This window comes from Caulobacter sp. Root1455 (assembly GCF_001426905.1).
In the GTDB taxonomy this organism is placed as follows: domain Bacteria; phylum Pseudomonadota; class Alphaproteobacteria; order Caulobacterales; family Caulobacteraceae; genus Caulobacter.
Genome location: NZ_LMFQ01000024.1, coordinates 1 through 114,008, shown reverse-complemented (window position 1 = coordinate 114,008; position 114,008 = coordinate 1). Strand labels below are relative to the sequence as shown.

Here is a 114,008-nt window from a genome sequence, read left to right as displayed (position 1 = left end):
CGAGATGGAGCGACTGCGACGCCGATTCGTCGCCAGCGAGCGGCAGGCCGAAGAGCGGGCCGCGGCCGCGGGCCGGATCGCGCGCGAACTGAACCTGCTGATCCACGGGGCGGCCGAATACGCCATCTACATGCTGGACCCGCGGGGCCACGTGCTGATCTGGAACGCCGGGGCCGAGCGCCTCAAGGGCTGGAGCGAATCCGAAATCCTGGGCCAGCACACGGCCGTCTTCTATCCCGCGGACGCGCGAGCCGCCGGCAAGCCCGATGACGACCTGGAGCGGGCCCAGGCCCAGGGCAAGCTCGAGGAGGAGGATTGGCGCCTGCGCAAGGATGGTTCGGAGTTTCTGGCCCACGTCTCGATCACGCCGCTGTATGACGAGGCCGGCGCGCTTCAGGGCTTTGGCAAGGTGGTCCGCGACGTCACCGACCAGAGGGCCAGCGAACGGGCGTTGCGCGCCAGCACCAGCCACCTGGCGTCCATCCTGTCGACCGTGCCCGACGCCATGATCGTCATCGACGAGCGCGGAGCCATCCTCTCGTTCAGCGCCGCGGCGGAACGGCTGTTCGGCTACGCCGAAGCCGAGATCGTCGGCGCGAACGTCAGCCGGCTGATGCCCGAGCCGGACCAATCCCAACACGACGCCTATCTGCGGCGCTACCTGACCACCGGAGAGCGACGGATCATCGGCATCGGCCGCGTGGTCGTGGGACTCAGGCGCGACGGCACGACCTTCCCGATGGAGCTGTCGGTCGGCGAGGCGAAGGGGGAGGGGCACGGCGAGGGGCAGAGGGTGTTCACCGGCTTCATCCGCGACCTGACCGAGCGCCACCGCACCGAGACCCAGCTTGAAGAGCTGCAGTCGGAGCTGATCCACGTGGCGCGGGTCAGCGCCATGGGCACCATGGCCTCGACCCTGGCGCACGAGCTCAACCAGCCGATCACCGCGGTCGCCAACTATGTCGAGGCCGTTCGCGACCTGTTGGCCCAACCCTCGCCCGACGACCTGCCGATGATCCGCGAGGCGCTCGACGACGCGGCCGGCCAGGCCATGCGCGCGGGCCATATCGTGCGGCGCCTGCGCGACTTCGTCGCCCGCGGCGAGGTGGAAAAGACCGTCGAGGACTTACCCGCCCTGGTCGACGAGGCCGTCGCCCTGGGTCTGATGGGCGCGCGCGAGGACGGCGTGAAGGCCAGCTTCGACCTGGATCCGCACGCCCGCCTGGTGCTGGTCGACAAGGTCCAGATCCAGCAGGTGCTGATCAATCTGGCCCGCAACGCCGTGGAGGCGACGGTCGATTGCCCGCGGCGGCAGGTGGCGTTCCATAGCCGGGCCGAGCCGGGCGGCCTGATCCGGGTGACCGTGTCCGACAGCGGTACGGGGGTCTCGCCAAAGGTCGCCGAGCAGCTGTTCACCGCCTTCGTCACCACCAAGGCCGACGGCATGGGCCTGGGGCTGTCGATCTGCCGCACGATCGTCGAGGCCAACGGCGGGCGAATCTGGTTCGAACCGGGCCAGGACGGCGGTTCGCAATTTCATTTCACCCTGGTGCGCGCCGAACCGGAGGCGGTCGATGTCTGAAAAACGCGTTATCCATATCGTGGACGACGAGGAAGCCATCCGCCGCTCGGCCGGCTTCATGCTCAAGACGTCCGGCTTTACGGTCACCACCCACGTCTCGGGCGTGGCCTTCCTGCGCGAGGTTCGCCACCTGGACCCGGGTTGCGTGCTGATGGACGTCCGCATGCCGGAGATGGACGGCCTGGAAGTCCAGGCGGCCATGGTCGAACGCGGCGTGGCCATGCCGGTCGTCGTGCTGACCGGCCATGGCGACGTGACCTTGGCGGTGCGGGCGATGAAGGCCGGCGCCGTGGACTTCATCGAAAAGCCCTTCGAGAAGGCCGTCCTGCTCGCGGCCATCGAGGCGGCGTTCGAACGCCTGGACGACGCCGAGGGCCGCGCGGCTCGGGCGGCGGACGCGGCCGTGGCCGTGGCGGCCCTGACCGGCCGCGAGCAGGATGTGCTCAAGGGCCTGGCCCAGGGACTGCCAAACAAGACCATCGCCTACGACCTGGGCATCTCGCCCCGGACCGTCGAGGTTCATCGCGCCAACCTGATGAGCAAGCTGAAGGTGCGCAGTCTGTCCGAAGCCCTGCGGATCGCGTTTTCGGCGGGTCTGGCCGAAGGGCCGACCTAGGGAATTTACGTAGCGACGCCATTGCGGGTCCGATGTCATGGGAGAGGCTTGGCCGCCTTTCCCGAGCGATGGTCCCCCGTGCTGACATGATCTTGGCCGCATCTCCCGACACGCCCGCGCGTCCCCGCCTGCTCCTGGTGGAGGACGACCCCGGCGTGCGCCGCGCCCTGCAACTGCTGCTGCGGGGCCGAGGCTTCGACGTTCGCGCCTACGCCGTCGGCGCCGCCTTGATCGCCGATCTGCAGGCGCAGATGGACGCGGTCGCCCTGGTCGCCGATTTCAAGATGCCGCAGATCGACGGCGTGGCGCTGCTGACGGCGTTGCGCGCCGCCGGCTGGAACGGACCGGCCCTGTTGATCACCGGCTTCCCCAGCCGTGAGGTCGAGGCGCGCGCGCGGGCGGCGGGCTACGCCCTGGTGATCGAAAAGCCGCTGGTCGAGCAAACCCTGGGCGAGGCGGTGGAGCGCATGATCGCCGCCGCCGCGCGGACGCCGACTACGTATTAATCCCAACTGCGGCCGGCGGCGGGCGACGCTATCCCCGTCAGCAGGGCTGTCTACGGCCCGCTCGATCCCAAGTGCGCGTCGCCGCCGGCCTGCAGGGCCGGGCCGGCCCGCGGGTTCCGTTCCACGTGATCGGCTCAGTTCTGGAGGAATCGCCATGGGCAATGATCAAAACCCCGCCGACGACGCCCAGGCGTCCACCCGATCGGCCGACGCGCCGGCGTCGCCCAGGCGGCGCCGGCGCGGGCCCAGGATGGGTCGGCGCCTGCGGGGCCTGGCGCGGCGTTGGCTGTGGGCGATTCTGACGTTCCTGATGCTGGTGGTCGGCGGCGTCGCCGCCTGCCAGTCGCCGGGCTGGCTGGGGCCGTCTCATCATGAACCCAGCCTGGCCAAGCCGTTGACGGAGCCGAGCCGATGATCCGCGCGCGTCGTCGCCCCATCCTCGCGGGGGTCTTGGCGGCCGGCGGGCTGGCGTTCGCCGGGGCCTCCCTGGCCGCGACCTCGTCGCCGGACATGACCGGCGGGCGCGGCGTCGCGCAGCGCAATTGCGGCGGCTGCCACGCGGTGGCCGACGGCGCCAGTCGGCTGGCCGACGCGCCGCCGTTTCGCGATCTCTGGCGGCGCTATCCGAAGGGCCGTCTCGACCTCGTGCTGGAGGAAGGGATGCTGCGGCCGAGCCGCCCGCCCGAGGAAGGTTCGCCGCGATCGCACCCGCGCATGCCCATGGCCGACCTCGGCGATGACGAGGTCGCGGCGCTTCGCGCCTATCTGCTCAGCCTGGATCCGCGGCGCTGACCTGAAGGCGCGCGCGATCAGGAGGGCGGATTTGATCATGCTCAACGCCGATCCGCCCACGACGCGCAGGCTGGTTCGGGCGATCATGCCGTCCTCGGCCCAGGAGATCCCCATGAGCGCGATTCCCAGCCTCTCGACCGCGGCCGCGCCGCGATGACGCCCGCCCGGGCCCTGTTGATCGGCCTGGGCGCGGCCGCCCTGGCCGGCTGCGGCCTGTTGGCCCCGCCCGTCAAGGTCTCGCCCCTGGAACGGCTCGGGGAGGTCGGCCGGGGGCGGACGCTGGCCCAGGCCCGGTGCGCGGCTTGCCATGCGATCAGCGGAACAGGCCCGAGCCGCGACCCGCAGGCGCCGCCGTTCACCCAGGTGGCGCGCCGCTACGCGGACCAGAGGCTGGATTGGGAACTGGAAGCCATTTCCCAGGTCGGCCACTACGCCATGCCCGCCAAGGCTCTGAGCCCGTCCGAAATGCGCGACCTGGACGCCTATGTGCGCAGCCTGACGCCGCGCGGCGACGCAAGCCCCGCGGTTTGACGCCGATCAGCGCGTGGTCGTCGGATCGTGGGGGACGGCGGCCGCGGGATTCAGCCGCCATTCCTGGCTGACGGTGTAGAGGCGGCTGCGCGCCGACGTGTCGTGGTAGTCGATCACCGAAATGACGCGCGGCGTGGCGCGCAGCACGGCCACGTCGACACTGGCGGGGTGAGGCGTGAACGGCTCGGTCTTGGCGTGCATCTGGATGCGCCGATTCAGGGCCTCGATGTGTTTTCCGGCCGGGACCTCGTCCACGACGGCGGCCATCGACAGGCCGCGGGCCACGCCGTCGGCTTCTCCGCCGATGGCGATCGAGACGCGCGGGTCCCGCACGATATTGGCGAGCTTCTGACTGTCGCGAGCCACCAGGAAATACAGCGCCAGCCCGTCGGCCAGATAGTTGACGATGGTGACCTGCGGCCAGCCGTCCGCCCGAAGCGTGGCCAGACTCATCAGGTGGTGGTCGACCAGGATCGCCGCTATCCGCTCGGCGGGGTCCTGGTCGTGTCCCGGCGTGTCGGGGCTGGACATCGTTTCCTCCCTTGGATGAAACCGCTTCGAGGCTGCGCCTGCCCGTGGATTCCGCCTTGAGCGTCGTCAAATCGCGCGCCGTGACGCTCAAGGATTGTCTGACGTCCGAAGCAAGGCCTCCAGTTGAGCCAGGTCAAGTCCTTCTGTCGCGAACGCGGCAGACTGGGCGGTGGTTCGGAAGGGGCGCGGCATGAGCATTCTGCAATCGATTATTCACGGCCTGAACCTGACGGGCGTGGCCGTGCTGGCGGTCATGGCCACTCTGGCGGTGCTGCGGGCGATCTGCGGCGAGGGGCCGGCGATGCGATACATCCGACGGCGGCGATGATCCGCGCCAATCCCCGTCCCATTTCCGTCCGTCGCGGATACGCCGAGGGGCTGCGCTGGATCTTTCCGGTCTTGGCGCTGGCCGCGCCCGTGATGGGCGACGCGGCCGGCGGCTATCTGCTGGGATGCCTGGTGTTTGGCGCGGCCCTGGGGCTGTGGAGCGCTCATCGCACGCACGCGGTCTGGTCCGTCATCGCTTGGTGCGTGATCACGGGCGGATTCGGCGCCACGCTGATCCTGACCCGGGTTCCGGCCTTTCCCAGCCAGACGGCGCTGGCGCTCGTGGCGGCGAGCGGCCAAGGCCTCGCGCTCCTGGGCGTCGGCGCGCCGGCCACCATCGAGGGCTGGAAGGCGCGCGGCATGGTCCTCCTGTCCCTCGCCGGGCCCCTGGCTCTGGCGCTTTTGGCCTTGCACGGCGCGCCGGTCTGGGGCGCGTTCGCCGCGGCCCTGGCCGTCTGCCTCAATCTGTCGGCGCTTCCGCTGGCGCTCATGGCACGCCGCCGCGCCGCGCCGTGAAACGGGCTGGCGGTGTCCGATCCGACACCGGGGGCCTTCGACCGTCTGAAGGCGAGACGCCCGACCGAACTTGACCCAGGTCAACCCAAGTCGCCGCGAGAGGGCGTGTTCTGGGGCGTCACCCACCCCCAAACTCCAAGGCAGGACAATGTCAGCTCGCAAGATCAAGACGCTCGCCCGCGACGGCCGCGACGCTTTCGAAAACGTCACCGATCACTTCAAGATCATGGTCGACCACCTGGGCCAGGACGCCAGCGACGCGGTCTCGGTGAGCGCGGTGGCCCTGGGCCACGCGGCCATCGAACTGGTCGGTGACGTCCAGGCCAAGCTCGATCGTCTCGAGATGGCCGCGGAGCGACAAATCCGGCGCCATCCCGGCCAGGCGCTGGCCGGTTCCGCGGCCGGCGTGGCCCTGATCGCCGTCGCCGCCGGCCTCGTCACCTATGCCGTGACCCGGCGGCCTCGCGACGCCTAGCCAAGTCGCCTTGTGCAGTCTGGCGAGACGGAGGCGCAGGTGACCGAACGCACCCAGGGTCTGGACGAGGGCGAGGCGGCGCGTCGTCTCGCGCTGGTTGGTCCCAATCAGCTCGATCCGCCGCGTACGCGCTCGGTGGCGCAGATCGTGCTGGCGACGATCCGCGAGCCGATGTTTGGACTGCTGTTGGCCGCCTCGGCCCTCTATCTGGCGGTCGGCGATCTGGCCGAAGGCCTGCTGCTGACCCTGGCGGCGGTCGCCACCATCGTCCAGGTCGTGTTCCAGGAAGCGCGCAGCGAACGGGCGCTCAAGGCGCTGCGCGACTTGGCCGAGCCCATGGTGCGGCTGGTGCGGGACGGGGTCGAGCGGCTGGCGCCGTCGCGTTCGCTCGTTCCGGGCGACATCGTCCTGGTAGGCGAGGGGCAGCGCGTGCCCGCCGACGGCCAGTTGATCGACGGCGAACTGCTGACCATCGACGAAGCGGCCTTGACGGGCGAGTCGGTCCCGGTTCAGCGCGCGCCGGGATCGGCGGGCCTGTCCGACGCGATCTTCGGGGGCACGCTGATCGTCTCGGGCCAGGGGGTGGCCGAGGTGACCGCGACGGGACCGCGAACCGCCATCGGCAAGATCGGCGCGGCCCTGGCGACGCTGGCCCCCCCCGAGGACCCGCTCAAGAAAAGCATCGCGAGGCTCGTCGGGTGGCTCGGCCTGGCCGCCGGGCTGTTCTGCCTGCTGGTCGTCGTCACCTACGGGCTGATGCGGGGCGATTGGCTCGAGGCCGCCCTGGCGGGCATCACGGTCGCGATCGCGATGATCCCGGAAGAGTTTCCGATGGTGCTGTCGATCTTCCTGGCCCTGGGCGCATGGCGGCTTGGCCGCCACAACGTGCTGGTTCGCCACGGGGCGGTGATCCAGACCCTCGGCGGCGCCACCGTGCTGTGTGTCGACAAGACCGGGACCCTGACCGAAAACCGCATGACGGTCGCCAGGCTCTGGGCGGAGGGCGCGCAAGGCCCGCCCACGCCGCCGGACGCCTCCGATCCGCACCCGCTGCTGGCCACCGCGGCCCTGGCCAGCGCTCCGCGCCCGGTCGATCCGATGGACCGGGCGCTCATCGCCTTGGCCTGTCCGCCCGCCGACGCGCGCCTCGAACGGGTCTGGCCCTTGCGAACGGGACGCCTGGCCGTCGTTCAGGCCTGGCGCCGGGGCGATCAGAGTCTGCTGATGGCCGCAAAGGGGGCGCCGGAGGCGATCTTCGCCCTGTGCCGTCTCGCGCCCGGGGAGACGACGTCCATCCGCGCGGCGCTCGACGTCCTGGCGATCGATGGCCTGCGCGTGCTGGCCGTCGCCGAGGCGGTCGGGGAGGGCGCCGCGCCGGACGAGCCCGAGGTCGTCAGGTTCGTCTTCCGCGGCCTCGTCGGGTTCGCCGATCCGTTGCGCGCCGACGCGGCCGCCGCCGTGCGCGAGGCGCGGGCCGCCGGCGTCAAGGTGATGATGATCACCGGCGACTATCCGGCCACGGCCCTGAACATCGCGCGCCAGGCCGGCCTCGACGTGCGGGCGGGCGTTCTGACCGGGGATGACATCGCTCGGCTCGATCAGGCGGCGCTGCGCGCGCGCCTGGCGGACGTCTGCGTCTTCGCGCGCGTACGGCCCGAACAGAAGCTGGCGCTGGTGGAGGCCCTGAAGGCCAATGGCGAGATCGTCGCCATGACCGGCGACGGGGTCAACGACGCGCCGGCCTTGGAGGCGGCCCATATCGGCATCGCCATGGGGCGGCGCGGGACGGACGTGGCCCGCGAAGCCGCCGACCTCATCCTGCTGGACGACAGTCTGGCGTCGATCGTCGGCGGCGTGCGGCTGGGCCGACGGATCTACGACAATCTGCGGCGCGCCCTGACCTATGTCACCGCCATCCACGTGCCGATCGCCGGCCTGGCCCTGGCGCCGGTGCTGCTCGGCGCGCCGCCGATGCTGTTTCCAGTGCAGGTGGTGTTTCTCGAACTGATCATCGACCCGGTCTGCTCGCTGGTCTTCGAAGGCGAGCCCAGTGATCGCCAGAGCATGCGGCGGCCGCCGCGCTCGCCTCGGGCAAGCCTGTTCGGGCCGCGGCAGATCGCGCTCGGCGTCTTGCAGGGGCTGACCATTCTGGCCGCCGTGCTGGCGCTCTACCTCTGGGGCCTGACGTTCATGTCCGCCGCCCAGGCGCGGGCCGGAGCGTTCGTGGCGCTGGTGATCGGCAACCTGACCCTGGCCGTCACCGACGCCGCGGGGCGTGACGGACGCCTGCTGGATGCGCGGCGCTGGGTTTTCTGGACCATCGCGGGGACGGCGGGCGCCATCCTGCTGTTGGTGTTCTTGACGCCGGGTTTGGCGGCCCTGTTTCGCATGGCGAGGCCGCCGGCGGCGTTTGCGGCAATCTGCGTCGCCACGGGCATCTCGGCGGCCAGCTGGGCCTGGCTGTCGCGGAGGATGCGGCGGCCCGATCCACGGGAGTCCGCGCCCGGTGTCGGCGAGAGCGCTTGATCTCGCTCAAAGCGCGAAGCTAAGGCGCGCGCACCCTGACGTCGTGGAGAATCTAGCGAGAGCCGTGAGGCGCGCGGTTGACGACGCCCGTGACCGCCGAACTGAGGAGCCGCCGATGGACTGGCAAATCTTGGAAGCGTGGCTGAGCAGCGCGAACCTGTCTGTGATCGCGGCCTGCCTCTTCGCCGCGCTGTGCGCGGCGGCGGTCGCGGGGGCGATGCTTCATGACTACCGCCGTCGCAAGCGGGGCGCGGACGCGGACGCCGAGAGCGGGCAGGAGGGATACATCGTCTCGGCGGTGCTTGGGCTGCTGGCGCTTCTGTTGGGCTTTACGTTCTCCATGGCGGTGGATCGCTTCGACGCCAGGCGTTTCCTGGTGCTCGAGGAAGCCAACGCCATCGGCACCACCTACCTGCGCGCCCAGTTGCTGCCCGAGCCGCACCGGGCGCGCATCACGCATATTCTGGTTCAGTACACGGACAACCGTCTGGTGCTGGCCAAGGCGGCCTCCGGCAGTCCGGCTCAACAGGACTCCCTGCGGGTCAACGACGCGCTGATCACGGACCTCTGGGCGGCGACCAGCGCCGCCTTCGACAGCGTGAAGACCTTGGACTTCTCCAGCGTCTTCCTCAGCTCGGTCAACACCGTCATCGACCTCGACGCCTCGCGCAAGATGGCGCGCGTGACGCGCGTGCCGACCGAGGTGTTCGGTGTCCTGATCATATTCCTCGTGGCGACGGCCGCGGTGCTGGGCTACGTGCTGAGAGGCATGCAGAGCCGCCGCGAGGCCGGGCTGCTCCTGGCGCTCCTGACGCTCTCGCTCATCCTGATCATCGATATCAACCGTCCGTTGCTCGGCGGCGTTTCCGAGAGCCAGCGGCCCATGGAGGACCTCCGCGCGTCGCTCGCCGCGCGCCCGCCGGCGGTTTTCGACAAGTGGCGATCCCAGGACTCGCCCGGCGTCGGGCAGCGGTGAAGGGGTCAAGCCGCTGCTGGGTTGATCCTGCTCCGGCGTCGGTTTCAGGTCAGCCAGTATCGGCCGCCCCGCGCCGCGAAGCCGTCGCGGATCAAGCGCAGCAGGCCGGTCGCCAGTTTGGACAGCATGATCGCAACCCTCCCTGCGAAGACTTCACGCTGGGTGATGAACGGGGCGGAGGCAAACCTGGCCTTGGCGGGCGCGTGAGGGCGGGCGTGAACGGCGCGGGATGCGGCGCCTGAGGGCCGAGGGGCCTGCTTTTTTGGCAGATCGGCGTGGAGGCGAGCGCGCCAGCGGCCTGTCGGCGGTATTACGATTGCGACAACTCGTAATATGTCGAACGCTGCCTTCAGCGAATTTGGAGGGAGCCCGCTCATGACTGTCTTGTTCACCCGCAAGCGTTTCATCGCGGCCATGGCCGCGACTTGCCTGGCCCTGGCCTCGTGCGGACCCAAGCCCGCCGAGAAGACGGAAACCGCTCCGGCGGCGGCGCCCGCCAAGACCAGCTACAAGATCGGCTGGACGATCTATGCCGGGTGGATGCCCTGGGCCTACGCCCAGCAGTCCGGGATCGTGAAGAAGTGGGCCGACAAGTACGGCGTCGAGATCGAGCTGGTGCAGATCAACGACTATGTGGAGTCGCTGAACCAGTTTTCGGCCGGCAAGCTGGACGGCGTGACCGCCACCAACATGGACGCCCTGACCGTTCCGGCCGCCGCCGGAAAGGACACGACCGTCCTGATGATCGGCGACTATTCCAACGGCAATGACGGGGTGATCCTGAAGAACGGCGCGACCCTGGCCCAGATCAAGGATCGGCCGGTCAATCTGGTCGAGCTGTCGGTCTCGCACTACCTGCTGGCCCGCGCGCTCGAGACGGCCGGGCTGAAGATGGCCGACGTCAAGACGGTCAACACCTCCGACGCCGACATCGTCGCCGCCTACGGCGCCGCCGACACCAAGGCCCTGGTGACCTGGAACCCGCAGCTGTCGGAAGTGAAGAAGATGCCCGGCGCGACCGAGGTGTTCGACAGCTCCAAGATCCCCGGCGAGATCCTCGACGGCCTGATGGTCAGCACCGACGCGCTGAAGGCCAACCCCAATCTGGGCAAGGCCCTGACCGGAATCTGGTACGAGACCATGGCCCTGACCGTCGCCCAGACCCCGGAAGGCAAGGCGGCCCGCGAGGCGATGGCCAAGCTGTCGGGCTCGGACCTGGCCGGCTTCGAGAGCCAGCTGAAGACGACCTATCTCTACGCCGATCCCAAGGCCGCCCTGGCCGCGACGGTCAGCCCGGACCTGGTCACCGCCAACGACCGCGTCCGCAAGTTCAGCTTCAGCATGGGGCTGTTCGGCCAGGGCGCGAAGTCGGTGGACGACATCGGCATCAGCTTCCCCAATGGCAAGACGCTGGGCGATCCGGCCAATGTGAAGCTGCGCTTCGATCCGACCTATGTGCAGCAGGCGGTGGACGGCAAGCTGTAGAGCGTATCGACTTCCAAAAAGCCGTGCGTGGTCCTCGTCCTTCGACAAGCTCGGGATGAGGACCGTTTCCAAGGCCGCGGCAGTCGAAAACCTCATCCTGAGCTTGTCGAAGGACGAGGTTTTCGGCGGCCGGGGCAGGGCGGCTTCCTGATGGATATCAAAGGACCCAGACCCGCTTCATGCGCCGCTTGTTGAACGTCAGACCCCGAGGCGGCCTAAGCGTCCTGCTCGGCCTCGTGCCTCTGCTGGCGGTGGCGCTGGTCTATCTGATGGCGTCCCAGGCCCGCCACGCCGAGAACCCGCGCGACAAGCTGTTGCCGACCCCGACCGCCATGGTCGAGGCGGTGCAAATGATGGCCAGGGTCGATCCGCTGACCGGCGACGCGCCGCTGGTGGTCGACACCGTGGCCAGCCTCAGGCGGATCGGGACCGCTCTGGGGATCTCGACCGCGCTCGCCCTGGTGCTGGGCTTGAGCCTGGGCCTGCTGCCCCTGCTGAGGGCCAAGTTCGGGCCGCTGGTGGCGGCGATCGCCGTGGTGCCGCCGATCGCGATCCTGCCCATCCTGTTCATCGTCTTCGGCTTGGGCGAGACGGCCAAGATCGCCCTGATCGTCATCGGCATCACCCCGGTCATGGTCCGCGACCTGGCCGCCCAGGTCGGCGCCATTCCCGAGGAGCAACTGGTCAAGGCCCAGACCCTGGGCGCCAGCACCTGGCAGCTGGCCCTGCGCGTGGCGCTGCCCCAGGCCATGCCGCGGCTGATCGACAGCCTGCGCCTGTCGCTGTGTCCCGCCTGGGTCTATCTGATCTCGGCCGAGGCCATCGCCGCCGATGTCGGCCTGGGCTACCGGATCTTCCTGGTCCGCCGCTATCTGTCGATGGACATCATCCTGCCCTACGTCGTCTGGATCTCGATCCTGGCCGTGGCCATGGACGTGGCGCTGAAGCTGGTCAGCCGCCGCTTCTACCCCTGGGCCCATCCCGCGCGGGGGCGCTGAGATGGACCTGCTGACCTTCCGCAACGTCTGGGTCGAGTACGGCGACAAGGTCGTGCTCGAGAATGTCGATCTGTCGATCAAGCAGGGCAGCTTCGTCTCGATCGTCGGACCGTCCGGCGCGGGCAAGAGCACCTTCCTGCGCCTGGCCCTGGGTCAGGAGGCCCCGACCAAGGGCGCGATCGACCTGGACGGCCGCAAGCTGCGCGCCGAGCCGGGCCCCGACCGGGGCGTGGTGTTCCAGAAATATTCGGTGTTCCCGCACCTCAGCGCCCGCGACAACGTGGTGTTCGGCCTGGACTGCGCGGGTTCGATGTTCCGGGGACGGCTGTCGGGCGCCAGGCGTCGCGCGGCCCTGGAGCAGGCCGACGCCATGCTGGCCGCCGTCGGCCTGGGCGACAGCGGCGACGTCTATCCCGCCCAGCTGTCGGGCGGCATGCAGCAGCGCCTGGCCATCGCCCAGGCCCTGATCAAGAAGCCGCGCATCCTGCTCCTGGACGAGCCGTTCGGGGCCCTGGACCCCGGCGTGCGCCTCGACATGCACGAGCTGATCACCGGCCTTTGGCGCGAGCACGGCCTGACCATCATGATGGTCACCCACGACATCAAGGAGGCCTTCAAGCTGGGGACCCGCGTCCTGGCCTTCGACAAGCGCCGCCGCGACCCGCAGGCCCCGCACCGGTACGGCTCGACGGCGGTCTACGACTTTCCGCTGGACAAGCCGGGCGCGGTGGGACCCGAGGCGCTGGCGGGCCTGGGCGACTAGAGCGTGGCAGCCGAAAGTGGATGCCGGTTTCGGCGCACGCCACGCTCAAGATGTTTGAACGAGAGCATATCCCAGAGGGACAGGCTCTAGGCCACCTGCGCGCTGGCGGCGGCCATTTGGGCCTCGAACTCCGGGTTCGCCGGAAGCTTCAACAGCTCATGGGGTTCGTTGCGGTCGTTGGCCGTCTTCAGATAGCGGGCGCCCGTGCGGCTGGTCAGGGCCTCGACCTTCACCTCGACGCCGTCGCGCATCACGAAGAACCGCCGCTGGCCCGCGTCGGCCAGTTTGACCGCCTGCCTGATCGTCAGGGCCCAGGGCTCTGGCGAGGGGCCGCCGACATGGGTGATCCGCTCGTAGGTGGTGTGGCGTCCGTTCTGAGCGATCCAGGTGATTTCGGCGTGCTTGGTCATCGTGCTTCCGGGTCCGGGCAGGGCGCGCGACGAGACCCGGCCAGGCGATGGTCGCGTGGCCGGGGCGTCGAAACGATTGTCTGCTGGTGCAAGAGCGCTGACGTCAGCGCGTCAGCAATCATAGCAGTTTTCAGCGATTCCGGGGAAAAATGCTTGAAACGCGCGCCGCGGCCGCGCCGGCTAGCCCGCCAGCGACGCGATATAGGCCCGCCAGCCGCCCAGGGCGGTGATGTCCGTCGCCCCGTCCAGGGCGCGCGGTTCGGCCACGAAGCCCTTCACGGAGGTTCCGTCCTCCAGGGTCACCGTGCCGATGGCCAGCGGGGCGGGGACCTCGGCCGTGAAGCTGCCGAAGGCCTCGAAGTCCAGTTCGTAGACCTCCACCAGGATCGACGCGCCGCCCCCGTCTTCATTGGCGCCCACGTGGATCAGCGCCGGCTTGGGCGGCGTGGTCCGCGCCATCGCGTAGAGCTTGTAGGCGGGAGCGGTCCTGGTCGCCGAGACCAACCGCGCCTCGCGCGAGGTCAGCTGCCAGTGCAACGGCATCCCGGCCAGGTGGGCGCCGACCACGGCCAGCTTCACGCCGGGCTTGCGCGGCGTCAGGTCCAGCGGGGGCGTGTCGGCCATGGGGAAGGTCTCCAGATAGCGCTCGGCCAGGGCCAGCAGCGCGCGGTCGGCGAAGGCCGGTCCGATCAGGGTGACGCCGAAGCCGGTCCCGTTCTCACGGAAGCCGGCGGGGACGGCGAGGGCGCTCATGTCGAGCAGGTTCACGAAGTTGGTGTAGAGGCCGAGATTGGCGTTCAGCGCGATCGGTTCGGCCAGCACTTCCTTCAGGCGATAGATGGTCGGGGCCGTGGGCAGCAGCATCACGTCCACGTCGTCCCAGATCGCTTCGGCCGCGCGGCGATAGCGCTCCAGGGCGTAGAGGCCCTTGAAGGTCTCGACGCCGGTGACCACCACCCCGCCCTGGACGATGGCGCGCACGGTCGGGTGGATCGCGCCGGGACCGTCGCGCAGCAGATCTTCTACGGCGGCCGTGCGCTCGGCCACCCAGGGGCCGCTGTACAGCAGCTTGGCGCAGTCCAGCAGCGGGGCGATGTCGATCTCGACGGGCGTCCCGCCGGCGGCGGTCATGCGGTCGAGGGCGGCGGCGTAGAGGGCGGCCGATTGCTCGTCGCCCATGAACAGGCGCTGGTCTGGGCGCGGGACGCCGAAGCGGAAGGGGCCTTCCGGCGCGGCGGGCGGCGAGGATGGCGCGCGCCGCGAATAGTCGTCCTCGGGATCGAAGGCCGTCAGCACCTCGTCCACCAGCGCCGCCCCGGCCAGGTCGGCGGCGAACACGCTGATGCAGTCCAGCGAGCGGCAGGCCGGAACCAGGCCGCGCGTGCTCCAGCGGCCCTTGGACGGCTTGAGCCCGACCAGATGGTTGAACGCGGCCGGCACCCGGCCCGAGCCGGCGGTGTCGGTGCCCAGGGCGAACGCCACCAGTCCCGCCGCCACCGCCACGGCCGAGCCGGAGCTGGAGCCGCCGCTGACGTAGGCCTGATCGAACACGCACAGCGGCGCGCCGTAGGGGCTGCGAACCCCGACCAGGCCGGTGGCGAACTGGTCGAGATTGGTCTTGCCGATCAGCACCGCCCCGGCCGCGACCAGCCGCTCGACCACGGTCGCCGAGCGCTCGGGCGTGTAGGCGAAGGCCGGGCAGGCGGCGCTGGTGGGCCAGCCGGCGACGTCGATATTGTCCTTCACCGCGAACGGCACGCCGGCCAGGGGCAGGATCTCGCCGGCCGCGATCCTCGTGTCGACGGCGCGGGCCTGGGCGAGGACCGCCTCGGCGGGCAGGCGCAGGATCCAGGCCTGGGGCTGGATCTCGTCATAGGCGGCGACCGCGTCGAGCGCCGCCTGGGCGACCTCGACAGCGCCGGCGCCGCCGTTGACGGCGTCGGCGATGACGGTGACCGACAGGCGCCGGAAGCCGCTCATGCCGCCGCCTCCAGATCGGGCGCGATCGCCACGATCGGCGCGCCGGCGGCGATGGCCTGGGCCGGCTGGGCGTAGACGGCGGTCACCACGCCGGCCGTCGGGCTGTTGACGTCGCACTCGGCCTTCATGGCCTCGATCACGGCGATCACCGTCCCGGCCTCGACCCGTTGGCCGGGCTCGACCAGCACCTTCCAGACATTGCCGCCCAGCGGGGCCTCGACCAGGTCGCTGCCGTCGGGAACGGTGACGGCCGCCGCCTCGCCGCCGTCGTCGGCCACGCCGGACAGGGCCTCGACGCGCGCGAACTCGCCCTTGGCCTCCCATTCGGCGCGCTCGGCGTCGAAGGCGGCCTGGCGCGTGGCCTGGAAGGCCGCGATGCTGTCGGCGTTCTCGGCCAGCATCCGGCGATAGTCCGACAGGCGGAAGGTCTCTTCCTCGATGCGGATCTGGCGGCGGCCCAGCGGGAAGTCGCGCCGCCATTCGACCAGTTCCTCGGCGCTGACCGGGAAGAAGCGGATCTGGTCGAAGAACCGCAGCAGCCACGGCTTGCCGTCCACGAAGGCGTCGGTCTGGCGCCAGGTGTTCCAAACCTGGATGGTCCGCCCGAACAGCTGGTAACCACCGGGGCCCTCCATGCCGTAGATGCACATATAGGCCCCGCCGATGCCGACCACGTTGGGCGGGGTCCAGGTGCGGGCGGGATTGTACTTGGTGGTCACCAGACGGTGGCGCGGATCGACCGGGGTCGCGACCGGCGCCCCCAGATAGACGTCGCCCAGGCCCATCACCAGGTAGCGGGCGTCGAAGACGATCTTCTGAACATCATCAATGCTCGCCAAGCCGTTGACCCGGCGGATGAACTCGATGTTGTCCGGACACCACGGCGCGTCGTCGCGCACGGCCTGCATGTACTTGTCGATCGTTTGATAGATCGCGGGGTCTTTCCAGCTCAGCGGCAGGTGGACCACGCGCGACGGGATCTCGAAATCGTCGAGACCGCCCAGGCGTTCCTCGGCCGCCGTCAGGGCGGCCAGCAACTCGGCCTGGGTCAGGCGGCGGCTGTCATAGTGCACCTGCAGCGAACGGATGCCGGGCGTCAGGTCGATGACGCCGGGCAGGGCCAGGGCCCGCAGGTCCAGCAGCAGGGCGTGGATGCGCAGGCGGAGTTCGAGGTCGAGGACGATGGGGCCGTACTCGACGAGGAGGTGCTGGTCGCCTTGGCGGCGATAGGTGACGTGGGGGCGATGGCCCTGTTCGGGGAGTTCCTGAAGAACAGGTTCTCCCCCCTCCGTCGGCTTCGCCGACACCTCCCCCACGGGGGGAGGTTCGCGGAGCGTTTCGAGCAGGATTTCCTGCTCCGCCAACGCCTCCGCCGCCGCCGCGTCGTCCACCACGTCGAACCGCACCGTATCCCCCGGCGCCAGCTGCCCGGCCTTCCACAGGTCGGCCTGGACGATCACGAACGGACAGACGAAGCCGCCCAGCGACGGGCCGTCCGGACCCAGGATGATCGGCATGTCGCCGGTGAAGTCGACGGCCCCGATGGCGTAGGCGTTGTCGTGGATGTTGGACGGATGCAGCCCGGCCTCGCCCCCGTCGCGACGGGCCCACTCGGGCTTGGGGCCGACCAGGCGAACGCCGGTGCGGTTGGAGTTGTAGTGGACCTTCCAGTCCGTGCCGCCGATCATCGCCACGTCGGCCGGGGTGAAGAAGTCCGGCGCGCCGTGCGGGCCGGGCAGGACGCGGACGGTCCAGGTCTTGGTCGTGGCGGGGCGCAGGTCCCCGGCGAGCGGCGCGGCGGTCGTCGCGGGGGCGGCGTCCTTCAATCGCAGCACGTCGCCAGCGGTCAGATTGCGCCCGGCATGGCCGCCGAAGCCGCCTAGGGTGAAGGTCGAGCGGCTGCCCAGATAGACCGGCACGTCCAGCCCGCCCTGGAACAGCAGATAACCGCGCAGGCCCGCGCCGATCACGCGGCCGATCTTCAGGGTCTGGCCGGCGGCGACGGCGACCGGGGCGTAGGCCTCGACCGCCACCCCGTCGAGCTTGGCGTCGAACGCCGCGCCGGTCAGGCAGACCGCGGCGGAACGGTTGAACTTCAGGGTCGGACCCAGGGCGGTGATTTCCAGCCCCGCCGCGTCCTCGCCATTGCCCAGCAGGCGGTTGCCCAGCCGGAAGGCCAAGGCGTCCATCGGGCCGGACGGCGGCACGCCGACGTCCCAGTAGCCCTGGCGCCCGGGCCAGTCCTGGACGGTGGTGGCCGGACCGCCGCTGAGCACCTGGATGGTCTCGGGCGTCCAGGTCACGCCCTCCAGGGCGCGCGTCGAGACCTCGCCGCTGACGAAGGCCTCCGAGCGGACGACGGTGCGCAGCCAGTCCAGATTGGTCTCCAGCCCCGCCAGCCGGGTCTCGTCCAGGGCCGCCTGCAAGGCCGCCACGGCCGCCGGGCGATCGGCCGCCGTGACGATCAGCTTGGCCAGCAGCGGGTCGTAGAAGGCGCTGACCTCGGTCCCGTCCACCACCCAGCCGTCGGCGCGGACGCCTGGCGGAAACGAAACCTGGGTCAGAACGCCGGAGCTGGGGCGGTAGTCCTGGGCCGGGTCCTCGGCATAGAGCCGCGCCTGGATCGAGGCGCCCTTCGGCTCGGGCGGCGGAACGTCGAGGAAGGCGAAGTCGCCGGCCGCGCCGCGCACCATCCATTCGACCAGGTCGACGCCGGTCACCTGCTCGGTGACGCCGTGCTCGACCTGCAGCCGGGTGTTGACCTCCAGGAAGAAGAAGTCGTCGCGCTCGGCGTCGTAGAGGAACTCCACCGTGCCGGCCGAGCGGTAGTTGGCGGCGCTGGCCAGGCGGACGGCGGCGTCCAGCAGGGCCGCGCGGGTGGCGGCGGGCAGGCCGGGGGCGGGGGTCTCCTCGACGACCTTCTGGTTGCGCCGCTGCAGCGAGCAGTCGCGCTCGCCCAGGGCCACCACCTTGCCGGCCCCGTCGCCGAACACCTGGACCTCGACGTGGCGGGCCTTGCGGACATAGCGCTCGAGGAACACCCCGCCGTCGCTGAAATTGCCGGTGGCCAGGCGCCGCACCGCCGCGAAGGCCTCGCTGACCGCCTCGGCCGTCTCGCAGACCCGCATGCCGATGCCGCCGCCGCCGGCCGTGGCCTTCAGGATGACCGGGAAACCGATGCGTTCGGCCGCTTCCAGGGCCGCCGCCGGATCGATCAGCAGGTCGGTGCCCGGCGCCAGGGGCACGCCGTGGGCCTGGGCCAGGTCGCGGGCCGTGTGCTTGAGGCCGAAGGCGCGGATGTTGTCGGCGGTCGGACCGACGAAGGCGATCCCCGCCGCTTCACAAGATTCCGCGAAGTCCGCGTTTTCGCTGAGGAAACCGTATCCCGGATGAATGGCCTGGGCGCCCGTCGCCTTGGCCGCCGCCAGGATCAGGTCGGCGCGCAGATAGCTTTCCGCCGCCGGCGCCGGGCCGATCCGCACAGCCTCGTCGGCCAGGCTGACGTGCAGCGAGCCGGCGTCGGCGTCGCTGAACACCGCCACGGACTTCACGCCCATGGCCTTCAGGGTACGGATGATCCGGCAGGCGATGGCGCCGCGGTTGGCGATCAGGACCTTGTCGAAAGGAACCTTGTCGAGCATGGGCGCGGGCCTATTCCGAAACGATCATGCGCACAGGCGTCGGATTGAAGCCGTTGCAGGGGTTGTTGATCTGCGGGCAGTTGGAGACCACCACCACCACGTCCATCTCGGCCCGCAGGTCGACATAGAGGCCGGGGGCCGAGATGCCGTCGACGATGCCCAGGGCCCCGTCGGCCTCGACCGGCACGTTCATGAACCAGTTGACGTTGCTGACCATGTCGCGCTTGCCGCGTCCGTGGCGGGCGTTGGCGGTCAGGAAGTTCTCGACGCAGGCGTGCTGAGCCTTGGTGTGGTGGCCGTAGCGCAGGGTGTTGCTCTCGCAGGAGCAGGCCCCGCCGATGGTGTCGTGATAGGCCACGGCCGTGGCGGTGACCGTCATCATCGGCGCGCCCTCGTTGGACAGCAGCACCGAGCCCTCGCGCAGGAAGACGTTGCCCTGGGCGGCGATGGTGTCCTGGGCGCTGTAGCGCTCGGCGTCGTCGGCCGCGCTGTAGGCCAGGAAGTCGACCGCCTGGTTGCCCTCCAGATCGACGATCCGCAGGGTCTGGCCAGCCTTGACCTCGTGCAGCCAGGGCGCGCGGGCGGGCACGACCTCGTCGTGGACCACGGTTCCGGACAGCGGGGGCGGGGTGTGCGTCATGCGGCCCTCAGTGACGGTAGTAGTCTTCGACGTTGAGGAAGGCGCGCAGGCCTTCCGGCGTCGCGTTGCGGATCGGATCGGCCTCGGGGGTGACCTGGCCGCGCCAGGCGGTGGCGCGCAGGGCGGTCGCCGCATAGTCGGGGCGCGGGTCCAGCACGTGCGGGCAGTTGGCGACCACGACGATCAGGTCCATCTCGGCGCGCAGGGTGACGAACCGACCCGGCGGGTAGGGGCCGACATCGATCACCGTCTCGCCGCCCTGGGCGATCCGCACATCCTTGAACAGGTTCAGGCACGGATGGATGTCCTTGCGGCCCAGGCCGAACTTGGCCACGCCCAGCGAGAAGCGGTCGCGGGCGTTGGGGTGGGCGCCGTGGTTGAAGCCGTCGCCGTACTTGCGGGCGTTGCTGGCCTGGCTGGAGGCGCCGCAGAAGGCGTCGTGGGTCCCGGCCGTGTCCTCCACCAGGCTGGCCAGCACCCGGCCCATGTCCGACAGCAGCAGGCGCCCTTGGCCCAGATAACCGTTCCACTGCACCTTCAGGGTGTCGGCGATGTTCAGGCGCTCGACCGGGCGCTCGGCGTTGAACAGCAGCAGCGACGGGCTGGCGTCGCCGGCCAGGTCGGTCAGGCGCAGGCGGGTCCCGCGCGCGATCTGGCGGCCGGCATAGCCGCCCGGCGCGATCGTCTCGTCCCAGACCACGTCGTCGGCGGCGACGCCCAGCGGCAGGTCGACGGCGTCGGTGGCCGGCACGGTGGGCATGGCCTCGGCCCGGGTCCCGGCCTGGGCCCGCGCGTGGGCCTGGGCGGCGTAGGGATCGGCGGTGCCGCTCATCAGACGACTTCTCCTTCTTCGCCGTGGAAATGCAGCGGCGGCAGCAGGGCGGTGGTGGTCACCAGCTTGATCTGCTGCACGCCGCGCACCTTGCGCAGGTCGTCGCAGAGCTGTTGAAGGCGCTCGAACGGACCCTGGACCAGCAGGACCTCCATGGCCTGATCGTCCTCCAGGAAGACGTTCTGGGCCGAGATCACCTCCTTGACGAAGCTGAGCTGCGTCTGGGCCAGGGCATGGCGCACCCGGCCGCTTTCGGCCCGATAGATCAGGGTGATGGTGCCGGCCAGGACGGCGTCGGGACGCTCGGCGCTGTGCTCGGCCAGTTCGTGGCGGATCAGTTCGGCGATCATCTGCGAGCGGCTGGGCAGGCCGCGCTCGGCGACCATGGCGTCCAGCTGCGCCATCAGCTCGGCCGGCAGGCTGATGCTCAGGCGGGCGAGTGTCGAGGAGGGCGTGTCCATGGGATGCATCCGACGGTGAATATTACGAAGGATGCAATATGTAATACTGCCCGCGCAGCAGGTCGATGCCGGGCGCCTCGGTTTTGGGCGATCGGCGACCGATCGTTACGCAGCCGAAGCGCGCGCCGGACGCGATCTGGGCCCAGGCCGCGCCTCGTGCGCTCGGCGGTGACAGGTCCCGTTTTCCGGTCCGCGCCCAATGTCCGCCGTCGGCGCCGAGCCGCCACATGATCGCGCGAGTAGGCGTCCTTTCGTGCGCGTTTCATGCGCCGCCTCCGTTGTGGATGAGAATCTTTTGCTCCGATCACCCCCCTCAAACGGGGGTTGTCGCCTTGGTCCAGGCCCCGCTAGCTCCGACGCTGTCGTTCGGGGAACGGCGAATGTCCAGTGGCTGAGTGGGGTGAAACATGTCGGGAATCGAAATCAAACGCGGTAAGGCTCGACGCAATCCGCGAGCCTTGTGGCTGACGGGAACGGCTCTGGGATGCTCGTTGCTGGTCCAGCCGGCCGCCGCCCTGGCCGCCGAAGAATGCGGCGCGCCCGCCAGCGGGGTGGTCACCTGTTCGGCCCCCGTCACCACCGGCGTCAGCTACACGACGATCGACGATCTGATTCTGAACCTGCCCGCCTCGGTCTCCAACACCGGCGCGATCGCGGTGGACGTCGCCGGCGGGGCCGGCGATATCGGGATCGTGGCGGTCGACATCGCCACCAGCGGCGACAACGCCCCGGGTCTGGTGGTCAACACCACCAGCGGCGCGATCGACATCGCCGTGACCAAGGCGGCCACAGCCGGAACCGGCTTCACCGGCGGCGACACCAACGACGCGATCATCGCCCAGTCGGTCAGCGGCGCGATCAAGGTCAAGGCCGGCGAGCTGTCGACGGCCGGAACCTATACTTCGGCCGTCGCGGCGGGCTCGCAGACCGGCGACGTCTTGGTCGAGATCGACAAGGTCGCCTCCTCCGGCCTGGGCGGCGGCGTCGTGTCGGCCCGTTCGCTGAGCGGTCCCGCCGGCGCGCCGACCAGCGGCGGCAAGGCGACCGTCGTGGTCGGCGAGGCCACGGTCACGCGACCCAACGGCGTCATCGGCGCCTATGCGTTCGGCGACGTGTCGGTGACCGTCGGCAAGATCGTCGCGACCGGGGGGCCGGCCACTGGCTATTTCGGCGAGACGGTCTTTGGCCAGGCGATCGGCGCGCGCAGCTACGGCGGCGACGTCAGCGTCAAGGTCGACGAGCTGTCGACCAGCGGCGTGGGCTATCTGGGGGTGACCGCCACGGCCCTGGCCGGCGACGCGACCGTCGAGAGCGGAACGGTCACCACGGCCAGCGACGGCGCGTACGGAATCTATGTCCGGGCGCGCGACACGGCCAAGGTCGTGGCCGACACCACGACCACCCACGGCGCGGTCACCTATGACACCGCGACCCACTATACCGACGCCATCCGTGTCGAGGCGGCCGGCCTGATGGACGTCGCCTCGCAGCACGCCACGGCCACGGGGGCCGGCGGCTCGGCGATCCTGGCCAAGGGCGACGGGGCGATCAAGATCGTCAGCGGCGAGGCGGCGGCGACCGGCGACGTGATCACCGTGGGCGGCGTCCAGGTGTTCGCCAACGCCATCAGCGCCCAGAGCTTCCTGGGCGGCATCGACATCACCAGCGACACGGCCAGCGCCCAGGGCGCCCAGTCCTGGGCGATCTACGCCTCGGCGGCCAACGGCGCGATCAGCATCGACAGCGGGACCGCCACGGCGGCCGGGGCCGGCGGCCGGGCGATCTACGCCAACGGCGGCGGCGGGGTGACGATCAAGAGCGACACGGCCTCGACCACGGGCGCGCCCAGCGGCGCCAACGCGGCTGACGCCATCATGGCCCTGACGTTCAACAAGACCGCGAACATCAGCATCACCAGCGGTTCGGCCAGCACGACCGGAAACAACGCCCGCGGCATCTATGCCTGGACCAACGGCGACATCGCCATCGACAGCGGCGAGGTGACCACCACCGGCGCCAACGCCCACGGGATCATGGTCGATTCCGACGGGGCCATCGTCTACGCGACGCCGCACGTTCCCGCCGGCGGCGCGGGCGCGCTGAGCATCGTCAGCGACAAGGTCAGCGCCACCGGCGCGGGCTCGACCGGGATCTGGGTGGATCACGCCGGTCCGATCACGATCGACAGCGGCGAGATCACGGTCGGCAACGGCGTGGGCCTGTACGTCTACGGCCAGGACGCGGTGGACGTCTCGGCCGACAAGGTCACGGCGACCGGCACCGGCGTCGTGGTCTATGGCCGCGAGGGCGCGGTGAAGGTGGCCACGGGCGCGGTCTCGACCGGCGTTGAGGGCGACGTGGGCGTGTTCGCCCAGAGCATCAGCGGCGACATCGCGATCACGGCGGGTTCGACCCAGACCAGCGGCGACCTGGCCCATGGCTTCACGGCCGACGCCGTCGGCGGGGTGTCGACCAGCGGCGATGTCAGCGTGACCAGCGGCGAGGCCAAGACCTCGGGCCGTTCGGCCTTCGGCGCCTACGCGATCAGCCAGACCGGCGCGGTGTCGGTGGACAGCGATTCGGTGGTGACGGCGGGCCAGGGCTCGACCGGGCTCTATGCCCGCGGGGCGAGCGCCTCGGTCACCAGCGGCTCGGTCCTCACGACGGGCGACGGCGCCGGCGGCGTCTACGCGTGGTCCAACGGCGACATCGCCATCGACAGTGGCGAAGTGACCACCACCGGCGCCAACGCCCACGGGATCATGGTCGATTCCGACGGGGTCATCGTCTACGGCACGCCCCATGTCCCCGCCGGCGGCGCGGGCGCCCTGAGCATCGTCAGCGACAAGGTCAGCGCCACCGGCGCGGGTTCGAACGGGATCTGGGTGGATCACGCCGGCCCGATCGACATCGACAGCGGCGAGATAACGGTCGGCAGCGGCGCGGGTCTGTACGTCTACGGCCAGGGCGCGGTGAACATCTCGGCCGACAAGGTCGCGGCTGACGGCACGGGCGTCGTGGTCTACGGCCGCGAGGGCGCGGTGCACGTGACCACGGGCGAGGTTTCGGCCGGCGCCGCGGGCGACGTGGGCGTCTTCGTTCAGAGCACGACCGGCGATATCGTCGTCGACGCCGGCGTCACCCGCACCGCCAACACCGGGCTGAGGGGCGGCTTCACGGCCGACGGCGTGGGCGCCAGCTCGACGAATGGCGGTCACGTGACCGTCAACAGCGTCGATTCCGCCGTGGTGGGCCAATACGCCTCGGCCGTGTTCGGCGTGTCCACGGGCGGCCAGGTCGAGATCAACAGCGGCAAGGCGCGCGCCAGCAGCGCCAGCACGGTCGCCGTCTACGGCCGCGCCGACCAGGTGACGATCACCAGCCAGGACGCCCAGATCACCGGCGCCAGCGCGCGGGCGATCCAGGCTCTGGCCGATCGCGGCGACGTCGTCGTGACCTCGGATCGGGCGGTCGCCGGCGACACGGGCGGCGTCGCCATCGACCTGTTCGCCAGCCACGACGTCGACCTCACCGTCACCGGCGAAACCGTGGGCGGTCAGAGCGGGGTCCGGGTTTCGGCCCTCAACCGGGCCGAGGTCACGGTCGGGGCGGACGCCTCGATCACCTCGACCAGCGGCCCGGCCGTCGAATTCCGCGCCATCCCCGTGCCCAGCGGGCTGGGAGGCTCGCCGGCGACGGGTTACGGCGCGAGCCTGACCACGGCCGGCCATATCGGCGGCGGGACCGGAGCCTTGGCCGTGAAGTTCGGTGATGGGGCCGACACCCTGACCATCCTGACCGGCGCCAGCTTCACCGGCGCCGTCGACGGCGGGGCCGGCGTGGACAGCCTGGTGCTGAAGGGAACCTCCAGCCAGCAGAGCGCCGACCAGACGTTCGGCGGCGTTCTCGGCTTCGAAACCGCCACGGTCGAGGCGGGCGACTGGACCCTGACCGGCCTGTTGCAGACCGACAACATCGCGATCGCCTCGGGCGCGACCCTGCGCATCGACGACCGCCAGGACGCCAACGCCTGGCTCCAGACGACGACGCCGGGCACGGGTCTTTCAATCCACAATGACGGGACGCTGATCTCCCAGAGCTTCGACACCAACCTCTATGCCGACAGTGGCGTGCAATCGATCAGCGGGACGGGCGACGTCGTGCTGAACTCGGGCGCGATCCTGGCCTCCGGCGCCTGGACCTATACGGGCGTGACGCGGGTGAACGGCGGCGAGCTGTACGTGGCGACCGACATCGGCGGCGCCCTTGAGCAGACCGGCGGCGACGTGGTCATTGGCGCGGCCTACGTCACCGACGACGCCGGGTTGGGCACGGTGAAGGTCTCCGGGCCGGGCTCGGTCGGCGGCTTCGCCGGCGCCATCAAGGTCGACGGCGGGCAATTCTTCATCGGCCATGCCGGCGACTACACGCTGACCAACGCCCTGTCGGGCGCCGGCGGCGACGTGATCTGGGCGGGCGGCGGGAACCTGACCCTGTCGGGCGCCTATTCGCGCACGGGCCTGCTGACCAACGACGGCGGCCTGGTGACGATCGCCAACCTGTCCGCCGACTCGCGGCTCAACCTGAAGGGCGACGCCTTCGCCCTGGCTTCGGGCGCCAAGACCACCGGCGGGCTGTCGGGCGACGCCGACCTCGACATCGGGGCCGGGACCCTGACGATCGTCCAGATCAACGGCTCCAGCTATTCGGGCGACCTGACCGGCGCCGGCGGCCTGACCAAGTCGGGCGCCGCGACCCTGACCCTGAGCGGCGCGGCCACCTATGCGGGCCCGACCACGGTCTCGGGCGGCAAGCTGTTGCTGACCGGTTCGCTGAGCAGCGACGTCACGGTGGCCTCGGGCGCGACCCTGCAGGTTGGCGACGGCGGGACGATCGGCGACCTGACCGGCGACCTGGCAATCGCCGGCACGGCGATCTTCAACCGCTCGAACGAGTACGACTACGGCGGCGACATCACCGGCGCGGGCGACCTGGTCAAGCAGGGGGCGGCTCGCCTGACCCTGTCGGGCCAGTACGGCTTCACCGGCACGACCACGGTCCAGGGCGGGTCGGTGCGAATCCTGCACCTGCCGCAGACCGCCGAGGTCCAGGTCGACAACGGCGTGCTCGACCTCAGCGGCCTGACCCAGACCATCACCAACCTCAGCGGCGGCGCGACGGGCGAGGTCGACATCGACGGCGGGGCCCTGACCGTCAACCAGTCGGGCAGCACCACCTTCGCCGGCGCGATCACCGGCTCGGGCTCGTTCACGATCACCGGCGGCGGCGTCATCGAACTGACCGGCGCCAACACCTATACCGGCGACACCACGGTCAGCGCCGGCAAGCTGAAGATCAACGGCTCGGTGACGTCCGACGTCACGGTCGGCTCGGCGGGCGCCCTGGGCGGCTCCGGGACGATCGGCGGCGACGTGGTCGTGCAGACCGGCGGCCAGGTCACTCCCGGCAACTCGCCCGGCACCCTGAACGTGGCCGGCGACTTCACCTTCGCCAGCGGCTCGACCTATCAGGTCGAGGTTTTGCCGACCGGCGAGCACGACCTGATCGTCGTCGGCGGCGCCACCACCATCCAGGCCGGCGCCAGCGTCGCCGTGCTGGCCGGCGGTCCGGCCTCGCAATACGCGCGCCTCAGCCAGTACGGCATCCTGACCTCGGCGGGCGGAATCACGGGGCGGTTCTCCAATGTCACCAGCGACATGGCCTTCCTGACGCCCAGCCTGACCTACACGACCAACGCGGTGCGGCTGAACCTGCTGCGCAACGACATCCGCTTCGCCAGCTTCGCCACCAGCCCGAACCAGGCCCGCGTGGCCGGCGCGGCCGAAACCCTGGGTCTGGGAGCGCCGGTCTACGACGCCCTGGTCACCCAGAACGCGGCGGGTTCGGCCCAGGCCTATGACGCCCTGGACGGTCAGATCTACGCCGACGTCACGTCCGTCCTGGCGGGCGAGGCGGGACGTCTGCGCGAGGCGGTCCAGGCCCGCAGCTCGGCGTCCGCCGAGATCGCCGGCGGCTGGGGCGACGTCCTGGCGGGCTGGAGCGAGATCGACCCCGGCGCGGGCGCGGCGGGCCTGAAGGTCAACGGCGCGGGCCTGGTGGTCGGCGGCGACAAGGTGCTGGGCGAGACCCGCCTGGGCGTGGCCGCCGCCTATGGCGAAGGCCAGGCCAGGGTGTCGGCGCGCAGCAGCCGCGCCGAGGCCTCCGGCGGCCAGGTCGCGGCCTACGCCGCCACCACCTTCGGACCCCTGCGCGCCAATCTGGGCGGGGCCTACGCCTGGTCGTCGGTCGACGCCGAGCGGGTGGTGCTGTTCCCGGGCGCCCAGGATCGGCTGAAGGGCAAGTACGACGCCACGGTCGGCCAGGTCTTCGGCCAAGTGTCGGCCCCGCTGGCGCTGGGCGCGGCCTCGGTCGAGCCCTTCTTGGCGGCCAGCTATCTTCAGGTGAAGAGCGACGACTTCAGCGAAACCGGCGGCTTCGCGGCCCTGAAGGTGGACGGCGTCACGCGTGAGCTCGGCGTCGTCGACCTCGGGGTCAAGGTGAAGGGCGAGCTCGGCCTCGGCTCCACCGTGGTCCTGCGGCCGCGCGGCGCCGTCGCCTGGCGCATGGCGACCGGCGACCTGGCGGGTGAAACCGCCAACGCGTTCGCCGGCGGGACGACCCGCTTCGTGGTCAGCGGCGCCAAGTACGACGCCAACGCCCTGGCCGTCCAACTCGGCGCCGACCTGGTGTCGGGCGATCGCGCCCGGTTCGGGGTCACCTACGAAGGAACCTACGGGGAGCGGCATCAAGCCCAGGCCATCCGCGCCGGCGGCGTCTGGCGGTTCTAGGCGGCGCTTCCAGGAGGCGCTTCTGGGGGGGCGCTTCCGGAGGAGGGACGGTCGAGGGCGTTAGCGCGTCCTCGACCGGTCTTCGCCGAGGATCAGGATCAGTTCGGCCTGACGGGTCGCCCCCGTCTTGCTGAAGATCGATTTGAGGTACGACCGCACCGTATTGCGCGACAGGTTGCTGGTCAGGGCGTAGTTGGCCAGGGTGCCGCCCTCGACCAGGAAATAGGCCAGCTTGGCCTCGGCCTCGGTCAGGCCATGCTCCTCGCGATAGTTCGCCAGCGCCTGCTCCTGCGAGCGGCCCTTGGCGCGACCGAAGATTTCGAGGGCGCGCAGGACATAGGGATGGCCGGCCTCGGCCGCCTTGGTCAGGCGGGCTTCAAGGCTGGGATAGACCCGGGTCAGCGACTTGAGGTTGTCGAACAGAGCGTCTTGCTGTTTCTTGTTCGTCATAAAAGCGTGACCCGGGGAGCGTTCGCGTACAATGGTATCGATTACGACGGCTGGCTCGCGTCAAGGGCTGGTCGAATTGAAGGCCGCGCCGGAAACGCCGCGCAGGCCGTTTTCCGATTTCCGCCAGAAGGCCAGCTACGCCATCGCCCAGCGGGTGATCATGGGCCAGCTGCGCAAGGGCCTGGCCTGTCACGCCCAGGGCGAAGCGGCGTTCGCCGGCTTCCTGCGACGCGCCCGGGCCTGGCACGACCGCTATGACGGCGTGCTGCCGTCGCTGGAGGTCGACGCGACCTGGAGCGAGGCGCCCGACTTCGTCGCGCCCGCGCCGCCCACCCGCGCCGACTGGTTCGCGCCTCGGGACAAATCGCCGCGGGGCACGGTCTTCTACGTCCATGGCGGTTCGTTCGTCGCCGAGCGCAGTCCGCGAATCGGCCAACTGGTGGGCCGGTTCGCCGCGGCGGCGGAGGCCAGCGTCTATGCGCCGTCCTATCGCCTCGCGCCCGAGCATCCCTGTCCCGCGGCTGTCGACGACGTCGTCGCGGCCTGGCGCTGGCAGCGGCGTCACCGACCCGACGAACCGGTCGTGGCCCTGGCCGAGTCGGCCGGCGCGGCGATCATGATGGCCGCCTTCCAGGTGGTGCGCGACCAGGGCGAGCCGATGCCGGCCGGCATCGTGCTGCTGTCGCCCTGGCTGGACCTGTCGCTGCAGAGCTGGTCGGTCATGGCCGCCTCGATCGCCAAGACCTCGCCGCACACGATGGAGTCGCTGGCGATGTTCGCGCACTTCTATCTGCAGGGCCGCTCGGCGATCGAGCCGATCGCCTCGCCGCTGTTCGGCGGCTTCCACGGCTTTCCGCCGCTGCTGGTCCACGCCAGCCGGACCGACATCCTGTACGACGACTCCATGCGCCTGGCCGACAAGATCCGCGACGTGGGCGGCGACCTGACCCTGCGCCATTGGGCCGACGAGACCCATTTCTGGGAGCGGATGAACACGCCCAAGGCCCGGCAATCGATCGAGCTGGCGGCGGGCTTTATTCGGCGGCGATTGGACGCGGCGACGGCGTCGTCGCTATAGGCCGTCGACAGCTCACCGCCGTGACAATAAGCGGCGCCATCCGTTAACCCTGCTTGTCTAGGGTCGCCGCATGCGATCGGATGCCGAAAACAGATCAGGTGGCGTGGACCTGCGGGCCCACCCCCGTACGCCGACCAAGCGCAAAGCCTATCTGGTCGATGGCCGAAAGGCCTGGAAGTGCTCGCTGATCGACATCGCCGAAGGCGGGGCCCGCATCGCGCTCGGCGACATGGATCTGCCGGCGGAAGGCGCTTTCCTGGTGGATTCCATCGCCAAGCGGGTCCACCGGACCCGGGTGGTCTGGCGTTCCGAGAAGGAAGCCGGCCTGCAGTTCCTCGAAAGCGATACGCTGGACGGGCCGGCGGGCGGCAAGGACGGCGCGGTGAGCATCGCCACGCGCTTCGCCTGGCGGCTGACCACGGCCTGACCGCCGAAAGTCGCGACGGCGGTCCCCCGACTGGCGGCGAAGATGCGGCGCGGCAGATTTCGACCTTGAAATGCGCAGGCAACGTGGCCGGGCAACTAAGGCGGCGAGCGACTTAGCGCCGCTGTACGAGCATCCGTTTCGCCACCGTGGCGTTTGATGCTGCGGACACGGCGGCGTTCGTCCTCTCCTTGCCCCGCGCGCCTGAGATCTCGATGACCGAACCCCACCGACCGACCCGACCCGTCAGCCGCAAGGCGCAGATCATCGGCGGCGCGATCGCCTTGGCGGTTCTGGCCGGCGTGGTGTGGTTAGCCTGGAGCCTGATGCACGCGCCGAAAGGCGAGGGCGGCGGTCCAGGCGGCGGATTTGGCGGCGGACGGCGCGGCGGTCCAGCCAGCACCGTGGCCGTGGCCACCGCCGCCCAGACCGACCTGCCGGTGGTCATCGAGGCCCTGGGTACGGTGACTCCGGCCGCGACCGTCACCGTCAGGCCGCAGGTTTCGGGCGTGATCACCCAGGTGATGTTCAGGGAGGGTCAGATGGTCCGCGCCGGCCAGCCGCTGGTGCAGATCGATCCGCGTCAGTTCCAGATGGATCTGCTGCAGGCGCAGGGCGCTCTGACCCGCGACGAAGCCCAGTTGGCCAGCGCCCAGGTCACCCTGTCGCGCTACCAGACCCTGCTGGCCCAGGATTCCATCGCCCGCCAGGAGGTCGACACCCAGGCCGCGACCGTCAAGCAGCTGCAGGGCTCGGTGATGGCCGACCGGGCCGCCGTCGGCACGGCGCGGCTGAACGTCGGCTATGCCCGGATCATCGCCCCGGTCAGCGGCCGCGTCGGCCTGCGGGTGGTGGACGCCGGCAACTATGTCGGGGCGGGCGACGCGGCCGGGGTGGCGGTGATCACCACGATCTCGCCGATCGATGTCGAGTTCACCGTGCCCCAGGACGACGTGCCGCGCATCGGCGCCCGGGCCAACAGCGGCGCCGCCCTGCCGGTCATCGCCCTGGACCGGACGCGGACCACCACCCTCGACAAGGGGACCTTCTCGACCCTGGACAATGTGGTCGATGTCGGCACGGGCACCGTCAAGGCCAAGGCCCGGTTCGCCAACGCCGGCGGAACCCTGTTCCCCAGCCAGTTCGTCAATGTCCGCCTGGAGCTGGACACCATCAAGGACGCGGTGGTCGTGCCGGCCACGGCCCTGCGCCAGAGCAGCGACGGCGCCTTCGTCTGGGTGCTGAGCCAGGGCCAGACGGTGCACAAGCGCAAGGTCACGGCCGGTCCCTCGACCACGTCGCAGGTGTCGATCGTCAGTGGACTGAAGGTCGGCGAAAAGGTCATCACCGAGGGCGGCGACCGCCTGCGCGAAGGCGGCAAGGTCCAGCTGCCGGGCCAGGCCGCGGGCCGCATGGGGCAAGGCAAGGGCAAGGGGCAGCGCGCCGGCAAGGCGGGCGAGGGGCGAGGCGGGCAGGGGCAGGGCGGCGAGCGTCGCCGCCGGCAACAAGCCGAATAGGCCCGCGCCATGAATCCCTCCAAGCCCTTCATCCAGCGGCCGGTCGCCACGGCGCTGTTCATGGCGGCCATCGTCCTGGCCGGCCTGGTCGGTTTCCGGCTGCTGCCGCTGTCGGCCCTGCCGCAGGTCGACTATCCCACGATCCAGATCCAGACCCTCTATCCCGGCGCCAGCCCCGAGGTGATGAGCCAGACGGTGACCGCGCCGCTGGAGCGCCAGCTGGGCGAGATGGCGGGTCTGGCGCGGATGAGCTCGGTCAGTACGGCCGGGGCGTCGATCATCACCCTGCAGTTCAACCTGGGTGAAAGCCTGGACGTCTCCGAGCAGGAGGTGCAGGCCGCCATCAACGGCGCCAACAGCCTGCTGCCGGCCGATCTTCCGGCCCCGCCGGTCTACGCCAAGGTCAATCCGGCCGACGCTCCGGTCCTGACCCTGGCGGTGACCTCCGACACCCTGCCGCTGACCGAGGTGCAGAACCTGGTCAACACCCGCCTGGCCCAGAAGATCAGCCAGGTGTCGGGCGTGGGCCTGGTCACCCTCAGCGGCGGCCAGCGTCCGGCCATCCGCATCCAGGCCGACACCCAGGCCCTGGCCAGCTACGGCATCACCCTGGCCAATGTTCAGACCGCGATCAGCAACGCAAACGCCAACAGCGCCAAGGGCAGCTTCGACGGCCCGACCCGCGCCTACACGATCAACGCCAACGACCAGCTGCTGACCGTCGACGACTATTCGAACCTGATCGTCGCCTACAAGAACGAGGCCCCGATCCGCCTGCGTGACATCGCCCGGGTCGTCCAGAGCGCCGAGAACACGCGTCTTGGAGCGTGGGCCAACGAGACCCCGGCGATCATCGTCAACGTCCAGCGTCAGCCGGGCGCGAACGTCATCAAGACCGTCGACGCCATCAAGGCCAGGCTGCCGGAGCTGGAGGCGGGCCTGCCCGCCACGCTGGAGGTCAAGGTGCTGGCCGACCGCACCACCGGCATCCGCTCCTCGGTCCACCACGTGGAGATGGAGCTGCTGCTGGCGGTGGTGATGGTCGTGGTGGTGATCTTCTTCTTCCTGCACAGCCTGCGCGCCACCCTGATCGCCGGCCTGGCCGTGCCGATCTCGCTGATCGGCGCGTGCGGGGTGATGCACCTGATGGGCTTCAGCCTCAACAATCTGAGCCTGATGGCCCTGACCATCGCGACCGGCTTCGTGGTCGACGACGCCATCGTCATGATCGAGAACATCAGCCGGCACCTGGAGAGGGGCGTCAAACCGATGGCCGCGGCCCTGCGGGGCGCGCGCGAGATCGGCTTCACGATCATTTCGCTGACGGTGTCGCTGATCGCCGTGCTGATCCCGCTGCTGTTCATGGGCGACGTGGTGGGGCGGCTGTTCCGCGAGTTCGCCATCACCCTGGCGATCACCATCCTGATCTCGGCGGTGGTGTCGCTGACCCTGACGCCGATGCTGTCGGCCCGCTGGCTGAAGCCGGCCGGCGAGGAGCACCAGGGCCGCGTCGCCCGCAAGTCCCAGGCGGCGTTCGAGCGGGTCGAGCGCCGCTACGAGAAGGGCCTGGCCTGGGTGCTGGAGCATCAGAAGGCGACCCTGATCGTCGCGGTGGCCACCTTCGCCCTGACCGCCTTGCTCTATCTGATCATTCCCAAGGGCCTGTTCCCGACCCAGGACACCGGCCAGCTGCAGGCCCGCACCGAGGTCGAGCAGTCGGTGTCGTACGACCGCATGGCCGGGCTGCAGCAGGAGGCCGCCCGGGCGATCCTGGACGACCCGGCGGTGGAGAGCCTCAGCTCGTTCATCGGCGTCGACGGCGCCAACAACGCGATGCTCCACACGGGGCAGATGCTGGTCAACCTGAGGGCCGACCGGAAGGGCTCGCAGGAGAAGATCATGCAGCGGCTGCGCGACCGCGTCGCCGCCGTGCCGGGCGTGCACCTGTACCTCCAGCCCACCCAGGACCTGACCATCGACGCCGAGACCGGCCCGACGCTCTATCGCCTGTCGCTGGAGGGGGCCGACACCGCCACGGTCAAGGAATGGGCCGGCAAGCTGGCCGAGCGCCTGGCCAGCGTGAAGTCGGTGCGCAACGTCTATAGCGACGCCGGCGCCACTGGGGCGGCGGCCTATGTCGACATCGACCGCGACACCGCCGCGCGGCTTTCGATCACGGCTTCCGACATCGACGACGCCCTCTACAGCGCCTTCGGCCAGCGGATCGTCTCGACGATCTTCACCGAGACCAACCAGTACCGGGTGATCCTGGAGGCCAAGCCGGGCCTGCTGACCGCGCCGGAATCCCTGGGCCTGCTGAACCTGAAGACCGGCGGCGGCTCGCCCACGCCGCTGTCGGCGATCTCGACGATCAAGGAACAGACCGCTCCGCTGCAGGTGACCCACGTCTCGCAGTTCCCGGCCACCACGATCGGCTTCGACACCGCGCCCGGCGTCTCGCTGGGCAAGGCGGTGGACGACATCCGCGCGGCCATGAAGGACATCGGCATGCCGGTGGCCGTCACCCACACCTTCCTGGGCGCGGCGGGGGCCTACGAGAACTCGCTCAGCAACCAGCTGTGGCTGATCCTGGCGGCGGTGGTCTGCGTCTACATCGTGCTGGGCGTGCTCTACGAGAGCTACATCCACCCGCTGACCATCCTGTCGACCCTGCCGTCGGCGGGTGTCGGCGCGCTGCTGGCCCTGTGGATCACCGGCAACGACCTGGGCGTGATCGGCGTCATCGGCATCATCCTGCTGATCGGCATCGTCAAGAAGAACGCGATCATGATGATCGACTTCGCGATCGACGCGCAGCGCAACGAGGGCAAGAGCCCGCGCGACGCCATCTTCCAGGCCGCCGTCCTACGCTTCCGCCCGATCCTGATGACCACCCTGGCGGCGCTGTTCGCGGCCGTGCCGCTGATGCTGAGCTTCGGCGAGGGCGGCGAGCTGCGCCGGCCGCTGGGCATCGCCATCTTCGGCGGCCTGCTGGTCAGCCAGCTGCTGACCATGTTCACCACCCCGGTGATCTACCTGGCCTTCGACCGGTTCGCCCCGGCCGACAAGGGCGTCCATCGCGAACACGACGACCACGTCGCGCCGGATCGCGCCGATCCAGACCCGATCCCGGGAGCGCCGTCGTGAACCTATCGGCGCCCTTCATAAAGCGGCCGGTCGCCACGGTCCTGCTGACCCTGGGCCTGGCCCTGGCCGGGGTCGCCGCCTTCCTCGTACTGCCGGTCTCGCCGCTGCCGCAGGTGGACTATCCGACCATCTCGGTCTCGGCCAACCTGTCGGGCGCCAGCCCCGAGACCATGGCCTCCAGCGTCGCCACCCCGCTGGAGCGGCGGCTGGGCGTGATCCCCGGCGTCACCGAAATGACCTCGCAGAGCAACACCGGCTCGGCCCGGGTGACCCTGCAATTCGACCTGAACCGCAACATCGACGGCGCGGCGCGCGAGGTGCAGGCCGCCATCAACGCCGCGCGGTCGGACCTGCCGGCCACGCTGCGCAGCAACCCCAGCTACCGCAAGCAGAACCCGTCCGACGCCCCGGTGATCATCCTGGCCCTGACCAGCGACACCAAGACCCCGGGCCAGATCTACGACGCGGTGTCCAACATCGTGGCTCAGCGCCTGTCGCAGGTGACGGGCGTGGGCGACGTCGAGATCGGCGGCGGCTCGCTGCCGGCCGTGCGGGTCTCGGTCAATCCGTTCCTGCTCAACAGGTACGGCATCGCCCTGGAGGACGTGCGCGCCGCGGTGCAGTCGGCCAACGCCAACCGGCCCAAGGGCCAGGTCGAGGGGGGCGGGCGGCGGTTCCAGGTCTACACCAGCCCCGGCGGGCGCAAGGCGGCCGACTATGCCGGCCTGGTCGTGGCCTGGCGCGGCGACGCGCCGGTGCGGCTGATGGACGTGGCCGACGTCACCGACAGCGTCGCCGACACCCGGACCCTGGGCCTGTTCAACGGCAAGCCGGCGATCATCATCCTGGTCACCCGCCAGCCGGGGGCCAACATCATCCAGACCGTCGACAGCGTTCGCGCCACCCTGCCGGAGCTGCGCGCCCAGCTGCCGGGCGACATCAACGTGGCGGTGGCCAGCGACAGCACCAACTCGATCCGCGCCTCGCTGAAGGAGATCGAGATCACCCTGCTGATCTCGGTGGTGCTGGTGGTGCTGGTGGTCAGCGCCTTCCTGCGCAGCGCCCGGGCCACCTTCATCCCGGCGGCGGCGACCATCGTCTCGCTGCTGGGCACGTTCGGGGTGATGTATCTGCTGGGCTTCTCGCTGAACAATCTGAGCCTGATGGCCATCACCGTGGCGACCGGCTTCGTGGTCGACGACGCCATCGTCGTGCTGGAGAACACCCAGCGCCATATCGAAAAGGGCATGGACCGCTTCAAGGCCGCCCTGCTGGGCGCGCGCGAGGTGGGGTTCACGGTGCTGTCGATCAGCATCTCGCTGGTCGCGGTGTTCATCCCGCTGCTGTTCATGGGCGGCCAGGTGGGGCGGCTGTTCCGCGAGTTCGCCGTCACCCTGTCGGCGGCGGTGCTGATCTCGCTGGTCATCTCGCTGACCACCACCCCGATGATGTGCGCCTACCTGCTGCGTCCGCCGAAGCCGGGCAAGAAGGAGGGGCGGATCGCCCGCTTCTTCGAGGCCGGCTTCGACCGCGTGCACCGGACCTACGAATACAGCCTGGACTGGGCCCTGGCCGCCAAGCCGCTGGTGCTGTTGATCCTGGTGGTGGTGATCGGCCTGACCGCTTGGCTCTATGTCGCCATGCCCAAGGGGTTCTTCCCGCAGCAGGACAGCGGCCAGATCCAGGCCGGGCTGCGCGCCGACCAGAGCGTGTCGTTCCACGTCATGCAGGCCAAGCTGAAGCAGGTGGTCGACATTATCCGCAAGGATCCGGGGGTCGACACCGTGGTCGGATTCACCGGCGGCGCCCGGGCCGGCGGCGGATTCCTGTTCGTCAATCTCAAGCCGATCGGCGAGCGCAAGGAAAAGGGCTCGGTCGTGATCAACCGCCTGCGGCCGCAGCTGCAGAAGGTCACCGGCATCAGCGTGTTCCTCAATCCCGTCCAGGACGTGCGGATGGGCGGGCGGCAGAGCAATTCGACCTACCAGTACACCCTGACCAGCGACTCCAGCGACGCGCTGAAGGCCTGGGCCCCCAAGCTGGCCGAGGCGATGAAGGCCCGGTCCGACGTGATGACCGACGTCGACAGCGACCAGTCCGAGAACGGCGTCGAGACCTTCGTGACGATCGACCGCGACAGCGCCTCGCGGATGGGCGTCACCCCGCGCGCCGTCGACAACGCGCTCTACAACGCCTTCGGCCAGCGCCAGGTCGCGACCATCTACGAGGACATCAACCAGTACGCCGTGATCCTGGAATGGGATCGCCGGTTCTCGAAGGGCCCCGAGGCGCTGAACGACCTCTATGTGCCGACCCGCGCCAGCGGCGCGACGGGGGCGACGTCAACGAGCGGCGCGGCGGTCAATCCGAGCCTGCGCGACCCTTCCACCGGCTCGGCCCTAAACACGGCGGTGACGCCGATGACGCCGCTCTCGGCGATCTCCAGCGTCGCCCAGGCCGCCACCCCGACCTCGATCAACCACCAGAACGGCGAGCTGGCCACCACCGTGTCCTTCAATCTGGCCGACGGGGTTTCGCTCAGCGACGCCCAGGCCGCCATCAAGCAGGCCGAGGCCGACATCGCCCTGCCGACCAATGTCCGCGGCAGCTTCCAGGGCAGCGCCCGCAGCGCCAACGAGCAGAACAAGCAGCAACCGTTCCTGGTCGCCGCCGCCATCGTGGCGATCTACATCGTGCTGGGCATCCTCTACGAAAGCTACGTCCACCCGCTGACCGTGCTGTCGACCCTGCCCGCCGCCGGGGTGGGAGCGATGCTGGCCCTGCTGATCTTCAGGATGGAGTTCTCGGTGATCGCCCTGATCGGGGTGTTCCTGCTGCTGGGCATCGTCAAGAAGAACGCCATTCTGATCATCGACTTCGCCCTGGAGGCCCAGCGCTCGCGCGGGCTGAGCGCGATCGAGGCGGTGCGCGAGGCCAGCCTGCTGCGCTTCCGCCCGATCCTGATGACCACCATGGCCGCCGCCCTGGGCGCCTTGCCCCTGGCCATCGGGTTCGGCGAGGGGGCCGAGCTTCGCCGCCCGCTGGGGATCACCATCATCGGCGGCCTGATCGCCAGCCAGTTGCTGACCCTGATCACCACCCCGGTCGTCTACGTCTATCTCGACCGTCTGCGGGGCAAGGCGCGCGACGAGCGCTACCTGGCCCACATGCCCTCCGCGCCGGAGCCCGTCTGATGCCCTTCAAGTCCTTCATTCTCGCCGGCGCTTCGCTGATCCTGCTGTCGGCCTGCACGGTCGGTCCTGCCTACGAGAAGCCCCAGGTCTCGGCCGCGGCCCTTCCGGCCAGCTACAAGGCCCTGGACGGCTGGAAGATCGCCGCGCCCGGCGACCTGATCGACCGCGGCGACTGGTGGACCCTGCTGGGCGATCCGCAACTGGACGCCCTGGTCGCCCGGGTCAACGTCTCCAACCAGACCATCGCCGCCGCCGAAGCCAACTACCGCCAGGCCCGGGCCCTGACGCGCGAGCAGCGCGCGGCCCTGTTCCCGATTGTCGATCTGTCGGGCTCGGCGACCAAGCTGGGCGGTTCGGCCTCGCTCAACGCGTCCAGCGGTTCGGGCAACGCCGCGCGCTATCAGGCCAGCATCGGCGCCAGCTGGGAGCCGGACCTTTGGGGCCGCATCCGAAACGGCGTCACCGGCGCCAAGGCCGGCGAGCAGGCCAGCGCGGCCGACCTGGCCGGGGCCCGGCTGTCGATGCAGGGCGAGCTGGCCGTGAACTATCTGGGCCTGCGCCAGACCGACGTCGAACTGGCCCTGGTCGGCAAGACGGTCGAGGGCTACCAGCGCAGCCTGCGGATCACCCAGAACCGCTACGCCGCCGCCATCGCGCCCAGGTCCGATGTGCTGCAGGCCACCACCCAATTGGCGGGCGCCCAGGCCGAGTTCGAAAGCCTGCGCCAGACCCGCGCCGCCTACGAGAACGCCATCGCCACCCTGGTGGGCGAGCCGGCCAGCGGCTTCCGCCTGGCCGCCGATCCGGCCTGGAGCGCCCGCGTGCCCGAGATCCCGGCCGGCGTGCCATCGGCCCTGCTGGAGCGCCGCCCCGACATCGCCGCCGCCGAGCGCCGGGTCGCCGCCGCCAACGCCGACATCGGCGTGGCGCGGGCGGCCTTCTTCCCGACCATTGGCCTGACCGCCGCGGGCAACACCAGCGCCTCCAGCCTGGGCAATCTGTTCTCGGCCTCGGCCAACACCTGGTCGTTGGGCTTGAGCGCCGCCCAGACCCTGTTCGACGCCGGGGCGCGCAAGGCGCGGGTGGAGCAGGCGAGGGCTTCGTATGACGCCTCCGTCGCCGACTATCGTCAGACCGCCTTGGCCGCCTTCGAGGATGTGGAAAACCAATTGACCGCCGCCCAGGTGCTGGAGCGCCGGCACGCCCTGCTGAAGACCAGCTCGGACGCCGCCGACCAGACCGAGCAGATGATCCTCAACCAGTACAAGGCCGGGCAGGTGGCCTACACGGACGTGGTCTCGGCCCAGGCCTCGGCCCTGTCGGCGCGACGGGCCCTGCTGGGCGCCGCCGTGGCGCGCCAGGCCACGGCCGTGGCCCTGATCCAGGCCCTCGGCGGCGGCTGGACGCCGGCGGCCTAGGGGCCGCGGGCGGCCTTACCAAGCCCGCGCGCCTTTGGCGAAACCCGCCGATCTCGCGCCTGAATCGTGGCGATCTGTCGCGCGATTCGGATCGACGGTCCGGCTAGGATGCCTTCCGTGGACATCGGCTTTCGTCTCGGCCTGTTCGCCAGCCAGGCCGAGAATCTCAATTACAACAAGCCCGTGACCCGTCTGGTCTTGCCTCCCTGGGTTTTGGCCTGACCAGAAAGATCCGCCACTTCAAAAAGTGGCATTACCAATCATTGACACATTTCTCGATTGGTCGGATAAGTCGGCTCGTAAGGGCGCCCAATCAGACGCGCCGGGGGAGGACCTATGAATCTCGTTCGCAACACTCTCGTCCTGCGCACCGCGCTGCTGGCCTCGTGCGCGGCGGTCGCGATCGGTTCGGCCGCGCAGGCCCAGCAGGCCGCGCCCGCGCCGGAACAAGCCAAGGCTGACGAAAGCGTCGTCGACACCGTGGTGGTAACCGGTTTCCGCGCCGCCTACGCCAACGCCATCGCCACCAAGCGCGACACCCTGCAGATCTCGGACGGCATCTCGTCGGACGGCCTGGGCCGCTTCCCCGACCTCAATGTCGGCGAGGCGATCCAGCGCGTTCCCGGCATCCAGATCAACCGCGAGGCCGACAGCCGCAACGCCACCATCAGCCTGCGTGGCTTGCCCGGCACCTTTGCGCGCACCACCCTGAACGGCGGCGCCTTCGCCGACCCGATCCTCAACGGCTCGACCCCGCTGGGCGCGTTCAACTCCGACATCTTCACGTCGATCAACGTGATCAAGTCGCCGATGGCGTCGGACCTGGCCGGCGGCCTGTCGGGCAACATCGACCTGCGCATCGCGCCCGCCCTGCAGCGCAGGGACGGCGGCTTCGCCAAGATCTCGTACGAGTATAACGACCTGGGCGACCTCGGCAGCCCGCTGGCCTCGATGGGCTACAACGCCCACCTGAGCGACGATTTCGCGGTGTTCGGCGTCGTGGCCTGGAAGGACGAGAAGTTCCGTCGCGACTCGATCACGGTCAATTCCTGGGGCAACAAGCTCGGCGCGATCCAGGTCGGCAACCAGAAGGCCGCGGGCCAGAATCCGGTCTACGACGCCCTGATCGCCGCCAATCCAGGCGGGGTCTATTTCCCCAGCCAGACGCGCCAGCTGGTCAAGTTCAACCGCGGCACCACCTGGTCCGCCGCGACCGGTTTCGAATGGCGGATCAATGAGAACTGGAAGCTGGGCGCCAACGCGTTCCTGACCGACCGCAAACTGGATGAGGGCACCAACAACCTGCTCTATATCGACGCGGGCGCCGGCCAAGGCACCAACACCGGCCTGACGGCAACCTCGGCGGTGGCCCACATCACCGACATCGGCACGCCCTACATCGTCCAGACCCCGAACGGTCCGCGCGCCTACATCAACAAGTTCTCGGCCGAGAACATCAACACCTACGACTCGATTCGTTCCGAGCCGGCCGAGAACTCGACCTGGGCCATCAATCCGACCCTGGAGTTCAGGAATGACGACTGGCGCGTCACCACCAACCTGACCGTCTCGCGCGCCAAGGCCCTGGCCAACCAGATCGAATTGGACATCATCGAGAACCCGTACCGCAACCTCGGCGCGGGCGGCCTGAACGGCATCACCACCTCGATCGACCTACACGGCACGGACCTGGCCGACTACACGGCGGTGCTGAACACGCCCCTGGCCACCCACCTGCTGGCCGGCGGCTTCGGCATTCCGTCCGCCGCCAACCAGGCCACCCAGGCCGGCGCCCAGATGCCGGGCGCGGCGGCGGGCGTCGCCGGCAACAAGTTCGGCGTCACCGGCACCAACGGCAAGGCCAACAACGACCTGGACTCGTTCCAGATCGACGCCGAGCGGAGCTTCGCCGACAGCACCTTCCTGACCAGCCTGCAGTTCGGCGGCCGGGCCGAGCACCTGACCTACGCCTCGAGCGGTTCGCGCAACACCTCGCTGGGCGCCCAGACCCTGAACATCACGCCGGACATGGCGTCCCAGCTGTCCTACGCCCAGGACTTCTTCGGTGGTCAGGCGGGCGGTCCCACGTCCAACTGGATGGGCCTGGACGTCGATCGCATCCTGGCGGCGATCACCCCGGTCAACACCAATCCTCGCACGGCCGGCAACCCGACCGGCCTGCCGGCCCAGTTCGCCTTCGATCCCGCCACCGGCGTGTTCCTGACGCCCTACGGCCTGGTGAACAACTACTGGGACGGCAACTACTGGAACAACAACTTCACCAACGAGAACCACATCTACTCCGCCTATCTGATGGCGAAGTTCAAGGCCGACGTGGGCAGCGTGCCGGTTCGCGGCTCGGCGGGCGTGCGGTATGAGTACACCCAGAACGACATCACCGCGCTGAACTGCCAGAACTGCTCGGCGGCCCTGTCGGTGGCTCCGGGACCGGTCAACCACTCGCTGAACACGAGGGACTACAGCCGCCACTACGACTACTGGCTGCCGTCGATCGTGCTGGCGGCGGATCTGCGGGAAGACCTGATCCTGCGCTTCGCGGCCTATTCGACCTATGTCCGCCCGCAGCCGCGCGACACCGTGCCGACCAGCTTCGTCCAGGAGCCGACCAACCTGACCCCGCCGGTCGACCCGGTCTATACGGTGACGATCGGCGCGACCGACCTGAAGCCCTACACGTCGGACTCGTTCGACATGTCGCTGGAATGGTACAACCGCCCCGGCGGCCTGATCTCGCTGGCCGTCTATCGCAAGAACATCAGCGGCTATATCGGCCCGATCACCGATCCGGCGGTCCTGTGCCCGGCGAGCGGCCAGATCCCCGGCCTCGACGTCAATCTGGGCACGCTGACCATCGACAACTCGGGCGGCACGCCCAAGTGCATGAGCTCCAACCAGTTCGCCGGCGCCGGCGGCACGCTGAAGAACGCTCAGGTCAACATCAGCGGCAAGACCAACCAGAACGACATGAAGGTCACGGGCGTCGAGTTCAACATCCAGCAGAACTTCGACTTCCTGCCGGGCTTCTGGAAGGACTTCGGCGGGGCGTTCAACTATTCCTACACCACCATCGACGGCAAGGATCAGGCCGGCAAGCCGATCACCCTGCCCAGCGTGTCGGAGAACAATCTCAACCTCATCGGCTACTACGAATCCGACAAGTTCGGCGTGCGCCTGGTCTACAACTGGCGTGACAAATACGACCTGGCCGCCGGCAACTCGTTCGTCGGCGACGCTCGCACCGTCAAGGCGCGCAGCCAGCTGGACGCCTCGGCCTCGTACAACGTCACCAAGGATCTCAGCATCTCGGTCGACGCCTTCAACCTGACCGACGCGACGCGCTCCGAGTACGAGAACGATCCGATGCTGCCGCGCCGGATCGACTACGACGGGCGCACCTATCAGGTGACGATGCGCGCCAAGTTCTGATCCTTCCGACTGGGGCCGGGCTCATCGCCCGGCCCCTTTTTCTTTCCAGTACCGAAGAGACGCGTGACATGAAGACCCTGCTGACCGGCGCGGCCTGCGCCGTGGCCCTTCTGGCCTCGCCCGCCTGGGCGACGACCTCTTGGGCCGCCGACTACGCCCTGCTGGGCCCGGACTACGCCCAAGGCCTGGGAAAGGGGGGCGCGGCTCTGGCGCCGGCGGCCCAGGAGGTCGTCACCAAGGCCAAGGCCGCCCTGGGGCGCCCGCCGGGCGCGATCCCCAAGCTGCACACCGAAGGCACCCTGCCCGGCAAGGGCATCCGCGAGATCAGCCTGAAGGCCAAGGAGGATCAGCCGATCGTGCTGAACCTGGCCCTGGCCTGGCGGCTGACCGGCGACCGCGCCTATCTCGACCAGGCCGGCCGCTATCTGGAGGCCTGGGCCGACATCTACGAGCCGTCGTTCAACCCGATCGACGAGACCGGCTTCGACACCCTGCTGATGGCCTATGACCTGACCGAGACCGACTTGCCGGCGGCGACCCGCGCCAAGGTCGACAAGCTGTGGCGCGGCATGGCCGCCGGCTATCTGGACGCGATGGACGCCAAGCCGCGCAACTTCGACACCAACTGGCAGAGCCATCGCGTCAAGCTGGCGACCATGGCGGCCTTCCAGACCGGAGACGCCGGACTGATCGCGCGGGCGAGAGCCGCCTATCGGGCCCAGGTGGCCACGAACATCCGGCCGGACGGCTCGGTGTTCGACTTCCACGAGCGCGACGCGCTGCACTATGTGACCTACGACCTGGATCCGCTGATGATGGCGGCCCTGGCCGCCCAGGCCCACGGCGAGAACTGGCTCGACTGGCGGGCCGCCAACGGCGTCAGCCTGGCCGCCGCGCTCGACTGGCTGGTTCCCTACGCCAAGGGCGAGAAGACCCACATTGAGTTCGCCAACTCCAAGATCCAGTTCGACCGCGACCGCGCCGCCGCGGGCCAGAAGGAGTACGCGCCCCATCCCTGGGACGTGTCGAACGCGGTGGGGACCTATGGCCTCGCCACGTTGCTGGACCCGCGCTACCGGGCCGTGCGCGACGACGTGGCGGCCCGCACGGGCAAGAAGCCGGCGGCCTGGATCCGACTGCGGGAAGCGCGCTGACACCAGAAGGCTTTTGGGCGGCCTTTCGGCGCCGCTATTTCGGGCTAGCGTGTGCAAATACCAGGCTGATCGAGTAACTCCGCCCGCGATGGACCTTCACCGCTCCCCCCCGCAGCCAGACGGACTTACGGCGGAGGGCATGCGCGTCCTCGTCATCGATCCGGATCCCGCGCGCGCCGCCCTCGTGGCCGAGGGGCTCGCCGGCGTGCAGCCGCTGGAGGTGCGGCGCGCGGCGACGTTCGACGAGCGCGAGGCCGCGGACTTCGCGCCGGACGTGGTTGTGATCGCCGCCGACAGCCCCGACCGCGACACGCTGGAAAGCCTGCGCGAGGCCGGGCAGCACAATCCGCGCGCCGTGGTGATGTTCGTGGACCGCTCCGAACCGGGCCTGGCCGAGCAGGCGGTGCGGGCGGGGGTCGCGGCCTATGTCGTCGACGGCCTGGCGCCGGCGCGGGTGCGGTCAATCCTTGACGTGGCCATGAGCCGCTTCGCCCTGACCCAGCAGCTGCGGGGCGACCTGGCCAAGGCCAAGGCCGATCTGGAATCGCGCAAGACCGTCGAACGGGCCAAGGGGCTGCTGATGAAGGAGCGGGGGTTGGACGAGGACGGGGCCTATCGCCTGCTGCGCAAGCTGGCCATGGATCGCGGCAAGCCGATCGGCCAGGTCGCCGCCGACCTGCTGGCCTTCGCCGGGGTGTTGAAAGGCGACGCCTCGTGAGCGGACTGGCCGATCTGACCCTGGGGTTCATCCCGCTGACCGACTGCGCGCCGCTGGTGGTGGCCAAGGCGCGCGGCTTCTTCGCCGAGGAGGGGCTGGAGGTCGCCCTGAGCCGCGAGGCGTCGTGGGCGACGATTCGCGACAAGGTCACGGTGGGCGCGCTGGACGGCGCCCATATGCTGGCGCCGATGGCCCTGGCGGCTGACTCCATGCTGGCGCCGTTGGCGCTGAACCAGAACGGCAGCGCGATCACCGTCTCATCCAAGCTGGCGGCGATGATGCGCGAGGCCGATCCCGCGGCCATGGACGCGCCGCTGATCACGGCCCAGGCCCTGGCTGGCGTCATCGAGCGCCGGCGAGGGCAGGGCGCGCCGCCTCTGACCTTCGCCGTCGTCTTCCCTCATTCGATGCACAACTATTTCCTGCGCTACTGGCTGGGCCAGGCGGGGATCGATCCCGACCGCGACGTGCGGCTGGTGGTCACCCCGCCGCCGCGCATGGTCGAGCACCTGCGCTCGGGCGAGATCGACGGCTTCTGCGTCGGCGCGCCCTGGAACGCCGTCGCCGTCGACGAGGGCCTGGGCGAGATGCTGATCAAGGCCTCCCAGTTCTGGCCCGGCGGTCCGTGCAAGGTGTTCGGCGTCACCGCCGCCTGGGCCGACCGTCATGGCGACGAGCTGCGGGCGGCCCTGCGCGCCCTGATCCGCGCCGCGGCCTGGGCCGACGAACCGGGCAACCACGCCGAGCTGGTCGCCCTGCTGTCGCGGCCGGAGCATGTGGGCGTCGAGGCCGAGGTCGTGGCCCGGGCCCTGAAGTCCGAGATCGTCTTCCACCGCGACGCCGCCGGCCTGCCGCGCCGCGAGCACGCGCTGTGGTTCCTGTCGCAGATGGTGCGCTGGGGGCAGGTGGGGCCGGAGGTCGATCTGGAGGCGGTCGCCGACCGCGTCTATCGTCCGGACCTGTTCCGCGAGGCGGCGCTGTCGCTGGGGCCGGTGCTGGAGTTGGCCCAGGTGTTCGCCGACGCAGCGCCCCTGGCCTCGGCCCTGTTCGACGGCGCGCCGTTCGATCCGGCGAACGCGCGGGCCTATGCGGCGTCCTTCGCGGTGAGACGGGTTCGCTAGGGCCGGCCCTAAGACCTCCGCGCGCTCCTTCCTTCCCCCGTCATCCTCGGACTTGTTCCGAGGACCCCTCGTTCAGCTGAGCTGTCGGCGGCCAGCAAAGCCGCGACCTCACCGCCCCACGGATCATCCTTCTTCGCGGTTGAAGCAGGGGTCCTCGGAACAAGTCCGTGCACCTACCGAAACCGACAAAGCGCCCTCAACCTCCCACGGAAACCCGCTGACGGCCTCGTGCTTCTTGCCCTCCCGATCATGCGCCCAGGCCAGAACGGTCTCCAGGTCCCCGAAGAGCTGAGCGCTGATCTCCCCGCGCTTGACGCCGGGCGTCAGCACGATCTTGTCGATCAGACCGCGTAGCGCGGTCGCCGCCTCGGTGCGGTCGTCTGGGTCGTTCAGCGCCTCGGTCAGCCGCTCGACTTTGCGGCGATAAAGCTCGGCGACGTTGGGGTGAACGTCGGGCACGTCGAGCGGCGCCTGGTTCAGGGTCTGCTCGATGGCGTCAACGTCAGCCTCCAGCGTCTTCAGGCGCTCCATGAGGGGCCGACTGTAGTGGCCATCCTCGATGGCCGTGACGATTCCCGCGATGGCCTTGCGTGCCTTCTCTAGGCGGAGCAGGTCGGCCTCACGGTTGGCCCGGCGATGATGGTTCAGCCGGTTGGTCTCGGTGATGTAAGCGCGCATCGCTTCGGCCATGACGTCCGGGGCCATGAGCTTGTCCCGCAGCCCGGCCAGAACGCGGACCTCCAGGGTGTCGCGATTGATGGTGCGGCCGTTGGTGCAGCCCCGGCCCATGATGTGGCTGACACAGCCAAAGCGGTTGTTCCCCCGCTTGGCGACCGTGCCGCCGCAGACCCCGCACACAAGCAGGCCCGACAGCAGGGTCTTGGGGCGGCGATTGGCGCTGGCGGCCTGGAGGTTGTCGAGCCCGCCCGCCTTGGCGTCCTCGAACACCTGAATGAGGGTGGCCTGACGCGCCCGCGAGGCATTCCACAGGGCATCATCAATGATCCGGAGCTGCGGGGCGGCGACGCGCACCCATTCGGCCTCTGGGTTCATGCGGTGCGCCGTGCGGCCGGTGTCGGGGTTCTTCATCCGGCGGCGCCGGTTCCAGACCATCTGGCCGACATAGAACTCATTGTTCAGGACGCCCGAACTCAAGGCGCGGTTGCCCCGGATGGAAACGTCGGTCCAGTGGCCGCCCTGCGGCGCGGCGACGCCATCGCGGTTGAGGTCGATGGCGATCTGGCGCGGGCTCTTGCCCGCGACGTAGTCGCGGAAGATGCGGCGCACGACCTCGGCCTCATGCGGGATGATCTCCCGCTCGCCGGTCGTGACCTTCCCGGCCGCGTCTATCTCGCGAACAACCTTGTAACCGTAGGCGTTGCCGCAACCGACCTTGCCGGCCTCCACGCGCCCCCGAATGCCGCGATGGGTCTTGGCGCCCAAGTCTTTGAGGAACAGGGCGTTCATCGTGCCCTTGAGGCCGACATGCAGCTCCGACACCTCGCCCTCGGATAGTGTGACGATGGGCACGCCCGCGAACCGTAGGCGCTTGAAGAGCCCGGCGATGTCTTCCTGGTCGCGGCTGAGCCGGTCTAGGGCCTCGGCCAAAACCAAATCGAACTTGCCCGACAGGGCGTCGCGCAAGAGGGCCTGGACGCCAGGGCGAAGGATCACGGTCGCCCCGGAGATGCCCGCGTCGGAATAGGTCTCAACCACGCGCCAATCGACCTTGTCGGCGTGCAATCGGCAAATGCGGATCTGATCCTCGATCGAATGAGGGCTTTGCTTGTCGTCGGAATAGCGGGCGTAGATGGCCACGCGGGTCATGACGATCTCCTAGCTAGCCCTCGTCGGTCTCCGATCGGGGGCGTTGGTCGTTGGCGGGCGCAAAGCTGCGCTGGAACTCCTCGCGTGCGATCTGGCGGCCGATCAAGCGGGCCAGGGCCAGAACCGCGTCTTGCTGNGGGCGTTGGTCGTTGGCGGGCGCAAAGCTGCGCTGGAACTCCTCGCGTGCGATCTGGCGGCCGATCAAGCGGGCCAGGGCCAGAACCGCGTCTTGCTGCGGTGAAACCGTACCTACAGCGTAGAGAGCGCGGTCTTCGTTGGCGGGGCGGAAGCGTTGAAGCGCGGGGCGCGTGTCGTCGGTCATGGCGGGCGATTCCTGACGAGCGAAACGCCAAGCCTCGATCCAGACCCGCAAGGCCTCAACGACGGTTAGAGCGCGGCTCACCGGTTTTCACTCCCGCCCGGTACGGTTGTTGAGGACCTCGCGNGCGTGTCGTCGGTCATGGCGGGCGATTCCTGACGAGCGAAACGCCAAGCCTCGATCCAGACCCGCAAGGCCTCAACGACGGTTAGAGCGCGGCTCACCGGTTTTCACTCCCGCCCGGTACGGATCGACCAGTCAATCCAGCCCTCAAGCACCAGGGGGCGATGACAGTCGGGACAGCGCATGTTGGCCAGATCACGGGCCGCGCCAGCGATAAGGTGATGGGCCTCTTCGTGGTCTTCGGGATCGACCGCCCTGGCAGCCACCGCGATCTTGGCGGCGACGCCGGTCGGGTCGTTGGCGGCAACGGTTGGCAGATCGGCTAGAAGCTTCCATCGCTGGTCAAACAGGCTGGAGAGCATCCGGTCGATGTCGGCCATCTCCCGGCCCTTGGGATGGGCCAGCTGCTCCTCTTTCGACAGGTCGAACCAGCCGGGCAGCGCGAAAGCTTCGCTCTCCAGATCACCCCAGCGGCGCACCAAGCGGCCTACCCTGATGTCGATGGCGACGAAGCTGGCGCAGCGGACAATGAGGTCTTCCGCCGCAGCGGCCTCGCCGCCCGCGTTCGCTAGAACGGGCGCGGCGGTGGCCGCGCTGATGACAGATCGTCTGGTGAGGTCAGGCAGGCGCACGTCTTCGCCGCCCGTCTTTCGACGCGAGCCCATAGCGATAACCTTGTCTTTATGTTAGAGAATTTCTACCACGCGGCCTCAGCGGTGTCAAAGAAAAACTACCATATGGCAGAAAATTCTCCATTCCCTTTGTCTGCCGGCCAGATCCGGGCTGCCCGTTCGTTGCTCGATTGGAGCGGGGAGCAGTTGGCGCAGGCCTCGGGAGTCTCACTCCAGACGATCTGGCGGATGGAAAGCGCGGTTGGCCCGAGCCGTAGTTCAGCCGTCAACGTCAATGCAGTGCGAAGGGCCTTGGAAGACGCGGGCGTAGCGTTCTTTGGTCCTGATGAGGCCGGTGGCCCAGGCTTGCGCCTCAAAGCCTAGGTCGCGGTTAAGCCGCAGGCGCCTCGCGCCTGTTTCGGCTTAAACCGCATGCCGAGCCCAGGCCGGGCGGCAAGCTGACGGTCAAGGGTGCGCAAAGCGCATCGCCGGAGGCGACGGCGTAGCCGCCCTTGAGGGGCAGGTTGCCGTCCGGCACCTACGCCCGATCCGCGAGGCACTGACAGCGGACGTTTCGAAGTTCTGCCAAGGGTGGTTGTCGGACGTTGCAAGCCGCTTGGGACGGGCACTCACCCCCGTTAGCTGTCTCGCAGATCTTTGCAATCTGCTAAAAATACCGGCGCTTCAACGCCCTCGCTCGAACACAATACGTAGGCCAAGCACTGCGATGGCGGGTATCCTCCATACTCTTTTAGGTATTCATTTTTGTAGGACAGAGATCTCCCGTCAGTCTTAAATGCAACGGGACTTAGCGGTAAATTCCCCATATAGGAAAATCGCAACGCATCCTCATCGTTTCCGCGACGATGAAGGCGCTCAGCGTACTCATACGTATATGATGGGCTAAATTTGGCATTGATCTCGCGAACTAGGTCTCGATCCGAAAGTGACGAAACCATCTTTCTATAGACTCGGCCTTTCGGCAGGAGTTCCGGTTGGTCAAGCACTGACAGTCGGGGGCCGATAAGGCCTTCCCGGCGATACTCTGCTATTCGTTGGTTGGTATCGGTGATGTTCGCGCCAATACGTCGGCAAATTTCGGCGCGGTGTTGGGTGACCTGGATCCAGCCCTCCGTTGTCGAACTGCAGCTGCTCAAACCGACGGAAAGCACCAGAACGCACCAACCAGCACGGAAGACGCCACTTCCCATCACGCTCGCCTTATCTCGATCATTGTCGGACCTAAGCGGAACTCGCGCCATGTTCAACGTCAAGCTTGTGGAGGCTTGGGTCCGACTTGGGTCGGACGCCGAAACTGGCGTCGGTGCTGAAAGCGGACCTTCGGCCTGGGCGCCAACAACCAGACCTTCCGAGCGTCAGCAAGGGGTGGAAATGCGACACTGGCGTTAGGGCGTGAAGCGGACACTTCTGAGGCCGGTTGTGGCTCCTGCCACGCCAACAGCCTTCGCGGGATCGACTTGCTGTGGGTAAACAGGCGCGCCGAGCGTAGCGCTCTATTTCGCGGCCAGCGGCTCAGTGGATTCGGATTCATCAAACATCTGCAACGGCCGACTGGAGAAGCGGATGCCGGCGGACCTGTCGGCGCGAGGCGCACGCCAACAGGATTCACGCATCCACGTCGAAGGGTCCTCGTCGGGGGCGATGTCGGCGCGCCAAACGACACCCCAGGTAGGATTTTGCGTCACCACGCCGCGCACGAATTTCCAACCGAGACTGGCCGCCATCTGGCGTGAGTGAGATTCGCACTGGGCCGCGACGCCGGAGACGTCGTTCACAAGGCGGGGCTCCGAGCCTGGGGCCGGTGGCGGCTCCAGCGGCTGGTCGTCGGGGCCGATAATTCCCTCGGCCCGCAGCTGTCGCATCTCACGATTCCATCGCGTCAGGCGGACCCGTAGTGTCGCGCAGAGATCCGCAGGGTTCGCGATGATAACCGCAGGACTCATTTCCGGGGGCGTATCGAGCGCGGACCCCTTGACCTTCAACGGCACGAGGTCGGAGCCTCCTGTGTTGACGTAGGTGTTCGTGCCGAGAGCGGACTTGAACACGATACGGCAGACACCAGGGCTCAACCGCTTGGGCCAGAAGTTATTCGACTCGAGGACAAATTCGCCGCCATCGGGCAACTGCACGACGCCGGCCCCGCTCACACGCCCGCCGTTTGCCCGAACCGCCTCCATGACTACCGCTTGATACGGCGGCGGCGGTGCCTCCACGTCTGCCGGCATGAGCATAATGGCGAAGGGCATTGAGGGCTCCGTGCCGCAAAGCTGTAAAAGTTCGCCAAATGGTAGCGTAAGGGCTTCAAACGTCCACTCCACCGCGCGCGGACGCCACCCGAATCTCCCGGTTTCCCGGCCAAATCGCCGCAACCCGCCGTTTGCGGCGTGGAAACTGGCCACCACGGGGTCGGGTGAGCCGTCGCGCTCCAGCAAGCGGACATTCGGCCGTCTAGGCCTGATCCGGGCGCTGCGATCGTCCGCAATGGGTCGGGAACGGAAGATCACCTCGTTCCGGAAACCGGACGCTCGCGGCACGCCGCCTCGCGCAGCTCAAGGTCGGCTTTGTGGCGGTGGGCTAATTTCCCCTCCCGACCCTAGTCGGACTCTTCAGCGCCGAGCAAGCTTGCCTGAATCCGGTTCTGCGGTGCAGCTTAGAGCTGACTTCCAGCGAGACCGCTTATGCAAGCACTTCCCGACAACCTGCTTACAATCGCTGCGATCCTGTCCATCGTTCCTTCGTTGCTGCTTGCCGTGCCTGGCGCGATGATCCTGGCGAGGGTTGGCCATAGCCCTTGGTGGGCGCTGCTCGTCTTCGTCCCGCTTGTGAACTTTGTAGCTCTTTGGGTTTTCGCTTTTGGTCGGTGGCCTGCGAGCACGCCCCGAACATAGCGTCTGACAAGGTCCGGTTCCTGGGGGCGGGCTGATTTCCGGACCCGACCCATCTGAGACTTGGAGAAGGTCTGCTACAGGGAAGCTCTGCCGGTGTATGTTGGCTGAGGCGCAGCGGGGCATGAATGCAATTCGTCGAGGTTTCGGTGATCGGCGTGCGTTCGGCGCGGCTGATCTTCTCCAGTCCGACCTCTGGCGTTCGCGTCACGTTGTTTCCAATGATCCACGTAGGCGAGCCCGAATTTTACCGGACCACCTACGCGGACGCCCAATCTCATGACGTCATTTTGCTAGAAGGCGTCCGTTCGCCTGTCGTCGCACGCATCACTAGGTCTTACCGATGGATAGAAGGGGCCAAAAATCTCTCGGGCTTGGTAATTCAACCGCGCTTTCCCGACAGTCTGTCGAGCGCCAGGATCGTTCATGCCGACTTTTCGCAGCAAGAGTTCGAAGAGGAATGGCGTAAAGTTTCGCTCTGGCTTCGGTTCGCGGTCTCGGTGCTAGCACCCTTGGTTGGCCTCAATCGCCGCTGGCGTTCCTCACGTAGCCAGTTGGCTAAGACAATGAGCTGCGAGGATCAGCCAAGCGTTGCCGACCTACTGGCGATCAGCCCTGAGACTGGTGCGCTTACTCAAGCCATCCTGCATGCGCGTGACCAAAGACTCATTGAGAGGCTGGGCGACGAGCTTGATGCCGCCGACGGACAGTCGAAGGATGTCGCCATCATCTACGGTGCAGCGCATATGCGGGCAGTCGTGCGCGAGTTAACCAGTAAGCGCAACTTTTCCCTCTGTGGGGCCGAGTGGCGCACCATCATGAACATGGAGTGAGGTCCGCTAACCACCCATGGCGGACCTTCGGAGTGTCCGGTAGTCAAAGCGGGACTGAACGGAGAGAATGCAGAATGAGGCGTTACACGCGCGGCCAAAAGCTGATCCTAGCGATAGGACTGCCGTTCGGCCTGACCATCCTAGCCGTCAACATCAGCAGCGCCCTTGGCGCGTCCGAGCCGATCAAGGACAACATCGTTCTCGTGGGGATGTCCGCCTTCCTTATCGGGCTTGGATGGGCGGCCTGGACTTTGGTTCGAAAGCCAAGGGACTAGGTTCGTCTTCCCATCACCCGTTGCGGAAGCTCGGAAAAGCCGCTTACGGGCAGTAGCTCTGGTCGCGGGCGCAAGCAGCTATGATGTCGAAATCTCGGAAGGGCATCTGTGACCAAGCAAAAAGCAGCCCGCACCCGATCAGAAATAGGACGGACAGGGTCACCGCGATCCGCGCAAATCTCAATGCGCCCAAGTTGCGATAGTCCGAGAAGCGCTTGAGGCCCGACGTTTTGAACGCCAGCGCCACGATCAGGAACGGGCTGCTAGTAATCGCCACCCCGGCGGCGAGGACTGCAATGCGAACTCCCTCGGAGTATCCAACGGGCATCCCTGCGCTCCCCAAAGCGGCGAAGATCGCCCGCACCCTATGTCCGCCAAGTTCCGCAATCCACCCCGAACAGACCTTCGCCCCGTCCGCTGTCCGGCATGGTGACCAGGGTCCGGTTTCTGGCGCGGCCCTCATTTCTGCACCCGACCCTAAGCGGACGCTGCGTCCTGGCCAGTTGGCTGGAGAGCAAGTTTCAGGGCGCGGGTATAAAGCGCGCCCTCCAAGCCGTAAGCACTTTCCCAGCGCACCTCCCAATCGCCCGGACGTGGTCCTGCAACAGTGTCCCAGGTAATTGCGTTCGTCTGGAGCCGCCTTATCCCCAATTCGAAGACCGTCGAATTAGCATCTCCCTTGAGGAAAACCCCTGTCACGCCGTCTAGGTGAAGTGTGATGAGTGCATGCCTGTCGAGAATGAAGTATCCTTGGGCATTGACCTGATCGGTCATGCGGAAAACGTTAAGCGACAACGCGGCCGAGCCGTTCGAGATTTCTAGCCCATTCATTGTGGCGTCATGAAATGACGGGACGAAGCCGAACCATTCAAAGATTTCTGATGCCCCGGCCAGTTCGAGGAAGACGTCTCGATCTGTGGTCCAAAAACTTCCGTCAGCATCTTGCATGGTGGTGGAATAGTAGATGCTGGAGTGTCCGTCACCCACCCATAGCGGAAGCTCGCCACATCGGCTTGCGGGCTACGGCAGAGAAGTTAGGCTTAAGCCATGCCCGAAACGATATACATGCGGCTGGTCGATGAAGGCTCGGACGCGTGGCGACCAGTCGATGCCGAGCGTAGGCCCGACGGAAGTTTCCAGGTCTTGGGACCAGTACCTGACGGTGAAACGTGGGCTTTCCCGCCTGGGGTTGTCGTCAGATGCGAGGTTCGCCGCCTTAGCGGGAACGGTGGCCAGTCAACTGACAGCATGGTCGTGGTTGCGGCTATCGATTGATGTCCGCTCGCCACCCGATTGAGAAGTTGAGGAGTTCCGCTAGTCGGGTAGTCTCCCGCCTATGACGGAGTACGCCGAGAACAAGCGCTTTGAGAGCCCGGACGGCCTGCGGGCGGTCACTCTCGAAATTGGGGACCACGGCTTGTGCCGTTTCGTCACCTGGAAGTTCTACGATCCGGCACCCGAGATCCCGGCGATAGGTGGCCCTACTTGGATGCTCGACGAGTTTTCCGGTCTTTACCCGAACTTGCCAGAAGCTGAGGCGGCGGCCAAGGCGCAGATTAATTGGCTCCGGGCGTAGGTCCGAGAACCACCCTTCGCGGACCTTCACGGCGTCCGCCCCCCGGCACCAGCAGCTAGAGAGCCATGGCGTACGCATAGTTCTCAGTTCCGACCGCCTCAGCGCACCTACGCCCAAGTACGCAACGGCCCCCGGAAGGTACCGTTTGGCCGGACCCAGTACGCGGCGAGGCGCCTGCGTCGAGGGGCGACGCCACTTCGCAACCGGGCGGTCGCAATGTCCGCTGAGGGGGGGATTGCAGACGTTCCCCGCGAAGGTGCCGCTCCGCTTGCACACCCACGTTCGCCACGTGGCAGGGGTGTGGATCCACGCCCGATTCAAATCCTAGAGAAGTCCGGAGGGATTGCGGCTGGTGGTTAAGCCGTACAAGACGCTCACCTGTGCAGGATTGGACTCCGTCCGTGTGTGGTGGAGCACCGCGTTTGCCGGGCACTTGAGGGTCACACGGGCGTTGAGGCCGATATGGGTGAACTCGGGCAGGTACTCGATTTCAATTCGCAGACCCGCCGGTTCCGACCGAAACGTCGAGACCTTGAGGCGTCGGCGATTTTCCTCCCGGACCTTGGCGCGGCGTTCGCGCGCGGGGACCCAGACGGCGAACGCGCCAGAAGCCAGAATGGCGAGCGCCGAGAGGTCCGCTTGCGGCCACGCCGCTGCAACTGCTCCGTCCATCTCGCTTCCTCCCTGGATGAGAGGTTAGCTGAGGCCATTTCTCAGGACTGAGGCCTCTACCACGGATTGAAAGCTTGACTGCCGCGCGCGCAGTTCGGCAAATATCCCGGTCTCTGGGGTGGCGTGCATGATCCGGGTTTTTCGCGGCGTGGCGGTAGGTTGCGCCGTCTCACTGATCGCGGCGCAGGCGCACGCGACCTTCCTGCAGACCGACCCCCTCGGCTACAAGGACGGCCTTAACTGGTATACCTATGTCGGCAATGACCCCGTCAATCGGACCGATCCGACCGGGCTTGCTCAAACGTGCAATGCCACGACTTGCACCACGACTGCCGACACTTACGATCCGGCCCGGTCCACCGGGCAAACAACGCAGGCGACGCCCGAGATGCGTGACGCCGCTCAGGGCGGGCAGACGATGGTCGCGGTGCCGGTCGGAAACGCAGAAAAACTAAGCTTCGGCGTGCGCGGGCCGGACGGAAGCCTTATCGTTCTGAACAATACCGCAACGCGAACAGGATCGACCGCGACAGGCAACACCGCCGCTAGTCCCGTACCGGCTGGCGCTGAATTCGGTATTCACGGCCATATCGATTCCGGGCCCGACCGATCAAACGGCATGGTCGACGATCCAGCTTCCAATGGAGGCTACGGCGACACCCAAAGCCTCGCGCTGCGGACTCCTATTCCCATGGCGACCGTGTCGAACGGCCAGGTTGGTTGGCATGAAATCAGCAATGGCCAACTGACTTTCTCGGCTCCTGCCGGTGCTGTCACATCGGCTCAGCAGCAGCAAATTCAGCGAAATCTGAATACCGCGCAGCAGCACTTTAAGAGGCCTTAGGTACGCTATGCGAGTTTCGCTCTTCGCTATTCTATTGGCACTCTCCGCTTGCGCTTCGGATGGCAAGGCGGGCAACGATCCCATGCTTGCCGTCAAACAACTCAACACGAGCGCCGATGCCTACAGCCAAAGGCATGTCAAAGTCTCGGGATATCTTCACACGACCAGATGTCTTTATTCGTCGAAGTCCGTATTCGACAAATTCAAGGCTGATACGAAAAATCCAAAAAATTATGACCCATCCAAATACAAAGGTGAAAGTCTCACCCTGCTTGGTGGTTCGGAAGCCTTGTCCAGAAGTATTGGAAAGGGTGTTACCGTAGAGGGAATTTTCAAAAAGGATTATCTCGACGGCAACACCTTGGACATGGGTGCTTGCGGGAAAAATGCCATCGTCATCGACGATAAGTGAGCCTGTGACATTCAGGTTGGCAGCCGTGCGGGCAGTGTTCTAACGTATGCTCGCGCCACTCATCTTTCTCGACGTGATTGGTAGACCGCGATTGTGATTTACCTGTCGCGTCGCGAGCAAATGACGAGTCTTGCGGCTCTCGCAGGGACAACCCTTTTGGCCCCCTGCGTTGCGTTTTCGGCGTCGCCAAACGCGGTGGCGATCGTGAAGGCCGTCTTCGCGCGGCCCGATGAACGGCTGGACTACGCGCGGGCCAAGCTGGCCTTCGACGGGCTGGTCGCACCGGCGACCAACGCGACCGCCATCATGGCGCAACTCGACGCGCTGGCGAAGGCGGCAACCGAGATGGCGGGGCGCGGCGCTCCCGACCTCAAGAAACTCGCTTTCCTTCGCCACGCCATCTACGACGCCGGGCCGTGGAACGGCGGCAGGGCTTTCAGCTACGACCTCACCGATCCGCTGGGTCAGAAACCGGGCAACCAACTGCTGGCGACCTACCTCACGACCCGGCGTGGCAACTGCGTGTCGATGCCGACGCTGTTCCTGATCCTTGCGGAGAAAATGAGGATCAAGGGCATTGCCCTGGTCGATGCGCCGCTGCATCTGTTCATCCGCTACACCGACGAGGCCGGCAAACCGCTCAACCTGGAAACGACCAGCGGGGCCACCCCGACTCGTGATGTCTGGTATCGTGAGAAGTTGCCGATGTCGGACCGCGCCGTCGCTTCCGGTCTCTACATGCGCCGACTGACGCGGCGCGAAGCGATTGGAGATTTGGCGCTGGGCGTGGTCGAGGATCTCATCAGCAGGGGGCGGTTCGAGGAGGCCGCCGAGGTCGCCGAGGAGATCGTGAAAAACGCCCCGCGCAACGGCCACGCCATGGTCAAATCAGGGACCGCCTATGCGAGCCTGCTGCAACGGGATTTCATCGGGAAGTATGCGAGCCCGAACCTCGTGCCCGTGGAATTGCGACCTCGCTACCTGCGCCTCATCGAGAAGAACAAGGCGGCCTTCCAGTCCGCCGAGGCGCTGGGCTGGGAGCCCGTTGAATAGAAAGCGACTAGGCGCCGCCCTCGGCGCACTGAGCATCACCTTCCTCCCAGCCTCGGTCGCTTTGCTCCCTGCGGTCGGTCCCTCGCGAAAGTGCACTCTGCTTACACACCCCTTTTCGTCACAGGGCAGGGGTGCAACCCCGTTTTCGATTGCGACGGCAGCAAACGACCCTAAGGCGACGTTGGGAAGGTCCGCTGGGGAAGCGGCAATCGGTCGTGGATCAGCCGACTGCTACTCGGCGGCGACGCCACAAGAAAAACCCCGTGAGCGGCAGCGACACTGCAAGCGCTCCCTGAGCGAGTCTGTAAAAGACCGACCATCGCGCGCAGTCTTTTTGGAGGGCGACGTACAGATGGTGGGGATAATCCGGACTGCCTGTCGTTTGCCTTAGAGCGGCTACGCACTCGTCGTCTGCAACCCACCCTATACTGAAAGCTAACACGCCCAGCATGAGGGGAGCGGCGGCTAACAGCAGTGAGAGCTTGGATTTCCGAGAGGGCATTTGGGCAGATCACCACGCGGTCGGAGATTGCGCAGGATGGTGCATGGCCCTGTTTTCCGCAACGTCTGCTCCCCACCCCGAGCAGACCTTCGCCTGGTCCGCTCACCGGCTGGCGCCCAAGGTCCGACTTCAGGTGCCGCTCTTATTTCAGCTCCCGACCCGTTGCGGACCTTGGCGTGGTCATCTCACCGATCTAACTTCCCTTATGTCGCAAGCCCTCAAGCGCGTTCCGTTAGAAGTCTCGTCTTCCAACTCAATCGTCGCCTTTCAACGCGTCGGTGGCGGCGCATGGGCGGAGTGGGATCGCTACCTCACCATTGACGGAAAGAGCGCTTACAACCTCGGAAATATCTGTGGAACCTGCGCCTTCTTGTTCGAAAGAATGGACGGGGCAAATCGGGCGGTGTCCGTTGAAAGCCTTGTCGAAAACTTGTCGAAAGGAGTGAATGATCTAGACGACGCCTTAATCAAAACTCTGGCTGAGCTAATGCCAGTGTCGCGATATGAGGTTTGTTTATTTAGCTTCACTCCTCAGCTCGTCACCCCTGGCAGCAGTGGGGACTATTTCGCCGTTGAGCAGGTGGAGAACCAAGGCGGTGTAGATGGCTTCTGGGGGCTGCCACACCATCCCAAGGTGCCGTATTACCGCCCGGTAGAGCGACTCGAAGGCGAAATTCCAAGTGGCGATGGCGCAAAGATATTCGACTTCTTGATCCCGATGTTCCCCGAGACCTGGTTGAATGATGGTCGCGTTGAACACTACCTTTCAGTCTTGGAGAGCGATCGACAGCCGACGGCTGTGGCGATCTCTGTTCTAGACGTTAAGGGGCCTGCGGATGGCGGCGCAGATCACTGGTGCATGGCGCACTATATCTTGGATGGACATCACAAGATCGCGGCTGCTGCTCGCGCAGGTAAGCCTGTTTCGCTAATTGCCTTCATCGCCGTTGATCACGGTATCTCAAGCGCTGAACAGCTGAATACCGCGCTAGGGACTTACTAGGCGGACGGCAGCTTCCCACCCCTTGCGGACCTTGGCAAGGTCGCCTCTGCGCCCGCGTGGCATGCTAGTGCTCCCGCTCTGAAGAAAGAGGAGCTTGCTCATGCCCAAACCGCCTGCGGAGAGCCCTGACCCTATCGACGTGCACGTTGGGAAGATGATCCGCGCCCGGCGGCGCGCGATCGGCGTCTCCCAGCATGACCTGGCGCCGGCGATCGGCGTGACCTTTCAGCAGGTGCAAAAGTATGAGCTCGGCAGCAACCGCGTCAGCGCGTCCAAGCTCTTCGCCATCGCTCAGGCGCTAGGGGTACCGGTCGCCAGCTTTGGCCCATGAGCTTGTTCATTGGACACGCCATCCGNTGACCTGGCGCCGGCGATCGGCGTGACCTTTCAGCAGGTGCAAAAGTATGAGCTCGGCAGCAACCGCGTCAGCGCGTCCAAGCTCTTCGCCATCGCTCAAGCGCTAGGGGTACTGGTCGCCAGCTTCTTCAGCGACCTGGAGGAAAGCGGAGCTGACCCGTCGGTCCTTTCCGAGTTTGGTGATTTCCTGGTGCTCAATGGTTCAACAGAACTGGTGAAAGCCTATCGGACCCTGACGGCCGATCAGCGTCGTGTCCTTGTCGATTTGGCGCAGGTGATGGCGGCTTCCTGACGTATGGCACCATAAAAACCCTTTATGCTCCAAAGGCTTAGCGCTCAATGGCGCTAAATGGCTCCATTTCGGGAGCTATGGCACCATTCTGGTGAAGCTAGAAACGATGTGCAGACAATGACTTACGGAGACACCCCTCTAGGGTGGCGCCGTAGCTTTATCTTGCCTTCCTAATCGCTCCCCTAAAGTCAACCAGCGCCAAGACTTTCTCGGCTGCCGCTTCATCGGTCGTCTCATAGCCATGCTCCTTCCTGCCCGCGTCCAGGGCGCGCGGGTTCGCTCATCGGCGCAGGCGGTCGGCGATCTCCAGGCGGGGTCCATGCGTTCCTTCGCGTTCGGCACGAGGGCCGTCGCAGGCTCGTCGTCTGTGTAAATGACAGGGCGGTCCAAGCATTACGGCGCTCTCGCCCTCCGAGGAGGGAAGGAGCAGGCAAGATAGCGGACATACCCCGTCTCGCGGCCCCGCCAGGGGACGCTCACCGCGCGCGCGGATCTCGGTTTTCGCTCCGGTTGGGCCAGGCGTCGGCGAGCCGGCGGCCTAGCGAAAAGGGTTGGGGAGGCCGCCTCATGCTGGCTTCAACTTCAGTTTCTGGGTGATCTTGGCGCCTCGCAGCGGCTCGAAGTCGGCCTCGGCGATCCACATCCGATGCAGGATGCCGGCGAGCTTTCGGGCCATGGCGACGATGGCGCACATCGCGCCTTTTCGCTTGGCGATCCGCTGCCCCCAGGCCCGCAGCGCCGAGTAGCGTTTGACCCGGTTGAGCAAGCTCGCCGCCGCCTCGCACAGCGCCTCTCGCACCATCCGGTCGCCCCGTTTGCTGATGCGCCCCTCGATGTCGATCGTGCCCGATTGGATGTGCCTGGGCGTCAGTCCGAAGTGGGCGGCGACGGTGCGTGATCGTCGGAATCTGTGCGGGTCGTCCACCCCCACCTTGAAGGCCAGGGCCGTCACCGGTCCCACGCCCGGGACGGTCATTAGGCGCCGGCAGACCCCATCGTGCTGGACCACCTGCAGCAAGATCCGGTGTAGCCGATCATAGCCCTCCAGCACCGCCGCGCGCACGTCCAACATGGACTCGATGAGACGGATGAAGACGTAGTCGGTGTGCGCGATCAGCTCGCGGACACGGCCATCATAGCCCTTGCGCCCGACCGGCCCAATCAGCATCCCATAGGCTCTCAACGCGCCTCGGATGTGGTTCTCCAGATCGATGAGTTTGCGGTTGAGGAACTTGCGCTGGGTCAGCAGCGTGGCCAGCTTCTGGGTCTCGACGTTCTTCACATGCACCGCCCGGAACCAGCCCAGGCGCATCATCTGGGCGATGCCTCGGGCGTCGTTGCGGTCGGTCTTGTTGCGCATCGTCGAGAGCGACACGCTCATGTGCCGGGCCTCGGCCATCACCATCGGCAGGCCCTGATCGTGTAGCCCGCGATAGAGCCAGAGGCCCAGTGACGACGCCTCCACGCCCACCCTTCGCAGCTCGGCGGCGTAGGGCGCCAGCGCTTCGGCGGCGCCGGCCGGGTCGGTGGCGATCTTCCATTCTCGAATGGTTTTGCCCTCGCGATCGACGAGGCAAATGCTCGTCTCGTTCAGGCCGACATCCAGTCCTGCGTACAGATCCATTTTAGAGCCCTCCTGTCGAAGATCTCTCGATCATCGCACCAGGCGCGGTGGGCCGCCGTTCAAAGGCCCTTGAGGTCCGCCGTGTCGCCGAGCGCGATTTGGCGAGCCTTACTAAGCACTAATAGATGTTCTCGTTTTGTTCAATTGCATGCCCGAAGTCAGGCCGGCCGCCCACTAGCAGAGAGCGCTGGCGACGCTGGTGAAATTAGAGCTTCGGATTGCGATCCACCCGGCGACGACGAGTGATCGGGTACGGTGTCGAGTCGTATTCCACCTTCTGAATGACATGCACTCTAAGGCTGTCCAAAGCGACGCGCAGAGTGGGATCTCGGCCAGCGACATCATAAAGCTCGCCTCGCCAATCGCGCGCAAAAATAGGGCTCCGGAGTGGAGCGAATGCGTCGGGTTCCTCCTCTTCAGGAGGGGGCGGCACGCGTTCAATCACCTCATAGTCGATCTCGAATCCGTCTTCTTCCCAGCGCCCTCTTCGCGCTTCGATCTTGGTCTCATGAGGGAGTTCAAGCTCCTCAACCCCGGCGGCTTTGTGAAACAAAGCGACGTTCACAACGGCTCCGGCGACCTGAACTGAGGGGAAAATAATCCCGTCCAATTCCAACTCAGATTCTGTTGCAAGAAAGTCTGCGACGGCCTGGGTCGCGAGGTATTCGAACGGCTCATCATCCGGCATGACCGGTCGTGATATCCTGGCGCTGAGCGAACGAAGGAACATCGCTCGCTCCATTCTGGACGAGCTTTCGGGATCAAAAACGCTTCCCCCGCTAGCGACATCGCTCAATGCGGTGAGATCGAGGAGGCGAAGAGGGCGGGTGATCTCGAACTGTCCAACTAAAACCTGGCTGCCCACCGGAGGCTGCACCTCCGCGATTGCGACGCGCGCCTCGTTTGTCCCGTAGAAAACGGAGATCCCGCGGGCATTCATCCGCCCCGCGGCGGCAAGCTGCGACGGTGGGGGACCGAGATGAAGGTCGGGCCTGGACATTGCCTCCAGGAGCTTGTCGTCCGCCTGAAAAGCTCTCGCACGATAGAGCGTGGTCAGCGATGAGGCCGGCCCTGCATCCACGATCAGAGCCCTCCCGTCCGTGGTCTGCAATTGGTCGATCTGATGAAAAATGGATGCCAGATGTGCTGACGCCTGGCGGCTGAAAAAGCGCGCTTGCGACTTCAAACCTTGCTCGAACGAGCGCCAATCTTCCTGCCAAGCCTCATCACTTGTGCCGCGTTCCTCGTAGTAGGACTGCCCATCAAACTCGGATTCCTCGCCGATGTAGTCGGACCCATATTCGGCATGTTCGTCTTCGAGCAGCTGCTGAATATGGCGCGCAGCATCCTCGGGAAAATCGCCAGCGTTCATGATGGCGTACACCACGGGCTCACCATCGCGTTCCCAAAAATCGCGATGCCAGCTGTCTGATTCACTGGCCGTGCGAACGTAGTGCTGCTCGAAGGCTACTTCGATTAGCTCAGAGATTTCGGCGATCGAGAAGCTTTTGGCGGTGCCGTCGCAGTACGCGCATCGGCCGCGTCTGCCCGTCTTTAAAATCAATTGGCTAAGGTATTTCTCACCAACACAGTGCCGGCAAATCCGCTGCGCTTTGATGGCATTCGCCTCTTCATGATCCAGCATTCGCGCTACTCTTAAGGCTAAATCTTGTGCGACTTGACCGCCTTTACGAGGGCCTGCGCGGCACCGAGGCAAGCGCCATTGACGAGGAATTTTTCGTGGCGCGTCTCTGATATTCGAATGAGGATCGACGCGGCAGCCGCCGACAGATCCTTCAATTGCAACGCTCTAAAATCGTTGGGATCGACGTCGTCGAAGTCGATGTCGTCGATGCTCTTCGAGAGCACTTTGAGCCAAGGAGTTTCTGCGTCGTCGAGAAGCTTTCCGAAGGCCTCATATCCAATAATTTTGTACCGCCGAGGCGAGTCTGGATCTGGGACGAGCATTGCGTCGCCCAGCGCATCCTGCCAGTCACGATAAAGCAGCGCCTCGCGATAGGAGAGGCCGCGAATGGTCTGGGCCACCGTCTCGGCGATAACTGTAGCATCGACCATTTGCGCCCCCGCATGCTGGCAGAGAAACATTGCCAACCGGGTGCAGAGGGCAATCTGGTCGTTAATGGAAAGTGCTCGGAGGGTATTCGAGTCAGCTCTTAAATCGCTGCCGACCGCAGCGTGCAATTCATCCTCAAAGCGAGAGGCCAATTGGTTGAGTTGCTCATCGTTCAAACCGCCGAGGTCGATCTTCCAGATGGCCGATACCTGCTCCAGGCGGTGCCGCTCGACGTGCGGGCCATCCGCAAGCGCTTTCTGGAAAGCCGAAATTTCCGTGGCAATTGGTGCCCGAAATGGCGTCGCCTTTCTTGGCAGAGCGTCGAGCTCAAGACTCATGGCTCGCACCCAGCCTATCAGTGCCGCGACGCGGTAGAGGGTGCTCCTGCGCTTATACGAATTGAATTCCAACGGCAGCGTTGCCGTTTTCAAGAAGCTATGGCGCCGTTCAACGAATATCTCGCGCGATCGCCACATAATCTTTTCACATGAGCCTGCCAGCGGCGCGAGATATTGCCGATACACCTCACGTTCTGACCGACTTTTAGTGCGTCCCTCGCGCAGTAACTCGAACCCAAGATCTTTGATGACCATTCCAATTATCGCCGCAGCCGCGCCAATGGCCGCCGCGAGGATTGTGGCGTTTGGCGCGCTAATCGTCGCTGGCGGTGAGCACGACGCAGGCAGGGCCTGCGCAGCAGCGACCGCGTGACCGACCAACATGAGCGTGTGCATCGAAGCGAGAACTTTCCCAAGACCGACACGCGGCTGGATCAAGCTGTGCCTTATCCTGTATCTGCAATCAACGGTGATGGCTTTGCAAGGGGAGCGAGTGCTGTCTTCCGGCCGCGAGAGCCTTGGGCGAACGAGATGACCGAGGCTTACGTCACGAGAAGCAGAGATTCCGACAATCCGCGTGGGTGGGTTGCAGGCGTCAGGCCTTGAGTTTTCCGCCAAGCGGTCGATTGATACTGGGCGGGGTGGTTGGGCCTGCTATTTAAAATTGAAGTTCATCACCTCAGGAGACGACATGGCGGCTGCGCCACGCTTTGTCACGGATGGCGATCATTGGCAGACTCTTTGGGCCATAGCCGGTCCGAAAATGCCGCTCAAAGAAACCTTTATCGCGGAAAACATCATAATCGGCCCAGTTGCCGCCGATAAACTTGAGCGCTTTTCCAGTGATCGGCCGCCTGTTCCTAAAGTTTCGGCTAGCAGCGATCTAGCGATTACGCATTATCCGCCAAGGGACGAGATCAAGAGTCGCTTTAAACTTCAAATAGATATTGGAGCAAAGAACTCAGACGAGGCTCACGAACGGGCAAAATCTATCGCAGATACTCTACTTTCAAGCCTCAGCATTGTTGTCCCTGGCGGTCGGTACCACGCCGAGTTACGAAAAATTCGCATTGCCAATGCAGATGAAGAGTATTCTCCCTATTCTGAGACCGTTACCGTATCGCCTCTCGCCGATCCCGTTGAAATAACGGATGAGGAGATTTCGCGCGCCCTATTCGTATCCAAAGCAATCGACGGGGATGAGATAGCGCAGAATGCGTACATGCACCTCTTGACGGCTTGGCAACTGCACACAATCCCGGGTAGTCGGCCGCTGCATCGGTCGGTATTGCAGCATTACATCTTGTGCATAGAGGCAATTGTAAACGGGGTAATGAACTCCATTCGCCTAGATCGAGCCGACTCGATCAGGCTAGAAGAGCGAAATTATGCTAGCCAGTTTGCCGTTGAGCTGCCTGGTCGCAGCGATAAGCCAAAGGCAATTCGCGAAGCTTCAACAAAGCTCCGAGATATTTCTTTGACGAACTTCCTGCCTTCTATTGAAGCGGTCGCGCCTATTTTGAAACTTAGTGAATCAGAGGTCGCCAACGCAAAAGATTTCTATCGCTTTAGATCGCAGAAACTAAGCCATCCCGGACGAACAAAAACAGACGATTTCAACAAATGGCTAGCAAGTGGCCCGACCGTTGGCGAACTGAGTCTGGCCGATGCGATGGCGCGAACCTTCTTCCTCAGTTACTGCGAGAACCTAGGAAGCTGAGCTTCGCCCCCCTTGTGGACTTTGGCTACCCGCCGACAATCCTCGTCGCGTCCGGGCTTCTTGCACGTGCAGCCTCGGTCATCCGCGACGCGGCTTCGGCAATGAAATCGCGTTCGGCCTCGGGAGTCGTGAAGAAGTGTCGCGGGAGGACCATGGCGCTGCTTTGAACCAGGAAAACCCAGTACTTGCGGGTTTGATAGAGGTCCGTGACGCAAGGCCAGCGGGCGATCATCGTCAGGTCCGCTAGGTCATAGATCAGAGCCTCGGATGTCAGGCGCAGCGTCAGCGGCTGCTCGTATGCCTGTCCGCGCTCGGCGAGGGCCTTTCGCATCGAAGGACCCGCCAGCCACTGAATCGCCACCAAGCCCACGCCGAGGCCTACGACGGCGAACTCGACAGACATGGCAGCCGCCGACCATGACCCCGACACCCAGGCCCCCACAGGGATGCCGACGGCCAACATGCAGACTACGAGGATGGCTTTCATCTGACGCGGCGACACGCCCCGCCGGGCCTTGATGTAGGCCATGGCGGCCGTGGTTTCCCCGACGGCCAGAACACCTGTCGCTTCCATTTATTCCCCTTGAATCGGCCTTGCGGCGAACGCTAGCTATGCAGGCCGGGTGCGTCACCCCTCCTCGCTGCGCCTGAACGGTCAATGGCGTGGTGACTGCGATTTCGTCGCCCAACGGATCTGGCAGCCGGAAAAATCAGAACGGTATTTCGTCGTCCAGATCGGCGCTGAACTCTTCGCGGCGTGGCGTGGGGCGGGGTGCCGACAGCATCACCGGCGGAGCATGGGGCGGAAGCTGGCGTTGCTCGTCTTCAGCGGCCTTGGCTTCGGCGACGGTGCTGAGGATGTTGGTCACCAGCTTGTTGACCGTGGGGCTCTCGAACAGGGCCACGCCGTTGGCCGTCACCGACATGATTTCGAAGACGATCCGCGTCACGGCGAACAGGTTGACCCTGTTGCCGTCTAGCGAGGTCTCGAACTCCAGTAGCTTCTTATGCAGGCCGGCCTTCCGCGCGTCGGTCAGATTGGCGTCGTCGATGCATTTCTTGAGGGCGTTGATGTGGGACCGCAGCCGGTCCTTCACCTTGGGTGGAAAGCCAACGCTGTCCTTCTTCCCTCGGATGGAATTGCCCACGACCAACTGCGTCATGAAGTGGTCGAGTTCGGTCTTGAAAGATCGCTGTTGCTGATAATCGAACTGAGCATGTTGAGGGACAACCATGCTGGCGAAAGGCTCGATCTTGAACGACTTGGCCAAGGCGATGATGACGTTCTGAAAATCGAAGTGGGCATCTTCGCGGTGGCGATAGCCGCTCTCATCGTCGCTGTAGGACTTCAGCTCGTCGGACAGGCGCCGCTGAGCGATGGAAGTGAGGTAGGTGAAGGCGAATGCCGGGTCTTCAGGGGCGCCGTCGATTTCGTCTTGAGTGAGGAAGTCAAAGATATTCATGCCGAGGGCGAATCCGATGAGGCGGGAGCCAAAGCCTAGAATACCAGTGGTTGGCCACGGATACACCCGGCGCGAAACGGCACCGCAACCGCGAACTTCCTAGGATCGTGTCGTGGAGAGCTGGATATCCGCCATCCCTCCCATGTGGACAGTCAGATCGTCAGCTTCTAGGGCATCAGATCGCGACAGAGAGCTTGTGTCGGTTCAGGCAGGTGTCGGACCCGCCACGCCGCGACGTCAGGTGGATTTCTTCGCTCGGGTCTTGGGTGCTGGAACGGCAGGTTTGCCCTTGGCGCCGCGCCCGCCCTGACCAAGGCCGAGGCTTTTGGCCATGGCGGACCGGGCGGCCGAGTAGTTCGGCGCAACTGACGGGTAGGCGGCGGGCAGGCCGAACCGTGCCTTGTACTCCTCGATGGTGAGGCCGTGAGTTCCGAGGTGGCGCTTCAGCGTCTTGTAGCTCTTGCCGTCGAGGAAGCTGACCAGGCCGTCAGGCGTGATGCTCTTGCGGATCTGCCCGGCGGTTGGCTTCTGAATGTCGTCGGTCGCTTCTAGCACGCCGTCGCTGTCTACGCCGGCTAAGGCCGCATAGGTCGCTTTGATCAGGGCAGGCAAGTCAGCCACGGCGACAGCATTATGTCCCACAAACGCTCCGACCACGGTGGCCGTCAGCTCCGTCAGGCTCATGTTTTCTTCGGCCATTCTGTCCCCGCTAGAATCAATAGAACGGGATAGTGACACGGCCTGATCGACGTCGTCAGTGCTCGCTGGTTGGGACTATGCCACATGCCAATGTTCAGCGTGGCTATCGGTAGTCGCCGAGCGCCGGGTCCTGTGCGTATCCCCCACAAGCCGCCCTCCACAAGGTCTGAGAAGGGTGGTTGTCGGACTTAGATGCCGAAGACGCCTACCGGTTTCCATCCGTCCAAGCGTTGCTCCAGCCAAGTGGCCAAAGCTTTGAAGAGCAAGGCCTCAGCATCCGCGTCTGGGAGCGCCGCCACTTCTACCATTAGCCGCCTTGCCAATTCCTGACGAGCGGGTGCCGTCAGCTCGAACACCCCGTAGCGATGATCTGAGGTCCAGCCCGGCGCCGCCGCGCGGAGGTGCGGTTCTATGAGGTCGAAACCTTCTTCGGATATCGCGATGCCGCCACCAACGACGCCTGGCCAACGCCCGTCCGCGAACTGGATCACCTCACCCCCAACAAGGCCATCGGTGAAGTGGAACGTAACTTGAGTGGCTGCCTCTTCGCGGGTCATGGCGTTACCATAGAGAGCGCCCGAGCGACGTCAAATCGGCCAGCCCGCAGTTCAGCCAGGGGTGGTGGGCGGACATGCGCCACGATAAGTTTGCGTATGCCCTATCCGTCAAAGGTCGTTCTTCAGTTGCCCTTGAGCGCGCCCGAGGCGCTCGCGCCATTTGTGGAGCGATGTGTGACGGAGGCCGTCGAACTGATCTGCGTCGTGGGTCCTATGGCGGACGAGGTCGAAGACCAGATCGACTGGCTAGTTGTGGGAGACGGGACGGATGCTGATCGCTTTATCGTCACAACAGCCCACCCAGATGAGCCCCTGGATCGCGTGCTTAGCTTCGCGACGGCCTGGACGGGAGATGGTGCTCGTGGCGAGTCTCCAGAGGTTGTCCGTCTCTAATCGTCTGCTACGACTGGTTAACCTCAAGCAATGGTCGCTTATGCCCGATCTGCCCAAAGTAAAACTGTCGCGTCTCCGGGAGATCGGTTGGTCTCAGTGGGACCCCATTGGCCTGAGTCAGATGGGCGACGACGATTGGAAGGACGGCGGCCCCTGCGCTGACGAGTATGATAGCTATTTACTTGGTGTGGTCGGGCGGTTGAGGCGAGGCGAACCAACGTCCGACGCGGTGGCTTACTTGGAAGAGATCGAAATCGATCACATGGGCGGTGGGCGGAATCCTACGACTCTTGGTCGAGCCGAGGCCACCGTTGCCGCCATAGCCGACTATCTGGCAACGCTCCCTGCCGGACCGCTCAAGGTCCGCTGAGGGTCGATCATTGCCATCGGCGCCAGGCCTCACAGCGGACGTTTGACGGGTCCGTAGCAGGGGCTGGGTGCCAGGTTCGCTTTTCGACCCGTTGCGGACCTTGAGTTTTTCAGTGATCGTCTCGCCATGAAAAGACTGTGGCCGGTTATACTGCTCCTGGCGACATCGTGCGGTGACGGTCCACGAAATCCGCCGCCTATTGCCAAAGACCTCGACGTGTCGATTGAGAACAAGGAATGGCCTGAGCGCCTTGCTCAGCATTTTCCAGTCGGCACTGCTGAAACCGTGGTCTTGGATACGCTCCAATCGCAGGGGTTCGCTATAGATAGACCGGCGAGAACAGCCAAGGCTCATTGGACCAAGGGCATCTGTGAGCATGATGTCGATGTGGCCTGGAAAGCTGGCGATGCGGGGATGATCACAAGCATCGGTGGGCGATATTTCCCAACCTGCCCATAGGTCCGCTAGCCACCCCCTGCCGAAGTTGGGAAGGTCCGCTGGGGGCACGCCGCCGAATGTCCTAGTGCTGGCATGATGGTCCCCGAGACGAACGACCCGAAGCGGCGAGTTCATCCTGGCGCTTCGTCGACGGCGGTCGCCACCGCGATCAGATCATCATGAAATCGATCATCGCGATCACGGACATCATCCCAGTGCTCGCGCGCATGGACTTGGAGCTTCGCTTCCGGGATGGAGAGGCCACGGCTCTCAACGAGAACTCGCATGATCTCGACTTTTGAAAAGCCACTGCGTCGAAGGAAGCCGATCGCATCTGCAATCCCAGTCGGAAGGGCGCTGAGTTCTGGCGGCGTGATCTGCTTCATGCCCGCATGTGGACTGGATGCCCCTGGATATGTCCAGCGGACTCGTGTCTGACATCCACCCCTTGCCGACGTTCGTTAGGTCCGCACTCTCACCCCAGCCGACATTCCAGGAGTCCGCTTGTTGGCCTCGGCTAAATCGCGACGCTCAGCTGATGTCGGTTCAGGAACGAACACGTCCGAGGATGACGGGCGTTGGGGGCAGACTCCATCGGCGCCCCCGTGTTCTGCTCACGCATCGAGCAGCGCCGCTGCCTATCTGCTGAGCAACTGCACGAAGCGACCCTGATTACGCCGCAACGCAGCATGAGGCGTGACTCGCTCCGCGTTCCGCTCCTTCACTAGCGTCAGGCCTCCGGACAACGGCGTTCGTGGCTGCCAGAGACGACCGCTCGGATGCGGTCACCCGCTCGGGGCGCTCGCGCCTCGCTCTCGCAGACACCGCAACCGAGGCGCATCATGATCTCGCGTGATTTCCTGAAGGCCGGCCATACGCCGACCCTGTTCGCCGCGTTTCTGTACTTCGATCTCAGCTTCATGGTCTGGGTGATCCTGGGCCCGCTGGGCGTGGCCATCGCCAAGGATTTCCACCTCGACCCCGCCCAGAAGGGCCTGATGGTCGCCATCCCCGTCCTGGCCGGCGCTTTGCTGCGGCTGGTCAACGGCGTGCTGGTCGACCGCATCGGTCCCAAGAAGACCGGCATGATCAGCCAGTTGATCGTGCTGACCGGCCTGGTCCTGGCCTGGGCGCTGGGCATTCACAACTATCATCAGGTGCTGGCCCTGGGCCTGGTGCTGGGCGTGGCCGGCGCCTCGTTCGCCGTCGCCCTGCCGCTGGCCTCGCGCTGGTATCCGCAAGAGCATCAGGGCCTGGCCCTGGGCATCGCCGGGGCCGGCAACTCCGGCACCGCCCTGGCCGCCCTGTTCGCCCCGATCCTGGCCAAGACCTTCGGCTGGCAGAACGTGATCGGCCTGGCCGCCATCCCACTGGCGATCGCCTTCGTCGTCTACATGCTGTTGGCCAAGGACGCCCCTGAACAGCCCGCGCCCAAGACGCTGGTCGAATATATGGACGTGCTGAAGGTCCCGGACGCCTGGTGGCTGATGCTGCTCTACGCGGTCACCTTCGGCGGCTTCGTCGGCCTGGCCTCCTCCCTGACCATCTATTTCAACGCCGAATACGGCCTGAGCCCGGTGATCGCCGGCTTCTTCACCGCGGCCTGCGTGTTCGCCGGATCGTTCATCCGCCCGGTGGGCGGGGCCCTGGCCGACCGCTTCGGCGGGGTGCGGACCCTGAGCTTCGTCTTCGTCCTGGCCGCCGCCGGCCTGGCGACCGCCAGCTTCCAGCTCCCCTCGGCCTGGATCGCCCTGGCGGTGCTGATGTTCTCGATGCTGGCCCTCGGCGCCGGCAACGGCGCGGTGTTCCAACTGGCCCCCCAGCGGTTCCGCAAGGAGATCGGCGTCATGACCGGCCTGATCGGCATGACCGGCGGCGTCGGGGGCTTCTACCTGGCCTCCAGCCTGGGCATGGCCAAGAAGCTGACCGGCTCCTACCAGATCGGCTTCCTCGGCTTCGCGGCCCTGGCGGTGCTGGCCCTGGTGGCCCTGCACGGCCTGAAGGCCCGCTGGCGGGCGGTCTGGCCGACCCTGCACGGCGCCGACGCCCGTCCGATCCGCGTCTGAATGGCCGCGTCTGACCCTGTTCCTCCAGTGAGCAAAACCATGATCAAGGAAAAGCTGGTCGTCATCGGCAACGGCATGGCCGGCTGCCGGGCGGTCGAGGAAGTCCTCAAGCGTGATCCGGACCGCTACGAGATCGCGATCTTCGGGACCGAGCCGCGGGTGAACTACAACCGCATCATGCTGTCGCCGGTGCTGGCGGGGGAGAAGTCCTTCGCCGACATCGTGATCAACGACGAGGCCTGGTACGCAGACAACGCCATCACCCTGCACGCCGGGCGGGCCGTCACGGCGGTCGACCTGGAAGGCCGCAAGGTGGTGGCCGAGGGCGGGCTGGAGGTCGCCTACGACAAGCTGATCCTGGCCACGGGCTCGGATCCGTTCCGTCTGCCGCTGCCGGGCATCGACCTGAAGGGCGTGGTCACCTTCCGCGACCTGGACGACGTCGAGGCCATGGTCGCCGCCTCGGGCAAGCCCGGGGCCCGCGCCGTGGTGATCGGCGGCGGCCTACTGGGCCTGGAGGCCGCCTACGGCCTGGCCCGGCGCGGCATGGCCGCCACGGTCGTCCACCTGATGGACGTGCTGATGGAGCGGCAGCTGGACGAGAGCGCCGGCTTCCTGCTGCGCGAGGCCTTGGCCGAACGCGGCGTCGAGACGGTGATGGGCGCCCATTCCGAGGAGATCGTCGGCGAGAGCGGCCGGGTCACCGGCCTGAAACTGAAGGACGGCCGCGTTCTGCCGTGCGACCTGCTGGTCATGGCCGTGGGCATCAAGCCCAATGCCGCCCTGGCCCGGAACGCCGGCCTGGCGGTCAATCGCGGCGTGATCGTCGACGACGCCATGCGCACCTCCGATCCGGCGGTGTTCGCGGTCGGCGAATGCGCCGAACACCGCGGCAATTGCTACGGCCTGGTCGCGCCCATCTGGGACATGTGCCGGTCGCTGGCCGAATCCATGACCGACGGGGAGGGCGCCTACGAGGGCTCGGTCCTGTCGACCCGCCTGAAGGTCTCGGGCGTCGACGTGTTCTCGGCCGGCAAGTTCTCGGGCGGCGAAGGCTGCGAGGACATCGTGTTCCGCGACGCCGGACGCGGGGTCTACAAGCGCGTGGTCATCGAGGACGGCAAGGTGGCCGGCGCGGTGCTGTTCGGCGACGCGGCCGACGGCAACTGGTACTTCGACCTGATGCGGGCCGGGACCTGCGTCACCGACATTCGCGAGACCCTGATCTTCGGCCAGGCCATCACGGAAGGGCTGGCCGGCCTGGACCCTAACGCCGCCGTTGCGGCCATGCCCGACACGCAGGAAATCTGCGGCTGCAACGGCGTCTGCAAGGGTTCGATCGTCTCGGCCATCACCACCCAGGGCCTGACGACCCTGGACGACGTCAAGGCGGTGACCAAGGCCTCGGCCTCGTGCGGCTCGTGCACGCCGCTGGTCGAGCAGGTGCTGAAGCTGACCCTGGGCGACGGCTTCAAGGAGCAGACCGGTCCCAAGTCGATGTGCAAATGCACGCATCGCCCGCATTCGGACGTCCGCACGGCCATCCTCGAGTACGACCTGAAGTCGATGCCCGCCGTCATGCAGGCCATGGAATGGACCACGCCCGACGGCTGCTCGTCGTGCCGCCCGGCCCTGAACTACTACCTGCTGTGCGCCTGGCCGTCCGAATATCGCGACGACAAGCAGTCGCGCTACATCAACGAACGGGTCCACGCCAACATCCAGAAGGACGGCACCTACAGCGTCGTCCCGCGCATGTGGGGCGGCATGACCACGCCCGACGAACTGCGGGCCATCGCCGACGTGGCCGACAAGTTCGCGATCCCGGCGGTCAAGGTCACCGGCGGCCAGCGGATCGACCTGCTGGGCGTCAAGAAGGACGACCTGCCGGCCGTCTGGGCCGACCTGAACGCGGCCGGCATGGTCAGCGGCCACGCCTACGCCAAGGGCCTGCGCACGGTGAAGACCTGCGTCGGCAGCGACTGGTGCCGGTTCGGCACCCAGGACTCCACGGGCCTGGGCATCCGCCTGGAGAAGTTCCTCTGGGGCTCGTGGGCGCCGGCCAAGGTCAAGCTGGCGGTGTCGGGCTGCCCGCGCAACTGCGCCGAGGCCACCTGCAAGGACTTCGGCGTGGTCTGCGTCGACAGCGGCTACGAGATCCACATCGGCGGCGCCGCCGGCCTGCACATCCAGGGCACGAAGGTGCTGACCCACGTCGCCTCCGAGGACGAGGCCGTCTGGGTGATCGCCGCGGCCATGCAGCTGTACCGCGAGGAAGGCTGGTACCTGGAGCGGGTCTACAAGTGGATGGTGCGGGTGGGCCTGGAAACCATCCAGGCGAAGGTCACCGATCCGGTCCAGCGCAAGGCCCTCTACGACCGCTTCGTGTTCTCGCAGCGCTTCGCCCGCATCGACCCGTGGGCCGAGCGGGTGGCCGGCCGCCACACCGAGGAATTCACCCCCATGAGCCGCCGGATGGAGTTCGTCCCCGCATGAACGCGCCCACTCTCTCCAAGGATTGGAAGGTCCCTGTCTGGGTCGATGTCGGCGCCGTGACCGACATTCCCCGCCGCGGCGCCCGCCGGGTGCCCAGCCCGCGCGGCGACATCGCCATCTTCCGCACCGGCGACGGCGAGGTGTTCGCTCTGATGGACGCCTGTCCGCACAAGGGCGGGCCGCTCAGCCAGGGCATCGTCCACGGCCGCGCCGTGGCCTGCCCGCTGCACAACTGGTCGATCGACCTGGCCTCCGGCGAGCCGATGGGGGCCGACAAGGGCAAGGGCTGCACGCCGGTCGTGCCGCTGGAGGTGCGCGACGGCCGCCTGCTGCTGAGCCTGCCAGTGGGCCTTGACGTCCATGGCTGACGGCTCGACCGCCCCGCTCGTCAAGACGACCTGCCCCTATTGCGGGGTGGGTTGCGGCGTGTCGGGCGCGGTCGGCCAGATTTCATCGGAGGGGCGGCGCGCCCTGTCGGTGGCCGGCGACACGGCTCACCCCGCCAACCTGGGCCGCCTGTGCTCCAAGGGCACGGCGCTGGGGGCGACGGTGGGACTGCAAGGCCGGCTCCTGGAGCCGACCATCGGCGGCAAGCCCGCGTCCTGGAGCGACGCCACCGCCCTGGTCGCCAAGCGCTTCAAGGACACCATCGCCAAGCACGGCCCCGACAGCGTGGCCTTCTATGTCTCGGGCCAGCTGCTGACCGAGGACTACTACGTCGCCAACAAGCTGATGAAGGGCTTCATCGGCTCGGGCAACATCGACACCAACAGCCGCCTCTGCATGGCCTCGGCCGTGGCGGCCCACAAGCAGGCGTTCGGCGCCGACCTGGTGCCGGGCTGCTACGAGGACCTGGACCTGGCGGACCTGGTGGTGTTCAGCGGCCACAACGCCGCCTGGACCCATCCGGTGCTGTTCCGCCGCATGGAGGCGGCCAGGGCGCGGGGCCAGAAGCACGTGGTCATCGACCCGCGCCGCACCGACACGGCCGAGGGCGCCGACCTGCACCTGGCCATCGCCCCGCAGAGCGACGTGCGGCTGTGGAACGGCCTGCTGGCCCACCTGATCCGCGTCGAGGCGATCGACCGCGACTACATCGCCGCCCACGTGAACGGCTTCGCGGATGTCGAGGCCGCCCTGGCCGAGCTCGACCAGTCGCCCGCCGCCGTGGCCGCCGACTGCGGCGTGCCGGTCGAGGACCTGCTGACCTTCTACGACCTGTTCGCCGCCCACCAGCGCACGGTCAGCCTGTTCTCGATGGGCGCCAACCAGTCGGCGCAGGGCACCGCCAAGGGTCTGTCGATCCTCAACGCCCACCTGGCCACCGGACGGATCGGCAAGCCGGGCGCCTGTCCGTTCTCGATCACCGGCCAGCCCAACGCCATGGGCGGACGCGAGACCGGCGGCATGGCCAACACCCTGGCCGGCCACATGGACTTCGCCCCGCACGAGCGCGACCGCGTGGCCCGCTTCTGGGGCGCGCCCGACACCGCCCGCGCGCCGGGCTTGAAGGCCGTCGACATGTTCGAGGCCATCCACGCCGGCAAGATCAAGGCGGTGTGGGTGATGGCCACCAACCCGGCCGTCAGCCTGCCCGACGCCGGCCGGGTGCGCGAGGCCCTGGAGCGCTGCCCGTTCGTGGTGGTGTCCGACTGCGTCGAGACCGACACCACGGCCTTCGCCGACGTCAAGCTGCCGGCCCTGGCCTGGGGCGAAAAGGACGGCACGGTCACCAATTCCGAGCGCCGGATCTCGCGCCAGCGGGCCCTGTTTCCGGCGCCCGGCCAGACCCGCGCGGACTGGCGGATCGTCGCCGACGTCGCCAAGGCCATGGGCTTCGACGGCTTCGGCTGGGCCTCGCAGGCCAGCGTGTTCCGCGAATGGGCCCGTCTGACGGCCTACGAGAACACCGACCGCCTCCTGAACTTGTCGGGCCTTTCGGCTTTGACGCCCGGGGCTTACGCCGGGCTCCTGCCAGTCCAGTGGCCGGTGGCGGCGGACGGACGGGGGACGCCGCGGCTGTTCGGAAACGGCCGCTTCCAGACTCCCGACGGCCGCGCCCGCATGGTCCCGACCCGGCCCAAGGGCCCGGCCGACGCCGTCGACGCGGCCTATCCGATGTCGCTGAACACCGGCCGCATCCGCGACCAGTGGCACACCATGACCCGCACGGGCCTGGCCCCCGACCTCTGCCGCCACGCGCCCGAGCCGTTCGTCGAGGTCCACCCCGTCGACGCCGAGGCCCTGGGCGTCAAGGACGGCGGTCTGACCCGGGTGATCACCGCGCGCGGGGAGGCCGTGGCCCTGGCCAAGGTCACCGACCGCCAGCGGCCGGGAAGCGTGTTCATGCCGATGCACTGGACCGACGCCTTCGCGCCGTCGGGCCGGTCCAACCCGCTGATCGCGCCGAACCTCGATCCCACCTCCGGCCAGCCGGAATTCAAGCACACACCCGCCCGGATCCGCGCCTATCGCGAGACCTGGAAGGGCTTCTTTCTCACGCGGTCCAGCCTCGCGCCCCCCACGGGGCTGGACCTCGTCTGGCGGCGTATTCCCCAAGACGCTTGCCAGCAACACGAGTTCGCCGGCCGGGGCGACGAGGTCGAGCGCGCCACCTTGCGCAAGGCCCTGTCCAAGGGCCTGCCAAAGGAGCCGGTTGGCGAACTCGTGACCTATGAGGACGCGGCCACCGGCGCGCGTCGCGACGCCTGGCTCGCCGATGGCCGGCTGGTGGCCGTGCTGTACGTGACCCTGACCGGCCGCCTTCCGGCGCGCGACTGGCTGGCCGAGCTGTTCGCCGAACCGGTCCTGAGCCAGGAGGCCCGCTCGGCCCTGCTGTTCGGCCGCCCGCCCGGCCCGTCGGTCGACAAGGGGCCGCTGGTCTGCGCCTGCCTGAAGGTCGGCGCCAAGGTCGTGCAGGCCGCCATCGCCGCCGGGGCCGTCAGTCCCGACGCGGTCGGCGCCGCCACCGGGGCCGGGACCAACTGCGGGTCCTGCCGCCCCGAAATCGCCCGGATGATCGCCGCGACCGCCTCCGTCTCCAGCCAGGAGCCTGCTCATGCCTGACGCCCCCAAGCAAAGCGCTCAAGTCCTGCTCGTCGGCGCCGGTCCCGGCCCGGTCGACCTGATGACCCTGCGGGCGGTGCGCGCCGTCGAGAGCGCCCAGGCGCTGCTCTATGACGCCTTGATCAGCGAGGAGGCGATCGCCCTGGCCCCGGCCGGCTGCGTGCGCATCCAGACCGGCAAGCGGGCGGGCAAGCCCAGCATGCACCAGGACGAGATCAACCGTCTGATGCTGCGCCTGGCGCGCAAGGGCTTGCGGGTCGTGCGGCTGAAGGGCGGCGATCCTTCGGTGTTCGGCCGGGTGGGCGAGGAGTCGGCCTTCCTGCGCGAGCACGGCGTCTCGGTCGAGGTGGTTCCCGGCGTCACCGCCGCCTGCGCCGCCGCCGCCCAGTTCGGCTTTCCCCTGACCCATCGCGGCGAGGCGCGGCGGGTGGTGTTCACCACGGCGCGGCTGGAGGCGGGCACGCTGAGCGGCGACTGGAGCGCGGCCGGCGATCCCGAGGCGACCCTGGCTGTCTATATGGGCGGCGAGGTGGCCCAGGCCCTGTGCGAGCGGATGATCGCCGCCGGTCGCGCCCCCGGCACCCCGGCCGTGGCGGTCGAACAGGCCGGCGGCGCGAACGCCCGGATCTATCACGGCACGCTGGAGACCCTGGGCGACCGGCTGAACAGCCAGGGCGGCCCGGTGGTGATCGTCGTCGGCGAGGTGGCGGCCCAGGCTTGGGCGGCCGTGGCGGACGAGGCGGCGTTGGCGGTTCGAAGCGCCTAACCCCAGCACGTCGCTCCCGGATCGACGCGCCGCGCGCTTGTCCGGGATGACAGCCTTGGAGTGGTCTTGACGAACCACCCCGAACGGCCCGCCCATGGGGCATGCCGAACGGAAAACCGACTCGATGAGCGTCGCCAGTCTTCAGGGTCATGGCCCGATCGCCCGCGCCTTGGCCAAGGCCCCGCCCTGGGCCTTCGCGCTGTACGGCGGGCTGGCGGCCTTCGCGGCCTATTTCTCGATGTTCGCCTATCGCAAGCCGTTCACGGCCGCGCACTACGACGCGATCGCCGGCTGGCCGCTGGCCATCGACTTCAAGGTCGCCCTGGTGATCGCCCAGGTCGCCGGCTACGCGGTGTCGAAGATCATCGGCATCAAGGTGATCTCCGAGATGCGGCCCGAGCGGCGCTGGCTGGCGATCCTGGCGCTGATCGGCGGGGCGGAGCTGTCGCTGCTGGGCCTGAGCCTGGGTCCGGCCGTCGTCGGTCCGCTGGCCCTGTTCGTCAACGGCCTGTGCCTGGGCATGATCTGGGGCCTGGTGTTCGGCTTCGTCGAGGGGCGGCGGGTGTCGGAGGTGCTGGGCGCCATGCTGTGCGCCAGCTTCATCCTGGCCTCGGGCGTGGTGAAGTCGGTGGGCAAGAGCCTGCTGCTGCAGGGCGTCGACGAGCGCTGGATGCCGGCCCTGACCGGCCTGATGTTCACCCCGCTGCTGCTGCTGGCCGTCGCGGCCCTGACCCAGCTGCCGCCGCCGTCCCCGGCCGACGAGGCCGCCCGCGTGCGCCGCGCCCCGATGGACGCCAAGGCCCGCGCCGCCATGTTCGCCGCCCACGCCCCGGCCCTGGTCCTGCTAGTGGCGGTCTATGTGGTGCTGAGCGCCCTGCGCGACTTCCGCGACAACTTCGCCGCCGAGATCTGGGCCGAGTTGGGCTTCAAGAACGCCGCCGGGATCTTCTCGCTGTCGGAGATCCCGGTGGCGGCGATCGTGCTGGTGGGTCTGGGCGTGCTGAGCCTGGTGCGCGACAACCGCCGGGCGGTCGGCTTCAACTTCGCCTTCGTGGCCCTGGGCTTCGCCGTGGTGGGCGTGGCGACCCTGGGGCGGCAGGTGGGGCTGCTGGGGCCGGTGGCCTGGATGATCGCGATCGGGGCGGGGATCTACATGGCCTACACCCCGTTCAACGGCATGCTGTTCGACCGGCTGATCGCCGCGACGGGGCAGGTGGGGACGGCCGGGTTCCTGATCTACGTGGCCGATTCCTGCGGCTATGTCGGCAGCGTCTCCCTGCTGTTGGCCCGCTACTTCGCCAAGCTGGAGCTGGACTGGAGCGGATTCCTGGCGGGGGCGGCCTACGGAACCTCGGTGATCGGCGTGGTCGGGGTCGGGCTGGCTTGGATGCTGCTGAGGTTGCCGAAGGCGATGGCGCCCGACTAGTTCGCACGTCATTTCAGCCGTCATTCCGGGCCTTGTGCCCGGTACCCCTGGTCCAGCTTGCAAGTGAAGTGCTTTGGCGCGCTGGCGCGCCACACCCCCGCACTCGCGGCGGACAGAGGGGTCCCGGGCACAAGGCCCGGGATGACGACTGAGAAGGGGTGGAAAGTGTATTCACTCCTCCAGCGCCAGCAGCCCGAACAGCGCGCCCTCCGTCTCCGACAACCGCCAGCCGCGATGCACGAACACCGCCCCCCGCCGGAAGTCCTCGGACACCTGGCGGCGCAGGGCGGGCAGGGCGTCCGGGCCGCGGCCGTGGGGTAACAGGCGCCTGGCCAGGGCGGCCGAGCCGATGTCGGGGCGTCCGGCCAGCCAGGCCTTGCCGATCCGCGCGGCGGCGGCGCGGTCGAGGTCGGGAAGCAGCGGCGTGGCGGCGTGGGCCAGGCCGGGCAGGGCGGTGGCGGCCAACAGCGCGGCCAGCAGATCGCGGCGGGCGAGGGCGGTGCTCATGAGCGGACTCCCATGTCGCGCTTCAGGTGATCGGCCAGGCGCATGACCAGGGCCAGGATCGTCAGGGTCGGGTTGGCGATGCCCGAGGTCGGGAACACCGAGCTGCCGGCGACATAGAGATTGGCGGTCTCGTGGACCTTCAGGTCCGGATCGACGACGCCCTTCGTCGGATCGGCGCTCATCCGCGTCGTGCCCATGTGATGGCGCGAGGCGCTGGAGATCTCGAGCAGCTTGCCGCGCTGGACCGGCCAGCAGGCGCGGCCCTGGCCCGACGCGCCCAGGGCGTCGCCGAAGCCGGCGGCCGAACGCTCCAGGCTGTCCCAGTCGGCCTTGGCGTAGCGCCATTCCAGATGGATGCGCGGCATGCCCAGGGGGTCCTTGGCCGAGGGATCCAGCGTCACGCGGCTGTCGGGATTGGGGAAGTGCTCGGACATGGCGAAGAAGCCGAGAAGCTGGCCGTCTCCCCCGTCGCCAACTTGCCTGTTTCCGTCGACTCGGGCGGCCACCTGGCGCACGGCCCTGGTCTCGGCCTCGGTCGGCGTGCCGGCCCCGGTCGCGGTGACCGCGTAGAGGGTGGCGGTGAAATTGCCGGTCCCCATCCGCGCCTGGGCCGACAGGCCGGCCGCCACCACGCAGTGGGCGCCGGTGCGGCCGGGGTTCAGATAGAGGCTCATCGACGGCTGACGCGAGACATGGACCGCCGTGCCCTCGGTCTCGGCGTCGCCGTCCAGCGAATAGGTCACATGGCCCTGGAAGAACCGCCCGACCAAGTCGTGGCGGTTGCCGATCCCCTCGGGCCGCACCCCATTCGAGGCCAGCAGCAGCCGCACGTTCTCGATCCCGCCGACCGCCAGGACGTAGGTCCTGCCCACCGCCGTGTGGCGCTTGCCGTTCAGGCACGCCACGTCCAGCGCCTCGACCTTGTCGCCGTCCTTGCCCAGCCGGACTTGGGTGACGTTGGCGTGCAGATAGACGGTGATGTTCGGCGCGTCGGCGAAGTCGGTGCGGAAGCGGTCGAAGGCGGTCTTGTCGGCGCCGCCGGAATAGCGGGTGAAGACGCGCGGGGCCGAGAAGAAGCCGTCTTGCGGGTCCAGGGCCAACGGCGGACGGGCCGGGTCCTTCAGGATCTTGTTGTCGGCATCGAAGCGCGGGATTTCCAACAGATCGCAGGCCCGGTCGTAGAACGGCTGCAACTGCGGGCGGGTGACCGGCCAGCCGCTGTGCGGAGCCCAGGCGCGGGCGGTGAAGTCGGCCGGGTCGAGCGGCACGCACTTGCCGCCCCAGATCATGCCCGAGCCGCCCAGCACACGGGCCCGCGACTGGACCGGATAGTCGTCGAACGGCTTGTCGGGATTGTCCGGCGCCTTGACCACGGCCGTGCCGGCGTAGAGGCCCTGGATCTCTTCGTCGATCTCACGGCCGCCGCTCTCCAGGATGGCGACCTTCAGGGGGCCGCCGGCCAGTTCCCTGGCGAGCGTGATGCCGGCCAGCCCGCCGCCGATGATCACCAGGTCGGCTTCGATCCGGCTGGCGTCGGGCAAGGTTCGGGCGTCGATGAAAGCCATCGTGTTTCCGATCTGATTTTGAAGAGGATTTGGGCGCGGCGCTTAAGCGCGCGCGCCCTTGGACTTGAGGTAGTCGACGACCGCGTCGTGGCCTTTTCTGACCGCTTCGCCCATCGGTGAGCGGGTCTGGCCGTTGTTGGCCGGGACGGCGCGGTTCACATCGGCGCCCTTCTCGACCAGGTAGCGGACCGTCTCCAGGTCGCCGGACTGGGCGGCGTTGATCAGCGGGGTCTCGTCGCCGGGCACGAAGGACTCCACCGAGGCGCCGTGCTCGACCAGGGTCCTGACCAGGTCCAGCCGTCCCGCGCCCGCCGCGGCGATCAGCGGGTCGCCGTCGCCGCGCACGGCCAGGCCGGCGTCGGCGCCCTTGGCCAGCAGCAGATCGACCACCTCGGCCCGGCCCGAATGGACCGCCTCGATCAGCGGCGAGCCGTCGCCCGGCGCGGGTTGGTTCACGTTCGCGCCCTTGTCCACCAGATAGCGGACCGTGGCCAGGTCGCCGGAGCGGATGGCGCTGATCAGCGGCGTGCCGTCGCCGGGCACGAAGACGTCGACCGAGGCGCCGCGTTCGACCAGGGCCTTGGCGAGGTCGGCGCGACCGGCGTCGGCGGCTGCGATCAGGGGCGCGCCGTCGCCGCGCGAGGCGAGGTTGGGGTCGGCGCCGTGGGTCAGAAGCAGGTCGACCAGGTCGGCCCGGCCCTGCCGCGTCGCCTCGATCAGCGGCGTGCCGTCGCCCGAGGCCTTGAAGTCGACGTCGGCGCCGGCCGCGATCAGGTCGCGCGCCTTGGCCGCGTCGCCGTCCAGGACGGCCTTGTACAGCGGGCTTTCGCGATAGGTGGCCGCGTCGTGGCGGGAGACCTTGGCCGAGGCGTGGATCTCGCGCGCGGGCTGGGCGGCCCAGACGGCGAAAGCGACGCCCAGCGACAGGGCGGCGACGGCGCCGCCGCCGATCAGACGACGGGCGCGGCCCTGGCGGTGCTGCTTGAGCATGACGAACCTCTCCTTGAGTTGGGTGTTGGCCGAGGCCGGCCAGTGGCAGCCGAGCGGCGGCGCGTGGGGCGCCAGTTGGGTCTTCAGCATTGCCTCGCCGTACTGGCGGCCGGCGACGGGAAAGCGGGTCAGGACGGCGGCGTCGCAGGCGATCTCCTGGTCGACCCGCAACCGGCTGGCGCCCAGGTGGACCAGGGGGTTGAACCAGAACAGGCACTGCAGGGCCGTGGTCAGGGCGTTGATCTGGGCGTCGCCGACGGCGAGGTGATTGCGCTCGTGGGCCAGGATCAGGGCCTGCTCCTCGCGCGTGAAGCGCACGGCGAAATCGGCGGGCAGCACGACCTTGGGGGCCAGGGCGCCGATCACCGCCGGGCCGACGCCGTTGCGCTCGGCGTGGAACAGACCGTCGTCGGCCCTCAGGCGGCCCAGCGACTTGACGAACCGCCGCTGGCGCTCGGCCTGGACGACCAGGGCCAGCAAGGCGACCAGGCCCCAGATCGCGACCAGCGGACCGTCGAGATCAAGGATCGGCGCGGGCGGTGGCGCGGACGGCGGGGACGGGAGCGCCGTCGGCGCGGGCGGGGCGCCGATCGGCGCCGCCGCGGTCGAGACGATTGAGGCCGGAGGGGCGGGGGCTTGGACGACGACGGTGCGAGCCGGCAGCAGGGACGCGGCCACCGCCAGCGGCGCGATCAGCCACAGGGCGTAGGCCGCGCGGGCCCCGAACAGCCGCCGCGCCGGGCGGCGCAGGATCAGCGCCAGGATCACGGCCGCCCCGATCGCCAGGTTGGCGCGGATCAGCAGAGTCAGCAGGTCATTGGCCATCGTCGTGCGCCTTCAAGATCCGGCGCAGTTCGGCGACGTCTTCGTCGCTCAGGCGCTCGCGCTGCGAGAAGTGGCTGACCAGCGGGGCCAGGCGGCCGTCGAACAGGCGGTCCAGCAGGCCCTGGCTCTCGGCGTGGACATAGTCGCCCTGGGCGACCATCGGCCGATAGAGGAAGCGCCGGCCGTCCTTGTCGGCGGCGATGGCGTTCTTCTTCAGCAGGCGGTTCAGCAGCGCCTTGACCGTGCCCTCGGCCCAGTTCTGGTCGTCGGCCAGGGCGGCGGCGATCTCCTCGGCGGTCATGGGGCTCTTGGCCCACAACGCTTTCATGATCTCGCTTTCGGCGGTGCTGATCCGCATGGGAAAACCCTCTTGTTCCCGCAACGATTACCGACGTAAACGTTGGCGTCAATCAGCGATTATGATTGTAAACGATATGTAATGCGCACGCCCGCCATGATCGTGTCGCGCGAGCTTCCCCTTTTGGTTGCGCCTTGGCGCGCGATGCGGGCACAGTTCGCTCGCGGCCTCGAGGCCGCCAAACCGGGGGGAACGCCATGGCCGAGGTGAAGACGATCAATATCACGCTTAGCGACGCCTCGCTCAGCGACCTCAAGGCGTTGGGCTACACCCTCTACCTGCAGCGGGCGTTCCAGGCGACCAACGCTGAAGGCGTGCCGCTGGTCGTGATGGCGATCCCCAACTACCTGAGCGTCAACGCGATTCCCCTGTCCTGGCCATACGCGGCCTTCATCACCGATCAGAATATCGGCGGCGGCGTGGCGGTGCACACCGACACGACGGTCGCGGTGACTCTGGGAGACGTCGTCACGGTGGAAAACGGCATGCAGTTGAGGGTGGCGGGCGACGGCTTCGCCGGGGCGGTGGCCATTCGCAACACGACGAAGTTGCTCTTCTACGTCGGCTTGGCCGCGATCGAAGGCGAGGGCTGGCCCCAACCCTTCGCCGCCGTGCCGCTGTACGGCTTGGCCGAGGACGTCATCACGCCGCTCGACACGTTCATGGTCACATTCTCGACCGACGGCGTCCAAGCCGGTTCGCCGCTGCAATATTCCATGTCGCAGAGCCTGATGATCGACATGTCCGGCGCGGCCGTGGCCAACGCCCAATTCGACACCTACAAAGGCTGGTCGTTCAACGGCGCGCCGGGCAAGACCGTGCCGGCGGGGACCGATCTCTTTCCGCTGTTGGCCAGGGAGGCGCCCCTGACCGAGGAGGCCTAGCCGGCGTCCAGCATCGCCTCCAGCGCCAGGACGGTGGTCCAGTTCCGGCCGGTGATCCGCGCACCCAGGGTCTTCTCGACCAGGCCGTTGGTCAGTTTCGAGCCGCCGATCCCGTCGGGATAGGTCGCGTAGAGCTGGCGGCTTTCGGCCCGCGCCTGCTCGCGGCCGCGGATCGCCGCGCGCAGGGCGCCCATGGCCTTCTTGTCCGGCGCGTCCTTCAGGAACAGGACCATCAGCCAGCCGGGGTCCTGGGCCGCGAATTCGGGGAACGGATTGGCGGCGACCATGGCGCGCCAGGCCTCCGCGGTGCGGACATAGACGTCGGTGCGCAGCGAAAAGCGGTCCATCAGCGCGGTCTCGATCTGGGTCTGCAGCTCGGCGCCGGTCTGCTCGCCGCTGGTGAACACCAGGTCGCCGACCTTGGGGCCGGGGCGGACCTCGGCATGGCCGAGCTCGGTCAGCAGGGCGGTCAGCTCGTCGGCCGTCACCTGGCGGTTTCCGGCGGCGTTGACGCCGCGCAGCAGGGCGATGTGGACGGTCATGGAGCGGGCCTTTCGAACGAGGCGGTTGTCTAGACCCTCGCGGCCCCGCCGTCCCAGATCATTTAGGGCGGATCGATTTACGCCGTGGCGAGCGCCGCGAAGCCGCGCTCCAGGTCGGCGATCAGGTCGGACGTGCTTTCCAGCCCCACATGCAGGCGCAGCAGCGGGCCTTCCAGGGCCGCCGGAACCGAGCGGTTCTTCAGCTGCGGATCGCAGTGGATGGCCAGGCTCTCGTAGCCGCCCCACGAGAAGCCGAGGCCGAACAGCTCCAGTGCGTCGAGGAAGGCGTGGACGGCCTTCTGCGAGGCGGGCTTGAGCACCACGCCGAACAGGCCGCAGGCGCCGGTGAAGTCGCGCTTCCACAGGGCGTGGCCCGGATCGCTCTCCAGGGCCGGATGCAGCACCCGGGCCACCTCGGGCCGATCCCGCAGCCAGCGGGCGATCTTCAGGCCGGCGTCCTGGTGGGCGGGCAGGCGGGTGGCCAGGGTGCGCAGGCCGCGCAGCACCGTGTAGGCGTCGTCGGGCGACACCGACCAGCCGATGTCCCACATCGCGTCGCCCAGCTGGTTGCCGATCACGTTGTCGGCGGTGGCGGCGCTGCCCATGAACACGTCGGAGTGGCCGCCGACATATTTGGTCAGGGCCTGGACGCTGATGGTCACCCCGTGGGCTAGGGGCTTGAAGTAGAAGCCGGCCGCCCAGGTGTTGTCGATCAGGGTCAGGACGCCGCGGGCGTTGGCGGCGGCGGCGATGGCCGGGATGTCCTGCATCTCGAAGGTCAGCGAGCCGGGGGCCTCCAGCAGGATCATCCGCGTGGCCGGGGTGCACAGGGCCATCAGCGCCTGCGGCGACAGGGCGGGGTCGTAGTAGGTGGTCTTGACGCCGAACCGCGTCAGCACCCGGTCGCAGAACCGGCGGGTGGGCTTGTAGGCGCTGTCGACCACCAGGATCTCGTCGCCGGCCTTCAGCAGGGCCAGCATGACGCCGGTGATCGCCGCCAGGCCGGATGGGTACAGCGTCACGTCGGGCGAGCCCTCCAGCTCGGCCAGGGCCAACTGCAGGTTGGCCGGCGAGGACAGGCCGGTGATGCCGTAGGTCAGCTGGTCGTCGTCGTACAGCGAGGCGGCGTTGGGCATCAGCACCGTCGAGCCGCGCTGGACCGGCGGATTAACCGTGCGGGCCAGCACCGTGCCGCCCTTGGGCGGGGCGCCCTTGCGGATCAGGCGGGTTTCTTCATCCAGGGGCATGGCGGACTCGACGACGGCTAAGCCCTTGTCGTTTACGGCGTGGGGGCGAGCCGGTTCAAGGCAGGAAATCCGTCCGGGGCAGGAGAGAGCCTGTGGTGGGACTGGGGACACGCACCAATCCCACGGCCGATGCAAGCCAGGCATGAGCCGTGGGATGGGTGCGTGTCCCCAATCAGGCCCCGACGCCCAGCTTGGCGAAGACGCGGGTGGCCTCGGCGATCAGGGCGCGGCGGCGTTCGCTGTCGACGCCGTGCGCGGCCTCGGCCTGCGCGACGTCGGCGTCGCAGTGCGGGCAGGTGGTCTCGTGGGGCCAGATGTAGCCGGCGCAGGCCCGGCAGGGCTTGAGGCTGGGCGGCAGGGCGCCGCCGGCCGCCGAGCGTTCGCGGACCGCCACGTGCACGGCGGCCGGATCGCGTTCGGGCAGGGGCGTGACCTCGGCTCCGGGGATGGCCTCGGTGATCAGCGCGAACTCGCCGACCGCGAAGCTTTCGGGCGGCGCGTCCTTGATCTTGACCACCCGCTCGCGCAGGCCGTGCTTGGCCAGATCCAGGGCGCGGTAATGGCAGTAGGGATTGTTGCCGCGCTTGCCCAGCAGCGATTCCGAGGTCCAGGTGCAGCCGGCCCGGCAGACGTCGGCGTAGTAGCAGGTGCGGCAATAGCCCCACAGCTCCTCGACGTCGCGCACCCGCCCGAAGCTCATCTTCTCGCTGTGCCGCCAGATGTCGGCCACGCTCATGTCGCGGACGTTGCCGGCAGAATAGAGCGAAGTGGCCAGGGACGGGCAGCCCTTGATCGTGCCGTCGGCCTCGATGCCGATGCCGGTCTGGCCGGCCGAGCAGCCGTTCCAGTGGTCGGTGTCGTCGCCGAACCCGCGCCAGATGTGCTCGTAGGGGCCGAAATAGCCGATGTTGTTGCCCACCACCATCAGCAGGCCCCGCGCCTCGCCCTCGCGGTACAGCCGGGCCAGCAGGGGCATGACCTCCAGCAGCTGGTAGGGCTGCATCAGCAGTTCGGGATTGTCGACGGCGTTGCCCATGGCCACCGTCAGCTGGATCTGCCAGTGGGTGGCGCCCGCCTCGATGATGCGGTCCATCAGCTCGGGCAGGCGCCGGGCGGTCTCGGCCCCGATCTGGGTGTTGACCGACACGGCCATGCCCCGGGCCTTGGCGCGCTTGAGCGCGTCGATCGCCTGGTCGTAGGAGCCGGGGACGCCGCGCACCCGGTCGTGCAGGTCGGGCAGGCCGTCGATGGACACGCCCACGCCCTGCAGGCCCGCCTCGGCGGCCTCGTCCAGGCGCTTGTCGGTCAGGTTGCGGGCCCCGGTCTGGATGCCGGTGCGGATGCCGTGGTCGCGGCTGCGGCGGATCAGCTCGATCCAGTCGCGGCGCAGATAGGCCTCGCCGCCGATCAGGGTCAGCTCGCGCGTGCCCAATTCCGCCAGGTGGTCGATCAGCTCCAGCGCCTCGACGGTGGTCAGCTCGTCCGACCGGGGGCGGCCGGCCCGCGAGCCGCAGTGCTGGCATTTGAGATTGCAGGCCAGGGTGACTTCCCAGACCACGTGGACCGGCACCAGCTCGGTGTAGTCGCGCTCCACCCGGTAGCGGACGGGCTTGCCGGCGGGCGGCGGCGCGCCAGGAGCCGCGGAGCCAGGAGCCACGGAAAGTGTGTCCGTCATCGCGTCGGTCCTTCGAGCGGTCGGTTCGGAAACAAAGACGGGACGCGCGGCCGTCACGGCCCCGCGTCCCGGAGGAGGAGCAATGGCGTCAGCGGCCTTCGAGCTTGGCGATGCCGTCGGTGATGGCTTGTCCGTAGAGAATGACGATGGCCATGGTCATGACCTTCCATTGGCGATGAGACGGGTCGGCAAGCGGCTCAGGACTTGGCGCGGCCTTTTTCGAGCTTGGCGATCTCCACCTTCAGCAGGGCCAGCAGGGTGGGGATGTCGCCGTACTCCTTCAGGTGGGCCTCGGCGGCGGCCTCGGCTTCCTTCAGGCGGGACAGTTCGCCCGAGGCGATCGCGTCGGTCACGGCGACGCCGTAGGGTTTGATGCTCATGGTGTTTCCTCCGTGCCTCCCGGGTCCGGGGGCTGTTGTGGTCGGGTCGATCGTGGGCGGTCAGCGCTTCAGCTTGGCGATCTCGACCTTGAGTTGGGCCAGCAGGGCGCCGATGTCGCCGTATTCTTCGAGGTGGGCCTCGGCCAGGGACTGCAGCTTGCGCAGCTGGTCCAGGTCGCCGCCGGCGATGGCGTCGGTGATGGCGGAGGCGTAGAGCGGTCTCGGCGTCATGGGGGGACTCCAGGATGTTTGGGGCGCGCCGAATGCGGGCGGCAGGCGTCGTCTCCCGACGCGGGGCGTCGTGACCCGGATCCCACCCAGACTTCGTTCGGCGGACGGATTGAAGCGATAGACGAGCACTGACGATGTCTCGCCACGGCCGATCACGCCGTTGGCGGCGGAGGAAGATCGCGATCCCTCCTCCTGACCGGGACGTTCGGGGAAAGGTCCGGGTTTGTCAACTCATGAGTGTGTGGAGATTTTATGATAGCATAGCGTTCATATCGTCGGCCGGGGCGGGAACCGTTATGAACACGATCGAGAGCGGGCCGGGCGTGGACCGGGAGGCCGCGCGGCGGCTAGTCCTGGCGCTGGACCGGACGGACGCGCCGATCGACGATGCCGCGCTGGACGCGGTTCTGGACCTGCGGATCGCGACGGTCGAAGGGCGGCTCGACACCCTGGGCCTGCTGGACCGCCACGGCGTGCAGCGCTTCAGCCAGGGCGACCTGGCCTATGAGGTGGTGCGGGCCTTCTATCGCGCGTTGGGCCCTGAGGTCGAGGCTCGCCCCGGCCTGCGGCTGCTGGACCTGGGCAGCGGCTACGGGCGGTTCGGCCTCTACGGCGCCCTGCGCCACGACCTGACCGCCCATGGGCTGGAGCTGGTCCCCGAGCGGGCGGCGGAAGCCGCGCGCGCGGCCCGGGCCCTGGGCCTGGCCCGGCTGACCTTCGCGGCGGGCGACCTGCTGACGGCCGCGTGGCCGGCCGCCGACGTCTATTGCATGATGAACGCCGTGCTGCCCGGCCTGCTGCCGCCCGTCCTGGCGCGGTTGGAGCAAGAAGCCCGGCGGCGGCGGATCGTCATCGCCTCGGTCTCGACCAGCAACCGGGCCTTCGCCCGGGCCGCCTGGCTGCGCGGCTTGCCGGTCGCCGCCGAGGGCTTGGCGGGCCGCGAGCTGGGGCTCTGGGAGTCGGTCTAGCACCAATCGGCATTCAGCGTGCCGGGCGAAAACCTCGTCCTTCGACAGGCTCGGGATGAGGTTTTCCAACGCCGCGGCCTATCAATGGTCCTCGTCCTGAGCCTGTCGAAGGACGAGGACCAAGCATCCGAGCGTGAAACTCGGTGCGGCCTAGACCGGCGCCGCCTGGCCCGTGGCCACCGGCACGTCCTCGCGGCCGCCCCATTCGGTCCAGGAGCCGTCATAGACCGCCGCCCGGGGCTTGCCGAGGCGGGCCAGGGCCAGGGAGACCACGGCCGCCGTGATGCCCGAGCCGCAGGTGGTGGTGATCGGCTTGTCGATGTCGACCCCGGCCGCCGCGAACACCGCGGTCAGCTTGTCGGCCGGCAGCAGGGTTCCGTCGGGGGCCAGCAGGGCCGACAGCGGCACGTTGCGCGAGCCGGGGATGTGGCCGCCGCGCAGGCCGGCGCGGGGCTCGGGATCCTGGCCGGTGAAGCGGCCGGCGGAACGGGCGTCGATCACCTGCTCGCGCCCGGTTTCCAGGTTGCGCTTCATCTGGTCGATCGAGCGGACGATGTCGGCCTGGAAGCGCGGGGTGAAGTGGCGCTCCTGCGGGGCGACGGGCAGGTCCTCGACCGGCCGGCCCTCGGCGATCCACTTGGGCAGGCCGCCGTCCAGCACCACCACGTCCTCGTGGCCCATGGCCCGGAACTCCCACCAGACCCGAGCGGCCGGCAGGATGCCGCTGGTGTCGTAGACGACGATCCGCGAGCCGTCGCCCAGGCCCAGCTTCTTGACCCGCGAGGCGAACTTGATCGGACTGGGCAGCATGTGCGGCAGGTCCGAGGTCTCGTCGGCGATCTCGTCGATGTCGAAAAACACCGCGCCGGGAATGTGGGCCAGGTCGTATTCGGCCCGCGGGTCGCGCTTGGCGGCGGGCATGTGCCACGAGCCGTCGACGATGCGGACGTCCGGCGCGTCGAGGTGATCGGCCAGCCAGGCGGTCGAGACGAGCGGATCGGCAGGGGTCATGACAAAAGCCTTTCGGGGTCTGACTCGCCCCTTCTAGAAGGCGGGCAAGATCACGCGATCGGCGTTGTGGGGCAAGCCATCCTACGGTTTGAAAAACCCTTAGGGGTGAGCCTCGGTGAGGCTGTGCTCCTGAGCCTCCTGCTCGATCTTGTCCTGAACGCGCTGGATGACCTCGAGCTTCTTGACGTTCTTGCCCGGACAGGCGTGCGTCGTCTTCGGGTCCTCGCGATGCAGGCGCATGGTGTTGGGGTCCAGGCCCAGCACGGCCGAGAGGGTCGCCATGGCGGCCACGACATTGTCGCGCACCTTGGCCCCGCGGCCGGTGTCGAACGCGTCCTTGTCGAAGTCGCCCAGCATCTCGACGCCCAGGGCCACGCTGTTCCAGCTGGGCGAATGGACGCCCGACACGGTCAGGGGCGTGAACACCCAGATCTGCTTGTCGTCGACGAACAGGTGCGGGCCCGCGCTCCATTTCTGATTGTCGCGGTAGTAGGCCTCGAGATTGGCGATGTGTTGCTGGGTCAGGCCCTGCGGGCGCTGGTCCAGGGACGGCACGCCGGTATTGTGGAGCACGATGAAGTTGGGCCGCCAGGTCGACCACTTCAAACTCGCGCAATAGGTTTCGAAAGCCTCGGGCGTGAAGCTCTTGCCGACAATACCCTTCCAAGCCATCAGGCCCTCCCGGTGCGACTTCGAGTCGATCCTGCACCGGGCGGTTGAATTCTGCAACTTTTCGGTCAGTGACGGCGCGACGCCCTCATGCCGAGCTTGGCCTTACATCCAGGGCGGGGTCGGCAGACCCTTCTCGGCCAGGAAGGCGGGGTTGAACAGCTTGCTCTGGTAGCGCGAGCCGTGGTCGCAGAGGATGGTCACGATGGTGTGGCCGGGGCCCATGGCCTTGGCCATGCGCACGGCGCCGGCCACGTTGACGCCGGTCGAGCCGCCCAGGCACAGGCCCTCGTGCCGCACCAGGTCGAAGACCTGCTCCAGCATCTCCTCGTCGCTGATCCGGAACGGAAGGTCGACGGCCAGGCCTTCGAGGTTGGCGGTGATCCGGCCCTGGCCGATGCCCTCGCTTATCGAGGTCCCCTCCGACTTCAGCTCGCCGTCGGCGTACCAGCTGTACAGCGCCGCGCCGTGCGGGTCGGCCAGGCCGATCTTCACCGACGGCTTGCGGGCCCGCAGGGCGGCGGCGACGCCGGCCAGGGTGCCGCCCGAGCCGATCGCGCAGATGAAGCCGTCGACCCCGCCGTCGGTCTGTTCGAAGATCTCGGGTCCGGTGGTCTCGAAATGGGCCTGGCGGTTGGCGACGTTGTCGAACTGGTTGGCCCAGATCGCGCCGTTGGGCTCGGTCCTGGCCAGTTCCTCGGCCAGGCGGCCCGAATAGCGGACATAGTTGTCGGGGTTGGAATAGGGGACGGCGTCCACCTCGACCAGCTCGGCGCCGAGCAGGCGGATGGCGTCCTTCTTCTCCTGGCTCTGGGTGCGCGGGATGACGATGGTGGTCTTGTAGCCCAGGGCCGAGGCGACCATGGCCAGGCCGATGCCGGTGTTGCCGGCCGTGCCCTCGACGATCCGGCCGCCGGGCCGCAGCAAACCTCGCGCCTCGGCGTCGCGGATGATGCCCAGGGCCGCGCGGTCCTTGACCGACTGGCCGGGGTTCATGAACTCGGCCTTGCCGAGAATCTCGCAGCCGGTGGCGTCGCTGGCGCGGTTGAGGCGGATCAGCGGCGTGTCGCCGATAGCATCCAGGACACTGGTCTTTACGGTCATCTGCTCATTCCGGCCGCGCGGGAGGTCGGGATGGTAGATCGTGATGCGCGGCTCACAAGCAAGGCCAGTTTTCCTGAAGGCGTCGCCCGCGGTTTCAGGGTTTGCGAAGGCGGGCTTCAGTCGATCCGCTGGGTGATGATCACGTTCAGCAGGGCCAGGTTGCCGTTGACGGTGGCCGCCGCGCACCAGGCGCCGTGAAGGCCTTCCACCTCGACCAGGTGGTTTTCGATGGCGTCGACCATGATGCCCTCGGCCACGGGGAAGGACGCCTCGCCCAGCAGCTGTTCCTCCTCCAGCTCGCGGCACCAGGCGGCGACCGCGTCGGTCGGCGCGTCGGCCTCGAACTGGGTGATGTAGGTGCCGCCGTGGAAATCCAGGACCAGGGTGTAGAGGTTCATCGGGCCGACCTCGGTTACGCGTTCGCACAGTTTGCGCACACCAGAGGTCGGGACGCGCGCTTCCGTTTGCTAGGGCGTGACAGCCGAAAGTGGATGCCGGTTTCGGCGCCTGTCACGCTCTACGTGTTTGAGCTAGAGCCTTACAGGCTCTAGGGGACGGCTCCGCTAAACCCGGGAAAGCCCCAGCTGGATCACATTGGTGCGTTCGGTCCGGAAGCCGGCCTCGCAATAGCTGAGATAGAACCGCCACAGCCGCCGGAACCGCTCGTCGAAGCCCTGGCCCTTGATGTCGTCCCAGGCGGCCTCGAACCGGGCGGCCCATTCGGCCAGGGTGTCGGCGTAGTTCTGGCCAAAGCGCGTGACGTCGGTCCAGGCAAGGCCGGCGGCGTCGGTCTCCTGGCGCAGGCGGGCCTCGCTGGGCAGCATGCCGCCCGGGAAGACGTAGCGCTGGATGAAGTCGGTGTGGGTGCGATAGCGGGCGAACAGCTCGTCGCGGATGGTGATGATCTGCAGGCCGGCCCGGCCGCCGGGCGACAGCACCTGGCGGATCTTGCCGAAATAGGTCGGCCAGTATTCCTCGCCGACCGCCTCGAACATCTCGATCGAGGCGACGCTGTCGAACTGGCCCTGCACGTCGCGATAGTCGACCAGCCGGATGTCGGCCTTCTCGGCCAGGCCCTGGTCGAACAGGCGCTGCCTGGCGAAGTCGTGCTGGGCCTGGGAGATGGTGATGCCGGTCACCTTGGCGCCGACCTCCTTGGCCGCGAACTCGGCGAAGCCGCCCCAGCCGCAGCCGATCTCCAGCACGTGCTGGCCTGGCTTGAGGGCGATCGACTGGGCCAGGGCCGCGTACTTGGCGCGCTGGGCCTGGTCCAGCGGCTGGCTGGGCGCTTCGTACAGGGCCGAGGAATAGGTCATGCTGGGGTCGAGCCAGCGCGCATAGAAGCTGTTGCCCAGGTCGTAGTGGGCGTGGATGTTCTTGCGCGACCCCTGCCGGTCGTTGCGGTGGAACAGGTGATAGAGCTTGTTGACCGCGTGCATCACCGGGTTGCCGCGCACCAGGGCCGTCAGCCGGTCGAAGTTCAGCGAGAAGGCCTCCAGCACGGCCGACAGGTCGGGTGTGTCCCACTCGCCGGCCATGTAGCCCTCGGCGAAGCCGATGCCGCCGGACGCCAGGGCCCGGCGAATGAAGCGGTAGTCGTGGACATGGATCACCGCCTCTGGGCCGGGCGCCTTGCCGACGATCCGCAGCGGCTTGCCCGAGGGCAGGACGAAGGTGAGGTTTCCCGCCGTCCAATTCTCCACGGCGAGGCGGAGGGCGGTGCGGAAGGCGGCCGGAGCGCGACGCAGTTCCGGATCGCGGGCCGTGGCCAGCCAGGTCGAAGGCAGGATATCGGTCATCGACGGTCCATCCCTAACGCGAGAACGAAAGTAAGAACTCTCGGAACCGACCTGTAAATGGGGGGGACCACCCAGCCGTGCGAGAGACCTAGTCTCCCCTAAGGCTGCGATAGGCCTCAAGCGCGCGTTCGCGCGCCGCCGAATGCCCCACGATCGGTTCCGCATAGATACGCTTGGCGGCCGCGCTTGGTTGCGGTGAAGCTTTCCAGGGCTCATGGATCAGGGCGTCGGGCAGGTCGGCCAACTCCGGAACCCAGCGGCGGACATAGGCGCCGGCGGGGTCGAACTTCTGGCCTTGGGCGATCGGGTTGAAGATCCGGAAATAGGGCGCGGCGTCGGCCCCGCAGCCCGCGACCCACTGCCAGTTGCCGGCGTTGTTGGCGAGATCCGCGTCGACCAGGGTGTCCCAGAACCAGGCCTCGCCCTGGCGCCAGTCGATCAGCAGGTGCTTGACCAGGAACGAGGCCACGATCATCCGGACACGGTTGTGCATGAACCCGGTCGCCCACAGCTCGCGCATCCCGGCGTCGACGATCGGATAGCCGGTCTCGCCCCGGCTCCAGGCCTCGAAGGCGGCGTCGTCGCGGACCCAGGGAAAGCGGTCGAACTCCGGTCGGAAGTTCGCCTTCGGCAGGTCGGGGTCGTGGAACAGGATCGAATGGTTGAACTCCCGCCAGCCGATCTCGGACAGGAACTTATCGACCTGACCCTTGGGCGCGTCGCCGGCCTCGGCGGCGGTGCGGGCCGCGACCCACACCTGGCGCGGGCCGATCTCGCCGAAATGAAGATGCGGAGACAGGCGCGATGTCGCCTCGACCCCGGGCAGGTCGCGCTGGCGGTCATAGGCCTGGACTGGTCCCGACAGGAAATGGTCCAACCGCGCGCGGGCGCCGGCCTCGCCGGGCGTCCACAGGTCGAAGCCCCCGGACCAGTCGGGCTTGGTCGGATGCAGGCCCCAGTCCTCCAGCGACTCGGCGCGCGGCCAGGACTCCGGCGCGGTCAGGCGCTCGGGCGCCGGCTCGAGGTGGACGTGATGCAGCTGCTCGCGAGCGGCCCGCCAGTAAGGCGTGAAAACCTTGTAGGGCTGGCCCGAACCGTTCTTCACCGTCCAGGGCTCGTTCAGCAGGCCGGCGTTGAAGCTCTCGCAGGCGATCCCGTCGTCCTTCAGCCAAGCCTTGATTTCGCTGTCCCGATCGATCGACGCGGCGTCGTACAGCCGGTTCCAGACCACGGCCGCCGCTCCCGTATGGGCGACGACGTCCTCCATCACCGCGCGGGCCGGTCCGCGCCGCAGGATCAACCGCGAGCCGATCGTCCGCAGGGACCCGTCCAGGGCGGCCAGCGACTTGTCCAGCCACCACGCGGTCGCGCCGCCCATCGGGCGCGCGCCGGGCGTCTGATCCAGGATGTAGAGCGGGATCACCGGCCGGCCGGTCGCCGCCGCCGCCACGAGGGCGGGATTGTCGGCCAGGCGCAGGTCGTGGCGCAGCCAGACGATGATGGGGCCGTCCTGATCGATCCGCACGTTCACTCCGACGCCCAACCCAATACCTTGCCCCCACCGCCCCCTGTGCCATAACGCCTGACATGTCCAGACGCGTCATCCTCGTCACCGGCGGCGCCGGTTTTATCGGCTCCAACATCGTGGCCAAGCTGTGCGAGGACGACAGCCTCGACGTGGTGGTCTGCGATTGGCTCGGCGAGGCGGCCGAGAACAAGTGGCGCAACCTGGCCAAGTCGCCGATCGCCGACTTCGTGCCGCCCGAGGACCTGTTCGAGTGGCTGGCCGAACGCGGCGAGGAGGTCGAGCTTGTCATCCACATGGGCGCGGTCTCCTCGACCACCGAGCCGGACGCCGACCTGATCGTGGAGTCCAACTTCGTGCTGTCGCGCGACCTGTGGCGCTGGTGCGCCCTGCACAAGCGCCGGCTGATCTATGCCTCGTCGGCGGCCACCTATGGCGACGGCCAGCAGGGCTTCGACGGCAAGGACGATCTCGACAGCCTCAAGGCCCTGCGGCCGCTGAACGCCTACGGCTGGTCCAAGGCCTTGTTCGACATCTACGCCGTGCGCGAAGCCGCCCGCGGCCACGCCCCGACCCAGTGGGTGGGACTGAAGTTCTTCAACGTCTACGGCCCCAACGAGGACCACAAGGCCGGCATGAAGTCGGTGGTCTGCCAGATCTGGCCCAAGGTGGCGGCGGGCGACGGCGTGCGGCTGTTCAAGTCGCATCACCCCGACTACGAGGACGGCGGCCAGCTGCGCGACTTCGTCTATGTGCGCGACGTGGCCGACGTGGTCGCCTGGCTGGCCAAGAGCCCGCACGTCAACGGCGTCTACAACCTGGGTTCGGGCAAGGCCCGCTCGTTCAAGGCCCTGGCCGAGGCCACCTTCCGCGCCGTGGGCCGCGAGCCCGACATCGACTATTTCGACATGCCCGAAGTGCTGCGCGGCAAGTACCAGTACTTCACCGAGGCCGACATGAGCCGCCTGCGCGCCGCCGGCTACAACGCGCCGATGACCTCGCTGGAGGACGGCGTGGAGGACTATGTGGCGGGGTTCCTGAACACGGATGATCCGTATCGGTAGCTCCGCCGAACGCCCCCTCCGTCACGATGCGTATTCGCATCGCGCCACCTTCCCCGCGATGCGGGTGAGGAGAAGGTCGGCGCGCCATCGGCGACGCGACGGAGGGGGCGTTCGGGCGTCCGCGAATCTCAGATCCCTGACGCCACGTCACACTTGCCGACCCTTTCCGCCGGCGTAAGCTGATCGCCGATAACTCGCCGGGACAGGCGCAGATCGGGAGTGGAACATGGTCGGCATCGCCGCCTGGGGCGCCTATGCGCCGCGCCTTCGCCTCAGCCGCAAGGCGGTGACCGAGGCCAACGCCTGGGTCGCGCCGAACCTGCGGGCCAAGGCCAAGGGCGAGCGGTCGATGGCCAACTGGGACGAGGACGCCCTGACCATGGCGGTCGAGGCGGCCCGCGACGCCCTGGGCCCGGACGACGACCGCTCGGCCGTCGACGCCGTCTATTTCGCCTCGACCACGGCGCCGTTCGTCGACCGCCAGAACGCCGGGATCGTCGCCGCCGCCCTAACGCTGGAAAAGGCCGTCGCCTCGGCCGACGTCACCGGCTCGCAGCGCTGCGGTCTGACCGCCTTGGGCCAGGCCCTGGCGGCGGTGAAGGGCGGGGCGGCCAGGCGCGCCCTGGTGGCGGCCGGCGAGCACCGGCGAGCCCGCGCGGCGTCCAGCCAGGAGCTCGACAACGGCGACGGCGCGGCGGCCTTCGTGGTCACGGCCGAGGGCGGCGCGGCGCGGTTCCTGGGCCGGGGCAGCGTCACCGACGACTTCGTCGACCATTTCCGCGGGGCCGACAGCGACTTCGACTACGGCTGGGAGGAGCGCTGGATCCGCGACGAGGGCATCGTCAAGCTGGTCCCGCCGGCCATTCGGAAGGCTTTGGAGGATTCCGGCCTAAACGCTTCGGATGTCACGCATTTCTGCTTTCCGTCGACGTTCCCCGGCATGGCCGCCAGCCTGGCCAAGACGATCGGGATCGCGCCCGAGGCGGTGCGCGACAACCTGGCCCTGACCCTGGGCGAAGCCGGCTGCGCCCACGGCCCGCTGCTGCTGGCCCATGCGCTGGAGCAGGCCAAGCCCGGCGAAGTCGTCCTGGTCGCCCAGTTCGGCCAGGGGGCCGAGGCGCTGGTGTTCCGGGTCGGGAACGAGGTCGGAAACGCCCGCCCGGCGCGCGGCGTCACCGGCTCCCTGGCCGATCGAAAAGGCGAGGACAACTATCTGAAGTTCCTCACCTTCAATGGCCTGGTCGAATGGGACAAGGGCATGCGGGCCGAGAAGGACAACAAGACGGCCCTGACCACGCTCTACCGGAACCAGGACATGATCCTGGGTCTGGTCGGCGGCCGCTGCCGCGAGACCGGCGTGGTCCAGTTCCCGCGCACCCGCATCTCGGTGGCGCCGAACAATCCCGGCGTCGACACCCAGGAGCCGTACCGCTTCGCCGAGCGCAAGGCGTCGGTCCTCAGCTACTCGGCCGACTACCTGACCTTCTCGATGAGCCCGCCCAACCACTACGGCATGATCGTCTTCGAGGGCGGCGGGCGGATCATGATGGACATCACCGATGTCGAGCCCGGCGAGGTCGACAGCGGCCTGGCGGTCAGGATGGTGTTCCGGATCAAGGACGTCGACGAGAAGCGCGGCTTCGTCCGCTACTTCTGGAAGGCCGCGCCGGACCGGGCGGCGATGGCGGGCGACAGCGCCCTGGCGGCGGAATAGGAGAGAGCGACCATGGCCAAGGGCATCCGCGACAAGGTCGCCATCCTGGGGATGGGCTGCAGCAAGTTCGGCGAGCGTTGGGACGCCGGCCCCGACGACCTGATGGTCGAGGCCTATATCGAGGCCATGGCCGACGCCGGCATCGAGCCCAGCCAGCTGGACGCGGCCTGGTTCTCCACGCACGTGGACGAGCTGGGTACGGGCAAGGGCGGCACGCCGCTGTCGATCGCCCTGCGCCTGCCCAACATCGCCGTCACCCGGGTGGAGAACTTCTGCGCCTCGGGCTCGGAAGCCTTCCGGGGCGCGGTCTACGCCGTGGCGGCGGGGGCCGCCGACATCGCCATCGCCGTGGGCGTCGAGAAGCTGAAGGACACCGGCTACGGCGGCCTGCCGGTGGGCAATCCCGGCACGCTGGCGCCGCAGATCATCCCCAACGGCTCGGCCCCCGGCAACTTCGCCCAGCTGGCGTCCGCCTACCGCGCCAAGCACGGCGTCTCGCGCGAGGACCTCAAGCGGGCCATCGCCCATGTCTCGGTCAAGAGCCACGCCAACGGCGCCAAGAACCCCAAGGCCCACCTGCGCAAGGCCGTCACCGAGGAGCAGGTGCTGAACGCCCCGATGATCGCCGAGCCGCTGGGCCTGTTCGACTGCTGCGGCGTGTCGGACGGCGCGGCCGCCGCCATCGTCACCACGCCGGAGATCGCCCGGGCGATGGGCAAGCGGAACCTGACCCTGGTCAAGGCCCTGCAGCTGTCGGTCTCCAACGGCTATGAGAGCCAGTACAACGGCTGGGACGGCAGCTACTTCCACACCGCCCGCATCGCCGCCGGCAAGGCCTATCGCGAGGCCGGCATCGAGCGGCCGCGCGAGCAGATCTCGATGATGGAGGTGCACGACTGCTTCTCGATCACCGAGCTGGTGACCATGGAGGATCTGTTCATCTCGCCCGAGGGGCAGGGCTGGCGCGACGTGCTGGACGGCTTCTACGACGCCGACGGCGGCCTGCCGTGCCAGATCGACGGCGGGCTGAAATGCTTCGGCCACCCGATCGGCGCCTCGGGTCTGCGCATGCTCTACGAGATGTATCTGCAGCTCCAGGGCCGCGCGGGTGAGCGCCAGTTGAAGGACCCGGTGTTCGGCATGACCCACAATCTGGGCGGCGCGCCGGCCAGCAATGTCTGCTCGGTGGCGATCATCGGGCAGGAAGGGGCATAAGGCTTTCCGCTGCGTCTCGCGCCGCGCGCCAGCTTCGTGTAACCAAGGCCCATGGCCGACCGTTTCAAGGGTTTCAAGCGCTGGATCTTCGCGGGGGCGGTGCTGTTCCTGGCGCTGGTCCTGGCGGCGGCCTTCTACTGGCGCTACGACATCCTGCGCACCACGCTGGACCCCAAGATCCCGTTCCAGACCTACGATCCGCCGCCGGCGCCGAACTACGCCAACCCCGGGGCCTGGGCGCTGCTGCCGCAGCACGGCGTGGCCGGCCGGGGATCGGCCGACGTCTTCTTCGTCCATCCCACCAGCTATGACGGCGGACGCGATTGGAACGCGCCCTACGACCAGCCCAAGGCGGCGCGCGACCTGGCCCGGGTGATGCTGCCCAACTACGCCGCGCCGTTCGCGCGGGTCGGGCGCATCTTCGCGCCGCACTATCGCCAGGCCAGCCTCTACACCTTCCTGACGCTGCGCGACGACGCCCGGGACGCCCGACGCTTCGCCTATGACGACGTCCGCGACGCGTTTCGCCACTATCTGACGCACGACAACGGCGGGCGGCCGATCGTGCTGGTCGGGGTGGAGCAGGGCGGCATCCTCGCCGATCGCCTGCTGAAAGAGGAGATCGCGCCGAACGCGGCGCTGAGGAGCCGTCTGGCGGGGGTCTATCTGATCGAGACCGTGGTTCCGGCCGACGCGTTCGGCCCAGGCGCGGTCGTGCCGGCCTGCGCCCGCCGCGACGAAGCCGGCTGCGTGGTCGCCTGGGCCTCGCTGACGGACGGCGACTTCCAGCGCGTCCAGGAGCTGAACAACCGGTCGCTGGTCTGGAACGGCGGCGACGAACTGGTGACCCTGGATGGTCGCACGCCGCTCTGCGTCAACCCGCTGCTGGGGGCCCGCGACGAGACCCGCGCCCCGGCCAGGGCGAACCTGGGGGCTGTAAACGCCACGGGGTTGGAGTGGGACTCGCGGCCGGCCCTGCTCAAGCGCCAGGTCTGGGCCCAGTGCGAGGACGGCCTGCTGCACACCGGCCGCCCCAGGTCCCCGTCGCTGCGCGACAGCGGCTCGTGGACCGACCGCCGCAAGGTCGACGGCTTCAACCTGTTCTGGGCCGACATCGAGGCGGACGCCCTGGCGCGGGTGGCGGCGTTGAAAAAGCGGACCGATCAGACCCCCATTCCGGGAACGCCTCCGCAGAAGGCGGGATGACGGTGAACGCGATCTAGCGAGCCGCTTCCAACGCCGCCAAGCCAGAATATCCCGGCTGGTCGATGGCGATCTGGTCGATCACGCAGGCCCGCAGATGCGCCAACACCACCGGATCCAACGGCGCCAACCGCCCATCGCCTAGCCGCGCGCAAAGCTCGGCGTTCAGCGTCTTGAAATCGCCCTCTAGGCCCAGCAGGGCGCTCAGCCGCGTCACGGCCGCCGCCTCCGCCGACGGTCCCAGGGCCGCCTCACGCTCCAGCGTCGCGCGGGCGTTGTCGGCGACGCGGGCGATGAAGGCGGCGCGGGCGTCGCCGGCCAAAGTCGCTTCAGGCCCGGCCTCGACGGCGTCCAAGGCCTCGGCCAGTTCGGCGGCGGTGGGATGGGTGATCATGCGGACCGCTCCATCAGCAGGACGAGGTCGATCTCGGTCTCGCTGGCCCGCCGACCGATCATCGCCCGCTCGATCGAGCGGTCCGCGCCGCTGGCGAAGCTGGCGTACATCATCAGGCACATGACGCCCCATTTCAGCGAGCCCAAGGCCTGCCAGAACAGCAGCCGGTCCAGCGACATCGGCGCGCCGCCGGCCGCCGCGTGGCCGTCCAGCAGGTCCTGGTAGTCGCCGAACCCGCCGACGGGCTTGCGCCATTGCCCGAAGCGCCAGGAATTGACGCAGATCCAGCCCAGGTCCTCGGCCGGGTCGCCCAGATGGGCCAGCTCCCAGTCCAGCACGCCGATCAGACCCGCCTCTGGCGAGATCATCAGGTTGCCGTTGCGAAAGTCGCCGTGCACCAGCACCGGCCGCTCCAGCGGCGGGGCGCGACCGGCCAGCCAGCGGAAGGCGGCCTCGAACACCGGCCGCTTCGCGCCCGACTGGCGGTAGACCGCCTCGTAGCGAGCCAGCTCGCTGGCGGCGTCGGAGGTCTCCAGCGGCGGCAGGCCGTCCAGCGGCGTGGCGTGGATCGCCGCCAGCACCTGGCCGCAGCGCCGCGCCAAACCGGGACGGACGCCGGCGAAGGCCTCGTCGCGGACGATGCGCTTGCCCAGGGTCTCGCCCGCCAGCCGCCGCATGACATAGGCCTCGCCTAGGCCGTCGGCGGGTTCGCAGACATGGACGACCTCGGGCACGGGCGCGCCTTGGGGGGAGACCGCGGCGAGCAGGGCGGCTTCGGTGGAAAGCGGCAGGGCGGCGGCGCTCATCGATCCGCCGGGCGGGCGGCGACGCAGGATCAGCGGCGTCCCGTCATCGAGGTCGAACGCCCAGGTCTCCTGACTGGCCCCGCCCGACAGCCGCCGGGCGCCGATCGTGGTCGTCGCGCCGGGCGACAGGCGAGGGGCCAGGGCGGAAAGAGCGGTGGAGACATCCATGGTCGCCAGCCTCCTTCGCCTCACCCAGCGTCATTCAAGGGGGATGCCGCTTTCCAGTCGAACAGCTCTTGCAGCGTCCGCACCGCCTGGCCGCGCGGCGAGGTCAGGTCCGGGTCGCGGGCCAGGATCAGCCGGGCGTCGTCGGCGGCCACGGCGATCAGGTCGCGGTGGGCGACCGGATCGGCCAGCCTGTAGGCCGGGAAGCCGCTCTGCTTGAGGCCCAGCGGGTCGCCGCCGCCGCGCAACTCCAGGTCCTTCTCGGCGATCTCGAAGCCGTCGTCGCTGCGGCGCAGGATGTCCAGCCGCTGCTGGGCGGTCTCCGACAGCGGCGGGTCGTAGAGCAGCACGCACGAGCTCTCGCGGGCGCCGCGACCCACTCTCCCGCGAAGCTGGTGAAGTTGCGCCAGGCCGAAGCGGTCGGCGTGCTCGATGACCATGATGCTGGCGTTGGGCACGTTGACCCCGACCTCGACCACGGTGGTGGCGACCAGGACCGAGACCTCGCCGTCGACGAACGCCTGCATGACCGCGTCCTTCTCCGCGGCCGGCATCTGGCCGTGGACCAGGCCGACGCTGGGGCCGATGGCCTGGCGCAAGCTGGCGGCGCGCTGCTCGGCGTCGCGCAGGTCGATCTTCTCGGACTCCGAGACCAGCGGGCAGATCCAGAAGGCCTGGGCCCCGGCCTGGGCGGCGGCCTTCAGCCGGGCGATGATCTCGGGGATGCGCGGAGTCGGCGCGGCGCGGGTGGCGACCGGCGTGCGGCCTGGCGGCTTCTCGTCGATCCGCGAGACGTCCAGGTCGCCGAACACCGTCAGCTCCAGGGTGCGCGGGATCGGCGTGGCCGACATGGCGACCAGATGCGCGCCGTCTCCCTTTTCCTGCAGGCGCTTGCGCTCGTTGACCCCGAAGCGGTGCTGCTCGTCGATGATCGTCAGGCCCAGGGCCTGGAACGCGACCTCGTCCTGGAACAGGGCGTGGGTGCCCACGGCCACGGCGGCCGAGCCGTCGGCCAGCTTGGCCAGTTTCGACGCCCGGGCCGAGCCTTTGTCGCGGCCGGTCAGCAGGATCACCGCCAACCCCTGCGCCTCCAGCGGCGGGGCCAGGGTCTCGTAGTGCTGGCGGGCCAGGATCTCGGTCGGGGCCATCAGGGCCGACTGCAGGCCGCTGGAGGCCGCGTCGGCCATGGCCAGCATGGCCACCACGGTCTTGCCCGAGCCGACGTCGCCCTGCAGCAGCCGGCCCATCCGCTCGCCGCTGGCCATGTCGCCGCGCACTTCGGACAGGGCGCGGATCTGGGCGCCGGTCAGCTTGAAGGGCAGGGCCTTCTCGACCGCGTCCGACAGCGGGCCGGCGACGATGCGGGGGGCCGGGTGGGCGCGCTTGCCGGCCTTGCGCTGAGCCAGGGCCAGCTGGTGGGCCAGCAGTTCGTCATAGCCCAGGCGCCGGCGGGCCAGAGACATCGGCGACAGGTCGATCTCGGCCTGCGGATTGTGCAGCAGCGCCAGGGCCTCGCGCCAGGCCGGAAAGCCGCTCTTGGCCAGCCAGGCCGGGTCCTGCCACTCCGGCAGGCCAGCGGCGCGCTCGAGGGCCTCCTGGGCGAACTTGCGGAAGGTGCGCGAGGGCAAGCCGGCCGTGGCGGGATAGACCGGCTCGACCGGCGGGATCTCGCCGGCCTTGTCGGCGTCGAGCAGGTAGTCGGGATGGGCGACCTGGATCTCGCTGCCGTAGCGCTCGACCTTGCCGCTGACCGCCCGCTTGGCGCCGACCGGGTGCTGGCGCTCCAGGTGCGGGCCGTAGCCCTTGAACCAGGTCAGGGTGACGAAGCCGTGCTCGTCCCAGGCGCGGATCCGCCAGGGCTGGCCCGCGCGCTGCGGCGGCAGGTGGGCGTCGATGGTCACCAGGAAGGTCTGGACCTGGCCGTCGACCGCGCGGTCCGAGGTGGTGGCCGTGCGGCGGATCAGGCTGGTCGGCGGGGTGAACAGCACGTCGCGGACGATCGGCCCCGCCAGGCGCTCGACCAACGGCGCGACGCGCGGCCCCACGCCCTTCAGCGTGGAGACCGGCGTGAACAGCGGAAAGAGAATCTCGGGGCGCATGCTGACGCCACCATAGCGAAGCCTGCGTCAGTTGTGGACGCCGGGACCGTTCTCTTTTCGTGCTGGATTTTCGGGAGGAAGCTCGACCGTAAGAGGTCGAGCGGATCCCGGGGCGACGCTTCTGTCGGCCGGGAAACCGAAAGGGCCTAGTCGCCCTTGTTCATGACCGGCCGCACGGCCGCCACGATGTCCTGCAGCTCGTCCGAGCGCGAGGCGCCCGAGACGTTCAGGCGGGTGTAGAGGTGTTCGGCCTTGTGCTTCAGAGCGGCCTCGGAGAAGCGGGCGCCGGCTCCGTGCAGATTGTTGGCCTCGCCCGCGTAGATGATGGTTCCGTGCGCGTCGACGAACACGAAATTGCCAGCGATCGTCGTCCGAGGATCGCGATCCTCGGCCAGCTTGTAACGGTAGACGGCGCCCGATGCGCCTTGCAGATCGATATAGGGTTTCACTGGGACCTCGCCTCAATGCACACGGCGTCGGCGGCGAGGAGGTGAGGGGCGCCGGAGGCCAAATTATGACCTAAGGCCGCTCACCTTGCTGAGGAATCGCCGCGTGCGATCTTCCTTAGGCGATCCCAGCACGGCGGCGGAAGGGCCTTGTTCAATTATAACGCCGTCATCCATGAACAGCGTCCGATCGGCCACATCGCGCGCGAACTCCATTTGGTGGGTCACGATGACCATCGTGCGCTTCTCGGCGGCCAGGTCGCGGATCACCGTCAGCACCTCGCCGACCAGTTCCGGGTCCAGCGCCGAGGTCGGTTCGTCGAACAGAATGACCTCCGGATCCATGGCCAGGGCGCGGGCGATGGCGCAGCGCTGCTGCTGGCCGCCGGACAGTTCGCGCGGATAGGCGTCGACCCGATGGGCCAGGCCCACCTTGGTCAGCATGGCCCGAGCCTTGTCGTAAGCCAGGGGCGGCTTTTCGCCGCGCACCACGATCAGGCCCTCGGCGACGTTCTGCAGGGCGGTGCGGTGCGGGAAGAGGTTGAAGCTCTGGAACACGAAGCCGACCCGGCCCTTCAGGGCGCGGGCCAGGGGCGGCTTGGCGCCGGCCGTGACGCCGGCCACGGTCAGGGTCCCGCCGTCGATCAGCTCCAGCCCCGCCAGACAGCGCAGCAGGGTGCTCTTGCCCGAGCCGCTGGGGCCGATGACCGCGACCACCTCGCCGGGCGCGACGGTCAGGTCCACGCCGTTCACCACGGCGGTGTCGCCGAAGCGCTTGATCAGGCCCTTGGCGTCGATCGCGCTCATCGGCGGCCCTCCGCCTGGCGTTCCAGCCGGGTCTGGCCCAGGGCCAGGACGCTGGAGAGGATCCAGTAGAGTGCGGCGGCCGCCAGATACATCGCGAAGATCTCGTAGGTGCGGGCGGTGATCAGCTGGGCCTGGCGGAACAGCTCGGGCACCTGGATCGTCGCGGCCAGGGAGGTGTCCTTGACCAGGCTGATGAAGCTGTTGGACAGGGGCGCGACGGCGGTGCGGGCGGCCTGGGGCAGGATCACCCGACGCAGGGCCTGGCCGCGGCTCATGCCCAACACGCTGGCGGCCTCCCACTGGCCCTTGTCGACGGCGGCGATGGCGCTGCGCAGGATCTCGCCGGCATAGGCCCCGATATTGATCGAAAAGCCGATCCCGGCCGCCAGCAACGGCGGCAGCTGGATGCCCAGCTGCGGCAGGCCGTAATAGATCAGGAACAACTGCACCAGCAGCGGCGTGCCGCGGATCGCCGAGACATAGACCGCCGCCGGCCAACGCAGAAGCCGCGTGCGCGACAGCCGCATCAGGGCCAGGCCGAAGCCGATCACCAGTCCCACGCCCATGCCGATCAGGCTGAGCAGCACGGTGTAGCCGGCGCCTTTCAACAGCAGCGGGGCGGATTGGGCGACGAGGTCGAGGGCGGGGCTCATGCCCTGCCTCCACTCGGAAATCTCATGGTCACTTCGTCACGTCCTGCCCGAACCACTTGATCGAGATCGCCGCCAGCTGGCCGTTGGCGCGCAGGGCCTCGATGGCCTGGTCGATCGTCACCTTCATGGCCGGGTCGCGCAGCATGGCCACGCCCATGCCCTGGCTGGCGAACGGCGGGCCCGAGGCGACGAAGTCGGGCGTGGTCTTGACGAAATCTGCGGCCACCAGCCGGTCGTTGAGCACGGCGTCGATGCGACCGGCCTTCAGGTCCTGGTACTTGGTCGGGTCGTCGTCATAGGTGCGCACGACGGCGGTGGGGGCGTTCTTGCGCAGCCATGTCTCGTAGTTGGTGCCCAGGCCCACCCCGACCCTCTTGCCCGCCAGGTCGGCCGGAGCCGCGATGCCGGTCTGTCCCTTCCTGACGATGATCTGGATGCCCGAAATGGTGTAGGGCCGCGAGAAATCGTACTTGGCCGCCCGTTCCGGCGTGATGGTGATCTGGTTGATGACCACGTCGATGCGCCTGGATTCCAGCGCGCCCAGCAGGCCGGCGAAGGGGGAGGGGTGGAACTCGGCCTTGACCCCCATCTGGGCGGCCAGCGCCTTGGCGAAGTCGACCTCGAAGCCGGCCAGCTGGCCGTCCTTGTCCTGGAAGTTGAACGGCGGGTAGGTGCCCTCCAGCCCGATGCGCAGGGTCTTGGTCGCCTCCACCCGCTTGAGGCCGCTCTCGGCGCCGTCGCCGGCCTTGCCGCCGCAGGCGGCCAGGACGGCCGCCGCCGCGCCGAAGCCAAGGGCGATCAGGAGTTCACGACGAGCGGGGAATCGCATGCGAGCCTCGGAAGACAAAATCATCGGCGCATTTCTATACGCCCCGCGCGCCGCCGCCAGAGGCAAGCGTCGCCGAGGGCCCGCCAAGACCAACCTGACCGCGATTTAACCTGACGGCGGGCTCCCGCTCTGGCTTCCTGCGAGGCCGTGAAGTTCGCCAGGGGGATTCTAGTGGTTCTGTTCGATCCGGCCGCCGCCACCGCAGCCTATCTGGCGCAACTGCCGCCCGAGGCCCACGCCAAGGCCACGGCCTACACCCAGGGCGGCCACTGGCTGCTGCTGTGGGGTTTCCTGGTCTCGGTCCTGGTCTCGTTCCTGATCGTGCGCAGCGGCGTGCTGGTCGGGCTGCGTCGCCGGCTGGAGCGGCGCAAACCCCGGCCGGTGGTGGTCAGCCTGGTGGTCGGCGTCGTCTATCTGCTGGTCGACAGCCTCCTGAGCCTGCCCTGGGCGGCCTATTCCGGCTGGTGGCGGCAGAAGCAGTACGGCCTGACCAGCCAGGCTTTCGTCGGCTGGTTGGGCGAGGCGGCGATCGGCACCGTGATCAGCGCGGTGGCGTTCGGCCTGTTCCTGGCGGCGCTGTACGCCCTGATCCGCAAGACGCCGCGCACCTGGTGGCTGTGGAGCGGCGGGCTGACGGCGGTGTTCATCACCATCATGATGGTGCTGTCGCCGATCTATATCGAGCCGATCTTCAACCACTACACGCCCGCGCCGGCCGGACCAGTGCGCGACCAGGTGGTCGCCATGGCCAAGGCCAACGGCATCCCGGCCGACAAGATCTTCGTCTACAACGGCTCCAAGCAGTCCAACGCCTACACCGCCAACGTCTCGGGCCTGTTCGGCTCGGCGCGGGTGGCGATGAGCGACACCATGTTCAAGCAGGGCGCCGACCTGGCCGAGGTGCGCGGCGTCGTCGGCCACGAGATGGGTCACTACGCCCACTATCATTCGCTGTGGATCGCCGGCGTGATGAGCGTCCTGGCGGTCATCGCCTTCTTCCTGGTCGACCGCCTGTTCGCGCCGGTCGCCGCCCTGATGGGCGCCGACACGGTCAAGGGCCTGGCCGATCCGGCCGGCCTGCCGGTGCTCAGCGTGATCCTGGCGGTGCTGTCGCTGCTGGGAACGCCCCTGACCAACAGCCTGATCCGCATCGCCGAAAGCGACGCCGACCGCTACAGCCTGGAGCACTTCAACGAGCCGGACGGCCTGTCCAAGGCCCTGGTCAAGACCATCGAATACCGCGCCGCGACGCCCGGCCGGATCGAGGAGGTGCTGTTCTACGACCACCCGGCCGTGGGCAACCGCATCCGCCGGGCGATGGACTGGAAGGCGGCGCATCCGAAGGGGGCGCACTAAACGCGGTGCGTCCTTCGAGGCCCGCTACGCGGGCGCCTCAGGATGAGGAGCTTTTCTGTTCTGAGTTCCTCATCCTGAGGTGTGAGCCGTAGGCGAACCTCGAAGGACGCAGTGCATCACCGCTTGCGAACGAACACCGTGCCCGCCGAATAGCCCGCTCCGAAACTGCAGATCAGGCCCGTCTCGCCCGGCGCGAAGTCGTCGTTGGCGGTGTGGAAGGCGATGATCGAGCCGGCCGAGCTGGTGTTGGCGTAGGTGTCCAGGATGATCACGTTCTCGCCAGGCTCGGGATCGCGGCCCAGCACCTTGCGGCCGATCATCTCGTTCATGTTGATGTTGGCCTGGTGAAGCCACAGGCGCTTGAGGCCGGTCGGGTCAACGCCGATGTCGCCGGCGTGCTCGACGATCATCTCGCTGACCATCGGCACCACCTCGCGGAACACCTTGCGGCCTTCCTGCACGAACAGCTTGTCCTTGGCGCCGATCCCCTTGGGGGCCGTGCGGTTCAGGAAGCCGAAATTGTTGCGGATGTTGTTGGAGAACTGCGTCTTCAGCCGCGTGCCCAGGATCTCCCAGCCGCCGCTCGCTTGGCTTTCCTCCTCCAGGATCACGGCCGTGGCCACGTCGCCGAAGATGAAGTGGCTGTCGCGGTCGGTGAAGTTCAGGTGGCCCGAGCAGATCTCGGGATTGACCATCAGCACGGCCTTGGCGCTGCCGGTGGCGATGAAGTCGGCCGCCGTCTTGATGCCGAAGGTGGCCGACGAGCAGGCGACGTTCATGTCGAAGGCGAAGCCCTCGATGCCCAGGGCCTGCTGCACCTCGATGGCCATGGCCGGATAGGCGCGCTGCATGTTCGAGGCCGCGCAGATCACCGCGCCGATCTCGCTGACGGGCTTGCCCCAGCGGGCGATCGCCTGTTTGGCGGCCTCGACGGCCATCTCGGCCAGGATCGAGATCTCTTCGTTGGGCCGCTCGGGCAGGATCGGGCGCATGACCTCGGGGTCGATGATCCCCGACTTGTTCATCATGTAGCGGGCCTTGATGCCCGAGGCCTTCTCGATGAATTCGGGCGAGGAGGGGGCCAGCGCGACGACCTCGCCGGCGGCGATCGCCTCGGCGTTGGCGGCGTTGAAGCGCTCGACATAGGCGTTGAAGGCTTCGACCAGCTCGGTGTTCGAAACGCTGAACGGCGGGGTGTAGAGCCCCGTGGCGACGATGACGGCTTTAGGCAAGGCGGCGGTCCCAGTGACGCTGGCGCGCCCTCCCAAAGGTGGGGGGCGTGTCTTTCGGTGTTGCGCGATCAATAGCACGCCTGACGCGGGCGTCACCTTTCCCCGCGCGGCAGGGAAGCCACACCCCGCCGGTTTCGGCCGGAGGAGGGGGAACAAATCCGCGCCGCCACAATCGCCACGGACGTGTCGAGCGCGACACGCAATGGCCTCAAACGGGCCCGCCAGGGTCCAAAGGCGGCCCCATGGCAAGGCTACAGGTCAGGCCGAGGCGCTCCCCCAGCCTCGCCAGTACCAAGGAGTACAACAATGAAAACTCTCATGTCGGCGGCCGCTCTGGCCGCCCTTTCGGTCGCCGCCGTTCCCGCCCTGTCGCACGCCCAGGACACGGGGGTCTACGGCACCCTCGGCTATGCCGGCTCCCGCGCCGAGGGCGCCGACACCGGCGCGGTGCAGGGCCGCCTGGGCGCCAGGCTGACCCCGCACTTCGGCGTCGAGGGCGAGCTGTCCGGCGGCGTCAAGGACGACAATATCGACCAGGCCGGCGTCCGGTCCAACATCGAGCAGACCCACCAGGCCGCGGTGTATGGCGTGGGCTTCCTGCCGGTGACCCCGAACATCGACCTGATCGGCCGGGTCGGCTACGGCAACAGCCAGTTCAAGCAGACCCTGGCCGGGGTCGAGAACAAGTTCGACGCCGACAGCGTCAACTACGGCGTCGGCGCCCAGTACAAGGTCGACGACAAGAACGGCGTGCGCCTGGACTACACGCGTCAGCAATACCGCGACAACGACGCGGCCGACGCCAACGTGGTGTCGGTGGGCTACGCCCGGAAGTTCTAGGCTCGAGAACCAGAACGAGAGACGCGCGCCTCGTGGAGGGGGCGCGCGTCTTGGTTTTCGGCGGCGCTAGCTGAAGACGCTGGCGGCGGCCTCGCCCGCGCCCTTCGGATCGGCCCCGAACCGATTGGGGCCGGTCGTGCCGGGCAGCAGGTAGAAGACCAGCAGCACCAGGCTGCCGATCACGGGAAGCAGGCCGATCAGCAGCCACCAGGCCGAGCGGTTGGTGTCGTGCAGGCGCCGGAAGGTCACGGCGAGGCCGGGAATCAGCATGCCCAGGCAGAACAGCGAGAACAGGCCGGCCAGCGCGACGCCCACGCCGTTCATCTGGGTGTAGCCGGTCGGTTCGAGATTGCCGGTCACGCCCATAAGGACGAAATAGACGATCTCCACGAGGAAGATGAACAGGCCGAACAGCCAGAACTCCGAGCGACGGGCGCGACCGTTGAACTCCGCGTACTTCTTCAGCGGCTGGAACATCAACGACATCCGAAACTCCCTGAAAAGTCGCCCGCTTCCTGGAGGGCGCTAGACCTTGGGCAGGAAATCGCGCGGCGTAAACACCTAAGGCTGACCTCGCGCCGCGGACGAAGGTCGAGACGCAAATGGCGCGCCGATCACGGCGCGCCATTCTTTTTTCTGTCGATCGCCGTGGATTCTAGACGGCGGGCGGAGCGGGTTCCACGCCCGGCGCGTAGTGGTGGTGGTGCACCACCGCGGGCCCGTTTCCATAGCCCTCGCGCCCCTTGGGATCGGCCCCGTAGCGATTCGGGCCGGGCGTACCGTCGAGCAGGGTGAAGATAAAGACCACGAAGCCGCCGAACGGAATGAAGCTCAGCAGCAGCCACCATCCCGACTTGTCGCTGTCGTGAAGACGCCGGACGCTCACCGCGAGGCTGGGAATGAACAGGCCCAGCCCGACGACGATGAAAAGCAGGCAGATCAGGCCGACCGCGGCGTTCATTGCAGGGTTGTTCGCGGCGCTTTCGGCGCTCGCGCCGCTCACGCTCGCCAGCCCGCCGACCAGGGCGAAAAGGACCATGAAGCCAAACATCAGCAGGACCTGAAGCAAGACGAACAGCCAGTATTCCGACCGTCGCGCGCGGCCTTCGAACTGGGCGTACTTGCGAAGCGCCTCGAACATCATGGTTAGTTTCCCCCGAAAAGCGCGGAACGCGCTTTGACAACTCTACCTGGAACCTATGGTCAGGCTTGGGAGGGGTAAAGCCGATTCCGGCGCCCGCCGCGCCGCGACCGCACGTCGCCCTTGACGCTGGGAGCCCGGAGCGTGACGCTGGCGTCAAGATTTCGGGAGGAAGCGTCGCTTTGGACAAGGCGCTGTTGATTCAACTGCTGGGCTCGGCCGTGGCCGTGAGCCTGCTGGTGGCCATAGCGGCCTGGGCGCGGATTCCACGTCCGACCCCGCCGCTCGGCGCGCGGAGCGCCCGCGCCCTGCTGGCCGAGGAGTTTCCCGACGACCCCGTCGACACCCTGTGGATCGCCGCCGACGGCGCGGGCCTGATCGCCCGCTCGGGCGAGCGGGCCCTGGTCGCCTGGCGCAAGGGCGACGGCTACGTGGCCCGCGACCTGGCCTGGAGCGCGGCCCTGGCGGCCAAGACCCACAACGGCTTCGTCGTCGTGAAGACCGCCGACGGCGCGCCGCGCCTGGCCCTGAAGGACGGCGTCTGGCCGCCGCCGCAGTTGGTTTCCCCCAACTTCGTCTCCGGGGAGGCCGCCGCGTGAAGACCTTCGACCCCGTCCAGCTAGCGATTCCCTTTTTCGTGCTGGCCGTCATCCTCGAGATCGTCCTGGCCCGGATGGGCAAGGCCGACGCTCGCTACGAGGCCAAGGACACCGCCATGTCCCTGACCCTGGGCCTGGGCAGCAGCATCGCCGGGGCCATCCTGGGCGGGGCGATCTTCGCCGCCACGGTCTGGGTGTGGCAGCACCGGATCTTCACGATCCCGATGACCGCGATCTGGGCCTGGGTGATCCTGTTCTTCGCCGAGGACCTGACCTACTACTGGTTCCACCGCATCGCCCACGAGCGGCGGTTCTGGTGGGCCAGTCACGTCAATCACCACACCTCCACCCACTACAACCTGTCGACCGCGCTGCGGCAGACCTGGACGGGCGGAGTGGTCGGCACCTGGCTGCTGTGGCTGCCGCTGTCGTTCCTGGGCTTCCCGCCGGCCATGGTGGCCATCCAGAAGGGGATCAGCCTGATCTACCAGTTCTGGATCCACACCGAGGCGATCAAGCGCATGCCCAAGTGGTTCGAGGCGGTGTTCAACACCCCGTCGCACCACCGGGTGCACCACGCCCGCAACGCCCGCTATCTGGACGCCAACTACGCCGGCATCCTGATCATCTGGGACCGGCTGTTCGGCACCTTCATCCCCGAGGTCGACGAGGAGCCCTGCCGCTACGGGACGGTCAAGAACCTGGCCAGCTTCAACCTGTTCACCAACGTCTTCCACGAGTTCGTCGGCATGGCCAAGGACGTGGCCGGTCATCCCCGCCACGCCCTGGGCTACATCTTCGGCCCGCCCGGCTGGAGCCACGACGGCTCGCGCGACACGTCCCACACGCTGAAGGCCAAGTGGCGGGCACGGCTGGAGCGGGAAGGGGAGGCGGCTTCGCCCTTGAACCAAGAGCCCGCGCCGCGTTCCTAGGCCGCCGGGGCGAGGCCGAAGCCGGCGTCGTCGAACACTTCGAGCCGCTCGGGCCTCGGCAACGAGGCGTCGCCCCCCAGCCGCGCCAGGAGATAGGCCACGGCGAGCACCATGTCGGCGGCGTCATAGGGCTTGGGCAGCGAACCGATCGCCACGGTCTTGGCCGACCTGGCCCGGCTGACCTGCCCGCTGATCAGCAGGACCGGAATGCCCAGCGCCTTCAGATGTTCGGCGAGTTCGATGCCGTCGTCGCGCCCCGCGAGCCTGATATTGACCAGCGCCAGATCCGGCTTTTCAGCCTTGGCGACTTCCAGCGCCTCGGCGTGGCGGTCCGTCAGGTCGAGGACCTTGTATCCCGCGTCGTGCAACTCGTCGCGCAGGATCATCGCCACCAGCGCCTCGTCCTCGACGATCATCAGGGTCTTGTCTGTCTTGCCGTTTTGCCGCGCGGTCATGGTCGTTCCTCTCGTGGTCAGCCGCGGATCGCGTTGGGCTTGGGACGGGCCGCCGCGAGCGGCTCGCCGGCCGTTTCGGGCTCGTCCTGCACCAGGGCGATCTGGGTATGCTTGATGGAAACCTGGGTCCCAGGATGCTCCGGCGTTACTTCGACCGAGGCGTTCAACTGTCCGGCCAGCGCCTTGACGATGTTCGTGCCCAAACCCGTTCGCCTTGGCGTCGCCAGCGACATGCCGACGCCGTCGTCGCGCACGCAGAGGACCCAGTTGGGTCCATGGAAATTGTAGTCGACCGTGATCTTGCCGGACCGCCCATCGGGAAAGGCGTGTTTCAGCGCGTTGATGACCAGTTCCGTGACGATGAGACCCAGGCTCACCGAGACCCTGGCGTCGACCACCCCTTCACCGCCCTCGACGGTCAATGAAATCTGGTCGACGTCGCCGATCATCGAAGTCGCGATGTTTTCGCAAAGGTTCCTGAAATAGGCCTGCACCTCGATGTCGCCGTCTTCGGAGGTGGACAGCAGCCGTTCGAGGGCGGCGACGGACATCACCCGATGGTGGGCGTCCTTGAGATGGCCGCGCGTCTCGTCCGACCTAGTCTTTCGCGCATTCTGCAGCAGGACGCTGGCGATGATCTGCAGGCTGTTGGCGACCCGGCGCCGGACCTCTTGCAACAGCACGCTGTTTTCATGCAGCGCGTCTTCCTTCGACACGGCGTCGGCGCGCATGTCGGTCACGTCCGACACCGCGACGAGGATGCGCGTCTGCTCGAGATCCAGATAGGTCAGCCGCCTGGCCTGAACGATGAGGTGGCGAACCGGACGCCGGGGCCGGTCGAGATCGATGTCGCGGGCGCCCGGGGTCCCTTCACCGGCCAGGGTCGCGGTCATCAGGGACCTCAGCGCCGGACTGTCCCATTCGCCCGCGTCCAGAGCGTAGAGCGGTTGGCCCGTCAGCTCCGCCGCATCGGCGCCGAAGACCTCGCAGAACGACGTGCTCGCCGCGATGACGGTGAGTTGGCCGTCCAGCAGCAACAGCGGCGCGGGCGAAGAGGTCACGACCGCCAAGGTCAGGCTCAGGGCCACATCTTCGGAAGTCGGGTTTCGAGCAGGCATGGTCAGCCTTCGGAGGTACCGGAGGCTCGCGGAGCGAAAGCCAGGGGCCGGGAGGTCGCGAGGCCGAAACAGACGTGAAAGGACGACGGCTCGGGATGGGTCGCGTGAGTTCATAACGGCTGTCTGACCCCGAGGTTGCGCCTGACCTCGGCCGCTCCGCCCGGCCAGGCTTCGTTCACTATCGATGGCCGGCGCCTGGGGTCGCTGGTCGCATGTGACGGTTGGTTTCGAGAGGCCAATGCACCAGGCGGAAATGTCCCCCGGAGGGGTTCAAAAACTTATCCCCATCGCTCCCGGTGTGTTTCCCCAACGAAAACAACGTCGAAAATCGACTTGTCCTCCCTCTCTCGCGCTGCCGCATAATCAGACCATCTCGAGGCGATGGGGAGGGCGCTAAGGCCTGCGACCTTCGCGGCCTTGGGGTGCGGTCGAGCGGGCGCGCTCGTCGGCGGGGG

General features: G+C 67.8%; 99 protein-coding genes and 1 pseudogene (1 of these 100 running past the window's edge). 51 read left to right on the top strand and 49 right to left on the bottom strand.

Annotated elements, in window-relative coordinates; genetic code table 11:
- The 6 genes from ASD21_RS17980 to ASD21_RS17955 form a co-directional block, all read left to right on the top strand.
- Nucleotides 1-1,582: the 3' portion of a PAS domain S-box protein gene (locus ASD21_RS17980; protein ID WP_056444485.1), read on the top strand. 314 nt of this gene lie to the left of the window's left edge; the window shows 1,582 of its 1,896 coding nt (coding positions 315-1,896); its start codon lies off the left edge, out of view; it ends in the stop codon at nt 1,580-1,582.
- Nucleotides 1,575-2,198: a response regulator transcription factor gene (locus ASD21_RS17975; RefSeq protein ID WP_056444482.1), complete on the top strand. Its 624-nt coding sequence runs from the start codon at nt 1,575-1,577 to the stop codon at nt 2,196-2,198. Before ASD21_RS17980 ends, ASD21_RS17975 begins: the two co-directional genes overlap by 8 nt.
- Before the next feature lie 86 nt (nt 2,199-2,284).
- Nucleotides 2,285-2,704, top strand: a complete 420-nt coding sequence (locus tag ASD21_RS17970; RefSeq protein ID WP_056444479.1) for a response regulator — start codon at nt 2,285-2,287, stop codon at nt 2,702-2,704.
- Between the two features lie 154 nt (nt 2,705-2,858).
- Nucleotides 2,859-3,119, top strand: a complete 261-nt coding sequence (locus ASD21_RS17965) for a hypothetical protein (RefSeq protein WP_056444476.1) — start codon at nt 2,859-2,861, stop codon at nt 3,117-3,119.
- Nucleotides 3,116-3,496 (top strand): c-type cytochrome, encoded by a 381-nt coding sequence (locus ASD21_RS17960; RefSeq protein ID WP_056444473.1) that lies wholly within the window; start codon nt 3,116-3,118, stop codon nt 3,494-3,496. Before ASD21_RS17965 ends, ASD21_RS17960 begins: the two co-directional genes overlap by 4 nt.
- Before the next feature lie 153 nt (nt 3,497-3,649).
- Nucleotides 3,650-4,027, top strand: a complete 378-nt coding sequence (locus ASD21_RS17955) for a c-type cytochrome (protein WP_056444470.1) — start codon at nt 3,650-3,652, stop codon at nt 4,025-4,027.
- A gap of 6 nt (nt 4,028-4,033) precedes the next feature.
- Here ASD21_RS17955 and ASD21_RS17950 read toward each other — a convergent pair whose 3' ends face one another.
- Entirely contained in the window at nt 4,034-4,558 is a 525-nt protein-coding gene (locus tag ASD21_RS17950; RefSeq protein ID WP_056444467.1) for a pyridoxamine 5'-phosphate oxidase family protein, read from the bottom strand.
- A gap of 190 nt (nt 4,559-4,748) precedes the next feature.
- On the opposite strand from ASD21_RS17950, the gene ASD21_RS24100 reads away from it, so the two are divergent.
- The 8 genes from ASD21_RS24100 (at nt 4,749) to ASD21_RS17915 (ending at nt 12,624) form a co-directional block, all read left to right on the top strand.
- Nucleotides 4,749-4,886 carry a hypothetical protein gene (locus ASD21_RS24100; RefSeq protein ID WP_156390705.1) on the top strand — a complete coding sequence of 46 codons (138 nt, stop codon included), beginning with the start codon at nt 4,749-4,751 and terminating at the stop codon, nt 4,884-4,886.
- Entirely contained in the window at nt 4,883-5,401 is a 519-nt protein-coding gene (locus tag ASD21_RS17945; protein WP_056444464.1) for a hypothetical protein, read from the top strand. The genes ASD21_RS24100 and ASD21_RS17945 overlap by 4 nt, the downstream gene beginning before the upstream one ends.
- 148 nt (nt 5,402-5,549) lie before the next feature.
- Nucleotides 5,550-5,876 (top strand): hypothetical protein, encoded by a 327-nt coding sequence (locus ASD21_RS17940; RefSeq protein WP_056444461.1) that lies wholly within the window; start codon nt 5,550-5,552, stop codon nt 5,874-5,876.
- Between the two features lie 39 nt (nt 5,877-5,915).
- Nucleotides 5,916-8,402 (top strand): cation-translocating P-type ATPase, encoded by a 2,487-nt coding sequence (locus ASD21_RS17935; RefSeq protein WP_056444457.1) that lies wholly within the window; start codon nt 5,916-5,918, stop codon nt 8,400-8,402.
- A 115-nt stretch (nt 8,403-8,517) separates the two neighbouring features.
- Nucleotides 8,518-9,378, top strand: coding sequence for a bestrophin-like domain (locus ASD21_RS17930; RefSeq protein WP_056444454.1), 861 nt, complete (start codon nt 8,518-8,520; stop codon nt 9,376-9,378).
- Between the two features lie 375 nt (nt 9,379-9,753).
- A complete protein-coding gene (locus ASD21_RS17925; protein ID WP_056444451.1) occupies nt 9,754-10,863 on the top strand; it encodes a putative urea ABC transporter substrate-binding protein in 1,110 nt (369 codons plus the stop codon).
- Nucleotides 10,864-11,042: 179 nt separating this feature from the next.
- The gene (locus ASD21_RS17920) at nt 11,043-11,861 is read left to right on the top strand and encodes an ABC transporter permease (RefSeq protein WP_056444448.1); all 819 of its coding nucleotides are present in this window, start codon (nt 11,043-11,045) and stop codon (nt 11,859-11,861) included.
- A 1-nt stretch (nt 11,862) separates the two neighbouring features.
- Nucleotides 11,863-12,624, top strand: coding sequence for an ABC transporter ATP-binding protein (locus ASD21_RS17915; protein ID WP_056444445.1), 762 nt, complete (start codon nt 11,863-11,865; stop codon nt 12,622-12,624).
- Nucleotides 12,625-12,710: 86 nt separating this feature from the next.
- Here the strand turns inward: ASD21_RS17915 and ASD21_RS17910 are convergent, their stop codons facing one another.
- The 6 genes from ASD21_RS17910 to ASD21_RS17885 form a co-directional block, all read right to left on the bottom strand.
- Nucleotides 12,711-13,034 carry a DUF3892 domain-containing protein gene (locus ASD21_RS17910; RefSeq protein ID WP_056444442.1) on the bottom strand — a complete coding sequence of 108 codons (324 nt, stop codon included), beginning with the start codon at nt 13,032-13,034 and terminating at the stop codon, nt 12,711-12,713.
- 180 nt (nt 13,035-13,214) lie between these two features.
- Complete coding sequence (gene atzF, locus ASD21_RS17905) at nt 13,215-15,014, bottom strand: allophanate hydrolase (RefSeq protein WP_056444438.1); 1,800 nt, start codon at nt 15,012-15,014, stop codon at nt 13,215-13,217.
- Nucleotides 15,011-18,655: an urea carboxylase gene (gene uca, locus ASD21_RS17900; protein WP_056444435.1), complete on the bottom strand. Its 3,645-nt coding sequence runs from the start codon at nt 18,653-18,655 to the stop codon at nt 15,011-15,013. The genes atzF and uca overlap by 4 nt, the downstream gene beginning before the upstream one ends.
- A 10-nt stretch (nt 18,656-18,665) precedes the next feature.
- A complete protein-coding gene (locus ASD21_RS17895; RefSeq protein ID WP_056444433.1) occupies nt 18,666-19,295 on the bottom strand; it encodes an urea amidolyase associated protein UAAP2 in 630 nt (209 codons plus the stop codon).
- 7 nt (nt 19,296-19,302) lie between these two features.
- The gene (locus tag ASD21_RS17890) at nt 19,303-20,127 is read right to left on the bottom strand and encodes an urea amidolyase associated protein UAAP1 (RefSeq protein ID WP_056444430.1); all 825 of its coding nucleotides are present in this window, start codon (nt 20,125-20,127) and stop codon (nt 19,303-19,305) included.
- Nucleotides 20,127-20,597, bottom strand: coding sequence for a CopG family ribbon-helix-helix protein (locus tag ASD21_RS17885; RefSeq protein WP_156390704.1), 471 nt, complete (start codon nt 20,595-20,597; stop codon nt 20,127-20,129). The genes ASD21_RS17890 and ASD21_RS17885 overlap by 1 nt, the downstream gene beginning before the upstream one ends.
- 482 nt (nt 20,598-21,079) lie before the next feature.
- Here ASD21_RS17885 and ASD21_RS17880 point away from each other — a divergent pair, with 482 nt between their 5' ends.
- On the top strand, nt 21,080-27,436 hold the full coding sequence (locus ASD21_RS17880) for an autotransporter domain-containing protein (RefSeq protein ID WP_056444426.1): 6,357 nt from the start codon (nt 21,080-21,082) through the stop codon (nt 27,434-27,436).
- Nucleotides 27,437-27,496: 60 nt separating this feature from the next.
- Here ASD21_RS17880 and ASD21_RS17875 read toward each other — a convergent pair whose 3' ends face one another.
- A complete protein-coding gene (locus ASD21_RS17875) occupies nt 27,497-27,886 on the bottom strand; it encodes a helix-turn-helix transcriptional regulator (protein WP_056444423.1) in 390 nt (129 codons plus the stop codon).
- A 31-nt stretch (nt 27,887-27,917) separates the two neighbouring features.
- Between ASD21_RS17875 and ASD21_RS17870 the strand changes: the two genes are divergently transcribed.
- The 10 genes from ASD21_RS17870 to ASD21_RS17825 all read left to right on the top strand — a co-directional run bounded on the left by ASD21_RS17870 (nt 27,918) and on the right by ASD21_RS17825 (nt 45,104).
- Complete coding sequence (locus tag ASD21_RS17870) at nt 27,918-28,964, top strand: alpha/beta hydrolase (RefSeq protein ID WP_082554838.1); 1,047 nt, start codon at nt 27,918-27,920, stop codon at nt 28,962-28,964.
- 70 nt (nt 28,965-29,034) lie between these two features.
- Nucleotides 29,035-29,391 (top strand): PilZ domain-containing protein, encoded by a 357-nt coding sequence (locus ASD21_RS17865; protein WP_056444418.1) that lies wholly within the window; start codon nt 29,035-29,037, stop codon nt 29,389-29,391.
- Between the two features lie 212 nt (nt 29,392-29,603).
- Nucleotides 29,604-30,905, top strand: a complete 1,302-nt coding sequence (locus ASD21_RS17860; protein ID WP_056444416.1) for an efflux RND transporter periplasmic adaptor subunit — start codon at nt 29,604-29,606, stop codon at nt 30,903-30,905.
- Between the two features lie 9 nt (nt 30,906-30,914).
- Complete coding sequence (locus ASD21_RS17855; RefSeq protein ID WP_056444413.1) at nt 30,915-34,052, top strand: multidrug efflux RND transporter permease subunit; 3,138 nt, start codon at nt 30,915-30,917, stop codon at nt 34,050-34,052.
- The gene (locus ASD21_RS17850; protein ID WP_056444410.1) at nt 34,049-37,246 is read left to right on the top strand and encodes an efflux RND transporter permease subunit; all 3,198 of its coding nucleotides are present in this window, start codon (nt 34,049-34,051) and stop codon (nt 37,244-37,246) included. The genes ASD21_RS17855 and ASD21_RS17850 overlap by 4 nt, the downstream gene beginning before the upstream one ends.
- A complete protein-coding gene (locus ASD21_RS17845; protein WP_056444407.1) occupies nt 37,246-38,664 on the top strand; it encodes an efflux transporter outer membrane subunit in 1,419 nt (472 codons plus the stop codon). The genes ASD21_RS17850 and ASD21_RS17845 overlap by 1 nt, the downstream gene beginning before the upstream one ends.
- Before the next feature lie 336 nt (nt 38,665-39,000).
- On the top strand, nt 39,001-42,111 hold the full coding sequence (locus ASD21_RS17840; RefSeq protein ID WP_056444404.1) for a TonB-dependent receptor: 3,111 nt from the start codon (nt 39,001-39,003) through the stop codon (nt 42,109-42,111).
- Between the two features lie 68 nt (nt 42,112-42,179).
- Nucleotides 42,180-43,265 (top strand): alginate lyase family protein, encoded by a 1,086-nt coding sequence (locus tag ASD21_RS17835; RefSeq protein ID WP_056444401.1) that lies wholly within the window; start codon nt 42,180-42,182, stop codon nt 43,263-43,265.
- 139 nt (nt 43,266-43,404) lie between these two features.
- Nucleotides 43,405-43,983 (top strand): ANTAR domain-containing response regulator, encoded by a 579-nt coding sequence (locus ASD21_RS17830; protein WP_056444397.1) that lies wholly within the window; start codon nt 43,405-43,407, stop codon nt 43,981-43,983.
- Nucleotides 43,980-45,104, top strand: coding sequence for a CmpA/NrtA family ABC transporter substrate-binding protein (locus ASD21_RS17825; protein WP_056444394.1), 1,125 nt, complete (start codon nt 43,980-43,982; stop codon nt 45,102-45,104). The genes ASD21_RS17830 and ASD21_RS17825 overlap by 4 nt, the downstream gene beginning before the upstream one ends.
- Nucleotides 45,105-45,227: 123 nt before the next feature.
- Here ASD21_RS17825 and ASD21_RS17820 read toward each other — a convergent pair whose 3' ends face one another.
- The 3 genes from ASD21_RS17820 to ASD21_RS17805 all read right to left on the bottom strand — a co-directional run bounded on the left by ASD21_RS17820 (nt 45,228) and on the right by ASD21_RS17805 (nt 50,251).
- A complete protein-coding gene (locus tag ASD21_RS17820) occupies nt 45,228-46,931 on the bottom strand; it encodes a recombinase family protein (protein WP_082554837.1) in 1,704 nt (567 codons plus the stop codon).
- Between the two features lie 549 nt (nt 46,932-47,480).
- On the bottom strand, nt 47,481-48,038 hold the full coding sequence (locus ASD21_RS17810) for a hypothetical protein (protein ID WP_056444388.1): 558 nt from the start codon (nt 48,036-48,038) through the stop codon (nt 47,481-47,483).
- Between the two features lie 1,460 nt (nt 48,039-49,498).
- Nucleotides 49,499-50,251: a hypothetical protein gene (locus ASD21_RS17805; protein ID WP_056444385.1), complete on the bottom strand. Its 753-nt coding sequence runs from the start codon at nt 50,249-50,251 to the stop codon at nt 49,499-49,501.
- A 767-nt stretch (nt 50,252-51,018) separates the two neighbouring features.
- On the opposite strand from ASD21_RS17805, the gene ASD21_RS17800 reads away from it, so the two are divergent.
- Nucleotides 51,019-51,723 carry a hypothetical protein gene (locus tag ASD21_RS17800; protein ID WP_056444382.1) on the top strand — a complete coding sequence of 235 codons (705 nt, stop codon included), beginning with the start codon at nt 51,019-51,021 and terminating at the stop codon, nt 51,721-51,723.
- A 318-nt stretch (nt 51,724-52,041) separates the two neighbouring features.
- Here the strand turns inward: ASD21_RS17800 and ASD21_RS17790 are convergent, their stop codons facing one another.
- Nucleotides 52,042-52,326: a hypothetical protein gene (locus ASD21_RS17790; protein WP_056444375.1), complete on the bottom strand. Its 285-nt coding sequence runs from the start codon at nt 52,324-52,326 to the stop codon at nt 52,042-52,044.
- A gap of 149 nt (nt 52,327-52,475) precedes the next feature.
- Nucleotides 52,476-52,985, bottom strand: coding sequence for a hypothetical protein (locus ASD21_RS24095; protein WP_156398424.1), 510 nt, complete (start codon nt 52,983-52,985; stop codon nt 52,476-52,478).
- Nucleotides 52,986-53,334: 349 nt separating this feature from the next.
- Here ASD21_RS24095 and ASD21_RS17785 point away from each other — a divergent pair, with 349 nt between their 5' ends.
- The gene (locus tag ASD21_RS17785) at nt 53,335-53,574 is read left to right on the top strand and encodes a hypothetical protein (RefSeq protein ID WP_056444372.1); all 240 of its coding nucleotides are present in this window, start codon (nt 53,335-53,337) and stop codon (nt 53,572-53,574) included.
- Nucleotides 53,575-53,898: 324 nt separating this feature from the next.
- Here the strand turns inward: ASD21_RS17785 and ASD21_RS17780 are convergent, their stop codons facing one another.
- Entirely contained in the window at nt 53,899-54,246 is a 348-nt protein-coding gene (locus ASD21_RS17780) for a hypothetical protein (protein WP_056444369.1), read from the bottom strand.
- Nucleotides 54,247-54,373: 127 nt separating this feature from the next.
- Between ASD21_RS17780 and ASD21_RS23565 the strand changes: the two genes are divergently transcribed.
- The 6 genes and pseudogenes from ASD21_RS23565 (at nt 54,374) to ASD21_RS25080 (ending at nt 58,709) form a co-directional block, all read left to right on the top strand.
- On the top strand, nt 54,374-55,090 hold the full coding sequence (locus ASD21_RS23565) for an RHS repeat-associated core domain-containing protein (RefSeq protein ID WP_082554834.1): 717 nt from the start codon (nt 54,374-54,376) through the stop codon (nt 55,088-55,090).
- 7 nt (nt 55,091-55,097) lie between these two features.
- Nucleotides 55,098-55,502: a hypothetical protein gene (locus tag ASD21_RS24090; protein ID WP_156398423.1), complete on the top strand. Its 405-nt coding sequence runs from the start codon at nt 55,098-55,100 to the stop codon at nt 55,500-55,502.
- Nucleotides 55,503-55,706: 204 nt separating this feature from the next.
- Entirely contained in the window at nt 55,707-56,555 is an 849-nt protein-coding gene (locus ASD21_RS17775) for a transglutaminase family protein (protein WP_162250251.1), read from the top strand.
- A 545-nt stretch (nt 56,556-57,100) separates the two neighbouring features.
- Entirely contained in the window at nt 57,101-58,060 is a 960-nt protein-coding gene (locus tag ASD21_RS24085) for a hypothetical protein (RefSeq protein ID WP_156398421.1), read from the top strand.
- Between the two features lie 100 nt (nt 58,061-58,160).
- A pseudogene (locus ASD21_RS17765) lies at nt 58,161-58,382 on the top strand (helix-turn-helix domain-containing protein); the annotation flags it as partial.
- Nucleotides 58,383-58,421: 39 nt separating this feature from the next.
- On the top strand, nt 58,422-58,709 hold the full coding sequence (locus ASD21_RS25080; RefSeq protein ID WP_268761083.1) for a helix-turn-helix domain-containing protein: 288 nt from the start codon (nt 58,422-58,424) through the stop codon (nt 58,707-58,709).
- Nucleotides 58,710-59,274: 565 nt separating this feature from the next.
- Here the strand turns inward: ASD21_RS25080 and ASD21_RS17755 are convergent.
- From ASD21_RS17755 to ASD21_RS17745, 3 genes are all read right to left on the bottom strand, one after another.
- The gene (locus ASD21_RS17755) at nt 59,275-60,333 is read right to left on the bottom strand and encodes an IS110 family transposase (RefSeq protein ID WP_056444354.1); all 1,059 of its coding nucleotides are present in this window, start codon (nt 60,331-60,333) and stop codon (nt 59,275-59,277) included.
- Nucleotides 60,334-60,538: 205 nt separating this feature from the next.
- Nucleotides 60,539-61,978 (bottom strand): RES family NAD+ phosphorylase, encoded by a 1,440-nt coding sequence (locus ASD21_RS17750; protein WP_156398420.1) that lies wholly within the window; start codon nt 61,976-61,978, stop codon nt 60,539-60,541.
- Nucleotides 61,979-61,995: 17 nt separating this feature from the next.
- Nucleotides 61,996-63,183, bottom strand: a complete 1,188-nt coding sequence (locus ASD21_RS17745; protein ID WP_156398419.1) for a hypothetical protein — start codon at nt 63,181-63,183, stop codon at nt 61,996-61,998.
- Nucleotides 63,184-63,322: 139 nt separating this feature from the next.
- Between ASD21_RS17745 and ASD21_RS24080 the strand changes: the two genes are divergently transcribed.
- A complete protein-coding gene (locus ASD21_RS24080; protein WP_156398418.1) occupies nt 63,323-64,465 on the top strand; it encodes a hypothetical protein in 1,143 nt (380 codons plus the stop codon).
- A gap of 25 nt (nt 64,466-64,490) precedes the next feature.
- Here the strand turns inward: ASD21_RS24080 and ASD21_RS17740 are convergent, their stop codons facing one another.
- The 4 genes from ASD21_RS17740 to ASD21_RS17725 form a co-directional block, all read right to left on the bottom strand.
- Complete coding sequence (locus ASD21_RS17740) at nt 64,491-64,994, bottom strand: YcxB family protein (protein ID WP_235524911.1); 504 nt, start codon at nt 64,992-64,994, stop codon at nt 64,491-64,493.
- Nucleotides 64,995-65,175: 181 nt separating this feature from the next.
- Entirely contained in the window at nt 65,176-65,928 is a 753-nt protein-coding gene (locus ASD21_RS17735) for a hypothetical protein (protein WP_056444343.1), read from the bottom strand.
- Between the two features lie 237 nt (nt 65,929-66,165).
- Nucleotides 66,166-66,627, bottom strand: a complete 462-nt coding sequence (locus ASD21_RS17730) for a MucR family transcriptional regulator (RefSeq protein ID WP_056444340.1) — start codon at nt 66,625-66,627, stop codon at nt 66,166-66,168.
- A gap of 188 nt (nt 66,628-66,815) precedes the next feature.
- A complete protein-coding gene (locus ASD21_RS17725) occupies nt 66,816-67,184 on the bottom strand; it encodes a hypothetical protein (RefSeq protein WP_056444335.1) in 369 nt (122 codons plus the stop codon).
- 433 nt (nt 67,185-67,617) lie between these two features.
- On the opposite strand from ASD21_RS17725, the gene ASD21_RS17715 reads away from it, so the two are divergent.
- Nucleotides 67,618-67,947: a hypothetical protein gene (locus ASD21_RS17715; protein WP_056444329.1), complete on the top strand. Its 330-nt coding sequence runs from the start codon at nt 67,618-67,620 to the stop codon at nt 67,945-67,947.
- Between the two features lie 569 nt (nt 67,948-68,516).
- Here the strand turns inward: ASD21_RS17715 and ASD21_RS24075 are convergent.
- Nucleotides 68,517-68,771, bottom strand: coding sequence for a hypothetical protein (locus ASD21_RS24075; RefSeq protein WP_156398417.1), 255 nt, complete (start codon nt 68,769-68,771; stop codon nt 68,517-68,519).
- Nucleotides 68,772-69,227: 456 nt separating this feature from the next.
- Between ASD21_RS24075 and ASD21_RS17710 the strand changes: the two genes are divergently transcribed.
- From ASD21_RS17710 to ASD21_RS17685, 6 genes are all read left to right on the top strand, one after another.
- The gene (locus ASD21_RS17710) at nt 69,228-70,451 is read left to right on the top strand and encodes a nitrate/nitrite transporter (RefSeq protein ID WP_056444326.1); all 1,224 of its coding nucleotides are present in this window, start codon (nt 69,228-69,230) and stop codon (nt 70,449-70,451) included.
- Nucleotides 70,452-70,490: 39 nt separating this feature from the next.
- A complete protein-coding gene (nirB, locus tag ASD21_RS17705) occupies nt 70,491-72,947 on the top strand; it encodes a nitrite reductase large subunit NirB (protein ID WP_442856982.1) in 2,457 nt (818 codons plus the stop codon).
- Nucleotides 72,944-73,315, top strand: a complete 372-nt coding sequence (nirD, locus tag ASD21_RS17700; protein WP_056444320.1) for a nitrite reductase small subunit NirD — start codon at nt 72,944-72,946, stop codon at nt 73,313-73,315. Before nirB ends, nirD begins: the two co-directional genes overlap by 4 nt.
- Nucleotides 73,308-76,013: a nitrate reductase gene (locus ASD21_RS17695; RefSeq protein WP_056444317.1), complete on the top strand. Its 2,706-nt coding sequence runs from the start codon at nt 73,308-73,310 to the stop codon at nt 76,011-76,013. The genes nirD and ASD21_RS17695 overlap by 8 nt, the downstream gene beginning before the upstream one ends.
- Nucleotides 76,006-76,779, top strand: coding sequence for a uroporphyrinogen-III C-methyltransferase (gene cobA / locus ASD21_RS17690; RefSeq protein ID WP_056444314.1), 774 nt, complete (start codon nt 76,006-76,008; stop codon nt 76,777-76,779). Before ASD21_RS17695 ends, cobA begins: the two co-directional genes overlap by 8 nt.
- Nucleotides 76,780-76,903: 124 nt before the next feature.
- A complete protein-coding gene (locus ASD21_RS17685; RefSeq protein WP_056444312.1) occupies nt 76,904-78,205 on the top strand; it encodes a DUF5690 family protein in 1,302 nt (433 codons plus the stop codon).
- A gap of 171 nt (nt 78,206-78,376) precedes the next feature.
- Here ASD21_RS17685 and ASD21_RS17680 read toward each other — a convergent pair whose 3' ends face one another.
- Genes ASD21_RS17680 through ASD21_RS17665 form a run of 4 tightly spaced genes read right to left on the bottom strand, consistent with a single transcriptional unit; the run spans nt 78,377 to nt 82,450 of the window.
- Nucleotides 78,377-78,712: a hypothetical protein gene (locus tag ASD21_RS17680; RefSeq protein WP_056444309.1), complete on the bottom strand. Its 336-nt coding sequence runs from the start codon at nt 78,710-78,712 to the stop codon at nt 78,377-78,379.
- Nucleotides 78,709-80,277, bottom strand: a complete 1,569-nt coding sequence (locus tag ASD21_RS17675; protein WP_056444306.1) for a GMC oxidoreductase — start codon at nt 80,275-80,277, stop codon at nt 78,709-78,711. Before ASD21_RS17675 ends, ASD21_RS17680 begins: the two co-directional genes overlap by 4 nt.
- A gap of 42 nt (nt 80,278-80,319) precedes the next feature.
- Complete coding sequence (locus ASD21_RS17670) at nt 80,320-82,092, bottom strand: M56 family metallopeptidase (RefSeq protein ID WP_056444303.1); 1,773 nt, start codon at nt 82,090-82,092, stop codon at nt 80,320-80,322.
- Nucleotides 82,082-82,450: a BlaI/MecI/CopY family transcriptional regulator gene (locus tag ASD21_RS17665; protein ID WP_056444300.1), complete on the bottom strand. Its 369-nt coding sequence runs from the start codon at nt 82,448-82,450 to the stop codon at nt 82,082-82,084. Before ASD21_RS17665 ends, ASD21_RS17670 begins: the two co-directional genes overlap by 11 nt.
- Nucleotides 82,451-82,647: 197 nt before the next feature.
- On the opposite strand from ASD21_RS17665, the gene ASD21_RS17660 reads away from it, so the two are divergent.
- A complete protein-coding gene (locus ASD21_RS17660; RefSeq protein WP_056444297.1) occupies nt 82,648-83,334 on the top strand; it encodes a hypothetical protein in 687 nt (228 codons plus the stop codon).
- On the opposite strand, the gene ASD21_RS17655 is transcribed toward ASD21_RS17660, so the two are convergent.
- The 5 genes from ASD21_RS17655 to ASD21_RS23560 form a co-directional block, all read right to left on the bottom strand.
- Nucleotides 83,331-83,876 (bottom strand): DUF1697 domain-containing protein, encoded by a 546-nt coding sequence (locus ASD21_RS17655; protein ID WP_056444294.1) that lies wholly within the window; start codon nt 83,874-83,876, stop codon nt 83,331-83,333. The two genes, ASD21_RS17660 and ASD21_RS17655, sit on opposite strands and share 4 nt — an antisense overlap.
- A 77-nt stretch (nt 83,877-83,953) precedes the next feature.
- The gene (metC, locus tag ASD21_RS17650; RefSeq protein WP_056446142.1) at nt 83,954-85,117 is read right to left on the bottom strand and encodes a cystathionine beta-lyase; all 1,164 of its coding nucleotides are present in this window, start codon (nt 85,115-85,117) and stop codon (nt 83,954-83,956) included.
- A 178-nt stretch (nt 85,118-85,295) separates the two neighbouring features.
- Nucleotides 85,296-86,780 carry a GDL motif peptide-associated radical SAM/SPASM maturase gene (locus ASD21_RS17645; protein WP_056446139.1) on the bottom strand — a complete coding sequence of 495 codons (1,485 nt, stop codon included), beginning with the start codon at nt 86,778-86,780 and terminating at the stop codon, nt 85,296-85,298.
- 215 nt (nt 86,781-86,995) lie between these two features.
- The gene (locus ASD21_RS17640) at nt 86,996-87,178 is read right to left on the bottom strand and encodes a DUF1843 domain-containing protein (protein WP_056444290.1); all 183 of its coding nucleotides are present in this window, start codon (nt 87,176-87,178) and stop codon (nt 86,996-86,998) included.
- 60 nt (nt 87,179-87,238) lie between these two features.
- On the bottom strand, nt 87,239-87,409 hold the full coding sequence (locus ASD21_RS23560; RefSeq protein ID WP_082554832.1) for a DUF1843 domain-containing protein: 171 nt from the start codon (nt 87,407-87,409) through the stop codon (nt 87,239-87,241).
- A gap of 296 nt (nt 87,410-87,705) precedes the next feature.
- On the opposite strand from ASD21_RS23560, the gene ASD21_RS17635 reads away from it, so the two are divergent.
- Nucleotides 87,706-88,377: a hypothetical protein gene (locus ASD21_RS17635; RefSeq protein WP_056444287.1), complete on the top strand. Its 672-nt coding sequence runs from the start codon at nt 87,706-87,708 to the stop codon at nt 88,375-88,377.
- Between the two features lie 150 nt (nt 88,378-88,527).
- On the opposite strand, the gene sseA is transcribed toward ASD21_RS17635, so the two are convergent.
- From sseA to ASD21_RS17605, 6 genes are all read right to left on the bottom strand, one after another.
- Entirely contained in the window at nt 88,528-89,388 is an 861-nt protein-coding gene (gene sseA / locus ASD21_RS17630; protein WP_056444284.1) for a 3-mercaptopyruvate sulfurtransferase, read from the bottom strand.
- A gap of 99 nt (nt 89,389-89,487) precedes the next feature.
- Nucleotides 89,488-90,060, bottom strand: a complete 573-nt coding sequence (locus tag ASD21_RS17625; RefSeq protein ID WP_056444280.1) for a peptidoglycan recognition protein family protein — start codon at nt 90,058-90,060, stop codon at nt 89,488-89,490.
- A gap of 102 nt (nt 90,061-90,162) precedes the next feature.
- A complete protein-coding gene (locus ASD21_RS17620; RefSeq protein WP_056444277.1) occupies nt 90,163-91,161 on the bottom strand; it encodes a cysteine synthase A in 999 nt (332 codons plus the stop codon).
- Nucleotides 91,162-91,277: 116 nt separating this feature from the next.
- Nucleotides 91,278-91,559, bottom strand: coding sequence for a hypothetical protein (locus tag ASD21_RS17615; protein WP_056444275.1), 282 nt, complete (start codon nt 91,557-91,559; stop codon nt 91,278-91,280).
- 165 nt (nt 91,560-91,724) lie between these two features.
- Nucleotides 91,725-92,960, bottom strand: coding sequence for an SAM-dependent methyltransferase (locus ASD21_RS17610; RefSeq protein ID WP_056444272.1), 1,236 nt, complete (start codon nt 92,958-92,960; stop codon nt 91,725-91,727).
- Between the two features lie 88 nt (nt 92,961-93,048).
- The gene (locus tag ASD21_RS17605; RefSeq protein WP_082554874.1) at nt 93,049-94,485 is read right to left on the bottom strand and encodes a cryptochrome/photolyase family protein; all 1,437 of its coding nucleotides are present in this window, start codon (nt 94,483-94,485) and stop codon (nt 93,049-93,051) included.
- A gap of 62 nt (nt 94,486-94,547) precedes the next feature.
- Here ASD21_RS17605 and rfaD point away from each other — a divergent pair, with 62 nt between their 5' ends.
- From rfaD to ASD21_RS17585, 4 genes are all read left to right on the top strand, one after another.
- Nucleotides 94,548-95,549, top strand: coding sequence for an ADP-glyceromanno-heptose 6-epimerase (gene rfaD / locus ASD21_RS17600; RefSeq protein WP_056444266.1), 1,002 nt, complete (start codon nt 94,548-94,550; stop codon nt 95,547-95,549).
- A 226-nt stretch (nt 95,550-95,775) separates the two neighbouring features.
- Nucleotides 95,776-97,263, top strand: coding sequence for a hydroxymethylglutaryl-CoA synthase family protein (locus ASD21_RS17595; RefSeq protein ID WP_056444261.1), 1,488 nt, complete (start codon nt 95,776-95,778; stop codon nt 97,261-97,263).
- A 12-nt stretch (nt 97,264-97,275) separates the two neighbouring features.
- Nucleotides 97,276-98,478 (top strand): acetyl-CoA acetyltransferase, encoded by a 1,203-nt coding sequence (locus ASD21_RS17590; RefSeq protein ID WP_056444258.1) that lies wholly within the window; start codon nt 97,276-97,278, stop codon nt 98,476-98,478.
- A gap of 51 nt (nt 98,479-98,529) precedes the next feature.
- Nucleotides 98,530-99,684 carry a DUF3089 domain-containing protein gene (locus ASD21_RS17585; protein WP_056444256.1) on the top strand — a complete coding sequence of 385 codons (1,155 nt, stop codon included), beginning with the start codon at nt 98,530-98,532 and terminating at the stop codon, nt 99,682-99,684.
- Between the two features lie 13 nt (nt 99,685-99,697).
- Here the strand turns inward: ASD21_RS17585 and ASD21_RS17580 are convergent, their stop codons facing one another.
- The 7 genes from ASD21_RS17580 to tcyJ form a co-directional block, all read right to left on the bottom strand.
- Nucleotides 99,698-100,075, bottom strand: a complete 378-nt coding sequence (locus tag ASD21_RS17580) for a DUF6285 domain-containing protein (protein WP_056444254.1) — start codon at nt 100,073-100,075, stop codon at nt 99,698-99,700.
- Nucleotides 100,072-101,049 carry a phosphotransferase family protein gene (locus ASD21_RS17575; protein WP_056444252.1) on the bottom strand — a complete coding sequence of 326 codons (978 nt, stop codon included), beginning with the start codon at nt 101,047-101,049 and terminating at the stop codon, nt 100,072-100,074. The genes ASD21_RS17580 and ASD21_RS17575 overlap by 4 nt, the downstream gene beginning before the upstream one ends.
- Before the next feature lie 20 nt (nt 101,050-101,069).
- Nucleotides 101,070-103,145 carry an ATP-dependent DNA helicase RecG gene (recG, locus tag ASD21_RS17570; protein ID WP_056444250.1) on the bottom strand — a complete coding sequence of 692 codons (2,076 nt, stop codon included), beginning with the start codon at nt 103,143-103,145 and terminating at the stop codon, nt 101,070-101,072.
- 146 nt (nt 103,146-103,291) lie between these two features.
- On the bottom strand, nt 103,292-103,594 hold the full coding sequence (locus tag ASD21_RS17565; RefSeq protein WP_056444247.1) for a hypothetical protein: 303 nt from the start codon (nt 103,592-103,594) through the stop codon (nt 103,292-103,294).
- A 63-nt stretch (nt 103,595-103,657) separates the two neighbouring features.
- Nucleotides 103,658-104,398 (bottom strand): amino acid ABC transporter ATP-binding protein, encoded by a 741-nt coding sequence (locus tag ASD21_RS17560; RefSeq protein ID WP_056444244.1) that lies wholly within the window; start codon nt 104,396-104,398, stop codon nt 103,658-103,660.
- Nucleotides 104,395-105,051 (bottom strand): cystine ABC transporter permease, encoded by a 657-nt coding sequence (tcyL, locus tag ASD21_RS17555; protein ID WP_056444241.1) that lies wholly within the window; start codon nt 105,049-105,051, stop codon nt 104,395-104,397. Before tcyL ends, ASD21_RS17560 begins: the two co-directional genes overlap by 4 nt.
- Nucleotides 105,052-105,079: 28 nt before the next feature.
- Nucleotides 105,080-105,880 (bottom strand): cystine ABC transporter substrate-binding protein, encoded by an 801-nt coding sequence (tcyJ, locus tag ASD21_RS17550; protein ID WP_056444238.1) that lies wholly within the window; start codon nt 105,878-105,880, stop codon nt 105,080-105,082.
- 171 nt (nt 105,881-106,051) lie between these two features.
- Here tcyJ and ASD21_RS17545 point away from each other — a divergent pair, with 171 nt between their 5' ends.
- Nucleotides 106,052-107,236 (top strand): M48 family metalloprotease, encoded by a 1,185-nt coding sequence (locus ASD21_RS17545; RefSeq protein ID WP_056444234.1) that lies wholly within the window; start codon nt 106,052-106,054, stop codon nt 107,234-107,236.
- Between the two features lie 116 nt (nt 107,237-107,352).
- On the opposite strand, the gene ASD21_RS17540 is transcribed toward ASD21_RS17545, so the two are convergent.
- Entirely contained in the window at nt 107,353-108,468 is a 1,116-nt protein-coding gene (locus ASD21_RS17540) for a beta-ketoacyl-ACP synthase III (RefSeq protein WP_056444231.1), read from the bottom strand.
- A 306-nt stretch (nt 108,469-108,774) separates the two neighbouring features.
- Here ASD21_RS17540 and ASD21_RS17535 point away from each other — a divergent pair, with 306 nt between their 5' ends.
- Nucleotides 108,775-109,308, top strand: coding sequence for a porin family protein (locus tag ASD21_RS17535; RefSeq protein WP_056444228.1), 534 nt, complete (start codon nt 108,775-108,777; stop codon nt 109,306-109,308).
- A gap of 66 nt (nt 109,309-109,374) precedes the next feature.
- Here ASD21_RS17535 and ASD21_RS17530 read toward each other — a convergent pair whose 3' ends face one another.
- Both ASD21_RS17530 and ASD21_RS17525 read right to left on the bottom strand, forming a co-directional pair.
- Nucleotides 109,375-109,794 (bottom strand): DUF805 domain-containing protein, encoded by a 420-nt coding sequence (locus ASD21_RS17530; RefSeq protein ID WP_056444224.1) that lies wholly within the window; start codon nt 109,792-109,794, stop codon nt 109,375-109,377.
- A 169-nt stretch (nt 109,795-109,963) separates the two neighbouring features.
- Complete coding sequence (locus ASD21_RS17525) at nt 109,964-110,452, bottom strand: DUF805 domain-containing protein (RefSeq protein ID WP_056444221.1); 489 nt, start codon at nt 110,450-110,452, stop codon at nt 109,964-109,966.
- A gap of 179 nt (nt 110,453-110,631) precedes the next feature.
- On the opposite strand from ASD21_RS17525, the gene ASD21_RS17520 reads away from it, so the two are divergent.
- Both ASD21_RS17520 and ASD21_RS17515 read left to right on the top strand, forming a co-directional pair.
- A complete protein-coding gene (locus ASD21_RS17520) occupies nt 110,632-111,048 on the top strand; it encodes a hypothetical protein (protein ID WP_056444217.1) in 417 nt (138 codons plus the stop codon).
- Nucleotides 111,045-111,980 carry a sterol desaturase family protein gene (locus ASD21_RS17515; RefSeq protein WP_056444215.1) on the top strand — a complete coding sequence of 312 codons (936 nt, stop codon included), beginning with the start codon at nt 111,045-111,047 and terminating at the stop codon, nt 111,978-111,980. Before ASD21_RS17520 ends, ASD21_RS17515 begins: the two co-directional genes overlap by 4 nt.
- On the opposite strand, the gene ASD21_RS17510 is transcribed toward ASD21_RS17515, so the two are convergent.
- Both ASD21_RS17510 and ASD21_RS17505 read right to left on the bottom strand, forming a co-directional pair.
- Entirely contained in the window at nt 111,977-112,435 is a 459-nt protein-coding gene (locus ASD21_RS17510; RefSeq protein WP_056444212.1) for a response regulator, read from the bottom strand. The genes ASD21_RS17515 and ASD21_RS17510 overlap by 4 nt on opposite strands.
- A 17-nt stretch (nt 112,436-112,452) precedes the next feature.
- Nucleotides 112,453-113,496: a sensor histidine kinase gene (locus ASD21_RS17505; RefSeq protein WP_235524934.1), complete on the bottom strand. Its 1,044-nt coding sequence runs from the start codon at nt 113,494-113,496 to the stop codon at nt 112,453-112,455.
- Nucleotides 113,497-114,008 lie beyond the last annotated feature (512 nt).

What these genes read in the sequence shown, in the direction of transcription:
- ASD21_RS17685 (WP_056444312.1), top strand. Translation starts at nt 76,904, where the DNA reads ATGAGCGTCGCCAGTCTTCAGGGTCATGGCCCGATCGCCCGCGCCTTG.
- nirB (WP_442856982.1), top strand. Translation starts at nt 70,491, where the DNA reads ATGATCAAGGAAAAGCTGGTCGTCATCGGCAACGGCATGGCCGGCTGC.
- ASD21_RS24085 (WP_156398421.1), top strand. Translation starts at nt 57,101, where the DNA reads ATGGCCCTGTTTTCCGCAACGTCTGCTCCCCACCCCGAGCAGACCTTC.
- ASD21_RS24075 (WP_156398417.1), bottom strand. Translation starts at nt 68,771, where the DNA reads ATGAAGCAGATCACGCCGCCAGAACTCAGCGCCCTTCCGACTGGGATT.
- ASD21_RS17865 (WP_056444418.1), top strand. Translation starts at nt 29,035, where the DNA reads ATGCGATCGGATGCCGAAAACAGATCAGGTGGCGTGGACCTGCGGGCC.
- ASD21_RS17915 (WP_056444445.1), top strand. Translation starts at nt 11,863, where the DNA reads ATGGACCTGCTGACCTTCCGCAACGTCTGGGTCGAGTACGGCGACAAG.
- ASD21_RS17575 (WP_056444252.1), bottom strand. Translation starts at nt 101,049, where the DNA reads ATGGATGTCTCCACCGCTCTTTCCGCCCTGGCCCCTCGCCTGTCGCCC.
- ASD21_RS17925 (WP_056444451.1), top strand. Translation starts at nt 9,754, where the DNA reads ATGACTGTCTTGTTCACCCGCAAGCGTTTCATCGCGGCCATGGCCGCG.
- ASD21_RS17945 (WP_056444464.1), top strand. Translation starts at nt 4,883, where the DNA reads ATGATCCGCGCCAATCCCCGTCCCATTTCCGTCCGTCGCGGATACGCC.
- ASD21_RS17860 (WP_056444416.1), top strand. Translation starts at nt 29,604, where the DNA reads ATGACCGAACCCCACCGACCGACCCGACCCGTCAGCCGCAAGGCGCAG.
- nirD (WP_056444320.1), top strand. Translation starts at nt 72,944, where the DNA reads ATGAACGCGCCCACTCTCTCCAAGGATTGGAAGGTCCCTGTCTGGGTC.
- sseA (WP_056444284.1), bottom strand. Translation starts at nt 89,388, where the DNA reads ATGACCCCTGCCGATCCGCTCGTCTCGACCGCCTGGCTGGCCGATCAC.
- ASD21_RS23565 (WP_082554834.1), top strand. Translation starts at nt 54,374, where the DNA reads ATGATCCGGGTTTTTCGCGGCGTGGCGGTAGGTTGCGCCGTCTCACTG.
- ASD21_RS17910 (WP_056444442.1), bottom strand. Translation starts at nt 13,034, where the DNA reads ATGACCAAGCACGCCGAAATCACCTGGATCGCTCAGAACGGACGCCAC.
- ASD21_RS17920 (WP_056444448.1), top strand. Translation starts at nt 11,043, where the DNA reads ATGCGCCGCTTGTTGAACGTCAGACCCCGAGGCGGCCTAAGCGTCCTG.
- ASD21_RS17710 (WP_056444326.1), top strand. Translation starts at nt 69,228, where the DNA reads ATGATCTCGCGTGATTTCCTGAAGGCCGGCCATACGCCGACCCTGTTC.
- ASD21_RS17790 (WP_056444375.1), bottom strand. Translation starts at nt 52,326, where the DNA reads ATGCCCGTTGGATACTCCGAGGGAGTTCGCATTGCAGTCCTCGCCGCC.
- ASD21_RS17735 (WP_056444343.1), bottom strand. Translation starts at nt 65,928, where the DNA reads ATGAATATCTTTGACTTCCTCACTCAAGACGAAATCGACGGCGCCCCT.
- ASD21_RS17680 (WP_056444309.1), bottom strand. Translation starts at nt 78,712, where the DNA reads ATGAGCACCGCCCTCGCCCGCCGCGATCTGCTGGCCGCGCTGTTGGCC.
- ASD21_RS17530 (WP_056444224.1), bottom strand. Translation starts at nt 109,794, where the DNA reads ATGTCGTTGATGTTCCAGCCGCTGAAGAAGTACGCGGAGTTCAACGGT.
- ASD21_RS17800 (WP_056444382.1), top strand. Translation starts at nt 51,019, where the DNA reads ATGCAATTCGTCGAGGTTTCGGTGATCGGCGTGCGTTCGGCGCGGCTG.
- ASD21_RS17665 (WP_056444300.1), bottom strand. Translation starts at nt 82,450, where the DNA reads ATGCGGATCAGCACCGCCGAAAGCGAGATCATGAAAGCGTTGTGGGCC.
- ASD21_RS17580 (WP_056444254.1), bottom strand. Translation starts at nt 100,075, where the DNA reads ATGATCACCCATCCCACCGCCGCCGAACTGGCCGAGGCCTTGGACGCC.
- ASD21_RS17660 (WP_056444297.1), top strand. Translation starts at nt 82,648, where the DNA reads ATGGCCGAGGTGAAGACGATCAATATCACGCTTAGCGACGCCTCGCTC.
- ASD21_RS17975 (WP_056444482.1), top strand. Translation starts at nt 1,575, where the DNA reads ATGTCTGAAAAACGCGTTATCCATATCGTGGACGACGAGGAAGCCATC.
- ASD21_RS17960 (WP_056444473.1), top strand. Translation starts at nt 3,116, where the DNA reads ATGATCCGCGCGCGTCGTCGCCCCATCCTCGCGGGGGTCTTGGCGGCC.
- ASD21_RS17965 (WP_056444476.1), top strand. Translation starts at nt 2,859, where the DNA reads ATGGGCAATGATCAAAACCCCGCCGACGACGCCCAGGCGTCCACCCGA.
- ASD21_RS17750 (WP_156398420.1), bottom strand. Translation starts at nt 61,978, where the DNA reads ATGCTGGATCATGAAGAGGCGAATGCCATCAAAGCGCAGCGGATTTGC.
- ASD21_RS17855 (WP_056444413.1), top strand. Translation starts at nt 30,915, where the DNA reads ATGAATCCCTCCAAGCCCTTCATCCAGCGGCCGGTCGCCACGGCGCTG.
- ASD21_RS17885 (WP_156390704.1), bottom strand. Translation starts at nt 20,597, where the DNA reads ATGCATCCCATGGACACGCCCTCCTCGACACTCGCCCGCCTGAGCATC.
- ASD21_RS17835 (WP_056444401.1), top strand. Translation starts at nt 42,180, where the DNA reads ATGAAGACCCTGCTGACCGGCGCGGCCTGCGCCGTGGCCCTTCTGGCC.
- rfaD (WP_056444266.1), top strand. Translation starts at nt 94,548, where the DNA reads ATGTCCAGACGCGTCATCCTCGTCACCGGCGGCGCCGGTTTTATCGGC.
- ASD21_RS17625 (WP_056444280.1), bottom strand. Translation starts at nt 90,060, where the DNA reads ATGGCTTGGAAGGGTATTGTCGGCAAGAGCTTCACGCCCGAGGCTTTC.
- atzF (WP_056444438.1), bottom strand. Translation starts at nt 15,014, where the DNA reads ATGAGCGGCTTCCGGCGCCTGTCGGTCACCGTCATCGCCGACGCCGTC.
- ASD21_RS17560 (WP_056444244.1), bottom strand. Translation starts at nt 104,398, where the DNA reads ATGAGCGCGATCGACGCCAAGGGCCTGATCAAGCGCTTCGGCGACACC.
- ASD21_RS17930 (WP_056444454.1), top strand. Translation starts at nt 8,518, where the DNA reads ATGGACTGGCAAATCTTGGAAGCGTGGCTGAGCAGCGCGAACCTGTCT.
- ASD21_RS17695 (WP_056444317.1), top strand. Translation starts at nt 73,308, where the DNA reads ATGGCTGACGGCTCGACCGCCCCGCTCGTCAAGACGACCTGCCCCTAT.
- cobA (WP_056444314.1), top strand. Translation starts at nt 76,006, where the DNA reads ATGCCTGACGCCCCCAAGCAAAGCGCTCAAGTCCTGCTCGTCGGCGCC.
- ASD21_RS17755 (WP_056444354.1), bottom strand. Translation starts at nt 60,333, where the DNA reads ATGGATCTGTACGCAGGACTGGATGTCGGCCTGAACGAGACGAGCATT.
- ASD21_RS17535 (WP_056444228.1), top strand. Translation starts at nt 108,775, where the DNA reads ATGAAAACTCTCATGTCGGCGGCCGCTCTGGCCGCCCTTTCGGTCGCC.
- ASD21_RS17940 (WP_056444461.1), top strand. Translation starts at nt 5,550, where the DNA reads ATGTCAGCTCGCAAGATCAAGACGCTCGCCCGCGACGGCCGCGACGCT.
- ASD21_RS17740 (WP_235524911.1), bottom strand. Translation starts at nt 64,994, where the DNA reads ATGGCCTACATCAAGGCCCGGCGGGGCGTGTCGCCGCGTCAGATGAAA.
- ASD21_RS17890 (WP_056444430.1), bottom strand. Translation starts at nt 20,127, where the DNA reads ATGAGCGGCACCGCCGATCCCTACGCCGCCCAGGCCCACGCGCGGGCC.
- ASD21_RS17725 (WP_056444335.1), bottom strand. Translation starts at nt 67,184, where the DNA reads ATGACCCGCGAAGAGGCAGCCACTCAAGTTACGTTCCACTTCACCGAT.
- ASD21_RS17780 (WP_056444369.1), bottom strand. Translation starts at nt 54,246, where the DNA reads ATGGACGGAGCAGTTGCAGCGGCGTGGCCGCAAGCGGACCTCTCGGCG.
- tcyJ (WP_056444238.1), bottom strand. Translation starts at nt 105,880, where the DNA reads ATGCGATTCCCCGCTCGTCGTGAACTCCTGATCGCCCTTGGCTTCGGC.
- ASD21_RS17675 (WP_056444306.1), bottom strand. Translation starts at nt 80,277, where the DNA reads ATGGCTTTCATCGACGCCCGAACCTTGCCCGACGCCAGCCGGATCGAA.
- ASD21_RS17845 (WP_056444407.1), top strand. Translation starts at nt 37,246, where the DNA reads ATGCCCTTCAAGTCCTTCATTCTCGCCGGCGCTTCGCTGATCCTGCTG.
- recG (WP_056444250.1), bottom strand. Translation starts at nt 103,145, where the DNA reads ATGCGCCCCGAGATTCTCTTTCCGCTGTTCACGCCGGTCTCCACGCTG.
- ASD21_RS24100 (WP_156390705.1), top strand. Translation starts at nt 4,749, where the DNA reads ATGAGCATTCTGCAATCGATTATTCACGGCCTGAACCTGACGGGCGTG.
- ASD21_RS17655 (WP_056444294.1), bottom strand. Translation starts at nt 83,876, where the DNA reads ATGACCGTCCACATCGCCCTGCTGCGCGGCGTCAACGCCGCCGGAAAC.
- ASD21_RS23560 (WP_082554832.1), bottom strand. Translation starts at nt 87,409, where the DNA reads ATGACGCCGAGACCGCTCTACGCCTCCGCCATCACCGACGCCATCGCC.
- ASD21_RS17670 (WP_056444303.1), bottom strand. Translation starts at nt 82,092, where the DNA reads ATGGCCAATGACCTGCTGACTCTGCTGATCCGCGCCAACCTGGCGATC.
- ASD21_RS17615 (WP_056444275.1), bottom strand. Translation starts at nt 91,559, where the DNA reads ATGAACCTCTACACCCTGGTCCTGGATTTCCACGGCGGCACCTACATC.
- ASD21_RS17590 (WP_056444258.1), top strand. Translation starts at nt 97,276, where the DNA reads ATGGCCAAGGGCATCCGCGACAAGGTCGCCATCCTGGGGATGGGCTGC.
- uca (WP_056444435.1), bottom strand. Translation starts at nt 18,655, where the DNA reads ATGCTCGACAAGGTTCCTTTCGACAAGGTCCTGATCGCCAACCGCGGC.
- ASD21_RS17610 (WP_056444272.1), bottom strand. Translation starts at nt 92,960, where the DNA reads ATGACCGATATCCTGCCTTCGACCTGGCTGGCCACGGCCCGCGATCCG.
- ASD21_RS17525 (WP_056444221.1), bottom strand. Translation starts at nt 110,452, where the DNA reads ATGATGTTCGAGGCGCTTCGCAAGTACGCCCAGTTCGAAGGCCGCGCG.
- ASD21_RS17620 (WP_056444277.1), bottom strand. Translation starts at nt 91,161, where the DNA reads ATGACCGTAAAGACCAGTGTCCTGGATGCTATCGGCGACACGCCGCTG.
- ASD21_RS17595 (WP_056444261.1), top strand. Translation starts at nt 95,776, where the DNA reads ATGGTCGGCATCGCCGCCTGGGGCGCCTATGCGCCGCGCCTTCGCCTC.
- ASD21_RS17840 (WP_056444404.1), top strand. Translation starts at nt 39,001, where the DNA reads ATGAATCTCGTTCGCAACACTCTCGTCCTGCGCACCGCGCTGCTGGCC.
- ASD21_RS17950 (WP_056444467.1), bottom strand. Translation starts at nt 4,558, where the DNA reads ATGTCCAGCCCCGACACGCCGGGACACGACCAGGACCCCGCCGAGCGG.
- ASD21_RS17830 (WP_056444397.1), top strand. Translation starts at nt 43,405, where the DNA reads ATGCGCGTCCTCGTCATCGATCCGGATCCCGCGCGCGCCGCCCTCGTG.
- ASD21_RS17510 (WP_056444212.1), bottom strand. Translation starts at nt 112,435, where the DNA reads ATGACCGCGCGGCAAAACGGCAAGACAGACAAGACCCTGATGATCGTC.
- ASD21_RS17805 (WP_056444385.1), bottom strand. Translation starts at nt 50,251, where the DNA reads ATGCCCTTCGCCATTATGCTCATGCCGGCAGACGTGGAGGCACCGCCG.
- ASD21_RS17640 (WP_056444290.1), bottom strand. Translation starts at nt 87,178, where the DNA reads ATGAGCATCAAACCCTACGGCGTCGCCGTGACCGACGCGATCGCCTCG.
- ASD21_RS17875 (WP_056444423.1), bottom strand. Translation starts at nt 27,886, where the DNA reads ATGACGAACAAGAAACAGCAAGACGCTCTGTTCGACAACCTCAAGTCG.
- ASD21_RS17810 (WP_056444388.1), bottom strand. Translation starts at nt 48,038, where the DNA reads ATGGGCTCGCGTCGAAAGACGGGCGGCGAAGACGTGCGCCTGCCTGAC.
- ASD21_RS17970 (WP_056444479.1), top strand. Translation starts at nt 2,285, where the DNA reads ATGATCTTGGCCGCATCTCCCGACACGCCCGCGCGTCCCCGCCTGCTC.
- ASD21_RS17955 (WP_056444470.1), top strand. Translation starts at nt 3,650, where the DNA reads ATGACGCCCGCCCGGGCCCTGTTGATCGGCCTGGGCGCGGCCGCCCTG.
- ASD21_RS17585 (WP_056444256.1), top strand. Translation starts at nt 98,530, where the DNA reads ATGGCCGACCGTTTCAAGGGTTTCAAGCGCTGGATCTTCGCGGGGGCG.
- ASD21_RS17895 (WP_056444433.1), bottom strand. Translation starts at nt 19,295, where the DNA reads ATGACGCACACCCCGCCCCCGCTGTCCGGAACCGTGGTCCACGACGAG.
- ASD21_RS17635 (WP_056444287.1), top strand. Translation starts at nt 87,706, where the DNA reads ATGAACACGATCGAGAGCGGGCCGGGCGTGGACCGGGAGGCCGCGCGG.
- ASD21_RS17715 (WP_056444329.1), top strand. Translation starts at nt 67,618, where the DNA reads ATGCCCGATCTGCCCAAAGTAAAACTGTCGCGTCTCCGGGAGATCGGT.
- ASD21_RS17785 (WP_056444372.1), top strand. Translation starts at nt 53,335, where the DNA reads ATGACGGAGTACGCCGAGAACAAGCGCTTTGAGAGCCCGGACGGCCTG.
- ASD21_RS24090 (WP_156398423.1), top strand. Translation starts at nt 55,098, where the DNA reads ATGCGAGTTTCGCTCTTCGCTATTCTATTGGCACTCTCCGCTTGCGCT.
- ASD21_RS17820 (WP_082554837.1), bottom strand. Translation starts at nt 46,931, where the DNA reads ATGACCCGCGTGGCCATCTACGCCCGCTATTCCGACGACAAGCAAAGC.
- ASD21_RS17730 (WP_056444340.1), bottom strand. Translation starts at nt 66,627, where the DNA reads ATGGCCGAAGAAAACATGAGCCTGACGGAGCTGACGGCCACCGTGGTC.
- tcyL (WP_056444241.1), bottom strand. Translation starts at nt 105,051, where the DNA reads ATGAGCCCCGCCCTCGACCTCGTCGCCCAATCCGCCCCGCTGCTGTTG.
- ASD21_RS17870 (WP_082554838.1), top strand. Translation starts at nt 27,918, where the DNA reads ATGGTATCGATTACGACGGCTGGCTCGCGTCAAGGGCTGGTCGAATTG.